The 115,343-nt window shown below is 41.9% G+C and carries 102 protein-coding genes, 1 tRNA gene and 1 pseudogene (2 of these 104 cut by a window edge); 65 read left to right on the forward strand and 39 right to left on the reverse strand.

The genetic code is table 11. From position 1 onward, the window contains the following. The 3 genes from MTO98_RS09310 to MTO98_RS09320 all read right to left on the reverse strand — a co-directional run. Positions 1 to 1,178, reverse strand: the beginning of a protein-coding gene (locus MTO98_RS09310; protein WP_243486380.1) for a TonB-dependent receptor. The gene continues 1,591 nt to the left of window position 1, outside the view; 1,178 of the gene's 2,769 nt are visible here — the first part of the coding sequence; its start codon is at positions 1,176 to 1,178; its stop codon lies beyond the left edge, outside the window. Positions 1,179 to 1,212: 34 nt separating this feature from the next. Further along, positions 1,213 to 1,773 (reverse strand): carboxymuconolactone decarboxylase family protein, encoded by a 561-nt coding sequence (locus tag MTO98_RS09315; RefSeq protein WP_243486381.1) that lies wholly within the window; start codon positions 1,771 to 1,773, stop codon positions 1,213 to 1,215. 186 nt (positions 1,774 to 1,959) lie between these two features. Continuing rightward, positions 1,960 to 2,508: a hypothetical protein gene (locus tag MTO98_RS09320; RefSeq protein ID WP_243486382.1), complete on the reverse strand. Its 549-nt coding sequence runs from the start codon at positions 2,506 to 2,508 to the stop codon at positions 1,960 to 1,962. Between the two features lie 279 nt (positions 2,509 to 2,787). Here MTO98_RS09320 and MTO98_RS09325 point away from each other — a divergent pair, with 279 nt between their 5' ends. Together MTO98_RS09325 and MTO98_RS09330 are read left to right on the forward strand one after the other, a co-directional pair. After that, a complete protein-coding gene (locus MTO98_RS09325) occupies positions 2,788 to 4,056 on the forward strand; it encodes an epoxide hydrolase family protein (RefSeq protein WP_243486383.1) in 1,269 nt (422 codons plus the stop codon). A gap of 253 nt (positions 4,057 to 4,309) precedes the next feature. Then, complete coding sequence (locus MTO98_RS09330; protein WP_243486384.1) at positions 4,310 to 4,786, forward strand: organic hydroperoxide resistance protein; 477 nt, start codon at positions 4,310 to 4,312, stop codon at positions 4,784 to 4,786. 176 nt (positions 4,787 to 4,962) lie between these two features. Here MTO98_RS09330 and MTO98_RS09335 read toward each other — a convergent pair whose 3' ends face one another. The 6 genes from MTO98_RS09335 to MTO98_RS09360 all read right to left on the reverse strand — a co-directional run bounded on the left by MTO98_RS09335 (position 4,963) and on the right by MTO98_RS09360 (position 9,046). Beyond that, a complete protein-coding gene (locus MTO98_RS09335; protein WP_243486385.1) occupies positions 4,963 to 5,643 on the reverse strand; it encodes a metal-dependent hydrolase in 681 nt (226 codons plus the stop codon). A 27-nt stretch (positions 5,644 to 5,670) separates the two neighbouring features. Beyond that, complete coding sequence (locus MTO98_RS09340; protein ID WP_243486386.1) at positions 5,671 to 6,093, reverse strand: hypothetical protein; 423 nt, start codon at positions 6,091 to 6,093, stop codon at positions 5,671 to 5,673. A 64-nt stretch (positions 6,094 to 6,157) separates the two neighbouring features. Next, a complete protein-coding gene (locus tag MTO98_RS09345; RefSeq protein ID WP_243486387.1) occupies positions 6,158 to 6,313 on the reverse strand; it encodes a hypothetical protein in 156 nt (51 codons plus the stop codon). Between the two features lie 18 nt (positions 6,314 to 6,331). Beyond that, entirely contained in the window at positions 6,332 to 7,132 is an 801-nt protein-coding gene (locus tag MTO98_RS09350; protein ID WP_243486388.1) for a thioredoxin family protein, read from the reverse strand. Between the two features lie 149 nt (positions 7,133 to 7,281). Then, positions 7,282 to 8,043, reverse strand: a complete 762-nt coding sequence (locus MTO98_RS09355) for a LytTR family DNA-binding domain-containing protein (RefSeq protein WP_243486389.1) — start codon at positions 8,041 to 8,043, stop codon at positions 7,282 to 7,284. Beyond that, on the reverse strand, positions 8,024 to 9,046 hold the full coding sequence (locus MTO98_RS09360) for a sensor histidine kinase (RefSeq protein WP_243486390.1): 1,023 nt from the start codon (positions 9,044 to 9,046) through the stop codon (positions 8,024 to 8,026). Before MTO98_RS09360 ends, MTO98_RS09355 begins: the two co-directional genes overlap by 20 nt. A 372-nt stretch (positions 9,047 to 9,418) precedes the next feature. Between MTO98_RS09360 and MTO98_RS09365 the strand changes: the two genes are divergently transcribed. From MTO98_RS09365 to MTO98_RS09405, 9 genes are all read left to right on the forward strand, one after another. Continuing rightward, on the forward strand, positions 9,419 to 9,958 hold the full coding sequence (locus MTO98_RS09365; protein WP_243486391.1) for an RNA polymerase sigma-70 factor: 540 nt from the start codon (positions 9,419 to 9,421) through the stop codon (positions 9,956 to 9,958). An 88-nt stretch (positions 9,959 to 10,046) separates the two neighbouring features. Beyond that, a complete protein-coding gene (locus MTO98_RS09370) occupies positions 10,047 to 11,114 on the forward strand; it encodes a FecR family protein (protein ID WP_243486392.1) in 1,068 nt (355 codons plus the stop codon). Between the two features lie 187 nt (positions 11,115 to 11,301). Continuing rightward, a complete protein-coding gene (locus MTO98_RS09375) occupies positions 11,302 to 14,670 on the forward strand; it encodes a TonB-dependent receptor (protein ID WP_243486393.1) in 3,369 nt (1,122 codons plus the stop codon). 7 nt (positions 14,671 to 14,677) lie between these two features. Beyond that, entirely contained in the window at positions 14,678 to 16,156 is a 1,479-nt protein-coding gene (locus tag MTO98_RS09380; RefSeq protein WP_243486394.1) for a RagB/SusD family nutrient uptake outer membrane protein, read from the forward strand. A gap of 84 nt (positions 16,157 to 16,240) precedes the next feature. Then, on the forward strand, positions 16,241 to 18,439 hold the full coding sequence (locus MTO98_RS09385) for an alpha-N-acetylglucosaminidase (protein ID WP_243486395.1): 2,199 nt from the start codon (positions 16,241 to 16,243) through the stop codon (positions 18,437 to 18,439). A gap of 213 nt (positions 18,440 to 18,652) precedes the next feature. After that, complete coding sequence (locus MTO98_RS09390; protein ID WP_243486396.1) at positions 18,653 to 21,610, forward strand: beta-galactosidase; 2,958 nt, start codon at positions 18,653 to 18,655, stop codon at positions 21,608 to 21,610. 13 nt (positions 21,611 to 21,623) lie between these two features. Next, positions 21,624 to 22,751, forward strand: coding sequence for an acyltransferase family protein (locus MTO98_RS09395; protein ID WP_243486397.1), 1,128 nt, complete (start codon positions 21,624 to 21,626; stop codon positions 22,749 to 22,751). 129 nt (positions 22,752 to 22,880) lie between these two features. Further along, positions 22,881 to 26,123, forward strand: a complete 3,243-nt coding sequence (locus MTO98_RS09400; RefSeq protein WP_243486398.1) for a GH92 family glycosyl hydrolase — start codon at positions 22,881 to 22,883, stop codon at positions 26,121 to 26,123. Positions 26,124 to 26,235: 112 nt separating this feature from the next. After that, positions 26,236 to 28,530, forward strand: coding sequence for a GH92 family glycosyl hydrolase (locus MTO98_RS09405; protein WP_243486399.1), 2,295 nt, complete (start codon positions 26,236 to 26,238; stop codon positions 28,528 to 28,530). A gap of 3 nt (positions 28,531 to 28,533) precedes the next feature. On the opposite strand, the gene MTO98_RS09410 is transcribed toward MTO98_RS09405, so the two are convergent. From MTO98_RS09410 to MTO98_RS09435, 6 genes are all read right to left on the reverse strand, one after another. Next, a complete protein-coding gene (locus MTO98_RS09410; protein ID WP_243486400.1) occupies positions 28,534 to 29,562 on the reverse strand; it encodes a LacI family DNA-binding transcriptional regulator in 1,029 nt (342 codons plus the stop codon). 173 nt (positions 29,563 to 29,735) lie between these two features. Continuing rightward, positions 29,736 to 29,808: transfer RNA gene (locus tag MTO98_RS09415), tRNA-Lys, on the reverse strand. Positions 29,809 to 30,258: 450 nt separating this feature from the next. Then, positions 30,259 to 30,627 carry an SMI1/KNR4 family protein gene (locus tag MTO98_RS09420; protein ID WP_243486401.1) on the reverse strand — a complete coding sequence of 123 codons (369 nt, stop codon included), beginning with the start codon at positions 30,625 to 30,627 and terminating at the stop codon, positions 30,259 to 30,261. 1 nt (position 30,628) lies between these two features. Then, on the reverse strand, positions 30,629 to 34,987 hold the full coding sequence (locus tag MTO98_RS09425) for a DUF6443 domain-containing protein (protein WP_243486402.1): 4,359 nt from the start codon (positions 34,985 to 34,987) through the stop codon (positions 30,629 to 30,631). Positions 34,988 to 34,997: 10 nt separating this feature from the next. Then, positions 34,998 to 38,279, reverse strand: a complete 3,282-nt coding sequence (locus tag MTO98_RS09430) for a hypothetical protein (protein WP_243486403.1) — start codon at positions 38,277 to 38,279, stop codon at positions 34,998 to 35,000. 44 nt (positions 38,280 to 38,323) lie between these two features. After that, entirely contained in the window at positions 38,324 to 39,850 is a 1,527-nt protein-coding gene (locus tag MTO98_RS09435; RefSeq protein ID WP_243486404.1) for a hypothetical protein, read from the reverse strand. A gap of 708 nt (positions 39,851 to 40,558) precedes the next feature. Here MTO98_RS09435 and MTO98_RS09440 point away from each other — a divergent pair. After that, a complete protein-coding gene (locus MTO98_RS09440) occupies positions 40,559 to 40,960 on the forward strand; it encodes a helix-turn-helix transcriptional regulator (protein WP_243486405.1) in 402 nt (133 codons plus the stop codon). A gap of 14 nt (positions 40,961 to 40,974) precedes the next feature. Here the strand turns inward: MTO98_RS09440 and MTO98_RS09445 are convergent, their stop codons facing one another. Beyond that, positions 40,975 to 43,980 (reverse strand): hypothetical protein, encoded by a 3,006-nt coding sequence (locus MTO98_RS09445; RefSeq protein WP_243486406.1) that lies wholly within the window; start codon positions 43,978 to 43,980, stop codon positions 40,975 to 40,977. A 76-nt stretch (positions 43,981 to 44,056) separates the two neighbouring features. Between MTO98_RS09445 and MTO98_RS09450 the strand changes: the two genes are divergently transcribed. Next, complete coding sequence (locus tag MTO98_RS09450) at positions 44,057 to 44,926, forward strand: hypothetical protein (RefSeq protein WP_243486407.1); 870 nt, start codon at positions 44,057 to 44,059, stop codon at positions 44,924 to 44,926. A 65-nt stretch (positions 44,927 to 44,991) separates the two neighbouring features. Here the strand turns inward: MTO98_RS09450 and MTO98_RS09455 are convergent, their stop codons facing one another. From MTO98_RS09455 to MTO98_RS09475, 5 genes are all read right to left on the reverse strand, one after another. Next, positions 44,992 to 45,327 carry a hypothetical protein gene (locus MTO98_RS09455; RefSeq protein WP_243486408.1) on the reverse strand — a complete coding sequence of 112 codons (336 nt, stop codon included), beginning with the start codon at positions 45,325 to 45,327 and terminating at the stop codon, positions 44,992 to 44,994. A gap of 278 nt (positions 45,328 to 45,605) precedes the next feature. After that, entirely contained in the window at positions 45,606 to 47,615 is a 2,010-nt protein-coding gene (mobC, locus tag MTO98_RS09460; protein WP_243486409.1) for a conjugal transfer protein MobC, read from the reverse strand. A gap of 18 nt (positions 47,616 to 47,633) precedes the next feature. Continuing rightward, positions 47,634 to 48,926: a relaxase/mobilization nuclease domain-containing protein gene (locus MTO98_RS09465; RefSeq protein ID WP_243486410.1), complete on the reverse strand. Its 1,293-nt coding sequence runs from the start codon at positions 48,924 to 48,926 to the stop codon at positions 47,634 to 47,636. Continuing rightward, positions 48,911 to 49,303 (reverse strand): plasmid mobilization relaxosome protein MobC, encoded by a 393-nt coding sequence (locus MTO98_RS09470; protein WP_243486411.1) that lies wholly within the window; start codon positions 49,301 to 49,303, stop codon positions 48,911 to 48,913. Before MTO98_RS09470 ends, MTO98_RS09465 begins: the two co-directional genes overlap by 16 nt. 186 nt (positions 49,304 to 49,489) lie before the next feature. Then, positions 49,490 to 50,404, reverse strand: a complete 915-nt coding sequence (locus MTO98_RS09475) for a toprim domain-containing protein (protein WP_243486412.1) — start codon at positions 50,402 to 50,404, stop codon at positions 49,490 to 49,492. A gap of 238 nt (positions 50,405 to 50,642) precedes the next feature. On the opposite strand from MTO98_RS09475, the gene MTO98_RS09480 reads away from it, so the two are divergent. The 3 genes from MTO98_RS09480 to MTO98_RS09490 all read left to right on the forward strand — a co-directional run bounded on the left by MTO98_RS09480 (position 50,643) and on the right by MTO98_RS09490 (position 52,623). Next, positions 50,643 to 51,146: a hypothetical protein gene (locus tag MTO98_RS09480; protein WP_243486413.1), complete on the forward strand. Its 504-nt coding sequence runs from the start codon at positions 50,643 to 50,645 to the stop codon at positions 51,144 to 51,146. A 267-nt stretch (positions 51,147 to 51,413) separates the two neighbouring features. Then, positions 51,414 to 51,707: a hypothetical protein gene (locus MTO98_RS09485; protein WP_243486414.1), complete on the forward strand. Its 294-nt coding sequence runs from the start codon at positions 51,414 to 51,416 to the stop codon at positions 51,705 to 51,707. A 157-nt stretch (positions 51,708 to 51,864) separates the two neighbouring features. Then, on the forward strand, positions 51,865 to 52,623 hold the full coding sequence (locus MTO98_RS09490; RefSeq protein ID WP_243486415.1) for a hypothetical protein: 759 nt from the start codon (positions 51,865 to 51,867) through the stop codon (positions 52,621 to 52,623). Positions 52,624 to 52,844: 221 nt separating this feature from the next. Here the strand turns inward: MTO98_RS09490 and MTO98_RS09495 are convergent, their stop codons facing one another. The 9 genes from MTO98_RS09495 to MTO98_RS09535 all read right to left on the reverse strand — a co-directional run bounded on the left by MTO98_RS09495 (position 52,845) and on the right by MTO98_RS09535 (position 58,059). Further along, positions 52,845 to 53,168, reverse strand: coding sequence for a molybdenum ABC transporter permease (locus tag MTO98_RS09495; RefSeq protein WP_243486416.1), 324 nt, complete (start codon positions 53,166 to 53,168; stop codon positions 52,845 to 52,847). 79 nt (positions 53,169 to 53,247) lie between these two features. Next, entirely contained in the window at positions 53,248 to 53,460 is a 213-nt protein-coding gene (locus tag MTO98_RS09500; RefSeq protein WP_243486417.1) for a hypothetical protein, read from the reverse strand. A gap of 55 nt (positions 53,461 to 53,515) precedes the next feature. Beyond that, positions 53,516 to 55,381: a ParB/RepB/Spo0J family partition protein gene (locus MTO98_RS09505; protein WP_243486418.1), complete on the reverse strand. Its 1,866-nt coding sequence runs from the start codon at positions 55,379 to 55,381 to the stop codon at positions 53,516 to 53,518. A gap of 56 nt (positions 55,382 to 55,437) precedes the next feature. Next, a complete protein-coding gene (locus MTO98_RS09510; RefSeq protein ID WP_243486419.1) occupies positions 55,438 to 55,650 on the reverse strand; it encodes a hypothetical protein in 213 nt (70 codons plus the stop codon). Beyond that, complete coding sequence (locus MTO98_RS09515; RefSeq protein WP_243486420.1) at positions 55,647 to 56,093, reverse strand: hypothetical protein; 447 nt, start codon at positions 56,091 to 56,093, stop codon at positions 55,647 to 55,649. The genes MTO98_RS09510 and MTO98_RS09515 overlap by 4 nt, the downstream gene beginning before the upstream one ends. A gap of 65 nt (positions 56,094 to 56,158) precedes the next feature. After that, positions 56,159 to 56,947, reverse strand: coding sequence for a DUF3560 domain-containing protein (locus MTO98_RS09520; RefSeq protein WP_243486421.1), 789 nt, complete (start codon positions 56,945 to 56,947; stop codon positions 56,159 to 56,161). Positions 56,948 to 56,984: 37 nt separating this feature from the next. Further along, positions 56,985 to 57,293: a J domain-containing protein gene (locus tag MTO98_RS09525; protein WP_243486422.1), complete on the reverse strand. Its 309-nt coding sequence runs from the start codon at positions 57,291 to 57,293 to the stop codon at positions 56,985 to 56,987. A gap of 12 nt (positions 57,294 to 57,305) precedes the next feature. Further along, positions 57,306 to 57,548, reverse strand: a complete 243-nt coding sequence (locus tag MTO98_RS09530) for a hypothetical protein (RefSeq protein WP_243486423.1) — start codon at positions 57,546 to 57,548, stop codon at positions 57,306 to 57,308. Between the two features lie 31 nt (positions 57,549 to 57,579). Beyond that, positions 57,580 to 58,059: a DnaJ domain-containing protein gene (locus MTO98_RS09535; RefSeq protein WP_243486424.1), complete on the reverse strand. Its 480-nt coding sequence runs from the start codon at positions 58,057 to 58,059 to the stop codon at positions 57,580 to 57,582. A 611-nt stretch (positions 58,060 to 58,670) separates the two neighbouring features. On the opposite strand from MTO98_RS09535, the gene MTO98_RS09540 reads away from it, so the two are divergent. The 8 genes from MTO98_RS09540 to MTO98_RS09575 all read left to right on the forward strand — a co-directional run bounded on the left by MTO98_RS09540 (position 58,671) and on the right by MTO98_RS09575 (position 67,256). After that, the gene (locus tag MTO98_RS09540) at positions 58,671 to 59,576 is read left to right on the forward strand and encodes a hypothetical protein (RefSeq protein WP_243486425.1); all 906 of its coding nucleotides are present in this window, start codon (positions 58,671 to 58,673) and stop codon (positions 59,574 to 59,576) included. Positions 59,577 to 59,612: 36 nt separating this feature from the next. Further along, positions 59,613 to 61,157: an RNA-directed DNA polymerase gene (locus MTO98_RS09545; protein WP_243486426.1), complete on the forward strand. Its 1,545-nt coding sequence runs from the start codon at positions 59,613 to 59,615 to the stop codon at positions 61,155 to 61,157. 842 nt (positions 61,158 to 61,999) lie between these two features. After that, a complete protein-coding gene (locus MTO98_RS09550; RefSeq protein ID WP_243486427.1) occupies positions 62,000 to 62,296 on the forward strand; it encodes a helix-turn-helix domain-containing protein in 297 nt (98 codons plus the stop codon). A 10-nt stretch (positions 62,297 to 62,306) separates the two neighbouring features. Further along, positions 62,307 to 63,215, forward strand: a complete 909-nt coding sequence (locus MTO98_RS09555) for a Dam family site-specific DNA-(adenine-N6)-methyltransferase (protein ID WP_243486428.1) — start codon at positions 62,307 to 62,309, stop codon at positions 63,213 to 63,215. 2 nt (positions 63,216 to 63,217) lie between these two features. Then, positions 63,218 to 64,921, forward strand: coding sequence for an AlwI family type II restriction endonuclease (locus MTO98_RS09560; protein WP_243486429.1), 1,704 nt, complete (start codon positions 63,218 to 63,220; stop codon positions 64,919 to 64,921). Positions 64,922 to 65,031: 110 nt separating this feature from the next. Further along, positions 65,032 to 65,691 (forward strand): hypothetical protein, encoded by a 660-nt coding sequence (locus tag MTO98_RS09565; RefSeq protein WP_243486430.1) that lies wholly within the window; start codon positions 65,032 to 65,034, stop codon positions 65,689 to 65,691. Between the two features lie 614 nt (positions 65,692 to 66,305). Further along, the gene (locus tag MTO98_RS09570; RefSeq protein WP_243486431.1) at positions 66,306 to 66,851 is read left to right on the forward strand and encodes a GNAT family N-acetyltransferase; all 546 of its coding nucleotides are present in this window, start codon (positions 66,306 to 66,308) and stop codon (positions 66,849 to 66,851) included. A gap of 9 nt (positions 66,852 to 66,860) precedes the next feature. After that, on the forward strand, positions 66,861 to 67,256 hold the full coding sequence (locus MTO98_RS09575) for a hypothetical protein (RefSeq protein ID WP_243486432.1): 396 nt from the start codon (positions 66,861 to 66,863) through the stop codon (positions 67,254 to 67,256). Between the two features lie 8 nt (positions 67,257 to 67,264). Here the strand turns inward: MTO98_RS09575 and xth are convergent, their stop codons facing one another. Further along, positions 67,265 to 68,041, reverse strand: a complete 777-nt coding sequence (xth, locus tag MTO98_RS09580; protein WP_243486433.1) for an exodeoxyribonuclease III — start codon at positions 68,039 to 68,041, stop codon at positions 67,265 to 67,267. A gap of 436 nt (positions 68,042 to 68,477) precedes the next feature. Continuing rightward, a complete protein-coding gene (locus MTO98_RS09585; protein WP_243486434.1) occupies positions 68,478 to 69,359 on the reverse strand; it encodes a LytTR family DNA-binding domain-containing protein in 882 nt (293 codons plus the stop codon). 108 nt (positions 69,360 to 69,467) lie between these two features. On the opposite strand from MTO98_RS09585, the gene MTO98_RS09590 reads away from it, so the two are divergent. Together MTO98_RS09590 and MTO98_RS09595 are read left to right on the forward strand one after the other, a co-directional pair. Next, the gene (locus MTO98_RS09590) at positions 69,468 to 69,851 is read left to right on the forward strand and encodes a hypothetical protein (RefSeq protein WP_243486435.1); all 384 of its coding nucleotides are present in this window, start codon (positions 69,468 to 69,470) and stop codon (positions 69,849 to 69,851) included. Positions 69,852 to 69,935: 84 nt separating this feature from the next. Further along, on the forward strand, positions 69,936 to 70,544 hold the full coding sequence (locus MTO98_RS09595) for an RNA polymerase sigma-70 factor (protein ID WP_243486436.1): 609 nt from the start codon (positions 69,936 to 69,938) through the stop codon (positions 70,542 to 70,544). A 35-nt stretch (positions 70,545 to 70,579) separates the two neighbouring features. Here MTO98_RS09595 and MTO98_RS09600 read toward each other — a convergent pair whose 3' ends face one another. Together MTO98_RS09600 and MTO98_RS09605 are read right to left on the reverse strand one after the other, a co-directional pair. After that, complete coding sequence (locus MTO98_RS09600; protein ID WP_243486437.1) at positions 70,580 to 70,870, reverse strand: hypothetical protein; 291 nt, start codon at positions 70,868 to 70,870, stop codon at positions 70,580 to 70,582. 163 nt (positions 70,871 to 71,033) lie between these two features. Further along, entirely contained in the window at positions 71,034 to 71,315 is a 282-nt protein-coding gene (locus tag MTO98_RS09605) for a circadian clock KaiB family protein (protein WP_243486438.1), read from the reverse strand. Between the two features lie 244 nt (positions 71,316 to 71,559). On the opposite strand from MTO98_RS09605, the gene MTO98_RS09610 reads away from it, so the two are divergent. From MTO98_RS09610 to MTO98_RS09625, 4 genes are all read left to right on the forward strand, one after another. Continuing rightward, entirely contained in the window at positions 71,560 to 72,744 is a 1,185-nt protein-coding gene (locus MTO98_RS09610) for a FecR family protein (RefSeq protein WP_243486439.1), read from the forward strand. Between the two features lie 201 nt (positions 72,745 to 72,945). Next, entirely contained in the window at positions 72,946 to 76,533 is a 3,588-nt protein-coding gene (locus MTO98_RS09615; protein WP_243486440.1) for a SusC/RagA family TonB-linked outer membrane protein, read from the forward strand. A 9-nt stretch (positions 76,534 to 76,542) separates the two neighbouring features. Next, positions 76,543 to 77,940: a RagB/SusD family nutrient uptake outer membrane protein gene (locus MTO98_RS09620; protein ID WP_243486441.1), complete on the forward strand. Its 1,398-nt coding sequence runs from the start codon at positions 76,543 to 76,545 to the stop codon at positions 77,938 to 77,940. Positions 77,941 to 77,954: 14 nt separating this feature from the next. Continuing rightward, entirely contained in the window at positions 77,955 to 79,391 is a 1,437-nt protein-coding gene (locus MTO98_RS09625) for a TlpA disulfide reductase family protein (RefSeq protein ID WP_243486442.1), read from the forward strand. Between the two features lie 47 nt (positions 79,392 to 79,438). On the opposite strand, the gene MTO98_RS09630 is transcribed toward MTO98_RS09625, so the two are convergent. Then, positions 79,439 to 79,783: a hypothetical protein gene (locus tag MTO98_RS09630; protein ID WP_243486443.1), complete on the reverse strand. Its 345-nt coding sequence runs from the start codon at positions 79,781 to 79,783 to the stop codon at positions 79,439 to 79,441. 645 nt (positions 79,784 to 80,428) lie between these two features. Between MTO98_RS09630 and MTO98_RS09635 the strand changes: the two genes are divergently transcribed. Together MTO98_RS09635 and MTO98_RS09640 are read left to right on the forward strand one after the other, a co-directional pair. Then, positions 80,429 to 81,478: a histidine kinase gene (locus tag MTO98_RS09635; protein WP_243486444.1), complete on the forward strand. Its 1,050-nt coding sequence runs from the start codon at positions 80,429 to 80,431 to the stop codon at positions 81,476 to 81,478. Continuing rightward, complete coding sequence (locus MTO98_RS09640) at positions 81,475 to 82,188, forward strand: LytTR family DNA-binding domain-containing protein (protein WP_243486445.1); 714 nt, start codon at positions 81,475 to 81,477, stop codon at positions 82,186 to 82,188. The genes MTO98_RS09635 and MTO98_RS09640 overlap by 4 nt, the downstream gene beginning before the upstream one ends. 4 nt (positions 82,189 to 82,192) lie before the next feature. Here the strand turns inward: MTO98_RS09640 and MTO98_RS09645 are convergent, their stop codons facing one another. Next, entirely contained in the window at positions 82,193 to 84,946 is a 2,754-nt protein-coding gene (locus tag MTO98_RS09645) for a lantibiotic dehydratase (RefSeq protein WP_243486446.1), read from the reverse strand. A 608-nt stretch (positions 84,947 to 85,554) separates the two neighbouring features. Between MTO98_RS09645 and MTO98_RS09650 the strand changes: the two genes are divergently transcribed. The 25 genes and pseudogenes from MTO98_RS09650 to MTO98_RS09765 all read left to right on the forward strand — a co-directional run bounded on the left by MTO98_RS09650 (position 85,555) and on the right by MTO98_RS09765 (position 103,848). Next, complete coding sequence (locus MTO98_RS09650) at positions 85,555 to 86,388, forward strand: RteC domain-containing protein (protein ID WP_243486447.1); 834 nt, start codon at positions 85,555 to 85,557, stop codon at positions 86,386 to 86,388. A 143-nt stretch (positions 86,389 to 86,531) separates the two neighbouring features. After that, entirely contained in the window at positions 86,532 to 86,795 is a 264-nt protein-coding gene (locus MTO98_RS09655; protein ID WP_243486448.1) for a hypothetical protein, read from the forward strand. Positions 86,796 to 87,239: 444 nt separating this feature from the next. Next, positions 87,240 to 87,689, forward strand: a complete 450-nt coding sequence (locus MTO98_RS09660; protein ID WP_243486449.1) for a hypothetical protein — start codon at positions 87,240 to 87,242, stop codon at positions 87,687 to 87,689. A 262-nt stretch (positions 87,690 to 87,951) separates the two neighbouring features. After that, a complete protein-coding gene (locus tag MTO98_RS09665) occupies positions 87,952 to 88,230 on the forward strand; it encodes a DUF4134 domain-containing protein (protein ID WP_243487922.1) in 279 nt (92 codons plus the stop codon). A 7-nt stretch (positions 88,231 to 88,237) separates the two neighbouring features. Next, positions 88,238 to 88,669, forward strand: coding sequence for a hypothetical protein (locus MTO98_RS09670; protein ID WP_243486450.1), 432 nt, complete (start codon positions 88,238 to 88,240; stop codon positions 88,667 to 88,669). An 8-nt stretch (positions 88,670 to 88,677) separates the two neighbouring features. Continuing rightward, a complete protein-coding gene (locus tag MTO98_RS09675) occupies positions 88,678 to 89,118 on the forward strand; it encodes a DUF1896 family protein (RefSeq protein ID WP_243486451.1) in 441 nt (146 codons plus the stop codon). 5 nt (positions 89,119 to 89,123) lie between these two features. Next, entirely contained in the window at positions 89,124 to 89,456 is a 333-nt protein-coding gene (locus MTO98_RS09680; RefSeq protein WP_243486452.1) for a DUF4133 domain-containing protein, read from the forward strand. 24 nt (positions 89,457 to 89,480) lie between these two features. Further along, positions 89,481 to 91,958 (forward strand): TraG family conjugative transposon ATPase, encoded by a 2,478-nt coding sequence (locus MTO98_RS09685; RefSeq protein WP_243486453.1) that lies wholly within the window; start codon positions 89,481 to 89,483, stop codon positions 91,956 to 91,958. A gap of 62 nt (positions 91,959 to 92,020) precedes the next feature. After that, positions 92,021 to 92,419, forward strand: coding sequence for a hypothetical protein (locus tag MTO98_RS09690; protein WP_243486454.1), 399 nt, complete (start codon positions 92,021 to 92,023; stop codon positions 92,417 to 92,419). Then, positions 92,416 to 93,090, forward strand: coding sequence for a conjugal transfer protein TraI (locus tag MTO98_RS09695; RefSeq protein ID WP_243486455.1), 675 nt, complete (start codon positions 92,416 to 92,418; stop codon positions 93,088 to 93,090). The genes MTO98_RS09690 and MTO98_RS09695 overlap by 4 nt, the downstream gene beginning before the upstream one ends. 19 nt (positions 93,091 to 93,109) lie before the next feature. Beyond that, entirely contained in the window at positions 93,110 to 93,754 is a 645-nt protein-coding gene (locus tag MTO98_RS09700) for a hypothetical protein (protein WP_243486456.1), read from the forward strand. 7 nt (positions 93,755 to 93,761) lie between these two features. Then, positions 93,762 to 94,397 (forward strand): TerB family tellurite resistance protein, encoded by a 636-nt coding sequence (locus MTO98_RS09705; protein WP_243486457.1) that lies wholly within the window; start codon positions 93,762 to 93,764, stop codon positions 94,395 to 94,397. Between the two features lie 16 nt (positions 94,398 to 94,413). Then, positions 94,414 to 95,664: a conjugative transposon protein TraJ gene (gene traJ / locus MTO98_RS09710; protein ID WP_243486458.1), complete on the forward strand. Its 1,251-nt coding sequence runs from the start codon at positions 94,414 to 94,416 to the stop codon at positions 95,662 to 95,664. Positions 95,665 to 95,677: 13 nt separating this feature from the next. After that, positions 95,678 to 96,295, forward strand: coding sequence for a conjugative transposon protein TraK (gene traK, locus MTO98_RS09715; protein WP_243486459.1), 618 nt, complete (start codon positions 95,678 to 95,680; stop codon positions 96,293 to 96,295). 1 nt (position 96,296) lies between these two features. Beyond that, positions 96,297 to 96,758 (forward strand): hypothetical protein, encoded by a 462-nt coding sequence (locus MTO98_RS09720; RefSeq protein WP_243486460.1) that lies wholly within the window; start codon positions 96,297 to 96,299, stop codon positions 96,756 to 96,758. Between the two features lie 24 nt (positions 96,759 to 96,782). Then, positions 96,783 to 98,084, forward strand: coding sequence for a conjugative transposon protein TraM (gene traM / locus MTO98_RS09725; RefSeq protein ID WP_243486461.1), 1,302 nt, complete (start codon positions 96,783 to 96,785; stop codon positions 98,082 to 98,084). A gap of 65 nt (positions 98,085 to 98,149) precedes the next feature. Next, positions 98,150 to 98,989, forward strand: a complete 840-nt coding sequence (gene traN / locus MTO98_RS09730; protein WP_243486462.1) for a conjugative transposon protein TraN — start codon at positions 98,150 to 98,152, stop codon at positions 98,987 to 98,989. Positions 98,990 to 99,041: 52 nt separating this feature from the next. Beyond that, positions 99,042 to 99,350: pseudogene (locus tag MTO98_RS34445) on the forward strand (DNA cytosine methyltransferase); the annotation flags it as partial. A 22-nt stretch (positions 99,351 to 99,372) separates the two neighbouring features. Beyond that, positions 99,373 to 100,089: a hypothetical protein gene (locus MTO98_RS09735; RefSeq protein ID WP_243486463.1), complete on the forward strand. Its 717-nt coding sequence runs from the start codon at positions 99,373 to 99,375 to the stop codon at positions 100,087 to 100,089. Positions 100,090 to 100,185: 96 nt separating this feature from the next. Next, positions 100,186 to 101,148: a hypothetical protein gene (locus MTO98_RS09740; RefSeq protein WP_243486464.1), complete on the forward strand. Its 963-nt coding sequence runs from the start codon at positions 100,186 to 100,188 to the stop codon at positions 101,146 to 101,148. 21 nt (positions 101,149 to 101,169) lie between these two features. Beyond that, complete coding sequence (locus tag MTO98_RS09745; RefSeq protein WP_243486465.1) at positions 101,170 to 102,273, forward strand: hypothetical protein; 1,104 nt, start codon at positions 101,170 to 101,172, stop codon at positions 102,271 to 102,273. A gap of 18 nt (positions 102,274 to 102,291) precedes the next feature. Continuing rightward, positions 102,292 to 102,582, forward strand: coding sequence for a hypothetical protein (locus MTO98_RS09750; RefSeq protein ID WP_243486466.1), 291 nt, complete (start codon positions 102,292 to 102,294; stop codon positions 102,580 to 102,582). 17 nt (positions 102,583 to 102,599) lie between these two features. Then, positions 102,600 to 102,887: a helix-turn-helix domain-containing protein gene (locus MTO98_RS09755; protein ID WP_243486467.1), complete on the forward strand. Its 288-nt coding sequence runs from the start codon at positions 102,600 to 102,602 to the stop codon at positions 102,885 to 102,887. Continuing rightward, entirely contained in the window at positions 102,884 to 103,093 is a 210-nt protein-coding gene (locus tag MTO98_RS09760; RefSeq protein ID WP_243486468.1) for a hypothetical protein, read from the forward strand. The genes MTO98_RS09755 and MTO98_RS09760 overlap by 4 nt, the downstream gene beginning before the upstream one ends. A 92-nt stretch (positions 103,094 to 103,185) precedes the next feature. Next, complete coding sequence (locus tag MTO98_RS09765; RefSeq protein WP_243486469.1) at positions 103,186 to 103,848, forward strand: hypothetical protein; 663 nt, start codon at positions 103,186 to 103,188, stop codon at positions 103,846 to 103,848. A gap of 59 nt (positions 103,849 to 103,907) precedes the next feature. On the opposite strand, the gene MTO98_RS09770 is transcribed toward MTO98_RS09765, so the two are convergent. Both MTO98_RS09770 and MTO98_RS09775 read right to left on the reverse strand, forming a co-directional pair. After that, on the reverse strand, positions 103,908 to 104,273 hold the full coding sequence (locus MTO98_RS09770) for a tyrosine-type recombinase/integrase (protein WP_243486470.1): 366 nt from the start codon (positions 104,271 to 104,273) through the stop codon (positions 103,908 to 103,910). Next, positions 104,252 to 104,716, reverse strand: coding sequence for a hypothetical protein (locus MTO98_RS09775; RefSeq protein ID WP_243486471.1), 465 nt, complete (start codon positions 104,714 to 104,716; stop codon positions 104,252 to 104,254). Before MTO98_RS09775 ends, MTO98_RS09770 begins: the two co-directional genes overlap by 22 nt. Before the next feature lie 346 nt (positions 104,717 to 105,062). Between MTO98_RS09775 and MTO98_RS09780 the strand changes: the two genes are divergently transcribed. From MTO98_RS09780 to MTO98_RS09815, 8 genes are all read left to right on the forward strand, one after another. Further along, the gene (locus tag MTO98_RS09780; RefSeq protein WP_243486472.1) at positions 105,063 to 105,632 is read left to right on the forward strand and encodes a TetR/AcrR family transcriptional regulator; all 570 of its coding nucleotides are present in this window, start codon (positions 105,063 to 105,065) and stop codon (positions 105,630 to 105,632) included. 109 nt (positions 105,633 to 105,741) lie between these two features. Next, complete coding sequence (locus MTO98_RS09785) at positions 105,742 to 106,653, forward strand: NAD(P)/FAD-dependent oxidoreductase (RefSeq protein WP_243486473.1); 912 nt, start codon at positions 105,742 to 105,744, stop codon at positions 106,651 to 106,653. A 321-nt stretch (positions 106,654 to 106,974) separates the two neighbouring features. After that, positions 106,975 to 107,760, forward strand: coding sequence for an SDR family oxidoreductase (locus tag MTO98_RS09790; protein ID WP_243486474.1), 786 nt, complete (start codon positions 106,975 to 106,977; stop codon positions 107,758 to 107,760). 67 nt (positions 107,761 to 107,827) lie between these two features. Then, the gene (locus MTO98_RS09795) at positions 107,828 to 108,193 is read left to right on the forward strand and encodes a hypothetical protein (protein WP_243486475.1); all 366 of its coding nucleotides are present in this window, start codon (positions 107,828 to 107,830) and stop codon (positions 108,191 to 108,193) included. A gap of 7 nt (positions 108,194 to 108,200) precedes the next feature. After that, positions 108,201 to 108,983 carry an AraC family transcriptional regulator gene (locus tag MTO98_RS09800; protein WP_243486476.1) on the forward strand — a complete coding sequence of 261 codons (783 nt, stop codon included), beginning with the start codon at positions 108,201 to 108,203 and terminating at the stop codon, positions 108,981 to 108,983. A 558-nt stretch (positions 108,984 to 109,541) separates the two neighbouring features. Beyond that, complete coding sequence (locus MTO98_RS09805) at positions 109,542 to 111,668, forward strand: ATP-dependent endonuclease (protein WP_243486477.1); 2,127 nt, start codon at positions 109,542 to 109,544, stop codon at positions 111,666 to 111,668. A 1-nt stretch (position 111,669) separates the two neighbouring features. Beyond that, complete coding sequence (locus MTO98_RS09810) at positions 111,670 to 113,442, forward strand: UvrD-helicase domain-containing protein (protein WP_243486478.1); 1,773 nt, start codon at positions 111,670 to 111,672, stop codon at positions 113,440 to 113,442. 273 nt (positions 113,443 to 113,715) lie between these two features. Then, on the forward strand, positions 113,716 to 114,933 hold the full coding sequence (locus tag MTO98_RS09815) for an IS110 family transposase (RefSeq protein ID WP_243486479.1): 1,218 nt from the start codon (positions 113,716 to 113,718) through the stop codon (positions 114,931 to 114,933). Positions 114,934 to 115,187: 254 nt separating this feature from the next. Here the strand turns inward: MTO98_RS09815 and MTO98_RS09820 are convergent, their stop codons facing one another. Then, on the reverse strand, positions 115,188 to 115,343 hold the end of the coding sequence (locus MTO98_RS09820; RefSeq protein ID WP_243486480.1) for a helix-turn-helix domain-containing protein. 198 nt of this gene lie beyond the right edge of the window; the window shows 156 of its 354 coding nt (coding positions 199–354); the start codon falls outside the window, past its right edge; it ends in the stop codon at positions 115,188 to 115,190.

A 115,343-nucleotide genomic window follows, 5' to 3' on the forward strand; every position in this document is an offset into this window, starting at 1 on the left:
ACAAAGTTATTAAGATCAAAACGGCTGCTGCCGGTATAACTTGCGGTACCGCGGCCATAATTGTACTGGTAAATAGCTTCGAGGTTATTGCTGAAACGGTATTGTAATGCACCGTTTAGCTTAAGGCTGTAAACGTTATAGTTCATCAGGTCTTTTTCTTCATACCCTGTTCTTGAAACCAGGCCAATACCGGGTAAGGTTTTTGAAACCTCATCGCCGTAGATATTTAGCGCGTCGCGGCCTGGGTTGTTAGGGCCACGCTGGGCAGCAGGGGTAGCGGCGCTTACATCAGTGTAATTATCAGCATACCAGTCACGACCGGTGAGGTATGAAGCGTTGAGTTTAAATGCAAATTTATCATTGAAAGCTTTGGCATAGCGGGCTGCAAAATCATACAGGCCCTGTGGTTTTACCACCGATTCGCCAAAATGGTTCAATCCGCTTTTAACCTGAAGGGTTAAGCCCTGGTATTTGAAGGGGTCTTTAGTTTTAAGCGATAGCAAACCGTTAAATGCAACCGGGCCGTAAAGTGCCGAAGCGGCTCCGGGGATAACCTCCACACTTTCGATATCAATATCAGAAGCGCCAAAAAGGTTTCCCACCGAAAAGTTTAATCCGGGTGTTTGGTTATCAACACCATCAACCAGCTGTAAAAAGCGGCTGTTACCGGTGCTGTTAAAACCACGGGTATTAATTTGTTTGTAAGTTAAGCTGCTGGTAACCGATTCAATACCTTTTACGCTTTGTAAACCATCGTAAAAAGTGAACGAAGGGTTATCCTTAATAGCCTTAAGGTTCATTTTTTCAATACTCACCGGCGATTGTAAAATGCTTTGATTGATACGCGTAGCAGATGATACTACTTCATTAAGCACAATTGCCTTTTGGGTTAATTTGATGCTGATATCATTATTGGCAGATGTTACCTGGCTTTCCTGTACTTCAAAACCCACAGCCGATATAACGATGGTGAACGGAAGTTTTAATTTATTGGCATTTAGGGTATAGTTACCTTTTGAATCGGTTGTGGTTCCTGTAAGCTTGCCCTTAACAGATATACTTGCGCCGGATACGGGTTTGCCGGTAACAGCATCGGTAATGTTCCCCGTTATTTTAATTTCCTGGGCAAACAGGTTTATGGATGTGAACAGTAATACAAAAAATAAAAGTTTTTTCATTGTGTTGGGTTTTAGTTTAAATTGGGGTGCAGGACTATTTTTTTAAATGATCATAGCCCTGGGGCAGGCGGGTATAACCATGGTTAACCAATCGTTCGGCCAGTACGTTGTAGTAACCGGCATCGGCAGGCAAGGCGGTAGCCAGCCCGTCAACGTAGCGGTTGTAGTAGCAAAATAATGCCGCTATCAGCACCGTATCATGTATCTCAATGTCGGTAGCTCCGGCAGCTTTGGCCCGGTCTATGGCCGCGGTTGTTACGTTTCTTCCGTTTTGGGCGGTTAACTTTGCTATAGTAAGCAAGGCTTTCATTTTTTCGGTAACCGGAGCCGTTTCAATGTTCTCCTTTACTTTTTGCGCTGTTTCTGCTTCACCGGCCAGCAGGTCGGCAGCGGCGGTGTGGGCGGTAGTGCAAAAGGTACATTGGTTGTTGTGCGATACCACAGTGGCAATCAACTCCCGATCGGCTTCGGACAGGGTAGATGGGCCGCGTAATAAAAACTGCGTGAGGTTACGGATAGGTTGTGCCGGTTCTTTGGCATACTCCAACAGGCCGGTAATGCCCGGCAAATGACTTTCAAGTGTAATATAAGGCATAATAAATAAGCTGAATGTTTGTAGGTTTTGAGTGGGATGTACTTTGCAGGGGGTATTTACAGCTATCCGCGTATAACTAATTTAATTTATAGCATACCGCTACGAATAGTTATCGACAGAAATAAACAGGCCACACAGCAGCAGTACTTCGCTACTCCAAAAAATGAATTAAAACAGGGGGGCTGATCAACAAACGGCCTTGGGCGGTTGCTCGGGAATATCCTGATGAACAGGTACTAACTGTTGAACTACATGAACAACGGCTTGTTGAGTATTGTAGATAGGGCAATTGAATTCAAAATGCACAAAAGTGAAATTGACATTGTCCTGCATAATTATTTTACCAAATGGTACATGTTCTTTTTGAGGAACAGGCTTCTCCTTTACATCCTTTGCATTTAGGATGTTTTTATCGGCCAGGCGTGTAGTTTCATAATTGGGGCTGCACATTAAATAAATGGCATGCCGCGTTATGCGCATTTTTTGGTAGTTATAGTTGTTATTACCAAACTGGATCTGGCCATGAATGTTTTCGTAGTGTTTCCAGTCGGTTATGCCGGGCATATCAACAGGTATAACTACCTCGGTAAGGTCCTTTACATTATAAAAACCTTTGGCAGTTTGCTGGGTAAAATATTTGTTGCTTTTGTAAACCAGGAACTGATGTAACGCCATATGCCCGCCTATATTAAGCAGGTGAATGCAAAGCAACATCAGGGCGATAAATTTTTTCAATTAGTTTACAAACAAAGGTTATTTAAAAATGCTGTTTATAAACATAGTTTCCAAATTTATTTAGAATTATTGTGTATAAAACAGTTAAACCAGAATTTCAATTATTGCAATTTGATTGGAGGAGATTTTACGGTATGTTATTCGCATTGTTTGATGTTCGGCAATGCTAATGTCTGGTTCGGGACCGGCTTTGTCCGCTTGCTATAGTTAGCGGTGAGGAAAGGGGCTGCATGAAGATACTTTTGAGCTACAAAATAAAAAAAACTCAAAAATAAGATCATGAAAACGAACACACACAACCTTGCCGGTAAAGTTATCGCCGGGGTTTTTATCCTGCTCTCCTCTACAAGTTTCGCCCAAACAAACACTAATCATACTTCAGATGCAATTCGCCCGTTTCATATCCATGTTTCGGATGAAGCACTGGCCGATCTTCGTCAACGTGTAAAGGCCACTCGCTGGGCCGAACGTGAAACTGTAACAGATCGCTCGCAAGGGGCTCAGCTTGAAAAAATTAAAAGCCTTGTTAATTATTGGGGCAGTGATTATGACTGGCGCAAAGCCGAGGCCAAATTGAATGCTTTACCTGAATTTGTAACTACTATTGATGGTCTTGACATTCAATTTGCGCATATCCGCTCAAAAAATCCAAATGCTTTGCCTGTTATTATAACCCACGGCTGGCCAGGTTCTGTTTTTGAATTGTTAAAAATTGTTGGCCCGTTAACAGATCCTGAAGCTTATGGCGGTAGCGCCGAAGACGCTTTTGATGTGGTAATACCATCAATGCCAGGTTATGGTTTCTCTGGCAAACCTACGGGAACGGGTTGGGATGCAGATCACATAGCCCGCGCATGGGATGTATTGATGAAACGACTGGGATATAAACATTATGTATCACAGGGTGGCGATTGGGGGTCTGTGGTTTCAGACAAGCTCGCCCGCCAGAAGCCCGAAGGCCTTTTAGGGATCCACGTAAACATGCCTGCAACTGTACCTGCTGATATAGCTAAATTACTGAGCAGCGGCGCGCCTGCACCGGCTTCATTATCTACTAAAGAAAAAGCTGCTTACCAATCACTTAACAACCTGTATACAAAAGGTGGCGGGTATGCCGGTATAATGGTAACCCGTCCGCAAACTATAGGTTATTCCCTGTCTGATTCGCCGGTGGGTTTGGCTGCCTGGTTCTACGATAAATTTGCCGACTGGACTTACAGCGGAGGTGACCCCGAAAAATCATTAACCCGCGATGAAATGCTTGATGATATTTCGCTTTACTGGCTTACCAATACAGCAACATCAGGCGCTCAGCTTTACTGGGAAAATAACGCCAATAACTTTAACGCTGTAGATATTTCTATCCCGGCCGCTATTACAGTGTTCCCCGGCGAGATTTACCAGGCACCAAAAACCTGGGCCGAAAAAAGCTATCATAACCTTATCTACTTTAACGAAGTAAAAAAAGGTGGACACTTTGCCGCCTGGGAAGAGCCCCGGTTATTTGCCGAAGAATTGCGCGCTGCATTTAAATCATTGCGCAAATAAAACGGATGCAATTGATGACCGGGGGAACAAATGCTACCGTCCCCCCCGGCCATTTGCTAAAGCCGTAAATGAATTCTATAAACATATACAATAAACTCAATAACAGGTGCCCGGACCTATGTTGATTCGGCCGGAAGATTGTCTGCCTGGCAGCATACAATGTCCGGTTCACATAGTTAGTGATAGGAGCCGGGCCGATATCTGGGTACCTTTGAGCATACAAAAAACAAAAACTTTTTAAATAAACAACACAATGGAAACTATTAAAAAATCAGCTATCAATAAGATCAAGGTTATCGAAGATATCTCAGCCAATAAAATAGATAAAGTATTATATACCGCTAATGTACGTACCGTTGGCGGCCGTGACGGTGGTTCGTCTGTGAGCAGCGATGGCCAGTTGGATATTAAGCATTCAACTCCCGGCACTCCTAAACCAGGTACCAATCCTGAGCAGTTATTTGCCGCAGGCTGGTCGGCCTGTTTTGAAGGGGCTATCGGTTTGGCTGCAGCTAAAAAAAGGATCGAGCTTCCTGCCGAACTGGCCATTGATGCCGAAGTGGATTTGGGTATCACTACCGGCGCTTATTTTCTGCAAGCCCGTTTAAATGTTAGCTTACCCGGCTTGGATGTGGAAGTAGCCAGGGCATTGGTAGAAGAAGCTCACAGAACATGTCCGTATTCTAAATTAACTTATGGCAACATCAATGTTGAAATCAACCTGGTGTAAAGCCACGCCCCTCAGCCCCCTAAAGGGGGAGCTTTGAAAAGAAAAAGGCCTGCTTCAATTTAATTTGGGGCAGGCCTTTTTTGCTTTCTTAAAATCCAGACTTACGAAGTTTTAAAAACTTCGTAAGTCTTCTCCGGCTTTGTTATTTCACTTTCTGGTGATAACAAAACGTTTAATCAAATATCTATGTTCTCACCTACAGCCGGTAAAAATAGTTTTAGGCCGGCCTGTTCAAATTGCTTTACCGCCTCATCTTTATCTATTTTAATAAAGCCAAAGGTGTCATAATGAACGCCCAAAACCTTATTGGCCTTTACCAGCTTTGCAGCTTCAATAGCATCTTCAATACCCATGGTTAAAACGTCACCAATCGGGAAAACTGCGAAATCAAGATCAACCCATTTAGCCACCAGGCTCATATCCAATGTGAGGCCGGTATCCCCGCTGTAGTAAAGGTTACCATCATCGGTTTTTAAAGCATAACCGCAGGCTACACCCGCATAGCTGCCATCCGGAAAGCTGGCCGAGTGCTGGGCAATGAATGATTTGACTGTGCCAAAATCAAAGGTTACTTTGCCGCCGGGGTTTAAAGGATGGACATTTTTAATGCCCTTTTTGCTAAAGTAATCATATACTTCAAAAATGCCTACAACCATGGCCCCCGTGCGGTTTGCTATAGTTTCCACATCTAAAATATGATCATAATGACCGTGCGATACAAAAATGTAATCGGCTTTAATTTCATCAATGTTGATGTCTTTAGCCAGTTCGTTGCCCGAGATGAAGGGATCAAACAGGAGGTGTTTACCCCCGGCAACTACCGAGAAGCATGAGTGACCGTAATAGTTGAGTTTCATTGGTTTGCTTTTTTATGTTAATGATGATTAGTTTAAAAGCGGGCTTAAAGTGTTTATAACCGGCATCGGCAGCAGCTTAAAATGGTCATAAGCTGTACCGTTAAATTTACCTGTAACCGCGTTTGTTTTTGGATATAGAAATGTCATCTTTTTAATCTGGTTGATATTATCAGGGGTGTAAAAAGAGGTGGATGAAAGTTCCTCTTCAGAGCCGTACAAGAAGATAGCTTTCGTTAGGTTTTGTTTTGTGAAATAGATATTTGATGAACCAGCCCCGGCAGGAGCCTGTACAGTTTCAAACCGCTCAATTTTAGATGGGTAATTATGCCTCTTTGCCGGCAGGCTGATTTTAAAAGTCAAGGCTCGTTCGGTACAGTTTAATTCATTTATCTGGGCGTAGACGCCAACGCTGCAAAGTGTAATTACAGTGCTTAGCAACAGTTTTTTCATAGTAAAATATTGTTTAAAACACCACCGGCCCGATAAAACGGGCCGGATAATGCTTGTATATTATTTAGTTAACTTTTTCTGCCGGTTTTTTCTTCTTTTCCAACACGCAAATCATTTCACAATCCTGAGGGTTTTGTTCAAAAGGTGCCTTGGTAAGAAATGAGAGGGAGAAAAGCGATAGGAAGCTTACCAACAACCGGCCTTGCTTCAATTTGCTCATGATCTTTGAATTTAGTATTTATAATTTAACTGTTGCATTAGCGGTAAACGTGGCTTTTGCAGCAGTTTCGATCTCGCCATTAGCTTTATCCTGTATAAAGCCTACAATTTCCCAGCCTTGTGCGGTAAATTCTTTAGGGAGGCTGATGGTAGTTTGGCCTTTTTGGGCCTGGTTTAGGGGAATTGTTTTCAAATCGCGCACTATTTGGGCGTGCGATAAAGTCCTTCCGCTGTTTTCGCCGCGGGCAACCCTGCTTATGGCCGATTTTTGTACAACAGCTATCAACAGATTTTGGTTATCGGTATTGCCCGATAGCTCATAGCTTACATTTAATTTATCGCCATTTTGTTGAGCCTGTAAAGAGACCTGGGCTTTGGGGGCTGTTGTTAAAGCCCGGGAAATAGCTTCACGAAGTACAGGTTCATCTGAGCCTACCAATTCGGTTTTGCCGTTAACCACAACCTGGGGGGTATAAACCTGGGCGTTTAAATAACTGCTGTATTCTTTTTGGCGTTTCGAAAACATAGCATTGCTGAATACATCTTTCCAGCCAAGATTATTCCAGTAGTCAACATGGTAAGCTAATATATAAACCGGTTTATCCTGTGTTTCTTTTTGGATCTTGGCCAGTAAATCATCGGCTGGCGGGCAGCTTGAGCAACCTTCTGAGGTGAACAGTTCAACCAGGGCAAAACCTTGTCCGGGAGTATCGGTATTAACAGTTTTTACAGAATCTATTTTACGGGTGGCGTATGCTGCGGTTGCAAGTGCCAGCGCTGCTGCGCCAACACAAAAGCTTAAAATTTTTAACGTTTTCATATCTTTCGATTTTTATTTATATCAAAATTATGATGCAAACGGCCGCCAAAACAGCATAAAAAAGCCCAACCGGACATATTGCAAGCTCAGTTGGGCATTTTTTAAGTCGGAAGTCTTAAGACTTAGGACTTTCGACTTCCGACTCAGAACTATCTATTCTCCAGCCAGTTTAAAAATACGGGTGCTTTCTCTTTATTGATCAATAGTTTTTCGGGCGTTGGTATAACCAGCTTAACAAATAATTTACGCATAAAATAGTGTTCAACTTCCTTTATCGCGCTAAAGTTTACGATATATTGCCTGTTGAGCCTGAAAAATTGATCCTGTGATAGCTGGCCGCTGATCTGATCAAGCGATTGGTTAACAACGTATTCCTGCTGATCAAAAGTCATAATGGTTGACAGTTCGTTGCGGATGTAGAAGAAAGCTATGTTATTGGTAGCAATGGTGATGTATTTGTTATTCTTGAATACCAGGAAACTTTTTTTACCTGCCGGTGGTGTAACTTGTGCTAACAAGCTGCTGATATCGGGCGATGAACCCTGCTGAAAAAAATTCCGTAGCTCATCTACCTTTTTAAAGGCATCGGCAATATCCGTTTTAGAAAATGGTTTAAGTACGTAATCAACACTGTTGGCCTTAAATGCCTCCAACGAGTACTCATCAAATGCGGTACAAAAAATGATAGGGCATGATACCTTTACCGATTTAAAGATTTCAAAGCACAAACCGTCCGAAAGCTGAATATCCATAAAAATAAGATCGGGTTGCCTGTTCTCAGACAGATAGGCAACCGAGCTTTCAACACTCTGCAGTTTGGTGACAATTTTTGAGTGCGGCCGCAACTCTAAAATAATGCTTTCAAGCGAACGGGCTGCTTTTAGTTCGTCTTCAATTATGATAATGTTCATTTATAACAGGTAGTTTAACTTTGAATATTTTATCTTCGGTAATGATCTCTATTTGTTTATCAAGCAGATGGTTGTAACGCAGGTTGATGTTTTTAAGCCCAACACCTGTTGATGGTTCTTCAAAGCGTTTAGGCTTTATTTCATTTTCTATAACAATGTTTTCACCCTCAGTATAAAGCTTAATGTGCAGCGGATGATCTAAGGATACTACATTGTGTTTAATACAGTTTTCAATCAGCAACTGCAGGGTAAAAGGAGGGATCAGTGTGCCGAAGTATTGCTTGCTGATAGTGTTGGTGAAGATAAAACCGTCTTCAAACCGGGCTTTGAGCAAAAAGTTGTATGCATCAACAATTTCCAGTTCTTCGGCTAAATGGATGAGGTCTAACTTGCGGCTCTCCAGGGTAAAACGGTAAAAGTTAGAAAGTTTAAGAATGAAATCAACGGAATGCTGATCGGCGGTTTCAACCATGGCTTTCAACGTATTGAGACTGTTGAACAGGAAGTGGGGGTTGATCTGCTGTTTAAGCAGCTCATATTGTGCACCAAGATTATCGGCCTTAATACGTTCCAGCTCAACGGTAACCTGCTGATTTTGGTAGTTTTGATATAACAGGTTTATAAGCATGTAAAACACCAGGTTAATAAGTATGCCCCTAACCTCTATCATTAGCATTACGGGGCCAAAATTCATATGTGTTAATATCAATTGCTGCGCATAGGCCAAAGCCAGCATTACGCCCATACCTATCACTAATGTTGTAAGTAACCGCGAATAGGAAATGCTTTTGTTAAGTTGTTTATTATGAGATGGTTTTGGCAGGGTATATATATTGTAATACCATACAAACAGCGAAAAGGAAGCGGTAACCGCCGAGTTTACTGCAGCCTCGGCAGGTTTAAAATGGCGTTCGGCTATTTGCGGGACAGAAGCCAGCAGACCAAGAAAAATTGAACTGCTCCATATAATTCCGGGAGAGATCTTAAACGGTGTATCTTTCATTTATTGCAATGTGTTTACGGAAATAGGGACGGCCGCCAGGCAAATATAAAGTTAATTATGGCCTGTTGGCTAATACAGCTTTTGTACTGACGCAGGCTGTATCAATCTTTAATCTGTTTTGACTAAACACCGTAATTATTCCCCTTTTTTGCTGCAAGTTATGATCTATCGGAAAGTTAAAACAGGGGTTTATGGTTTAACCGGGCATTTAACATCGCCAGCCAGACATTTCCGGCCGCGAACGGCAGAATAGTTTTATAAAGGTTGATCCACCTTTATAAATCAACCTAAAATAGCTTTGATCAAGATTTTTTATTTAAAATTGTACATTATTTCAGTTAACTGTTCTCGTAAAAAGCAAGCCGCTCAACATTGGAGATTAAAGAACTTATAGATTCTATCCATTATAATAATGATGAATCTGCCTTTAATGAACTTTATAAGCTGCTGATCAATAAGCTTAATCAGTTTGCCTGGTCTCTCTTGGGCGATAAGGAGGCTTGCGAAGAAATTATCAATGACCTGTTTGTAAACATCTGGACGGGCCGCCACAAGCTTGATAAAATATCAAACCCGAGGGTGTATTTTTATGTAGCGATAAAAAATGCCTGTCTCAACCATATCCGCAGTAATACTTCAAAGAAAAACCGGGACGCCCAGCTTGCCGAAACCTATTATTTTCATCTTTCGGTTGATCCCTCACAATTACTTATCAGCAAAGAACTGGAAGCTGGTGTGTTAAAAGCGGTAAATGGTTTGCCCCCGCGCTGCAAGCTCATCTTTAAAATGGTAAAGGAAGATGACCTGTCCTGCAATGAAGTGGCTGATATCCTTGGTCTTTCAAATAAAACAGTATTTGCCCAATTGGCTATTGCGCTGAAGAAACTGGATGAGGCACTGGGCAATAGTTAGTTTTAAAATCCCCCTCAAAAAAATATTTTAATTTCTTTTAGGAAAAACCCGGAGTAGCCGTGTCCTTAATGCAGAATACCGTATTACTATGAGCAAATCCAGGTTTATTGAGTTAATGGCCAAAAGTATGGGCAAAACTGCCAATGCTGAAGAGTTGGCCGAACTCGACATGTTTCTTGAACAATTTCCCGACTATAAAAAAACGCACCAGGTTACAAATGCTTTAAAGGGAAATAGCGCCGAGCAGGCAGAAACAAAACCGGAGCAGGTTAACGAAAACCTGGAAGAGATCTGGAACCGGATCAAAAGCTCAAACGAAAATACGGCAAATCATGCAAAGGTAAAACCAATGTTCAGGTGGCAATGGGTGGCCGCCGCTGTATTGGTATTTATTACAGCGGGCGCTTTGTTTTACAAAAGAACAGAACAGCAGGATAGCTTGACCGCCGAAAATATATTACATGAAATTCATGTGCCGTACGGTAAAATTGAAAAGCTAAAATTACCCGACGGCACACAGGTGACCTTAAATGCCGGCAGTACTTTTTCATATCCCGAGGCTTTTGAAAAAGATACCCGGGATGTTAGCCTGACAGGTGAAGGTTTTTTTGAAGTAACCAAAAATGCCAAAAGGCCATTTTTGGTACATACGGCCAAACTGGTTGTAAAAGTGTTAGGGACGGTTTTTAACGTAAAGGCCTATCATAACGACAAAACAGTTGAAACTACCCTGCTAAAGGGCAAGGTGCAGGTAGAGTTAAAAGATAGCCCTGAAAAAAAGATCATCCTGTTGCCTAACGAAAAGCTTATTGTGGTTAATAACCATGAACCTAAAAGTGTAAAAACAAAAGAGAGCAAGATAGAATACCAGGTAACCGCATTACCCGATGTAAAGCCCGAAGAGGTAAAAGAGACTGCCTGGGTTGATAGCCGGATCCTGTTTACTAACGAGCCGTTTGAGGATGTAGCAATACAAATAGAACGCAAATATAATGTGAAGGTTGTATTTGAAGATGAGAAACTGCGTACCGAGCAAATTAGCGGTTTGCTTGATAAAGAGTCATTACAGAACGCTTTGGGCATTATTGAAATGACCACGCCATTTAAATTCAGGATGGACGGCCAAACGGTTTATCTGTCGAAAAAGGAAAAATAAAATAAATAAACTAACCACTTAACCAACAGCTTATGATATTAAAAACTTACTTATCAGATTCTTAAAATATCCTCAAACAAAAAGGGAAGAGCTGTCACTCCTCCCCGCAAACAAATAGGATTTATTAACGGAGTAAGCTATTGTGAAACAGCGCTTACTCCATCCATTTATTTTCAAAACAAATGTAATGAAAAAAACAAGAAGGGTGTTTTCGCTTCGTGGCGCCCCCGTATGTCTCAAAGTTATTTTGCTGATGAAAGCAGTATTTTTATTGGTCCTGGTTACATGTGTGCAAGTTTCTGCAAAAGTATATTCACAGCAGAAGTTTACGCTTAGCCTAAAACAGGCTGAGGTAAGCAGTATTCTTACCAAAATTCAAAAACAAAGCGATTACCGTTTCTTTTATAACTATGCCTCCATCAAAAAGCTGGGCAAGGTTGATCTTGATGTAAAAGATGCAACAATTGATGAGCTGCTTGACGCCATTATTGACGATAAGCTTGCTTATAAAATGAACGAAGATCATGTGGTGATCATTGCCAATCATGATGAAGCCAAAAGTTTAGCTATTATAAAAGGAAAAGTGCTTGATGCCAAGGGTGAACCACTTATTGGTGTGAACATCAGGTTACAAGGTACCAATCAAGGTACTACAACCGATGCAAATGGTAATTTCAATATTGATGCACCAGTAAACGGAGTATTGGAAATTACCTATATCGGTTACGAAAAAAAGGTGGTTACTATAACCGGGAGTCAAACCTTAAATATAACGCTGGTTGCTTTGCCATCTGCCTTAACCGAAGTTGTGGTGGTTGGTTATGGTACCACTAAAAAGATAGATGTTACCGGTGCCGTAGCCAGTGTGAAGGGTACCGATATTCAAAATCTTCCTGTGGCTTCTGCAACCCAGGCTTTAGATGGTCGTGCAAGTGGTGTTAATATTGTGCGTAACGACGGCTCACCTGGTGCTGCTTCGAGCATCCGTATTCGTGGTACAGGTACAGTGAATGATGCTAACCCGCTAATTGTTGTAGATGGTGTGCCTACCAGCGATCCGGATGCGTTGAGCGATATTAACCCTAATGATATCGCCTCGGTTGATATATTGAAAGATGCATCAGCAGCCGCTATATACGGTACACGTGCGGCCAATGGTGTGGTATTGGTTACCACCAAGAGAGGTACTTATAATCAGAAATTAGCCACATCTGTCAATTTTTACAATGGTTTCTCCAACACTACCAAATACCTTAAGCTGTTAACTGCCCCAGATCTTTATACGTTAAAAAGGGAGCGCTATACCAACGATGGCGTTGCAATCGATGCTCCATGGAATGATAGCTATTATGCTACTCAAAGAACAGATTGGCAGCGGGCTATTATGAAAACAGGCCACGTAGTTAATGGTGATGTTAATCTGCAAGGCGGTAATGACGTATCTAATTATTATTGGTCTACCGCAGTATATAATGACGAAGGTATAATTGATAAAACCAATTTTAAACGCTTCACCACCCGGTTCAATTCAGAACATAAAGTAACCGAATGGTTGAAATTGGGCGAGAACATCCAGTTAAGTTATGCCAACAATGTTGGGTTTGATAATAATAACTCACAAACAGGTTTAATTTTCTCGGCTTTACGCTTTAACCCGGCAATACCATTGGTTAATCCTGATGGCACTTATGGTACATCAAAAGCATTTGCTAACCAATTAGGTGATATCAACAGCCCGTATGCTACTATACAACAAGCAGACAGGTTCAACAAAAAATATCGCGCACTGGCTAATGCCTTTGCCGAGATCTCGTTTTTGAAAGAACTAAAGTTGCGCGTAAATTATGCATATGATGGTACATTGAACCGCACCTATAACTTCAGCATTGCCGATATTAACCAGGCAAGGCAAAACCCGTTCTCGCAATTAACCCAAAACGAAGGCGAAACATCATCGCAATTAGTTGAGTCATTCCTGACCTATGATAAGGTGTTTGGTAAAAGCCACGTAACTTTTACAGGTGGTTATTCATACCAAAATTACAAAACCTACGGCTTTAGTGCATGGCGAGTTGGGTATGATGACACATCTGTTGATCAACGCGTGCTTGGCACCGGTAATAGTCAGTTCAACAATAGCGTAATACCTGATCAGTGGTCGTTGCAATCGGCATTCGGAAGGTTGTTTTACGATTATGACGGAAGGTTCCTTGCCACTATGACTTTCCGCGCAGATGGGTCATCCAGGTTTGCGCCATCAAAAAGGTGGGGGTATTTTCCGGCATTCTCTGTAGGCTGGAGGTTATCTAACGAACAATTTATCAAAAATATAAGCTGGATAAGTAATCTGAAACTATCTGGTGGTTATGGTGAACTTGGTAATCAAAATATCGGTACATTCCAATACGCCAGTTTAATAAAATTGGGTAGTACTTATGAAAACAATGGCTATACCTTTGGCGGTGTTGGCTACACAGGCGCGGCAATTGCCACCCTTGCAAATCTTGATATTGCCTGGGAGCGCACAGCCATGACAAACGTTAACTTAGACGCGGGCTTTTTGAATAACCAGTTAACAACTACATTAGCCTGGTTTAATAAAAATACCAAAGATATGCTTTTAGCGCCTCCTGTTGTAGGTGCTGCAGGTTCGGTAGGTATTCCTTTGCAAAACATTGGTACCATGAACAACCATGGTGTGGAAGTTGAGGTTAATTATCATGGCGGCGACAAGGTGAAATATTCCGTTGGCGCTAATGCTTCATTTATTAAGAATAAGGTGACCAGGCTTAACGGCGAAGGAACATTCGTAACTTCAGCTGTTTACGGCCGTTCAAGTCAGGAAATTTCCCGTACTTACCAGGGGCAGCCAATAGCTTCTTTTTATGGTTGGAAAACCAATGGCTTATATCAAACACAAGCTGATATTGATAACGATCCTGCACTTAAAAATGACTCCCGTAAATCAAGTATCAGGCCGGGTGATGTTCGTTTCCTTGACTTAAACGGCGACGGTTTAATTGACGGTAATGACCGTACAATACTGGGCAATCCTAACCCTAATGTTACAGCAGGTTTACAAGGTAGTGTATCATACAAAGGCTTTGACTTTTCTGCAAACTTTACCGGCGTATTTGGCGTGAGCCTTTATAATGCTGATAGGATGCAGGGTATCGACCCAACTTATCCGTTTAACCTTTATGCCGAAACTTTAGGCCGTTGGACAGGCCCGGGTACCAGCAACACTATTCCACGCTTATCTCTTGACCGTGCTAACGATAATTATCGTACATCGGATCTGTTTGTTGAAAATGGCAGCTACGTAAGTCTTAAAAATGCGACGCTGGGTTACACACTTCCGGTTAGCTGGGCAAAAAAGGCAACTTTAAAAAGTGTAAGGCTATATGCTTCAGGGCAAAATCTCTTCTTTATAACCGGCTACAAAGGCTACACACCTGAGTTGGGTTATACTAACGGCAATTTGCAAAGAGGTGTTGACGTAGCTCAATATCCATCGGTAAGGACAATAACATTTGGTGTAACAGTTAAATTATAACATCATCATGAAATCAAACAAACTAATATATACGCTTGTGTCATTGGCCCTGATGGGCAGCGGCTGTAAAAAGGCGCTTGATCTGAAGCAACAAGGTGTTTACAGCTCAACCAATTATTTCCGTAATGAGGTTGATGCCGTTAACGCGATAACCGGTATCTACAGCATTTTACCCGAAGAAGATTATATAGGCCATGCCGAAACAACATTTGATACACCATCTGATGATTACTGGCGCTCAGGCGACCATGGTGAAGATGAAGGTATCGAAAACCTGACTTACGATGCTTCAAACGCGGCTATCAGGTATCCCTGGAAATGGAGATATGAGGAAATTAACCGCGCTACTAACTGTATCATCAATATCCCTAAAATTACTGCCATATCTGCCGATATTAAAAACCGCAGTATGGGCGAAGCTTACTTTTTAAGGGCTTTTGGTTACTGGCGCTTGATGGTTATCCATGGTGATGTACCTATTATTACAGAGGCCGATTATACCTCGTTGAATTTCAACGTGCCAAAATCGCCTATTGAAGATGTACGTAAACAAATTGAAGCTGATTTATTGAAAGCGGTTGACCTGTTGCCAGAAAGCTATGGCGCAGCTGACCGTGGCCGCGTAAGCAAAGGAACAGCATTGGGTTTATTGACCAAGCTTTATATGTATTGGGAAAAACTTCCTGAAGCTATCGCGACAGGCCAAAAAGTGATCTCGAACCCTGCCTACGCGCTTGCTGCCAATTACCAGGATAACTTTACACGGGCGAATGAAAATAGCACCGAAATTTTGTTCTCGATCCAGGCGGTACAAAACGTTGTTCAAAACGACTTTACTGTATATTATATTCCAAGGCCATGGGGTGGTTACGGCTTTAGCCAGCCATTACAAGGGCTTGCCAATGAATTTGAAGCTGGCGACCCGCGTAAAGCTGCAACACTGTTAAGCGTTGGCGATAAGGTAGATTTGGGCGATGGCAACGGGTTAACAACCTTCACTGCCGATCTTTCGGCTACCGGTTTTGCTTTTAAAAAGTACGCCGTATTTAATACTGCCGCCGCCGGTGGTGGTGTCGATCATAGCTTTGCAGTACCATTAATGCGCTCTGCCGATATTTATCTGTTAGTAGCTGAAGCATTGATCCGTACTCAAGGTGCAGGCGCAGGCGACGCGATCATTAACCAGATCAGGCACCGTGCATCAACTGCATTGAAGCCAGTTTCAGGTGCCGGGATGAAAGAACTGATCCATGAGCGCCGTGTTGAACTGGCCGGCGAAGATCAACGTCACCAGGATTTGATGCGTTGGGATAAAGCTAAAATTGTCGATATAGCTGCTATTTATAACCTCGCTATCTCCAAAGCGCCGCTTGATCAAAATAAAACGGTGACGTTTGTGCGCCCTAAAAATTATTACTTCCCAATTCCTCAGGTTGAGATTGATAAAAGTAAAGGCGTGTTAGTACAAAACCCTAATTTTAAATAATAATATCCTCATACCGGTAACGGGCATACCCCCTGTTGCCGGTATTTATTTCCGGCAATTGCCGGCGTTTAATTATATCTGTTGATGAGAAAGTGTTTACTTGTTGTTGCTGCTATTGTTGCATTGACCTTTAAAGCCAATGCCCAGGTTGACCAGAAAGCCTCTTATGATTTTATTGAAAGGGTAATTCCCGGTAAAAGTAATTTGTTTGTTGTTGAGGCTATCCCGCAACAAAACAATAAGGACGTATTTGAGCTGGAAAGCCGTAATGGCAAAATTGTACTCAGGGGCAATAATGGCCTGTCAATAGCATCGGCATTAAACTACTATCTTAAAACCTATTGCTTTTGCGATATCGGCTGGAATGGCACTAACCTTAATTTGCCTGCTGCCTTACCTGTAGTAAAAGGCCTTATCCACAAAACTACGCCTTATCAATACCGCTACTATTTAAACTATTGCACATTTAACTACACCATGGCCTGGTGGGATTGGGACCGCTGGCAAAAAGAAATTGACTGGATGGCCCTGAATGGCATTAACATGCCGCTTGCCATAACCGGTGAAGAAGCCGTTTGGCAAACTGTTTATAAAGACATGGGCTTTACCGATAAACAACTTGATGAGTTTTTTAGCGGTCCTGCTTATTTTTCATGGTTTTGGATGGGTAACATTGATGCTTGGGGTGGCCCGCTGCCGCAGCATTGGATGGACTCGCACAAAGCGTTACAAAAAAAGATCCTGGAGCGTGAGCGCTCTTTCGGGATGACGCCTGTTTTGTCGTCATTCACAGGCCACGTGCCGCCATCATTTAAAGATAAGTTCCCCGGTGCTAAGGTTAAAAGAACCAACTGGGATGCCGGGTTTCCCGATGTTTTTATACTTGACCCCGACGATCCGATGTTTGAAACCATCGGCAAAAAATATATAGAAGCGCAGACAAAGGAATTTGGTACAGATCACCTGTATTCTGCCGATACTTTTAATGAAAACGTGCCGCCAACCAACGATTCAACTTACCTGGATGGCATGAGCAAAAAAGTGTTTAACTCTATGGCCGCTGCCGATCCTAAAGCTATTTGGGTAATGCAGGGCTGGATGTTTCACTATAATAACAAATTTTGGCAGCCACAGCAGATCAAAGCCCTGCTTAACGCAGTACCTAATGAGCAAATGATAGTTCTTGACCTTTATAGCGACGCACACCCGGTATGGAACCGTACAGAAGCTTATTATGGTAAACCGTGGATCTGGAGTATGCTGCAAAACTTCGGCGGTAATATCAGCTTGTTTGGCCGGATGCGCCATGTAGCCGCTGATCCAGCCATAGCCCTGCATGATCCCGAATCAAAAAATATGCGCGGTATTGGTGTTACGCCCGAAGGCATTGAACAAAATCCTGCACTTTTTGCGCTGATGCTCGAAAATGTTTGGAACGATACGCCAATTGACGCTGATAAATGGGTGCAAAATTATGCCCGGCGCCGTTATGCGCAGGATAATACCCAAGCTAATGAAGCATGGCATATCCTGCTAAATTCGGTGTATTCGGGTGGTTTAACTGAAGGAGGGCCAGAGTCCATCATTGTAGCAAGGCCAACAATGAAGAAATACATTGACAGGGTATTAACCAAACTGGATTATGACCCTATGCAATTGGTAAAAGCATGGACATTACTGGTAAACGCTGCCGACAGCCTGAAACAAAGTGACGGCTTTCAGTATGACCTGGTTGATGTAACCCGGCAGGTGCTGGCCAATTATGCAAGTCCGCTGCAACAGAAAATGGCACAGGCCTATCAAAATAAAGATCAGCAGCAGTTTAAATTGTACAGCAACCAGTTCCTGGAACTGATGGATGATATGGATGCCATGCTAAGCACCCGTAAAGATTTCCTGTTAGGCAAATGGATCAACGAAGCAAGGGCTAACGGCGTAACCGACAAAGAGAAAAACCTGTACGAATTTAACGCCCGTGACCTGGTTACCCTTTGGGGCGATAAGGAAAGCGGTTTGCGCGAATACTCAAACCGCCAATGGGCTGGTTTAATAAAGGGGTATTATAAACAACGCTGGGCAATGTACTTCGGCTTGCTTGATAAGTCATTATCGGCCAAAACTGATTTTAATGCCGGGGCTTTTGATAAGCAGGTAAAAGATTGGGAATGGCAGTGGGTAAACAAACATGACAATGCTTACACCGATGTTGCCAAAGGCGATGCCGTTGAAAAATCAAAACAACTGTTTGCAAAATATAATGCGGTGATTTTAGGGGCTCACTAAGAAAACTCAGTAAATACGTCATTGCGAGGAACGAAGCAATCGCGAACTATACAGGGCAGCCCGGCTAATCGGGGATTGCTTCGTGCCTCGCAATGACGCTTTTTTAGATTTAATAGCCTGTAAAGAGACAGAACACACAGATAAAAGACTTACGAAGTTTTAAAAACTTCGTAAGTCTGGATTTTACAGAAATGACAGGATCGTAAAATACTTATGAGAATACACTATTCTATATTAACATTTATCTTACTACTAAGCGCCTTTACTAAAGCACACAGCCAAAGCGCCAACGATCATATTTTCCCGGCCACGGCTGTTGCTAAGCCCTATATCGATTTTGACAGCAAAGGTTTTATGGTGAATGGTAAACGCACGTTCCTTGTATCCGCCGGGTTGGAATACGCCCGCATCCCGCATGAGCTTTGGTATGATAGGTTGCTGCGGATCAAACGGGCAGGTTTTAATTGTATTGAGATCTACACGATTTGGAATTTTCACGAAGAAACTGAAGGTAAATTCAATTTCGCCGGAGATCGCGACCTGGGCAAATTCCTGGATATTGTAAAACAGCTTGGCTTATATGCCATTGTGCGCGTTGGCCCGTATTATTGTGCCGAATGGGATAATGGAGGCTACCCGGTGTGGCTTAAATTTAAAAAAGGCCTTAAGGTGCGTGAAGATAATAAGCCGTTTGAACAATATGTCGACCGCTTTTTTGATCATCTTTTGCCGGTTGTATTTCAAAGGCAGATCAATAAAGGCGGCGCGGTAATCTTGGTTCAGCTTGAAAATGAGCATCCCAACGGCTGGGGAACTGTAATGCCCGATGGTTATTTTAAGCATCTGCAGGAAAAAGCTTTGACTATGGGGATGCAGGTACCCTATTTCTTTAGTGGTTTACATCACGCCAGTGACCCGGCCGGCAATGGAAAGCTCGATGACGATAAACGTCCAAACCCATGGTTCTCTACCGAGTTCTGGGCTGTTTGGTACTCGCAATACGGTGCTAAACCGGGCGATGCTGGGCTTTATGACAGGCGTACCTGGAAGATAATTGCCCATGGCGGTAATGGTTATAATTATTATATGGTACATGGTGGTTCAAACTTTGGTTATTCAAATAATGACGAAGATGCCGCTTCTTACGATTATGGTACAGCCATTGGCCAGGCAGGTGATTTACGACCAATTTACTACACCTTTAAACGTGCTACCTGGTTTTCGCGTAGTTTTCAGGATGTATTGGAAAACAGTACAAATGCTTCAGAAACATACAAAGGCATTGCTGTTGATACTGCTATTAAAATATCCGCCCGCAAAAGCCCCGGCGGTGATCTGATATTTTTAGATAATCCGGGTGCTGCCAAAATAAGCACAGCATTAAACATCAAAGGTGCCGAAGATCTGCTTACAGATAAAGACATCAGCGTTCAGCCTAAAGAGATCTATCCTTTGGTGCACAACTATAAGCTTAATGATGAAGTTACGCTTGATTGGGCGCTCAGCCGTGTATTTGCCGTTGTTAAACAAGCTAACACCACAACTATAGTTATTGATGCTGAAGCCGGTGAACCGTTGTTGCTTCGTTTTAACACAAAGGACAAAGTTTCGTCGAAATCAACTGCCGTAAAAGTTGCTGATAATCACGTACTAATTGACGAGAAAATGCCTGTCGCCAATGAAACGGCAGTAGAATATACCTTCAATGCGGGTTCTCAAACTATCAGAGTATTGGCCATGAACCGGGCTTTAAGCGATAAAACGTGGGTTACCGAAACTGAAGGCAAAAACTACATCATTACTGGTTTAAATTATGCAGGAGAAACTGCTTTTAAAAACGGACAATTTATAATAACCGCAGAAACACCTTTAACTCAAAGTATAGCTCAAAAAGTGATGTTATATACTGATAGTAAAGGCATCGCTTTTAATAATGTTGTTCAGAACAGTAGTCAACCGCAAACTATCAATTTATCTGACTGGCAATATAAAAACGCCGCCATCAACGCAGCAGCGAATGTAAATACAAGTGCCTGGCTCAAATCAAAAGATCCACAGCCGATGGGGGCCGATGCAGATGTTACTGCTGATGCCTGGTACAGGACAACATTAAACATACCATCAAACGGAAAATATACCCTGCAGGTAAAAGGCGGTGGCAGGGGACAGGCATTCATTGATGGAAAGCCGGCTGCCAAATGGAGGCTGAATGATAATGAACTAACGTTTGATCTTACCAAAGGAAAACATACGCTCGCTGTTTTTGCCGCTCACGATGGCCGCGATAAGCTGGCCGCATACCTTGGGCCGATAGACGAGGTGGATAGCAAAGGGCTTTTTGGCAGTGCATTTATCAAAAAGGGAGGACCATTTATTACCGAGCTTGGTGACTGGTATTTTACCAAAGCCGTAAAAAAAGATGATGTAAAACAAGGGCCGCCGGCATTTGATACATCCACGTATAAAAAATATAAAATAGGGGCTGATGTTTTTGACCTGAAAGAAGGCTATGCATGGTTTCACACAACCATTTCGCAGCAGTCAGCAGGTACTTCGAAAGTAACTGTACTGTTTAAAAGTGTCGATGAAAATGCAACAGTATTTGTTAACGGCAAACAGGTAGTCCATCATGATGGCTGGAACCAGCCATTTGAGGTGAATATAACCGATGCCGAAGCTTTAAAACACCCAATTGATCTTGCAGTCTTTATCGAAAATTACTCGAATGAAGGAGGCATAGATCAGCCGATAAAGATCAATGCCATTGGCGATGCTACAGCTGTTTCCGGTTGGCAACTGAAAGGTGGTCCCGGCAATGTTAACGCTATACAGGGTTGGGTAAAGCTCAGTGCGGCTAAGCAAATGAAAAATGCGCCCGCCTTTTATCGTACAACTTTCCGCCTACCGCCGTCAACCGGCAATACCTTCATCTGGCGTTTTGATCCTGAGGGACTCGGTCACGGTTCTGTTTGGGTTAATGGCCATAATCTGGGCCGGTACCCGGAAAAGCTGAATATGAAAAGTCTTTATATCCCCGAATGCTGGCTTAAACCAGGCTTAAACCAGTTAGTGGTTTATGATGAAGATGGCAATAGTATCAATAAAACCCGTATTGTAGCCGAACAGGCTGCAGGCAGGTTAATTAATGTGAATTCAATACCCCTTAATTAATATAATGGCAAAAATGGCTACAACAACCGAGAGATTTACCGCACTTGATGTTTTTCGTGGTATGACCATTTGCTTCATGATCATCGTTAACGCCCCCGGTTCGGGGGCGAACGTATGGTCGCCGCTTGATCATGCCCCCTGGATTGGTTTTACACCTACGGATCTTGTTTTCCCATCGTTCCTCTTCGCAGTTGGCAACGCTCTTAGCTTCTCTAAAAAGAAGTTTGAAACTGATGCCGCTTTCATCGGAAAAATCTTTAAGCGTACAGTCATTATTTTTTTACTGGGTTACCTGATGTATTGGTTCCCGTTCTTTCACCGGGAAGCCGGTGGCTGGGCGTTTAATCTTTTAGGTCATACCCGCATTATGGGTGTATTGCAGCGCATAGCATTGTGCTATTTCTTTGGTGCTCTAATAGTTCATTACTGTTCGCAAAAAACGGCGGTCATTATATCTGTTTTACTCTTAATTGGTTATTGGGCCTTCCTGATATTATGCGGCGAGCCGGGTAAAGAGTATACCATGCTTGGTAATGCAGGTACCCGTTTGGATATAGCTTTGTTAGGTAACGATCATTTATATCATGATAAAGGCGGCCCTATAGCCTTTGATCCCGAAGGATTGTTAAGTACCATGACCGCTATAGTGAATGTGATAGGTGGCTTTTTGGCCGGTGCATTCATTCAGCGTAAGGGGAAAAATTACGAAGCGGTTGCACGTTTATTTATGTGCGGGGTTTTGCTGATAGCCGTTTCACTATTTTGGGCACAGTTTTTTCCTGTAGCCAAAAAACTTTGGACAAGCTCGTTTACACTTTTAACTATCGGTATTGACCTTTTGTTGCTCGGCTTTATGGTGTATGCTATAGAAATTAAAAAGATAAAGAATGGCACAAACTTCTTCCTGATCTTCGGTCGTAATTCATTGGCGATATACCTGTTGTCGGAGTTACTGCTCACTGTTTTTCAAACCATATGGGTAAAGCAGCAGCTCAGCTTTTACGACTGGATAAACCAGGTATTTTATCAGAAAATATTCCCCGGCGCATTTGGCACACTGGTATTTGCACTTTGTTATATGATGCTTTGCTGGCTGATAGCTTATGTGCTTGATAAGAAGAAAATATATATCAAGATATAAGTTCTTATCGTAGGGACGCATAATTGCGTCTCCAACAATACAGAGCGGATAGTGAATTTCCAATGCCTTGCAATCGGAAGACGCAATTATGCGTCTCTATATTTAATATTTAAATCATTGATTACGTAATTGAAAAAGATATTCTGTTTTGTTTTGACTCTGATGCTATTGTCGGGTACAAATCTTTTCGCCCAACAACCAGGCCATTTGCATTATGTTGACCCGTTTATTGGTACAACTGTAAGTAATGTGCTTACCAAGTGGGGTAATAATGGCGGCTGTTATCCCGGTGCGGTTGCGCCATCGGGGAGTGTGCAACTAAGTCCGGAAACAAGGGTTACCGGGGCCAGAGGATATAATTATACCGACAGCTCGGTTTACTATTTCAGTTGCCTGGGGCACATGAGTGGTTTTCCTGAAGGTTCATCCGGCCATCTGTTCATAATGCCATGGAATAGCGATATAGATTTTGAGCCTGGCAAATCAAGTATACACTTTTCGCACAAAAAGGAAAGTGCTGTGCCTGGTTATTATAAGGTGAGTTTTGAAGGCCAGCAAACCGCTGTTGAAGCCACTGCCACCACAAGAACCGGCATGTTCCGTTTTACATTTAGCGGAGATGCTAAACCCCAAATTTTCATCGGCAATGGCGGCCAGGTTAACGCCATATCCAACAAAGTACTCCATGTTTCTGATGCTAACACTGTTATAAATTTTAGTGAAGGATACGTAGACAAAAAGGAAGTTCGGGGCGGCTGGTTATTTACCCTTCCTAAAGCATCAACAGGTGCTACAGTTGTCACTTTGCAGTTGAGCAAATCATCGGTAGGTTATTCAGGCGCGCAACATAATATTGATCAGGAAATCGGTCGACTGAGCTTTGATGAGGTTAGTGCGAAAACCAGTCGCGAATGGGCCAAATTGTTATCTGTTGCAGATATAACCGATAACAGCGAACAAAACAAAACAGTGTTTTACACGGCGCTTTATCACTCGTTGCTGCTGCCATGGGTTATTGATGATGCTGATGGTAATTATCGGGGCCACGATGGTAAGGTATATCAAAAAACGGGGCAGAATCAATATGGTGCATTTTCACCCTGGGATACTTTCCGGTCGTTACACCCATTGCTCACCCTGCTATATCCTCAAAAACAACAGGATGTGATCTTATCCATGTTGGATGTTTACAAACAAAGCGGGCACCTGCCAACCGAAACCATGACGGGCAACCACGCTGTTCCCATTATTGTTGATTCCTATTTAAAAGGGATCACTGGTTTTGATAAGGAGCTCGCATACAAGGCTATGGAAAAAGATTTGGTTAACGGCCCCTTTATTCAGCCGGACATGGAAGTCTATCATGAAAAAGGTTATGTCCCCTTTACCCGGCCGGAATCCGTTACCCGCACCGTAGAATATGCTTATGATGATTGGGCGTTATCGCAGTTTGCAGATAAGGTCATGAATGATAAAAAAGCCGCCCAATTGTTATCAGGCAGAGGTTTAAATTACCGTAATCTTTTAAACAAAGATGAGTTGTTCATGCTGCCGCGAAATGGTAATGAATTTAAGCGTCAGCCCGGTACATCGGGATATAAAGAGGGTGATAAGTGGGTATACTCATATTTTGTGCCTCAAAATGGTAAAGATCTGATCAACATGACAGGCGGTAACGAGCAGTTTACGGTCCTGCTTGATTCGGCCCTAAGCAATGATGTTATTCTGTTTGATAATGAAACTGTGTTTAATCTGCCTTACCTTTTTAATCAGGCAGGTAAACCACAGCTTACACAAAAGTGGGTAAGGGACATTATGCTTAACAGGTTCAGTTCTACCCCCGGTGGTTTACCCGGCAATGATGATCTTGGTTCAACATCAAGCTGGTATATTTTTAGTTCAATGGGAATCTATTCGGTATGCCCCGGCAGGCCGCTTTATGCTATAGGTGCACCATTGTTTAAATCCGTAACACTTCATTTGCCAAATGGAAAAAGGTTTATCATCAGCAGTAATAATTCGTCGGCAAAAAATAACTATGTGCAGTCGCTGCGTATAAATGGCAGGCCCTGGCAACGGTTAACACTGCCGCATTATGTACTGGAAAATGGTGGCACGATGGATTTTGGCATGGGCAAAGAGCCGGCTAACTGGCCGGCGGATAAAGATCCAATTGAGCTATCCACCACACAAAAAAACGCCACTTTCAGCATCGTGAATTATTCGATCGATAAGAAAAGCGTGACTTCGGATGAACGGCTCGTGATAAAATTTAAGCTTAAAAATGCAGGTAGCATAGGTGTTAAAACCGTGAAATTGTTAGCTAATGGGAAGCTATGCGGTTATAAGAATTGTTTGATTGAACCGGGGCAAACTGTTCAGGATTCTATAGCATTCAGGCTTTACCCGGTAGGGAAAATAGTACTGAAACTTGATAATATGCCTCCATTTGCGGTTGAGGTGACGCTGCCAAAGAAGGCACATGAGCACTCTTTCAAAATATCCGGGCTGGAAGTAAACCCGATGATACGGCTAAATGAAAATCAGGAAATAAAGTATCAGATAAAGAACATTGGTGGCCTTAAGCAAACCTTTACTATTCCTGTAATCCAAAATGACTCGGTTGCTTTTACAGATAATATTAAACTTAATGCGGGCGAAGTTAAAACAGTAAGTCATAATATTAAGTCATTAAAAAAAGGATTTAAGTATGTAAGGGTTGATACCGCCAAAATCCTTTATAAAGTTTATGAAAACAGCATAGAATCATTATTGCTGAACTTTGAATCAATTACGCCGGGTAAAAGCGTGCCTGACAGCTCGGGATTTCATAATGACGGGAACATCATTTCAGCTTCAGCAATAATCGGTAAGGACAAGCTGCTTTTTGGTGACAGTACGTATGTTGAAGTTCCAAATTCGCCTGCTTTAGATAAGATGGGCGAGTCCATTAGTATGACGGGATGGGTGTACCCGATGGGTAAAGAGAGGGGCCTGGTGGATATCATCAGCAAGGGTGATAATCATGTTTTGCAAATGACTGATAGCAAAATTCTTACCTTTTTCGCTGGCGGATGGGGTAGGGGCGATTGTACTGTCAATCTCCCTGCTGATTGGCAGCAGCACTGGCATCACATAGCAGGAGTGTGCAGCGGTAAAACGCTTTATGTTTATATTGATGGCGCTTTGGCCGGGACTTCGATATTGGAGGTCGCTGCCGATCTGTCTGTAAGTAACAAATGGACCCTTGGCCGGAATGAAGAGTTTCCTTCAGAGAGGGTGTTCCACGGTTATATTAACAAAGTGAAAGTTTTTAAGGCTGCTTTATCTGCCGGTGATATTAAAGCTATTGTAGCTACGGAGAGTGAGTAAATTCAAAAGCAGTAAAATAATCGCGAAAAAAATATCAGGCTTTTTACAGATATGATCTGAAAAATTAGAGATTTGCCAAGCCTGTTTAAACACGCCTAAAAATCTATCTGAAATGATCTTAAACATTTGCCCGAAATTAAAACGGAACATATACCCGTTGCTATTGCTTTCGATGGTCACTGCTGCAACAAACGCACAGCAAAAGGCGGCCAAAGTAAAAAAGGATGAGGTTGATTATGTTAATCCGCTTATAGGCACAGCCTCAACTGGTTTTGCCAAAGGACTTGATGGTGGTGGCACGATGCCATGCGTAAACGTACCATTTGCCATGACCAATTTTGTTGCCCAAACCGGCGAAAACAAAATGAGCAAAATGAGTTATACCTATGAGGATAACTCAGTGATAGGCCTGATGGCCTCGCACCAGCCAACTGTTTGGATGGGAGATTATGGTTACGTATCTGTAATGCCACAAATCGGCAACCTGCGCGTACTGCCCGAAGAGCGTAAGCTAATGTTTGATCACAAAGATGAGGTAGCCAAACCTTATTACTATTCGGTAAAACTAAAAGCCGGTGCCAACGCAGGCATCAAAGCCGAGATAGCCGGAGCCAACACCTGCGGTATGTTCCGCTTTACTTTCCCAAAGGCAGATCAGGCACATCTCATCATTCAGGGTATCAATCTTAATCCGGCACTTACCGATTGGGCCAACGATTTTAAACTGAGGATGAAAGAGCTGCGTGGATATGTACATATTGATACCGTAAATAACGAGATAACCGGCTACAACCCCGACAGGCAGTCGGCGCAACTTGGGCCTCCGCTTAAAAACTTTAAGGGTTATTTTATTATTAAGTTTGATAAACCCATCCGCAGTTATGGCACCTGGGATAATCAAACCATTAAAAAGAAAAGCAAGGAACAATTTGGCACCCGTATGGGGGCTTACGTATCCTTTAAAACAACAGGCAGTACGGTTGTGAAAGTTACGGTAGCCACTTCATTTATCAGCGTTGACCAGGCCCGCCATAACCTTAAAAAGGAGATTCCAGACTGGGACTTTGAAAAGGTTGTGAAAAACACCCGCGATACCTGGCAGCAGCAATTGAAAAAAGTACAGGTAGCTGATATCACCGACGGGCAAAAGACCATTTTTTATACAGCCATGTTCCACACCCTGCTTTTCCCAAGGGAGTTTTCAGAATATGGCAGGTATTACAGTGCTTTTGATGATAAAATTCACAATGGTGTTTCTTACAACGATTATTCATTGTGGGATACCTTCAGGGCCTTGCATCCGCTGCTCATCCTTACACAGCCCGAGCGTGTAAATGATATGGTGAAATCGCTATTGCAAATGTACCAGGAGGGCGGCTGGATGCCAATGTGGCCTAATCCAACCTATACTAATATCATGATAGGTACCCATGCCGATGCTGTAATTGCCGATGCTTATATAAAAGGTTTTAGAGGCTACAACGCTGCCTTAGCTTACGAAGCCCTGCATAAAGACGCTTTTACCGCACCCGATGGCGATGTTCAGAAAAAATGGGGCGACCGTGACCTGTGGACAAGCTTTGAGGCAAGGGGAGGGTTGACCAATTACCATAAGCTAGGCTATGTTCCGGTTGATAAAACCAGGGAATCGGTATCGCGCACTATTGAGTATGGTATTGATGATTACTGCGTTGCCCAGCTTGCGAAGGCTTTAGGCAAAACAGGCGATTATAACCAATTGATGGGCTGGAGCAAAAATTATAAAAATGTCTATAACACTTCAACCGGCTTTATGGCCCCTCGTAATGCTGATGGCAGCTGGTCGGCCCAGCCGGATAGTGGTTTCACTGAAGGTACAAAATGGACATATACTTTTGGAGCCATGCAGGATGTACCCGGAATGATCACCCTTATGGGCGGTGAAAAAGCATTTGCTGATAAATTGACCCACAATTTTAACGACGGCCATTACCGTGCCGATAACGAGCCTGGTCACCATTACATTTACTTGTTCAACTATTGCGGTATGCCATGGAAAGCCCAGGAACTGGTGAGGCAGCACACTTCATGGCAAAATTTCAGAAATGCCCCGATTGGCATAAACGGCAATGATGATTGCGGCCAAACATCAGCATGGTATATTTTTAGTACCATGGGTTTTTACCCTGTAACGCCGGCATCGGGTACTTACAGTATTGGTGCTCCCCAGTTTCCATACATTGCCTTAAACCTGCAAAACGGAAACAAGCTGGTGATTAAGGCCACTGGTTTATCTACCCAAAACAAATACGTAAAATCAGTAACTTTTAATGGTGTACCTATAAAAGATCATGTGATATCTCATGAGCAAATCAGTCACGGTGGCACATTGGCTTTCACCATGACCAACATCCCTCAAAAAGATTAATTGTTAAGATGCTGTAGATGCCCTCGCAATCAATTGTGACGGCATCACCAGCTCCTGATCAGGCTCATTAAGCCTTCCGGACAGGCGGCCGAAAAGTATTTCGGCAGCCTGTTTACCCATTTCATAAGCAGGCTGCAAAACAGTAGTAAGCGGTGGGTTAAGTATGGCTGCTGTAATCTGGTTGGTAAAACAAACAACTTTTACATCACAGGGAATCTGTAATTTCAGCTCATCGCAGGCCAGGTAAGTTGCAGTTGCCAACTGCTCAACCGTAGCAATAATGCCATCGGGTTTAACAGTCGTTAAATGAGCTTTAATCATACCAACGTTTTCGTCAGTATACTTATTGGAGCAGGTTACTATTCCTGTATCTTGAGCTTTAAACCCATTGTCATTTAAGGCCTGTCGATACCCTTGCTCGCGGGCCGATAAAATAGAAGGGTAGCCGCTGATGGTAACAAGTGATATATTTTTACATCCTGCCTGCAATAGATGAACAGTAGCGTTGTAAGCGCTGGCGTAATCATCAGTTACAATTTTATCTGCAGTAATATCCTCACACACCCTGTCAAAAAAAACTATGGGGATGCCTGTTTCCTGTAATGTTTTGATATGGCCTGTATCGTGTGTACTGCTGGCTATCGACATGATGAGGCCATCAACCCGGCCACTGGCCAGATCATTAAACATCGATGCCTCTCGTTCATAACTGTCATGGGTAAGGTAAATCAGTGCATGATATTTTTTGGGAGCGATAACGCTTTCAATTCCGTTAATGGCCTGGCTAAAGAAACTATCGGCAATTTCTGGTATGATGATAGCTATCGTATTACTGCTTTGTTTGCGAAGACTGCTGGCATATGCGTTTGGTACGTAATTTAAGCGTCTTGCTGCTTCCATTACCTTCAGTTTGGTTTCAGGACTGATATCGTAACTATCACGCAGTGCTTTCGATATTGTTGCGGTTGAAAGATTAAGCTCTTTCGCAAGCGTTTTCATATTTACCTTATCGCTTTTATTACCGCCGGTCATTTTTTAGCAAAGTTTAATTGGTTGGCTGAATTGTAGGAGCAATATAACGAAAAAAGGTGTTCTGTAGTCTGTGCCGGTAGCGGCTCTGATTGTTGGTGTTTGTGAAAGCGATCCTCTGTCTGTTCTGATGTATGCTTAAAACAACAAAAGCCACCCTTTTGGAGTGGCTTTTGTGATCCCGCTGGGACTCGAACCCAGGACCCCAACATTAAAAGTGTTATGCTCTACCGGCTGAGCTACGGAATCATTCTTTAAATTTTTCGCTTTACTAAGGCGAGGCTGTTTAAAGGCAGCTTTGGTTTAAATAAAAAAGCCTCTTTTCAAAGGCTTTGTGATCCCGCTGGGATCACTTTTTTATCGGAAAATCGCGCTTTTTAGCGTGATTTCAAAGGTTTTTAAAATTGGGGCCACGATTGGGGCAACATATCTTATAACCTGTTTTAATTCGTTTTAAAGAACTTCGTTAGTATTGCAAAGATAGTAAATTCAATATGAAAACACAAATCAATTATCAATTTGCGCCTAAATGAAAAACAAGGAAAAGGTTTTACAGGATATGAAATCGTGATCCTATTATAACAACCTTAGCCTTCGATAAACAAAGGTGTCACACCCATTTAATAGCCGGCTTGTTATGAAGCCGGCTTTTGTTTTGATTCTTCTCAAAAGAATTTTAATAAATCTTTTTATAACAAATCAATTAGAAATCCCTAAAAAATCAGAGAATGTATTAGTTATAAAAATTGCTTCATCCTTAGACATACCAATGAATGGCATTTCATAAACATTCCCAGTAGATTTTTCTATAGCAAATGCCGTATCGCCTCCATCAGAACCAATTAAAAAGAATTCAGGGGCATATTCATTTACCTGATAATCTTCATTTAATTCTAACATATCGGTAATAGGCCATAGAAGAATGAAATCGCCGTTTTTGTTAATATCAGCACCGTTTGATTCTTTGAAAAAATCAATAAAACCAACAGGCATCTGAAAATTTACATTTCTAACGAAAAAATCTATATCTTCTTTTTTAGGTGCTGGATTTTTATCTATTGTTATCATTTTAATTTGATTTTGCTTGTCTCATTATTTTGTTCCAAAAATTGGTGTATTGAGCGTGTTCTTTTGGTGTTAAGAATATTTTGTTCGCCATGTCGACGGGACTACCGTCAAATTTTATCGGTTTAACTTCATGAATTTGAAGACCTTTTAATGCATCGGGATTTGCAGCTCTAATTCCTTTATTTGTTTTATTAGCTAATTTCCTCGCGTTATCGTATTCTGTTCCTTCTATTAATCTAAATGGCCCTTTAGGTTTTGGTCCACCTGATGGATATCCTTCCCAATTAGATACAGAAAAACTTCCATTCGGATATGCTTCAGTTTTGGTTGCCGCATTTTCACCTGATTTAACAAAGGTACCGAATCCTGATTTTAATTCATTAAATGCCGCTGTACTTTCATTAACAACCGATGATTCCTCTTTTAATTCAGTTGCAACAGGTAAGGCTTCGCTTGCAACCATTTGAATCGGAGCCGCCAAAATCATAATAGTATTTAAGCCATTTTGAAAATCTTCTGCTTGTTCTTGCGGCGTGAAGTTTGTTCTTCCAAGACTTCTATAGTAGGAAGTATAATTTCCTGGAATCGGAACGGTTCTTGCCACAGTTGCTACTGCATCAACGGTTTGATTAAGGCCCATCGCCAGATTGGTTTCAAACCAACCGGTTTTCAGTCCCAATGGGTCTACCCCAGAAGCTGGATTATCATCCATACTTGAATAAGGACTTAGGAAAATTGTTTCTTCTGCCTTAGGATCAATTGAATTAAATCTTCCTAACTGAGGATCAAGTCCGCGATTTGGTGTCTCACACAATTCCAAGCCAAAGTGCTTTTCTAAATCTATACCTTGGTACTTTTTAGGTTGTTGAACACCATTAGGAACATTGCTGGAAGGAATAAGATTCATGCACAATCCATAAGGATAATAATGATCTTCTTCCGTAACCTCACTTGTATATTCAGTGATAGCCACATTATCAAACCACACATCTTTACCAATGCTTTGGTTATCGATATAAACCAATATATACCCTGGGTTCACATTCCCATTACAGGTGGTACAAAGGACAACGTTATTGCTGTTATTATGTGGTGACAATGTTACCCACCCACCTGTACCATTGTTATTTACCGGCACCTGGATGGTTCCGCTTAGGTTAGGGTCAAGTTGAAATCTTTCATCAAACCACAGGTAGTTTAAATGTGCCTTTGGTGCTTCAGGATTATCGTTTACCTCAGAAAGTTGTTGAATGGTTTCCGCAAGATTAGGGTTGCTGAATAATGTATTGATGGTTTTTATGTTATCCGGCAACTCAGACATTGGTACACCGGCATAAGTAGCACCGCCAGTAAGCGCACTAAATAGGGATTGTACTATTTCATCGCCATTAACATTACCCTGGTTTTCATACTCGCCATCATAAAAAGCGTCGGCACTAATCTTGAATTTATCACCTGGAAAAGTTTTTAAGAGTATTGCTGTACCAACCCTTGTACTTGGGTCTGATGCATTTAGCCTCGCTGCCATACCATCATTGGGATCAATGCTTCCCGGCTTTAAATCGCGTACATTGGGGATATTATCGAATATCAATTGTTCTACATTGGCCGTTGAAATTTCGTGTCTTGCGAGGTAAGCATAGGACATAGGGTTGGCCGTAACTGTTGAACGGACATTACCCAAATGATCCTTTACAAAATAGTCATAAACAAACTTAGTAGGTGTACCGGTTGAGCTACCAGGTACGCTATCAGCGGCTATTGGACGGGCACGGCCTTCGTCATTTAAGACATATTGCAGTGTGTTGTCTTTATATACAAAATTGCCAATGTAGTCCCAATTCTCTGTTTGCGCTGTTTGTGAGTTATAAACTTTTTTATGAAGCCTATTGCCCAAAGCGTCATAAGTATAAGTAATAATTCCAGGCGTAGTACCACCTACAGTTACCTTTTCAGGTTTATTTAAGAAGTTGTAAGTGATGGATGTGATGTATTTATTATCATCTTCGGTTAGGTGACCATTGTTATCGTATTGGTATTCTGTTGCATTTACATTGGTAGATCCATCCTTAAAATCAGGTAAGGAGGCATTAACGGTACCTGCATCCGCTACATTGATTAACTTATTGCTATTCGGGCTGTATTTGTAGCTCAGGATATCCATTGGAATATTGTTTCCGGCTACCGGTGCCATCTGGTTCATGGTTAGGATATTACCATTGAAATCATAGGTGATATTAGAGGCTGTAAAATCGGTTGCCTTTCCCCAAGCCGAACCATCCCATTGCCTTGATTCAGCATGGGTCAATCTATTTAGGTTATCATAACTATAACCGTAGGATCTTCGCGTTCCATTGTGGAGCCTCCATGTAATACCTGCAATATTTCCATTATAGAATTTGTTCCCAAAACCGATATCGTAATACAATTGTTCCTGAAAGATGGTATCAGTTGTAGTACCATTAGGGTTACGGAAGTTAAGCTGCTTTAAAAAGCCCCGCATGTTATACTCCTGCAATAGGTAGCCTGCTGTAAATTGTTTAGTTACAGCCCTGCCTAAATGATCATAATCATAGTAAGCAAGCTCATAATCCAGTCCATTATCAATCTTTTGGGTATGTTTCCATACCCGGTCATTACCACCATCTACACCTAAATTACGCTGAAAAGTGTTTTGCAAAGTAAAGGTGGGATGCGGGCCGTCGCTGGCGCCTGGAATTGTGTGGGCGTTTAAATTTTGATGTCTTAAAATGTTTTTATAAAGTTCTCCCTGGAAATAATAAATATTGCTGCTGATCTCCCTACCACCTGAAAGGTTATCGCTTTGGGTTTGTATCAACCGGCCTTTATCATCATAGTAGTTAACAGAAGACAACCATTTATCTACACTGGGGCTATCCGGAATAGGTACCCGGATTTTGGTGCCTGTGGGTAATCCACGAGTAAACGTTGAATAGTTAGACGAGACAACAGTACCATTAGTCGGGATGGTTATCCCTGAAAATTGGTTTGCATCAAAACTGAAACCGGGTTGATTGGAATAATCGTCATAATAGTTATAGGTATAAATAGAACAGTACTGAATTGGTATTGTGGGGTATTGGTTAAATTGATTGTAATTTTTAAGGTAATAGAATAAATTGTTGGTGGCATAAGTCTGTGCGTCGTTGATATAGCCCTGGACGGTTGTTCTTGGCTCATTGGCATCAAAACCGTAGTAGCCGGTCATCAGCGGCCTGTCCTGTGAATCGTAGATTATAAAATTCCACTTGTATGATGTTCTTAAAAGGCCATCCTGAGACATCACCAACCTGTCTCTTTTGTCATAGACATAGTATTCGACATCTTTACCGGCTATCTTTTTCTCTACTAAACGGTTGCGTTCGTCGTAGAAATAAGTATAGCAAAGGTTATTAGAGACATCGGTACTTACCGAATATACTCCACCCATGATATCTACTTGTTGTGTTGCCAGAGGGGGCATTACAAATCGAAGATTTCCAAGGTCGTCATAAACATAGTATGTCATGGCGAAACCACCATCACCACCATGATCATCCAATACATAGGATTTTTTCAGGATCAGGCGGCCAAACTTATCTTTATATTCAGTCGAATATTTTCCGTCTTCATCCGTGGTACGCGTAGTATATAGCGTCCCTGCATTATAATAGCCGCTGGATGTTGGGATAGCTCCGTTAGCCGCTGTAATATTCCAAAGCCTAACTTCATTTGCACTATTGCTTCCATAGCCTATTATTTCACCACGTCCACTCCCCACCCAACTTTTACCCGGTGATCTTTGTTCTGTCACGCGGCTTAGGGGGGAACTTTCATAAATAGTTTGGGTATAAGGTTGTTCATCCACGCTGTCCTGGTTATAAAATCCATGTAACTGCGTGCTTACACTGAGTTTCATTTTGCCAGGATTCGCAAGTATTCCTGTTGGCGCTGCAAAAGGCTGGTATTGGTAGGTTTCCCTTCCCAATGCATCGTAAACATGCGGTACAACGATATCGTTCCCATCAGCGTGTGATCTTTGCCCAACGGTTTGCAAAGGCCTGCCAAGCCCATCGAAATAATCGGTGGTTACACGATCATAGATACCACCTCCGGGAAGGCTTTGCAAAGGCACATCGGGTGTTACAGTCCTTATATAATTATATTTACCTGAGGCATTGGTCATATTAGTCAAGCCTGGATAGACAGAATCCGACGGAGTGAGTGTGATAGTAGCACCCGTAGGTATATTATTGGCCGGTAAAGAAAGTTGCTGTGCTTGAGTTTGAACAGCGCATAGCGTCAAAACGGACAACCATGCTGCATTTTTAATTTGTAGGTTCTTTATAAATGATTTCATGTTGTTTGTTTTATTGAGCGCCTTGATATTGGTAGGTTGTAGATTTTAAGACATTCCCATCCTTATCTTTTATATTGATAAGCCTGCCCTGACTATCATAGTTATAATAGGTGGCCAAATTGTTTTGATCCGTCATGGACGTTATTCCTACCAATGGATTGTAAGTAAAGCCACTTACGAAGCCGTTAGGAAAATTTGACCTGATTTGCTGGATGGCATTCCTAAGTGATTGATCATCCGTGGGATTTAAAATAGTGGACTGAATACCTGGATTTGCCAAAAGATAATTCTTAAGGGAGGTAGAATCAATGTTTTTTAGTTTGGCAATAGGAAACCGGTTACCATACCCATATAACATTAACAAAAGCTTGTTTCCCTTACCAATAAGGATTTGTGCATTGCCGTTTATATCATAGTTGGAATAGCTAACCTCAGCAGTCATCCTTAAATCTTTAGCAAGCACGTCCTGATTAGATGCTATAGTATGACTAACAGAGGCATAGTTATTTATCGATGTTGGATTTTCCAGGCCATAAATTGTAGAAGGTAAAATCTTTTGGGTATAACCAAGATCATTGGATAGGTATTCAGTAATAGAAGCATGGGTAACGAGGCCATTATTTGTCGTATAGGTCTCTACAGGATAATTATTGAGATGGTTATCCTGCATGTACCTGAGGGCCTTTGACATTCCCGTCAACCCCGTTGTTGGCGTGACATTGAAATCTGAGGAGCGCCAAGTGTAAATTTTTATATCCTCGGAACCAGAACCATAGGTTCCTGTTTGGTAAGGATAATATTTTGTAGCATCCAGATACAAATTATATTGCGTTTCCGCAACAGCTTGAGGGCCACTATATATTGTATTGACAGTGCTGTCAAGTCTTATTTTCTCGCTTACATACTTATATGAAATACTCTGTAATTGCTCTTGGGTGCTATTCCAGGGTGCAAACGTCTGGGTCATAAACGTTAGGTAAAATGCTTTCCATGCAGAGATAGAACCATTAGGAATAAAGCTGTAATAATTATTTACCGTTTTTTGAAGATTTGAACCAGCATCGTAAGACTGGGAATTCAATAATAACCCGTTCCTGTGTTTGTAGCTGGTAACCGGAACGAAAGGATAATTAAGCGACAGGTTAGCATCAAAAATACCATAATTATAGATCGTACTGCCACCTTCACCGTTAATACCAATGGTTTCTTTTACATAGCCATAACCAACAATATAATCATTGTTTTGACTTACATTATTTACGTCAGAAGTATACACAAATGAGGCAATTGGAACGAATAATGGTACTTCATTAGAAGGCCCCTGTTGGGGTGATTGGGCATATGCGGCAGCGTTTTCATCAAATATCCAATGGGTAGTATAATCATATCTTGGCTCGAACATTAATGTGCCACTTGACTTGGCAGGATCGCTGGGAACAACGTAACTGAAATTTCTCACATTTGACACTTGGGAAAAAGGATCATAATCAGTAATCTTTCTTATTCTCACCCCACCCGCAAGTTTGTATTTATGCACTATGCCCGAAAAGGTCTTATAATCCAAAGAGCCGCCTAAGCTTTCGGCACAAGTCAGCATGTTCGCTTCTGCACCCGAACAATCAGCTACTGCAATCAGGCTATAAGTATGTCCCGCTGCTAACCCGATATTTGTCACCCCTCCATACAGGGTGCTTGCGATAACCTGATTAGTGGTCAGATCTTTTAAAGTTAAGCTCCTTATATCTCCGGTACAGTTAAATGCATTGCCGGTTGTGGTTAATTGAGTGGTCTGGTTATAATTTATTGTAAAATTTGTAGTCGTTGTTTCTGTGTTTGGGTTGACATTAGCCGTACAATTGGCATACGCAGTTTTTGTTACTGTAGTAAAGATGGAATCTATTGCCCCATAGTCATTTGATTCGTAGTCAAATTGTGTGAAGCCTCCTGTAGGATAAGTTATTTTATTCAGTATGCCTTTTTTACAAAGAGCGGTATCGATTGCACGGTTGCCACCAGGAACATAAAAATGCATACCATTTGCATCTGATTGAACATAGGTATTTCCCGGAATCAGACTTGAATTGTTGGCTCCGTTATAAAAACCATAGATGTCCTGGGCTTTGGATTGATAGGCCGGAATATCTTCCCCATTGTATGAAAGAAGATATTTGTCCGCAATAAGGCCATCCGCGCCTGTAGACCAAACGGAATCCAGTTTTAATCTTTTTGCTGTATTGTCTGTAGACGTTGAATTATAATAGGATTGTCCAAGATGAAAATTCTTAAAGCTGTTGTTTTGGTTATCAAACACCTCTATGGAAGTAAGTGCATTTGAATTTGCTATCTCTAATTTTGGTTTGTTATAGGTAAAAGCGACATTACCATTTGGGAACGTAATGTTTGAAATCTTCTTTTCTGTTATAAATGCGTAAGTCTCACATGTCCTGTTTTTTGCTAATGGGCTTTGACCTGAGCCGACATCATAAGTCACGCTTTGACCATGATTGTTGATGGTAATATTTTCCGTGATATAATTAAAAACGAGGCTATCTTTTGTATCAGGATATATTATCTTGGAAACAAACCAAGTACTTGGATTGCTAAATGAACCGGGATCATCACCACACCCTTGGGATAAAGTCGTTGAATAATCGTTGAAATAATATTTGACACCAGCATTATCCGTGAGGACAAATAAAAAGCCATCAGTATTGAAGGTATATTCAACTTTAATATCTTCATCTGCAATGAATTTATGATCATGCGGCGATAATATAAATTTACCGGATGCGGAGCCGATATTGAAATTAAACTCATCAGGCTGCCCATCCAATAAATTTTTAGCCGAAGCCTTCATTGTATCTATATTTGAGGCATTACTTGAAGTAGCTGTCCAGGCGACACGAGAAGAATCATTAGCTCCTACATACCCATGTTCATCCGGCTTTCCCCGGATGGTTCGGGTAATGGTATAGGCTGCATTCAGATTCCATTCAAGTCCTACGTCGCTTGAAAGGTCATTATTTTTAATGCCCTCCGCATGGTAACTAACGCTTATAGGCAAAGAATGCTTCCCAACCTCCACTGTGTAAATTGGGATACTGATGTTAGGGATGCCGGTGTAATAACTTACCGGTATATTGCCGAACTTATTAAACGTTGCCGCGTTCGGTGAAGGAATATTGACATCCAGTTGTGTTGGATTGACGGTCTGATGCGGGTCTTGGGCATTTACCGAAATCGGTAGAAAAGCCAACCCGATGCAAAAAAGCCTTAGTAAAGTGTGCTTCATAGGGACGATAATTGTTTAGGTTTTGATTTTATGTGAATTGATTTTTATTTTTCCCAACCTAATCGGAGTATCCAGGGGCTTCTCTGGCCTTCTTCATGCCAAAGGATATTGTAACCTGCCAAAAAAGTTCCGCTTAACTTGTTGCTTATCCGGTACCGTTTCATGATGCCGATATAAGCAGTCTGCTGCTGTCCACCAAAGGCTTGTTGTAACGCATTGTCGGAGTTAGAATTGCTGGGATTATTTATAGATGGGTCGGTGCTTGCGACAAGGTAAGGCCTGTTTGCCGGGATAAAAGCCCTTTCATATCCAACCTGAAAGCTAAAACCGTAAATGAAAAGCTGGTCAGCAAAAGCCCTTAAACTGATACCTTCATAACTTAATTTTAAATGTTGCCAGTCCCGGCCAAGACCTGTATTGAGCGCCAGTCCTACCCCAAAACTTAATCGTTCCGTTTGTTTATAGCCAATATTTGCACCCAGATTAAGCATGGCCGGTTTAAGCCCATCAACTGTTGCACGGGAAGTCTGAAAGTTATATTGGGTGGTAATTCGTTGCCAGAATGGTTTACCTTTTTCTTTATTGGGCTTGAAGTCAGGTGCATCTACTTCTTTTAATTTGTCTTTAGCCCCTTGTACATCAGTAATACCTTGTTTTACCTCATCAGCCTTAGCTTTTAAGGCATCTGCCTTTTGTTTAAGCCCGTTTAATTTGTCGCTGTATTGTTGTATTTGCTGGCTCATCTGCTGTTGAATCGCACCAAGGTTATCTCCCAATTTCTGTTGGATGGCATCACTTACAGAACTTTTTGTCTGATAGCCTAAACGCTGCAAATCTGCCGCTGAAGCATCATTGCCTAAACCTCCAAAGGCATTATTACCGGAACTTGAATTCAGGTATTTATCAAAACCTTCAGTTCCCTGGAGATATTCTAAAGCTTTTTGTTCGGCTTCATCCGGATCATCGGCGAGTTCCTTATAAGCTTTAATCTTCTCACGTGCGTAATACACATCCTTCTGAATACTTTGCAGGCCATTTATATTGTAGCTGCCTGCTAATTGTTTTAAATCGTTTGTATGTTGTTGTATCAACTGGTCGATGTTTGACTGCTCATTGAGCTTCTGTTGCAATGCGTTAAGCTGATCACTTTGCGGTATTGAAATGCCAACAGCTTTTAGGGATGCTGATGAGGCGCTTAATTTGCCTTCCTGACTTTGAATAAAACGCTGAATTCCTTTGAGGCTATCAATAATCGTATTATTTCCGACGGTGGGAGGCAGCCTTGAAGTATCCCTTGAAATTGCAGCTATAGAATCGTAAGTAAGGTGTTGCTGAATGTATTGTTTGTATAAAAAGGAATCCTGCTTGGCGAGCTTGCGCAGCATTTTATCTTCTTTTCGTTGTAAGCGTTTTAATAACTTACGTTGTAAACTACCTGTGATATCAACCGTTTTTTCAAGGGTCGAAGCTTTGTGATTAATGTATATAGTTGCATTGTCTATATTTTCCTGAGCCTCCTGAGCGAATAGCTGGCTATCCGATAAGCAAGTAAACAGAGAATTTATAAGCAAAAAGAGTAAAATTTTACGCACGAAGACCGCAACGTTTATATTTTAGGGAATAGGATTGAAAAAGCTAGATGGCGTACAGTAGTAGATCAGTAGAGTCAAAATTTACTTTTTTTCGAGAAGTAACCATATATCAATAAGATCATAAAAATTGTTTAATTCCAATATCTTAACTTCTGACTGGTTTATTTTCGAAGAAGGCAAAATTATTTATGCGAAAAGCCAAAAGATGGCCGACTAAAAAACTTTTTTCAAATTATAAATTAAAAAGAAAACCATTGATTTTCATCTTAATAAGAACAAATGTACATAAGGTGTGCAAATTTTTACGAGGTTTTTCCCGTTTTTAGGATGGGGAAATTTCCCCTATGTGCCTACTAAAATCCCCCATACTGCTAATAATTATTACAACTTTGCAAAAAAACAAGCACGAAACAATTTCTATGTTTAAAAGCAAAAATATGATGCATCTTAATTATTGCAAAGAAATTTAGGTTGCATTTTGTAAAGTGAAAGGTTGCATTTTGTAAGATTTCAACTTACATAATGTAAAGAATCATTTTATTGATAATCAACAGTTTGCAATCACAATTTTACAAATCCAAAAGGATAGTTTACACAATGTAAAATCGGAGTTTACATGATGGTAAAAAAAACTTTACATCATGTAAATCATTCGATATATTTTTACAGCTAAAAACGTTTTGTCCAATGAATAATTTTTCGAGACATCCAATTTCGGTAGGTAAAAACATTGAAAAGTTTAGGAGGATGCGTGGGCTGAAACAGGAAACTTTGGCCGAAATATTGGGTATTTCACGCCAGACACTGTCAAAAATAGAGCAAAGCGAAGAGGTTGAAAGGGAAAAGCTACAACAAATTGCAGAAGCATTAACGGTATCCGTTGAAGCTTTGGAAAATTTTGATGAGGATAATGTCGTAATAAATATTGAAAATATGAATGACGAATCGCGGCTTTATCATTATAATTTTAATCCTTTGGAAAAGCTTATCAAGATTATGGAGGAAAATAAGGCTTTATATGAAAGGCTACTTCAAGCCGAACGGGAAAAAAATACCCTTTTGGAATCCCTACTTAAAAGTAATAGTTGAAATATAATGAAGGTTTATTTCAACGTCAGTGACAAATACCAAACCGGACTTTTGCTGAAGCGCCCCGGCCATGCCATATCAAAACGGATGGGATAACCTGCCAGCATGGTTCTTATGCTATAACCAAATGAATTTAACTGATCATCTTTTAGCGGAAGCCCTGTAGCTCCGGCAGTTTTGGCAATGTCGGTAAATAAACCGATCTGTAAATTTTGAAGGGATGTAAATGATGTTTGTAGCGGAATTAAGGTTTTAAAAACCGGAAAATAAACGTCCACGTTCAATAAGCCGTACCGGCTGCCGTAAATACTGTTTTGCTCATAACCCCTGAAAGGTGTTACAAGTGTTTGAAACGCGAAAGGCGCATCCTGTGCAAAGTGGACGGATGTATCTACACGCGTTACCAGGTTATTATCAAGGCCTCCAAAATTATAGAGTATTTTACTGGGGCCTGCGCTGTAGCCACCTTGCGCACGCACTACCAGGGTAATGTCTTTTACCAAAGGCTGGCTGATACTTGCATTTATTTGTACACCCATGAGCATTGTAGATTGCTTGCCCGTAGATGCCATGCCATCCAACAAAATCTTGCCTTCCCAACCTCTTTCCAGTAATGGTATGGTAGGTTGGAGCTTATGAACTTTCAATGCTATATTACCAATGCCCCACCACGATAGCAGGTCCTCATAATCGAGGCTATACCGGTCGGTGGAAAGAAAAATAGTTTGGTCCCTGCGCGCTGCGAGGCTATAATCCAACGACCAATCGTAATGCAATGGTGTATGAAAGCCCAGTTCGTAATAATGTGTTTTTACCTTGGCAGCGGCAGGATATGGGTTGCCTTTATTGTCTCTCCAATCCCTGGTAGGATCAGGGTCGAGGCTTTCTACTTTCCTGAAAAAAAGTAAATGCCAATCCGTGTTTTTGGTATCGTTTTCATAACGTGTAAAGAAGTCGCTGCCTTCGGTACCGGCGGGTAAACGGTAGCCGATATTGAATTGATGGTTCTCCAACAGGTCGCTGAAACCACCTTGCACCATAGCGCCTACTTCCGGAAACTTAAAGGTTCCAAGGTAGGCCTGAAAGGGTTGATAGCGGTTGATAAAATAATCGTTATTTACCTGCGCACTGAAATACGCGCTGTATAATTGTAGCACATAAGGGCTTACTTTTTTATAGGTATAAGCTACGGCTCTTCTAACACTGTCCTCATGCAGTTGCGCAACATGCTTCTCATCTTCGGGATGTAATACTTTTTGCAAAAACGATGGCCCGCCACTGTTTGCCTTTGCCAATAAAGTTTTGATGCTATCTTTCGTTTTTAGATCTTTCAGATAATCTTTTAACCAAGGACTTGCGGCTACAGATAAGCTTGTGTTGCTTAATGGCAATTGACTGGGGTTAAACGTTTCCTTAAGCTGATAACCATTTTTGGTTTGGATAACGGTATAACTTTCACCTGTAAAATCAGGCATATGCCAGGAAATATAAGCGAAATCTTTTGAGACCAATGGTTCTTTGCCCTGTGCAACATCTTTTAGGTTTCCATCTATCGTTTTAAGGTAAATGCCATACGGTTTGGCAAGCGTATCGGTATGGTAAAGGCTGTCAGCCGGATAACCGCTTCTATATCCGATGATAGACTTATTGCCTTTGGCTAAAGTCAGTTCGGTATGATCGGCATTATCTTTTGTAAGCGGTGTATATCGAAGCGTATTGATATCGTAAGAAACAATATCGCTCTTTCCCCTTCTGTATGCTGAAAGCAGCCATCGGCCTGCGTTCCATTGTGTGGAGGCATTAATGCCGTCTACGCCGTAAAAGATGCGGTCAGTATTTGGAACGCCATTTTCATTAAAGGCCAGCCATTTCAGTTTTCCTTTTACGGGCATTATCAATACTATACTTTGTCCTTTTTCCGGGAAATATTGAAGCGGGTAAACGTCATTTGTATGTTCGTTCAACCAGGGCGGCAAAAGATAGTGTTTGAAAGGTTTTATTTTTAATCGTTTGTCCGATTTGTCGTTATACAGATCTTTTGTCGGGATGACATATACTTCCCGCCTGTTATTTTTTTGCATGATGAAACAGGCCGCACTGCTATCCGCATTGAACTTCATCGAAAACAGTTGTGCCTTGTATGCCTTTTCCAGAAAGGATTGCAGCGTATCGTTAGGGTTATCGTTATCCTGTAAATTTCTGTTTTTATAATAAGTAAAGCATTGCGAAGTCAAAGTATCAAGCCTTCTTTTTGTTACAAGCCTTATACCACGCGATAACGATTTGCCTTGGCGCAATTGAAAAAAGATTTGCATCGTAGCATCCTGCCTGTATTTTTCCGATAGGAAATAACAAAAGGCTTGTCCCGCTAATGAAGGCTGTTGCTGTGTTAATGCTTCAAAGTTTTGCGTGACTGGCCTTGTAAGTACATGTTGTAAAGCTGCTTCATTTTCGATGCTCCAGCCTTTTGCAAAATAATCTATACAGCCTTCTTTAAACCAATTGGGTATCAACAGTTGTTTATTGGTAAGTTGTTCTTCCGCGTCGTTTTTAAATTGTTCCTCCCACAGCAGCCTTACCCACGCCTTCTTTATATGTTCCCTGAAATGTTCAAAAGAGCCGTCGAAAGCTACCATTACCCTGTCGCCTTTTAAATTGATGGTCGGGAAAGTCTGCACCTCTTGCTGATGCATACCGATATTGGATTCATACAACTGATCGAGCGATGGATAGATAATAATGTTTGGCGTACCCTTTACATCAGTCATGGTAGCTTTCTTTGCTTCGGTGATAATATCCGGAAGCTGTACCGATGCAAAACTGGCAAGGCTATCATAGCCTACAGGAAAATACAACTGAAATAAAGGCGTGTGCAAAGCCTTCCATTTATTGTTATGGAATTGAAACCTGTTATATGGGGGAGCCGTTTGCGCTGAAATTTGTGACGTTAGCCCCATGAAAATATATGCTGTCAGAAACAGGTAGGTAAGAAAAGACTTGATAAGATTTAGGGCATCCATAGGTCAGGAACGCCCACAAAAGTGCTTAAATAAATTTAAAAATCTTAACATTGCTGTTCGGCAAAACCCCTCCACGATGCCTAAACCAATATTTTTCACATTGCTCTGTTTATTATTACATTCATCTAAAAGCCTTGCCCAGCAAGGCGTTTGGGATGGAGGTAAGGAGCAGTTGCTTAAAGTAAAAGAAGCGGGAAATAAAAATGTTAACGCTGTAAAACAATGGAAGAAACACGCTGAAAAATGGGGACTTGACAGCAATTACAATTATGCATTTTCTTTATCCGGCAGATTGAACACCAATGGTTGGAGTGGCGGTGTGCAATATGTTCATGGGCAAAAACATCATAACAAAACCATCTGGCAACTCTATTTTTCAGAGATCAAACATGAAAAGGAAATTAAGCAACAAGGCCAGGCAAGCAGTTATAATGACCTCGGTAAAACGTCGCCTTACATTTTCGGCAAGATCAATAACGCCTACACTTTACAATTAGGTTTTGGTAAAGAACAAATGCTGTTCCCCGCCTTGATGGATGGTAATATGTCGGTAAGTTTTCGATACATCGCAGGGCCTGCATTAGCTTTGCTGAAGCCCTACTACCTCAAATTGATTTATGTTGATTATTTCCCGGAGCCGGTAGCACATCTTCAATCGGAAAAATATAGCGCCGGTAACGACAGCCATTTTATGCAACCCGGCACCATTCTCGGCAAAGACAGTTGGAGCAAGGGCTTGAGCGAAATAAAATATTTACCCGGTTTATTTGCCGAATGCTATTTTATCATTGAACCCGACAGGCCAAAAGCATTTATAAAAGCAGTTTCCATAGGGGGCAATGTAGCATTTTACAGCTCTAAAATATCGATCATGGCTGATAAAAAAGCTTATCCCTACCAGGCATCTTTCTTTGTAGGCTTAAGTCTTGGTAAAAGATGGAAGTAATTAAAAAAGCCAATAAGATACCTGTTAACCGGACACGCTTTTTTATATTTTAAGGTAAACCTTTATCAGAAAAACTTCCGGAGGATATATTTTTGGGAGCAATTATTATACCTCTCCACAAGCTTGTTTTTATTAAGAAGGCGGATTGTACGGGTTACATTGATGTGGATAGTAGACATACTGTAACGGTTATCATTACTATAAATAAGCTCCGTTAATTCTTTGATCGTACAGGGGCGTGAAAGTGTATCCATAGTAGTAATCACCTCATCCACCCACTCGTTATCAAAAAGTTTCGCTTTTTCTTTCAGGTCTTGTTGGTTATCTATAAGGCCATCGTACAGCCCCGTTGCCGAAATTTCCGGTAGGTTGCCGCCTAACGCCTGGATCTCCCTGCCCATCGTTTGAGCTTTATTAATAAAAGCAGGTAACGCTCATTTAATAATTGCAGGTGTTTTTCTTTTGTGTTCCTGTTTGCTGCCATAACAGGCTTCAAAATATAGCTTGCCCTTCAAATATTCATCATTTATATAGTTAATGATTTACAAAAAAGAAGTCCTGCATTTGTTCGCAGGACTTCCAAATTGCAAAATTCACCTTGCTAAATTCAAATAATCAAGTGCCTAAGTCATGCCGGATAAGGGTTTGGGATCAGGGGAAGGCGGAAAATCATTTCGCATCAGGATTCGGGCGGTAAAGGATTTGCTTTTGATTTTTGTATAACAAGGTGGCTTAATGCGGGATCATTGTTCATCCGGGCTATTTCGGAATCGACAATATCCTGCACCTCCTGTTTTATTTGAAGGTAGTTTCTTTGTACCATCGCATTATCAATCTGCCTTAATACGGGGATAGGTTTGTAGCTATTTTCTTCCGCCTTTAAAGCCGAATGGTCATTTAAGATTTCGCAATGGAAAGCTTTTAATGCTATTTTGTTATTGGGGTCGTCTGCTACCATACCGACAAATTCCCCGCTGGATAAAGCAGCTATTTTTGAGGCAGGAACGGCTGCTTCCAATTGTTTGCTCTTACTGATAGATGTATCCTGACGGTTGATAGAAAGGCTTTGGCGGTCCTGCATGATCTTGCCTATACGTTCTGATAACTGCTTGGCAGTATCTCCGGTAACCTGCCCCGATACGATGTTTCCAACGATTCCCATAATAACATCTGCCTGCTCCCGGCCATAGTCTTTTCTTAATTGCGAAACATCCTGGATACCCAGTGTTGTAGCTACTTTGTTACTCCTTGCCGTTGCGATCAGGCTGTCTATGCCATTTAAATAAATTGTCGGGAATTCATCAAATATAAGGCTGCTTTTCAGCTTCCCTTTTTGGTTAACCAGCTTTACCAACCTGTTTACATAGAGTGATAATACAGCACCGTATATCTGTATCTTTTGTGGGTTATTGCCCATGCAGACCAACTTGGGTTCATCAGGGTTATTGATATCCAGCGTGAAATCCATACCTGAAAGTACATAGTATAACTGGGGTGAGGACAGCCTTGCCATAGCTACTTTTGCCGATGCGATCTGTCCTTCGAGTTGTTCCATTACGTCGTTGAGATAGGCATTGACAAAGGGATTGATAAGCACTTCGATCTCTTTTTCCAATCCAAGTACGGTAAATAAACTATCATAATCCAGTTGCATAAATTCGATCACATGGGGCAATGTGCAATAGGCGCCATCCTCGTATTTACGAAGGAACCAGATGATAGCCGATAAGAAGTTAATAGGTGATTCTACGAAAAAATCACCCTGCTTTTTGATCCACTCGCGGTTAAGCCCCATAAGTATTGTACGTGCCGATTCTGTCGCGTCGGTAATATCAAGCATCCCGGAAGGCTCCAATGGGTTACACCGGTGGCTGCGGGTCAGGTCGTCGAAGTTGATAAAATAACAGGCCGACCTACCTTTATACTTGTCCTTGTTTTTTAACCAGGTATTATAAACTATTACCGATAAATCCGGAAACTTGAAATCGTATGTGAAGATGGCAAAGCCCTTTTTGATGTGCTGCGTAATAACATGGCGTATGACAAAGTAACTCTTGCCTGCACCGGGCGTACCCAATACCAAAAGGCCGCGGAAAGGGTTTATAATATTGATCCACGAATCCCTGACCTTATTTTTAAGCCGGTACCTGGCAGGCAAATTTACACTGTATTCGTTTTCAAGTAACCGGTCTTCCTGTGGAAACGTTTCGTTTTCGCTATTGAAAATATCGTTTTCCAGGCTATCTTTTATGATCTTTGAAAGCATGGTGCCACCCGATAATACAAGCATAAAACCCAAAGATGTTAGTGTTATATAAATAATGGCAAGTGTAGTAAACGGCCACTTGATAAGCAACAAAAGGCAGCTTATAAAGTAAGCCAGCAGTCCCGATATTAAATAAGCAAAGGCCGCTTTATAGGTCTGCTTTTCGTCCTTCCTGCCTTTAACGGACAGAAGCGAAATAAAAAGGAAAGCCAGGGCGATCAGCTTTGATTTTTGGAAATTACTGTATAGCCCTGTCTGGATGATGTTGTTTATTAAACGGTCTGAAAAGGTTGATGTAAGCTTCCACTCGTGGAAAGCGGCATATAAATAATAATAAAAGTGGAGTGACAAAAGGGCTATTGCCATCATCCTTGTCATGTCCGTAATCTTTCTTAAAGCCTGTTCGTTTTCTCCTGTCTGCATTTCGCTTTAGTTTTAAGTTTATAAATGGGTACTGCGTTTTTTCCTTTTCTTGCGTGTCTTCCGCAATTCATAGGGCAGGTAATTATTGTTGTATTCGGCCTGCATGAGTTCTTCCAGCAGGCTTTTATCGGCAGGGTTCGCCACAGGGGTTGAAGGCATCGGTGTTGTATTGGTAGCATCGCTGCTCATGCTTTTCCTGATGGCACCTGCTTGTTTCAATGGTTGTTTAATTGCCTTTGTGGTTTGTTCTTTGGCCTGCGGTGGTATGGGGCTACACCGTTGCAGTATAGCAGTTGCGCTGTAGGCTTTACCGAGGTCATTACCATTAAAAACACATTTCTTTTTATGGTCAACATAGGTAATACCATAGAGTAAACCGTCCTTGTTCTGCCGCAGCACCACATCAATGCCGTCCCGTGAAAGTACCTGTATCAGGCGTTTTAAGCCGATGCTGCCTTCTTTTATAATGGCAAGGTCAATGGCGTTTTTAATCCGCGTCTTATGGGGCGAACGCAGATTTTCATTCTTTGCAAACTGGCTTTCAAGGTATTTAAGTCCGGGGTTGCCAAAGAATACACTTGCTTTGATCGGAACGCCAATGGGGTTTCCGAAGCTATCAAGCACCCGGTAAACAAGGCCATTGTTTTTTAGTGTACGGGAGCCTTCGGTACCTTTATCTGCCATTACATTATAGAGGCCCAGCACCGCATTTAATTCGGGCAGGGAGGTGTAATGATAGGTGGAAAGGATGCCTTTAAGAACCGTATTGATCGCCCGTTTGGTTTCGGTCTTGCCATAGCTGGCCTTCTGGAAAATAAGCGGTTTAAGTTCATAGGCCAAAGCATTTTTACCTTCGGCCTTTACTAAACCATAGCGTTGTTCCAGTTCCTTGCGTGCGGGTTCCGATTTTTTATACAGGTCATGGAAGCCGATAGCCTTACCATTCATTTGGATGTTTGTAGAAAGCACATGAACATGCGGATGGCCTGCATCATAGTGCTGATACACTAAATAGGGCTGGTTGCCAAATCCGATCTTGTCCATATAATCCCTTGTAATTTCCTGTAACTGTTGCCTGGAAAGGTCTTCGGAGGGGTCAAAGTTCAGCGTTACATGCAGGCAATTGTAGATGCTTTTATTGAGCGATGACATTTTTTCAAGCATCTTTAACCTGTCCTGTTCGGTGAGTTTAGCCAGTTCCAAAGGATAGTTCTCGGCCATAAAACACTCCGCTACACCCTCTTTCATTTTGTTCTCGTTATAATAAAATGTTGCCTTGATGGACTTGGATTGCCTTATGATTGTAACCATAAAAGGGAGCTTTTATTGATGATAAAATGTATGTCCTCAATCTTTTTTAGCAGCATCCTTTTTTCCAATTCATAGCTTACGAACCAGGCCTTTATCTCCGGTGTCCCCTTTAATAAATGTAGTTTATGCACTGCCTGGTTGAAGTTGTTGCCAATGCTTTTTAGCTCGCCGCGAAGTAGTGTCAGCTCTGCAATTACATCCTGTAAGGACTGGTTGCGGTAGCCTTTTATTATCGGTTGGGATAGCATAATACTCCTTGAATAATCACTAAAGTTGCCCTGGCCTGATGCTTTGAAATTGGCCTCTATTTCTTTTCTTTCGTCCTCAGACAGCCGCAGGTGCAGCCATTTGTTACGGTTGTTTTTTTTATCCTTCATCACGTATCGTTTTCAATTAAAAAATAGATTATACACTTGAAAGCCACCTGCCCACGACTTCGGAGTGAGGGCAGCCAGAAGCCGGTTGTGATACAACCGTATATCTGGCGGATTTCGGCAAAGCCGGAAATCCCCGTGGCTTTTAGGGGCATGGTAGCCGCTATGCAGTTTGGGGCCCGCATTTAATTACGATGGCTTTATGCCTTTCTTCCTTTGCTGGACAGTAACCTGCGCCATTGGCTTTTTACACAAAAAATCGTTCAGGTCTTCGTGGCTTTTATACAGGCCGCTTTCGCTGCGGTAAGCTTCACTTAGTTTACAAGCGGCGGCGGTAAATTTTTGGCCTGCAGCATTGTTATCCAAATAGAGCCTGATCTCTTTATAAGATTCCATAAGCGGCATTGACTTTTCAAAAAATGAAAGGCTGTTGAGGATAAGAAAATCAGAATTGATTTTGTCGGTATTTTTAAAGAGCGTTTGAAAAGAAAGAAAGTCAAAGAAGCCTTCAAAAACAGCAATGGCACTATGGCCGTTTTTAATATGGGTTACAGCTTTGGGGGAGCTGCCATTTTTAAAATACTTATTGCGTAGTTCATAACCGCCCGCATCGTTTTTAAACGCTATCGCAAAGTATTCCTTACCACCGTTGGTATAGGTGGCCTCCCTGCAAAATTTACCGGCAATATCCACAGGGATCTTTCGGCTTTCCAGGTATTGGAGTAAAGCATAATGGCGTAGTTGCCTTACTTCGGTAACAATGATCTTCGGTGCTTCTTCCAGTATTATATTTCTTTCCTTTTGGGGGATTTGCAAAAAAGAAACATTCCCGTTTAACTTTGCCATAAATTCCGCTACCGAACATTTATGATAACGGATACCGAAGTCGATCAGGTTACCGCCCTTGCCTTCACCGAAATCATGCCATAGGTTCAGCCTCCTGTCAACTTTAAAGGAGGGCGATTTTTCTTCCCTGAACGGGGAATAGTACCAGTAATTATTACCGGTAATTTTTTGGGGTTCAAACCCGATGGTAGACAGGTAGTCTACCAGATCTAATTTCCTGGCATCCTCGAAAGAATACCGCTGCCTGTTATTTTCCATACTTCACGTTTTATCATCCCACTATAAGCAGTGCATGTGAAACAAAATTAGGAGCAAGGAATTACAAAAACGGGCAGCCTTTAAATTCTAAAGGCTGCCTTAATCAAACAAAACTAAATGCGTTGTACAATCCATAAAGCGGTGTAAAATGCAATGATGTTTTTGCAAACAAAATTCCCAATGCGTTACTTAGCATTTCAAAAAGAATCATCAATTATTATTAAAGCTAAAGGGGAATATGAGATTTATGCTAATGACACTTGCAATGCTTATGAGTATGGGATGTGCCGCACAAAAAAAGGTCGATTTAAATGAGGTACATTTTAATGAAGATATGGAGGCTTTCGTAAAAGATGTGCCGGAAATCCATAAAGGCAACCTATTCACTACAACGGATATGTTTTCTTATGGTGTCAGTAAAAACAGCACTTATTATTTCAAAGATTTTTTACCTGCGCATGTTGAGCTGCTTTCCTATAAAGACCAGCTTGCCGGTTTCTCTTTTAAAATGAAAACATTTGAAGACCAGCAAAAGGTAGAAGGTTACCTGCGTCAAAAATATAAACTCGCCTTCAATGCAAAAGAAACTACCGACGTTACCTCGTGGAAATACGCCGATGATAAAATCATAGTAGTTTTAAGGTCGGTTCCCAAAGAAGCATTTGCAAAAGGCATGAACGGGTACCTGACTATTTCCCGTTCGGATTTTTCAGCTGAATATGACAGGTTGATGCAACGGTAACGTTTACATAAAGATTAATAGGCAATTAGGCTAATAATTGTAAATTGCAACACTTTTCTCATACACAGAGAATTTTGGTTCAGGGGCTATTCTTAGCCCCTTTTCTTTTGCTTATCAGGCTTGCCATATCTATTGAAATTTCGAAAAAGGAAGGAATGCATTAACGGAATCTGTTGCCGAAGCCGTTAAATTCTAAAGGCTGCTTTTCCGTCCATTGAAATTACTTTTACAGCCTTGTTTAGTGTTAACGATAAATGTGAAAGAAAGATGGAAAACAACCAAATGATGAGCGTACTCTATGATGCGCTGCTGGCAAGCCCCGGCATGAATGAATTGGTAAAGATTGACCTAAAGGTCAGCCGCAAACAGGTATTGCTATTAGGGCAGGTGATGGAAGCAGGGCTTACAAACAATAGCCCCGAAACATCGGGGCTGTTATCAGCCATGCCGGAAGGCTCAGCAAAAGAACTCATGGAAGTAATACAGCAATGTATGGGAAAGGCAGAGCTTACCGAACTAAGCCAAAAACTCAAATCCCTTACGGCAGCAAAAAACAAGTGATCAAAAAATTTCAGTATCCCGTTCTCCGGGATATTGTTTTTTTAACGCTACTTCGAAATAGCCCGGCATCATAGGAAAAATATTATAAGCTTATAAGAGGTTATGAAAAATCCATAAATATTAACCGCTGCTTTGTTGGATAACATTCAACAAAAAAATGAAAAGAAAATGGATGATTTTAACGGCTTGCACTATGGTAGTGCTGGCCGGATGCAGCAAAGAAAATGTTTCACCGTTAAAAGTAGCAAGCAGCAGTGTTACGGCTCAAAATTTACGATTTGTCGATCCTGCCGCAAATGCAGCAAATCCGGTGGACAGTATTGGCAGGCTTCATAACCTTATCCTTGATTCGCTAAGGCATTATTACAAAAGGACCGGCGATACTACTTGGGCAGGTAATTCAAGGTACCTATCTGATTATTTCAAAAAGTACAGGGGTGTTACAGTAAAACAATTTCATAACCCGGCCCTGTTACAGGCAGTATGCAAGGATTACAAGGCTGTATTTATGTCGGCACCATTAACGGATGCCTCCCTTAAATTTATGGGGATGTTTGCCGATGCGCTGGCGCAAATAAACGACCTCGATCACTACAGTGTATTTAAAGGGCGGATAATGGATGCTGAGGCGATGATCTTAAAAGCCGATATCCCGGAAAGTGAAAGGACAAAATTATTAATGACCGCATCGGTACTGCGTTATTCCGGCTATTATTGGATGGGGGCATTTGCCAATGGGTCGGTAACACAACACCCGGTGCCGGATGGTTTTTTCAGGAAGGTAGCGGGCGTAATCGTCGGTATTGCAGCAGATGCCAGCGTACTTGCCTTCAATTACATTTTTGGCTATGATAATATTTTGGATGGCGCGGACACGATGAGCGAATGCTGTGGTTATTACACCGGATGGTATTGATAGGACGTTTTTGCAAACCATGAGATAGCGCCTTTGAGATTTTAAAAATGTTTCCGCATCTGTAAGCGATTACAAAGGCTATAAAAAACGCGCAGCCGATATTCCCAAAATGACCTTGTAAATAACACTGCATTTTGGGGGTATCGGCTGCTCCGCTTCCCGCCGCTGCTGCCCGTTGTTCACCGGCATTGTAGCAGGATAAAAAAAATAAAGTAGAAATATTATGGTGCCTGAGTGGACGGCGTTTGCTTTGGTTCGTGCTCACGCTGGGCATATCCTGCAAGCATTACATAAATGCCAAAAAAGATAAATACCAAGCCAAGTAATTTCAACAGCCGTTCGCCCAATGTAAGTACCACCTTTTTTTCATAACTGCTAAAAAGCTGCACCCCCGCACCATTACGGCGGTTAAACCTCCTGCGGTTTATCCAGTAACGAAGCGCAAGCCCTATAAGGACTATAAAGCCACCGAATAGTTCAACGGACTGTCCTGAACTAATAGAAAAGATGCCTAAGACCATACCATTAAAAAAATTGTGTTCCATTGCCGTAGAATTTAGTATTAAAAAAACGTGCTAACAGGCTTTATAATTGTATTTTCAATTGTAAAGCCTGTCATAAATGTTATTGTTTTTCCGATGCTTTTTGTTGCAGCCCTAAAAGCTTTTCGTAAAAGTCATTCCAGTACCTCAAAACAGATTCATCAAGCCTTTTCAAATTTAGCGTGTCCGCAGTTGTTTGATAAGATAAAAATTCCTTAACAATAGCTATAGAACCTTCTATATCGTTTATGGTAAATTCCTTACCGGTTAAATCTTTTATTATCATTGCTTCCATTTTTAAATGTTTAAGATTGCAGCCGCCTTGTCGGGCGGCTGCTTTTGTTTTATGACTACTTTTGCTCCCGCATTTCAGCTATGCGGTTTTGCAAATCTTCAATCCTCGGATTGATTTTTGCCTCCCGTTCGCTTGCTTTTGCTGCTTGTTCGGCTTCCACTGTTTGAACGTCTGTTCCGGCTTCGCTTGCCATTTGGTACAGGCAATAACCTGTTACATTTCCCGGATATTGGCTTTCTGATTTAGCCGCTACCGCAAGCCTGATCAGATAACAGAACTGTTGCTCTGTCATATTTTGCAGGGCGGCATAAAGGGCCTCTTTGCTATATTCCTGTTCCCCCAATAAAAAGGCATCGGCGTTGCGCTTTACTAAATAGTCCAATGATTGGTACACCAAAAGCCTTGCCCCTGTAAGGTCGGCGGCTGTAAGTACCTGTTCGGTCGGCATTTCAAATAAGCTGCTTTTGAAAAGGCCATGTACCTGCAACTGTATTTTATCAAGGTCGATCTCTTTAGACCTCTTTTCTTTGGTGGTAATACGTTCTATCTCCGCTTCCAATAATTCAGGGGTAACCGTACCTGCTTTGATGGCCTCCTGTACTTCTTTTGCGGTTACTTTAGTTTGGTTATAATCGTTTTGCTTGGCAGGGTTAAAGAGTACTATCTGTGTCTCCCTGAAGCTGACGTACAAACCTTTGAGGTTTTCGCTGTTTTGATAGGCTTCTTCGTAGGCCGCCAAATTATCATTGTATTCCTGCAATGCTGCGTTATAGCCTTTCTTGTCAAATTTGGTTTTGCCTTTATCCGTAGTCAGGGTATAGGTTCCCTCCTGTGGCATTTCAGGTTTGAAAAAACGTTTTATATCATAATAGCTGTATTCGGGAAGCCCTGCGGTTTCAGGTAAGGAATCAATGATGATCTGATAATCGGCGGGGATGTTAGCCGTTTTCAGTAGAGCGTCGGGTTGGACTTCTTTAATTACCTTACGGATATTAATTTCTGCCTGTGCCAGGCATTTGTTTTTAAAACAAGCCTTGTTATTACAAACGGCTTCCTTAGCCAGTTCAGGAAAAAGGGTTTTAATGGTTGCAGAATTAAAAGGGCATCCGGTACATGCTCCCATATCAGGAACCAAACTTTTGTTGCGCACATTAAAGGGCGCATTTTTCAGGTCATATTTAAATTTTGAAACAAAGTAACGCACATTACCGATGACTGATTTATTGTTTTGCCAGTCGCTGCAATACTCGTCGAAAAATTCCTGTTGGGATTCTGTGGCAAGTGTTGCAATTTCCAAAGCATCTTGTATGCCGATCTTATCGTTTATAAATACTTCCTGCATAGGTGCAATCAGTTGGGATAACCTGATGCGGTTGTAAATAAATGCCTTGGATTTGCCCAGGCGCAACGCAATTTCATCAATGGTTTTTCCGGTGCTTTGCAGCAGGGCAATATGTTGCGCCTCATGCAATGGGTGCGGATCTTCCCTTTGCATGTTTTCGGCAAGCTGTATCTCAATGACCTGTTCGTCGGTATATTCCTTTACAACAACAGGCACTTCGGAAATCTTAGCGATCCTTGCCGCCCTAAGCCTCCTTTCGCCGACCACAAGCTCATAGCCTTCCTTTGTGGACTTACGCACTGTAAGGGGGCTTATAATACCATGTACGGCCAGTTCTATCGCAAAGCTATCAAGGTCAGATTGGGAATATAGTTTGCGGTAATTAAGCGGGCTAAAATGGAGTTGTTTAACAGCAATAAATATCTGCTCCCCGTTTTCAACGGCTTGGGCTTTTATCGGCTGCGTTGCTGCGCCTTGTGACACGGTACGGTTTTTACCAAATGTCCTTTTAAGGGTTGCTCTTTTACTCGCTGTTTTATTTTTTGCTCCTCCTTTTGGAGACTTAACTAATGTTGACATAAAAATTAAGTTTAAAAATGAATGACGTTGTTAAAAAAATGAATGTTGATAGGCTTCTAAGCTTCGGAGGAACGGAAATAATGCCCGTTCGCCCTTGATGGATCGCGTCCTTCCGTTAGCCTGATTTCAGCATGGTAGCACCTTGCGGCTCGTTTGGCAAGGCAAACGGCTGTTTGCCAATCGGGCAAACACCGTTTGTGTGCCTTTATCAAATCCCATGCGGAATGGTTGCCATTTTTCCTTATCTGGAAATGATATTGCGTTTTCATAGGATGTGTTTTAAAAATCCCTGTGACTGGATATTGATAAGCCAATCGTTTGCAAATTCTGTGTGGTCAAGTTGCTTTTTACGGTGGAACGTGGTGAGGCTTCCATTTAACATGCGTACGCACTCTTCATAAAAGCCCAGGTTTGCTTGCCGGAACAGGTAAGGGGCAACTTTTACCTTTTCATAATCTGCCGTAAAGCCGTTGCGTTCATCGGTTACGATAAAACATACTTCGGGGTCTTGCATCAGGTCACCGTTTTGCTCGTAATAATGGCAAAGGCTGTACAGGTTTGCCGTTCCCCAGGGCGTGTTAATCCCTTTGCCTATATGCTCAATGGTCAGGGGCATAAACGGCTTATTTTCAATTTTGCGGTGTTCCCCGTCTTTTAAGCTGTCTATTAGCTTTATAAATATGATCGTTGCACTTTTATTTAAAAATTCCATTGTTGAAATGTGCGCCCCTTATACGGCTGCGCCCCCGTTTAAAATGTTTATGAATGTTTGGATGGTTATTGATTGAATGAGGGGTATTTACCGGCTAATTCCTTGGCAAGCCTGACCGCATAGTTATTTAGCTGCCGTTGAAAGGCAGATTCCGACCTGCACCACACAAAGCCATAACTACGCACGAACCTGTAGGCTTCTTTGGAAAGGCGGGAAGGGAAAAATAATTGTACCCTGTTGGCCTCCGTATTTTCCTTAACCCGTACGCCATTGATGATGTAATCTTTTTCTTCCCTTGTTTCAAGCCTTTCCAGTCCTTTAATGCGCTCTTTGATACGCCTGATACCCGCATTGTTATTTTGGAGTTTGTAAGAAGGAAAACCCGTAGTTTTAAAGCAATCGGGAGTATTTATTTGTGTCCATAATTGCTCTGTGCCAAAGGCGTGTTTTAGAAATGTTTCTTTGTCCTTTTTCTTTACGCACTTATTGGCAAGCTTCATAAACTCCTGTACCGATTCAAGGCCTTGCAGCTTGTCGCGCAGCTTATCCAGCGCTTTAGGGTCATCATTAAAGATGGCGTCATTACTGGCGATGGTTTCGGCCTTATCTTCATAGTAACCGGCCTTATCCATTTTTTCAAATGATTTGCCGTAGGTGTTGTGGATTTTATCCCTGTACCTGCGGTCTGCTTTTTCGCTGTGATGGCCGATTAGTATAGGCTGCCCCATCGGGATATGTGATGCCATTTCTTTGGCGTTGTTAAAAAGCCTTTCGGATTCCTTTTTATTTTTTGCTGCCTGGTCTTTGGCGTAGCCGATGCGGTTTTGTTTGCGCTCTTCAAAATTGTGTTTCATAAAAATGTGTTGTTTAATGGGTTGTTATGCCTGTTCGTTAATCGGTTAAAATGCTGTATGCCGCTATTATCTTTTTGCTCATTTCCTCGGCTTCGGTAATGCGGTGTTGGTTGCGGTCGGGATGCCAAAGCATAATCATTTTGCGGTATGCTTTTTTTATTTCCTCCTGTGTGGCGCCGCTCTTAATGCCTAAAAGGTCGAAGGGCGTTTGCTGTTGCTTCTGTAAAATTTCCTCGGCTTCCTCTTTACCCATACGGTTTTTAAAAGCCGTTTTCCAGTCCTTTGGGCTGCCAAAACCTTTACTTGAATCATAGGTTTTGTACCCGTCTAAGAATCCTTTTGCCATGTTTAAAAAAATTTAATTGTGAATGATATTTACTTCAAAGGGCTTTTCATTGGCAGGTAAGCCCACAGCCTGTAAATGCTTGCATCTGCGGAACCGTTTCCATCCCGGGCAACTGCAAGCCCAATACCTTTTTTTCTTATTTTGGGCAATGACATAAAGCCTGTTGGATGATTCACTTTCAATGTTGAATCTGAATTGCCATTGGTCGTTATCGGGTAACATGACCCCGGTTGCAATTTTTAATGTAGGTAGCATAACGATGTATTTTAAGGTTTGAAAAAATGGATTAATGATGCGCAAAGGCTTTGCGCTGTTCGCTGCTGATGATTTCAGAGCCGTATTTGCTGCGGATTTCATCGAGGGATTTTTTGCCGCCCCGCTTAACCTTGTAGGCCTCGCTACGGAAATACCACGCCTGTTTTTTGGAGGCAAAAAATAGCCCCGCTTTTTTGAGTTCTTCCCTAACCGGCTTGGTATTGCCCGTTACCCAAATCCAAAAGCCTATTTGTTCTATCAGGATGGCAGGGAGGTAAATAATCTGTTCAATTACTTTGCGGTATTCTTCGGAAAAGTTCATTTCCTGTTCGCGCTGTTCGGCGGTAAAGCTTGCCCCGCTTGCGATCTTGGCCGTTACAAAGGCATATTCTTTATTGATCTCCTGCATAGTCGCAGTATCGCCGCCCCTGTCGGGATGGTACTGCATGGCTAATTTTTTGTAGGTGCTTTTTACCTCGTCGAGTGTTTTGCATTGCTCAAAGAATTTCATAACTGTGTCTTTTTTGTGAATGATTTTTTAAACTTTCTTTCTTTTTTTTCACCCGCCCCCGGAGGGCTTTTTTCCATTTCGTGGAGCGGGAAGAAATGAGGAAAAAGAAGACTTGTTCGAGTGAGGTACCGGAGAACTGTTCTGGCGGAGCGTAGCGGAGACGGGACTGTTCGTAGGTACCGGCGAACAAGTATTTTTGCCGATATTTCTCCGCTTCACGGAATGGAAAAAGGCACCGCGTGCGGTGCCCGTTCTTTGCGTCATAGCTTATACAGGAGTGGAGATTAAAGTAAAAGGCAGCTTAAAAACAAAAAGCGGCTGAAAAGAAAAAGCAGGTTACAAGTCCGGGAGCGATTGCAGCGGCATCCTCCGAAGGAGATATAGCGGAAAGCGCGGCCGCATGGCGGCCCGGCAATGTTTGAGGGATTTAAAGGTTTTTAAGGAAAAGTATTTTGTTAAGGATTGATGCCTAACATTGTAACGCGAATAAAAAAAAGGCTTATGTTTATTCCTTAATTACTAAACCTTTCGCCCTGATCGAATTGGATTTAAGTTGGAACCTGTTTTACTTAAAGATTTCAATCATGGTTAAAAGACTAATTTTTTATTCCATGAACAATGACACCAAAATTTCGCCTAATGCGATCTTAGCCCTCAAAGAAGCCCTCGCTGTAATATATTGGAAGAAGGAAGATTTACGGGATTATCTAAAACTCGTATTATCAAATAACGCCATTATAGCGACACTTGATTGGAATGGTACTAAAAGGGAGGCCGTTAAGGAGCTGGTAGAAAGAATGATTAACAGGCCTGACATTTATAGAAATGATCTGATTCAGCTTTTTTTTGCAGTCACTGATTTTGAGGATTTCAGCAATTTGAAATTCTGGGATGATGACGGGACGAAAACCAAGAAAGCAAAGGAAGCAGTTAATCGTGTGAGAACCTTGACAAAAGGCCACATTCAAAAAAGTAAAGAGGAAGAGGAAGCTTCAAAGCGGAGGATTGAATATGAAAAGAAGATTGCGCAACGGAAGAATTTAAGTGAAGAACTTTTGCTCCTTAAAGAAACATTTAACGGACTGGTAATATCCAAAGATTTGCAAAAAAGAGGATTCGCGCTGGAAAAATTTCTTCATGATATTTTTATGTTATTTGAGCTTGACCCTAAAGGTTCATTTAAGATATTTGGTGAGCAGATAGATGGCTCATTTACTTTCCATGCTACCGATTATCTTTTGGAGGCTAAGTGGAAACGACAGGTTGATAGAAGTGATTTAGCGTCCTTTTGTTACAAGGTAGAAACAAAATTTAAAACTGCGGTCGGACTTTTAATTACCATTGAAGGTGTAACCACTGAAGCCATTTCTCCACATTTTAAGTCTATCATTATCATGGATGGAGTTGATTTGGTTGCGGTATTGGACGGACATGTAACGTTACCTGACCTTCTATTAAAGAAACGACGGATAGCCAGTGAAACCGGCAACATTTACTTAAACTACAATCAGTTCTAAGCAAATTCATTTCAATACGACAACCTTCCTTACCCGATGATATTACCTAAACAGCATGTTGCCGAAACAAAGAAACTGCTAAAGAAAATACCTAAGGCTGCCATTGCCAAATGGTTGCTTGAAGAGGGTTATTACCCTGAGCAATATGTAATCCCACCAAGCTTTAAAGTGCTAAAGTTTGATTTAAGGAATGATCCATTTTATACGATAGATAATAGCGGCCCTCAACCCAAATTTGAACCGGAAAAATTTGATCTTTTAAGTGTTTCTTTCCCTAAAACTGAACTTACAGATCGGACATTTGGCATAATTGCTCCCAAGATTTACCACGATATTGTCTGGTACATGATAAAAGAGTGGAACCTTATTCAAAAGTCTTTATTCAGGCAGGATAACAATATATATTCCTACAGTTTTCCAATACCAATTTCTTCGGAAAATGTGGGATTTTTAGGTGATCTACGCGCGGGGCGGATGATCTATGAATTTCTGGAAATGGCGGAAAATGATCTGGTAGCTGAGGCATACGATTATAAATTTATTCTAAAAACTGATATCAAAAATTTTTACCCTTCCATTTATACCCATAGTATAGCCTGGGCTATTCATAGTAAGGCAGAAATAAGAAAAAAAGGTAACCGCAGTGATTACAATAAGTTTGTTGGGCTTGTCTTGGACAAGCTTTTCCAATATTCAAATGATGGTTGTACAAACGGTGTAGCAATCGGGCCGGCGGTTACTGATTTAATATCAGAAATTATCCTAACTGCCGTTGATACGGAATGTTCAAAGCTGATTGTGAAGAAAGGTATTGAGTTTATCGGCGTTAGATTCAAAGATGATTACCGTTTTCTATGCCATTCGAAACAGGATGCCAACTTCATTATCAAAACACTGCAAAAACAAATGGCTCTCTTTAATTTAACACTTAACGAAAGTAAATCACAAGTAGATGAATTGCCGGAAGGATTATTTCGAGAATGGACTGCCGCTTACCAACCATATTCACTAAAGTACCGGAAGAGAATTTCTTATAAGCGGTTTGAAAATTCATTAAGAGGAACGCTTAACGTAGATAAAAAATACGAAGGAACGGGTGCAGTCGATCGCTTTTTAAGTGAGCTCTACACAAATGACTACAAGCTTAAATTTGATTTCAAGGGAAAAGATTTGCAAAAAGCTATAAGCTTGTTGCTAATGTTGAAACAGCGTAGAAATAAATCATTTCCGCAAATCCTTGGTGTGATAGAAGAAATACTGAGCAATAATATTAAAAAGGCAAAAACTACAACAAAAATCAAGGCAATAATAGAAAAATTGATGAATGAGAAGCTGAAAGATTTAGAGGGCAATCAATACGATCTGATTTGGATGATTTATTTTGTCAAGTCTGTTGATTTGTTTAAAATACCTTTGCCCAGAAAAGTCAAAGGTGAACTTATACACAGCTTGAAAAACAACGCGGTTGAGTTCTTTAAACCTTTACCCACGGATATAAAACTTTATGAAACAATAAAGAAACCTGGAAAGAATATCCAATTGTTAAAGCATTTAGCTTTATTCAAAAAAAGTGACACTTAATTTTGTGCTATTGATGTTTGGTAGCAAGGCTAGTTAGCTTATCCGTCCAGAGCGTATATTCACCAGCAATGAAAAAATATTCGCTATTTTTCATGAACACGAAATGAAGGATAAGCTGCCTTTGTCTCCAATAGTTCACTTGTTTTTTGTGGCGCTTTTTAATATAAAAAAAACTCAAAAAATATGGTACTTAGTACAAGCCAACGGCTATTTCTGATACCTTTGCTTTTTCGCCATTGTATTTAATGTCAAAATTTGCGGGCAGTCATATAACAAAATTCCTATTGAATTAAGATGTCATGCCCTCCAATGGTATTGACGTCAGCATTTTTGACGCCATCGAATCGATATTCACCCAGATGTTTTCGTAAATGCAACCAACGTACCGATTATGCCATATCAATCCGGCTTTAAGCCGTTAACTTACCGGCCCAATGTCGATGCCAAATAATTAAGATGCCACCGTAAGCTTCATATACTCGGATAAGCCAACTGTTTGCAAAGTAGATGACACATCATAAAAGGGCAAGGATATTGCCTTCAAGAATACTGAATCCCATACAGGCCTACCTTCCTTAAGCTCTACAGTACCTAACAACCAACAATTTCGGAAAACAAGCCAAAATAAAGAGTAAAAAGATCAAATGATATTCATACCCTCGGTTAAGACCACGCAATACGATTAATAAACGTCATTTTCAATAAAGTTAATTGATGTTTACTAATGAACAGGATTTTAAGAACCATTCAATGCTTTTTCGTATTGTCTATATACACGGAGCAAAACTTTGGCGGAATGATTCTAAATACGTTTATTTGCCAAATAATGTCAAGACAAGACAATGTCAAATATAATTGGTGATAAGTTAAAATCATTACGAGAAGAAAAGCATATTCCACAGCGATTGCTTGCTTCTCTACTAAACATTGATACTGCTACTTATTGTAAAATCGAAAAAGGTGGCAGACGCATTAGAAGAGAGCAAATTTTACTCGTAGCGGATTATTTGCAAGTCGATAAAAAACAGTTGCTCCAGTTGTGGTCGGCAGACAGGATATTTGATATTATAGCCGATGAGGAAGATGCCACTCAAATTCTGAATGTCGTATCCAGTAACATTCTCGGTTACGAACATTAAAAATCAATTTATGAAACCATTAGTAAAGTACAGAGGCGGAAAATCGAAAGAGATACCGTATATAGAAAAACATATTCCAACTATAAAGGGAAAGTATATTGAACCTTTTTTCGGAGGCGGCGCCTTATTTTTTTACTTAAAGCCAGAAAGAGCAATAATTAATGACATTAATTCGAAGCTGATTGCTTTTTATCAAGGTGTAAAAACTGATTTTAAAGATCTGCAAAGGGAATTGGCTGATATTGAAGATATCTATACTGCTAATCGGAAGGCATTCGACCAACTGAAAGCTCAATCACCGAGTCAACGAGTTGAAGATAAAAATGAGGTGTTTTATTACCAACTAAGGGACATGTTTAACGATCTCGCTGAAAAAAAGTATTCCGATGCAGCATTGTACTTTTTTATCAATAAGACAGCCTATTCTGGGATGATCCGATATAATGCAAAAGGGGAATTCAATGTACCCTTTGGACGTTATCCAAATTTGAACACTTCACTGGTAACAAAGTCCCATAGTGAGCTTCTCTCTAATGCAGAGATCTATAACCTCGATTATAGCGATATTTTTAAAATGGCCACTAAGGATGACTTTATGTTTTTAGACCCACCGTATGATTGCGTATTCTCCGATTATGGCAATAAGGAGTACAAAGACGGCTTTAATGAGTACAATCATACAGAATTGTCCAAAAAGTATAAGCAACTAAAGTGTAAAGCTCTAATGGTCATTGGAAAAACTCCACTAACAGAGGCGCTATATAGTGATCTGATTGTTGATGAGTATGGCAAGTCCTATGCAGTAAATATTAGAAATAGATTTAAATCATCTGCATCGCACTTTCTTGTTTCTAACTATGGCAACATCGCACAGGAGCAGTCAAATGAAACCTTAATTAAAAAAGTTTTAGCAGTATAATCATGGCAAGAATTGACAGCAAAGTAATATTTGTTACAACGTCACCCAGAACCCCGGCTAAAATGATACCTGAAATTGATCTATTAAACATTCATTTTTCAGGACAAGTGTGGAATTCGGAAAGTCAGGCAGCTTTCATGGAATTATTGAAGGAAGAAAATTTTTTCAACGGTGAAGGGGCCAATGATCCCGCTTTCAGTGCAAGGGACCGTATAAACCGCGCCCCTAAGGCCCTTGGCTTTGTAAAGCTCGCTCCGGTCATCAGTTTAACACCTGCGGGTGTGGCGCTGATTAGCGCTGCCAGAAAAGAAGAAGTGTTTTTGCGTCAATTGATTAAATTTCAGGTTCCATCACCATATCATAAACCATCTGCAAATTCTGCGGCCTTCTGGGGTAAACCGTACCTCGAACTATTTCGGCTAATCCGTCATTTCGGCTCTTTGAAATTTGATGAACTAATGATTTTTGGATTGCAGTTAGTAGACTACCGACAATTTGATGAGGTCGTTTCAAAGATTGATGCCTTTAGAACCGCAAAAGCTCAAAACGATGGGAATTATAAACAGTTTCGCGGGGAGTATTTAGAAGCCGAATTAAAAGAGATTTACCTGGATGACATTGTGGCCGGCAGAACTAAAACAAGAGAAACCAATGATGCTTCTGTGGCAAAGTTCCTTCGAACAAAAGCAAGTAACATGCGGGATTACGCCGATGCTTGTTTTCGTTACCTGCGGGCAACAGGCATGGTGAACATTTCTCATATTGGCAAGTCTATCTCTATTGTGCCCGAAAAATTAGAAGAGGTTGATTATTTCTTGGAACACACCGACAGGGATCCCGTTTTTATAGATGATGAAGGGCGTTATTCAGCTTATCTTGGCAATGCTCATACACCATCATTGCTGACAGATAATAGGGATATGCTCGAGCAAAAGATTAGGGTTGAATTTCCTGATGTTGAAGTGGCAGAAATCACTTCTTTAGAACAGCTCAAGGATATTTTCGCAAGTGAATTAGAAAGTAGAAAAGAAAGGATTCTTACTGAACAGGTATTGGCTATCAAAGATTATCGTCTGTTTGAAGAAATCAATACAACATTTGAACAGATACTTGACGGTTCTTTATATGACACTCCTTTAATGCTTGAATGGAATACTTGGCGTGCCATGACCATGCTTGATGGAGGCAATATTAAGGCAAACTTGAAGTTTGATGATTTTGGCAATCCAATGTCAACTGCTCAGGGAAACATGGCAGATATTGTTTGTGACTATGACAGTTTCAGGCTGACTGTAGAAGTAACCATGCAGAGCGGACAGCGACAATATGAAACAGAAGGAGAACCTGTTTCCCGGCATCTGGCAAAGTTGAAGCGAGAAACGGATAAAACAGCTTATTGCCTGTTTATTGCACCCACGATCAATGAAGCATGTATTGCGCACTTTTACGCACTACATAAAATGAACATTAGCTATTACGGTGGAACCTCAACTATTGTCCCTTTGCCATTAAATGTTTTTATTAAAATGGTTGAGGATTCGCATAAGGTAGATTATATTCCTGAGCCACGCCATGTACAGCGTTTTTTTGAGCGTTCTAATGAGTTGGCAATAGCTGCAAACAGTGAAGCTGAATGGTACCAAGGAATTACAAGTGAAGCATTAAACTGGCTCTCAAGTGTTAATAGCAACGGGGCAGTCTCCTGATTCGAGCTATAACCCCAAAACTACCCCGGCTCCCATAACCGGATAAAAGCATCGAGTGTCGGCTGTCACGTAAAATATTGAAAACTTGATTAAAAGTTAATCAGCGTTATATGCCTTTAAACTGCAAAATTAATATCGATGAGTTCAGCAAAGGTGATAAAAGTTGCGGAGGGTGTAATATATGCCAGCCTTATTCTGCATTAAGATATCCCTTTCAAAGAGACTTGGCCAACTCAGAGGGGCTGGTAAAAGAGTTGGAAAAATTTATACATGAATCAACAGGACTGCTGGTATCAAAAACTACTGTACATGAGAATCCGGATCTGTTAGTGCGTGACTCGAATGGAAAACTGATTGCACGTGTCGAAGCAAAATATCTTGAAGGAAAAGCTTTTATGAAAGCGGCAAAAATCTTAGGGGAACCGCTATTTCCTAAAGAAACATTGGTGGTGGATACTCCGAAGCTTTTAAGCTATTTTAGTTGCAAAGAAATCGACCTCCGGGAACAAGGAAGGAATATTCCGATCTATGTGGTCTGGAAATTTGATCGACCCTGTGCTGATGTCGGAGGAATTTGCGTCTATCAAGAAGTGAATATATTAAAGTCAATTTATCAATTGAAGAAAACTGTCAGGTCGTATACCAGACAGACAGGACAAGGTGATTTTGTCGATGGTATAAAACGAGGAGTAACAGATAAGTTTCATTTTTCTATCTCAGAATGCCTGCCTATTGAGAAATTACCCGCTAATATATTACAGCACCTTTAAAATGTTCATTTAACAACTTGATAGATCGCCTTGATCACCTTGGCTTCCTATTAACTATTTGTCCTGATAATGCAAACAAGCCAAGGTATATATGGATATGGACTGATGTATAATGTCCAATAGAAATAACCCAAAAAGCTAATAGCACTTTTTAGTTTTTCGTTTCTCCAATCAGTAAAACAATGGCAGTTTGGCGCATTTTTGCATTTCAACGGCACGACCGGAATCCAGTACTACCTTATCCATGTAAGGTAACCGGCAGTAACATCTTTATGGTGATTATTACGGTAGATAAAATAACCGAGAAAACGTAGAGTTTATATCTCTGAAGGCAAAGTCTGTTACAATGCAGGTTGTAGCGATCCTGACTTTATAGCAAGCCTTCCAAAATTTCCCCTACTCAACCTGTCAAAAACAGCTACATTCCGGATGTTCCCAACGGGTAAAGGCTAATATTGGATGTGAAAGAGAAAGTCACAAAACAAAAGCCGGGCTAAAAATAGCCCGGCACATTTTTAGAAAACTAAATACACATTGTTATAATAACCCAAACTTTTCCTTATAGTTTAACGGCACCTGTTAAATTTGCTTTTCAATCTTAAATTATACCCGACATGCTGGAGCCTGTCCATATTGACCATAAAGATTATTTTGTCCATGCGTTCCGACCGGAAGATATCCAAAAGGAATCTTTGGTGAGCAGTGACATCCTGGCTATCTTCTCCGATAAGGCCACGACGCGTTACCTGCCCGGTAAGAAACTGCGCACCCTGAAACAGGCTGAAGCTTATTTCAGGGGCAACCTTTTAAGCTACCATGCCGGAAAAAATTTCCTTCATTTTATCAGGGAAAAGCAATCCGGCAGCGTTATCGGCCTCGTTGACCTGATCTCCCCCGAAGTTGCCAGGGAGCATTACAGGCTTGACCATTATCCTTACTTTATCGAATTTTACCTTAAAAGTGAATATCATGGGCGGCGCATCATGGGGAAACTTTTGCCGGAGTTCCTTAAACAATTAAAAAGCAGGGATATCAAAAGTATAGGCGCGGTTGTCAACCAGGGCAATACCGCCGCCCAAAAAGTAGTGACAAAAGCCGGGTTCAGCTTTGTTTCCGGTTTCGATTTATTACAGGACCTTTATATAAGTACCTTAAACTAAACAATACCAATGCCATCCTCAGATCCAGCTATAAGTACTGAAGATTTAAAAGGCCGTTTTTATAAATTATCCCAGTCGCTGAAAGCAGCCGCTTCCAAAGAGGCCGCAGCAAGTGGTAATTTACGAGGTTCCTATAAGCCGGAAATTGCTGACTTAAAGGTGCTGGCATCCGTAAAGTTACCGGAAGCCTTCGGCAAGCTGATCGTTGCCCTCGACCTGCAAAATGCATTTTTGTCCCTCGGTCATTATGTGCGCAGTTTTACCGACGCGGTTTATGTCCTTGAAAAACTAAATGGCTTAATAATCGAGCGGCTGGCAGGCGGCGGCCAGCAAAACGCAATCGTGGCGGCGCTTGATGCCCTTAGCGAATGTGCTGAATTATACCTGACCATTACAGCAGCGTAAGCATACGATCATTTTTCAGATAGCTCTATCCACACTGGGGCGTGGTCGCTGGATTTTTCCCATCCGCGTACTTCCTTATCAACGCCACCATTAACCAACCTTCCTTCCAGGTGCGTGCTTAACAATAAATGATCGATGCGCAGCCCTGCATCCCTACCATAAGCATTACGGAAATAATCCCAAAAGGTATAGATCTTTTCTTCGGGGTAAAGTTTGCGTATCGCATCCGTCCAGCCTTGGGCAACCAGGGCTTTAAAAGCATTTTTTACTTCCGGCCTGAACAGGGCATCGTCGAGCCAACGTTCAGGCTTATAAACGTCGAGGTCGGTAGGCATTACATTATAATCCCCGGCCAGCACCATGGGTACATCGTGTTTGAGCATCAGCGCTGCATGTTTTTGAAGTCGCTTAAACCACTGGAGTTTATAATCAAACTTTGGCCCGGGGGCAGGGTTTCCGTTAGGCAGGTAAAGGCAGCCGACTACGAGGCCGTTTGTGATGGCTTCGATATAGCGGCTATGCAAATCGTCGGGATCACCGGGCAGGCCGCGGCTTAACTCTTTAAGGTCGTCGTATCTTGAAAGTATGGCTATCCCGTTCCAGCTCTTCTGACCATGCCAGATGGCATGGTAACCGGCTTCATTAATAGCGGCTAACGGAAATTTTTCGTCCGGGGCCTTTAGTTCCTGGAGGCATACCACATCGGGCGCGTATTCTTTCAGCCAGCGGAGCAGTACTGGTAAACGGCCATTAACCCCGTTAACGTTATAGGTAGCAATTTTCATAAGCGGTATTTTATCGGATATGGGTTAGACGATTTACGGTCGCCCGCTGTCTATAACGTTATAAATGCCGGCTTGTTGACCGCGAAGCCCTATTAAACGGTAAGACAACAAAAAAAATAAATAAATCTTAATTAACTATTTCAATGGTTGGTGGAAATACGATATGTTTTAATTTGTTGGGCTATTATTTATACTAAACCATCACCCGTAATTATGCCTGCCAGTAGGAATGATTTTCAAACAGTTTATGTTACCAGAAATTATAAAAAGGAGGGTATCATTATCGATGACATTATTGAAGTAGCGCCCGACAAATTCAAGAGTATTAAATTCCGCCATACCTATTACGAAACAGGGGATTTTCTTTTATCAGAGCAAGAGGCCATTGAATTTTGCAGGGGTCACCAAATTTAGCGGCCTTGATCAACGCCTTAATTCAAAGCATTGATAGCAACCTCTTTTCTTGTATCCAGGTCTTAAAAGCCAGCGCCCTTTTCTGGCTGATAACTACATCTCCATCAAGATGCGGAGAAAGCGTTGCTTTCAGTTTCCCATAACTGAGCAGGTCAAAACCCTTACAGGCAGCGCGGTTTAATACCAATTGCCTGTTGGCCCTGAAAAAACGGTCTTCGGGTAGCCGCTGTTGCACTTCATCCAACGACAGGGTAATAAAAAAGTCTTCACCCTGCATGGTACGCAGAAAATTGCTATCCCCCTTACGGTAAAAATAGGCTATTTCATCTATGGGCAACAAAACATTGGCAGCGCCTTTGCTGACCTGAAAAGTTGTTGCCCCGGACGCTACGGGCGCAGGTGCCACACTGCCGATACGGTCGATCACATTTTTTGCCTGCCGCCACCGGCCATAAAAGTAATAGCTGACATAATAAAAATTGATCAGCAGGATCTGCAACAGGATAAACTGAAAATCATAGCGCAGATAAGTAGTGTGCAGGATATTGTAACCCCTTATCCTGAAATATAAAGCAGCCAGTAAGAAAGCCAGCAGCCCGGGTACGATAAAACCAAAGAAAGCCTGCAAACCTATTCGGTGAAGCGGCATTTCCAGCCAGTCGCATCTTTCATCAAGCTTGATTACGATTTTACGCACTGCCCAAAAGAGTGTAAATGCGATCCCGAAACTTCCTATAAATGCGTAATAGTAGGCAGGCATCAGCAGCATCTCAAAAGTGGACCTGGTTTCCCCGTAAACAATGACAATATGTGTGGCGACAATACAGGCTATCAAGCGGAGGTAGGTGTCTTTATAGGCAATGGGTTTCTTGGTATCATAATAAGGAATACGGACATCCTGCATATGGCAAACTGTTTTTAATCTTTATGTAAAAATGGTGATTGAATTACCTATTGGTTAAGGTATCTAACGATATTCGGTTTTAAATATTTTAAAATCATACCTATCATTATGGCAAAACAAAATTTCACAGCGGATGGCGTAAAAGCCAAAACCGCAGAACTCTATGCACTTTCCGATGCTGCACTCCAGGCCGAAGTGGCCTCCATGCGGGCCGATTTCCGCTCATGGCTCAGCAACAACTTCGTTTTTACTACCGATCAGGCAACTTACCTAAAAGCCATCGACAGCCGTTTTCTATCAGATGCCGGGGCCGCCACCGCTGCGGCTGCGGGTTCGCGCCTGCCCATCCAATTACAGGTGCCGGTACCGCCGGGAGGCTATAGCAGTAAATTCATTGTTATTTCAGGCGGGGGCCTTAATCCACGTTATGATTCGCTGGCTGGTTACAGCGTCAGCGGGACGTTACAGTTTACTATCGGCTACAACATTTAATACTGCTTTCAGGCATTATGGGCAGCGCGCCCATAGTGCCTGAAAGCAGTAAAATGTGCTAAAGCTTTGCATAAAGGCCTTTTAATGGCTATATTAGCTTTTGCGATGCTTTTGGATGACGGCAGGTACAGAGATGAAGGGCTTTTCCCGTTGAATATGGGTGAAGAGGCAGCTTTCGAACGCACCTTTAAGGCCTATCATGCGCCGCTGCGCTATTACTGTGAACAGCTCACCGGCGCAGATGATGCAAGCGAAGATATCGTAAGCCATCTTTTCCTGAAACTCTGGCAAAAGCAGGTGGTGTTTGAAAACACCGAACATGCGCAGGCTTATCTGTACCGCTCTGCAAAAAATGCCTGCCTGAATTTTATCCGCAATGAAAAAAGGGCAGATGAAAACAAAGAGATCATCTTATCGGAAACTCCGGAAGTTTCCGACAATTATTTAAATACCTTTATACAAACAGAAGTCTGGGCCGAATTATACCGCGCCATTGAAGGGCTGCCCTCACAATGCTGCAAGGTAATTACCATGAGCTACCTGGAAGGCATGAGCAACCAGGAAATAGCCGATGAAATGGACTTATCCCTACAGACGGTAAAAAATTACAAACTGCGTGGCCTCACCATCCTAAAGGACAGGTTGCCCGACGGTTTGCTTATCCTGCTTACCAGTATGGCATTGCTTAAATGAAACAGGGCCATAATAAATATCCTATAATGCCTCGGTTAAGCAACCCTTTCTGCTTTTGACAGCCCTGTGCCGGATGTTGCCCCGGCTTCATCCAGTCGAATATCTTCCTGCAAGAAATCGTACATACCTCCGGCTCCTTTGCACCTGTACAGATAGTTAATTATTTGCGTGGGCGTTTTGCCGGGGACAAATAACGCCTGTAGCCGCCTGAGCAAAGGGGCTTTTTTATAAACCGGTGAAGATGAAATAATTGTATAGTTCTCGCTTTTACAAAAAGCCGGGCCTGTAGTTAATACAACCCGCTGTCCCGGAGTATATTTTCGCATAACCATAGGATATTTGCTTTAGTCCTAAAAGATAAAATTTGACGTTCTTCTAAAATGCCGAAATTATTAAAAGCTACTTTTTTGCTGTATAAGTGAATTGTTAAAAATTGTAGTGAATCCAGCTGCCGGTAAACCTTCGATATACTGCGTCACCGGCCCTCCTCTAGGCAGAAACAATATTTAATCCTACCAAAACCTTTTCCGTATTGGAAAGGTCACCTATAAGCCGGTGAAGTGACGGAGGGACTTTTTTAATAAGCGTAGGAACGGCAATGATCTGCTCTTGTTGGGCAAGTTGTGGGTTTTCCCGCAGGTCTATTATTTCAATGGCGTACTCGCCGGATAGTTGTTCACTGCAAATTTTTTCGAGGTTGGCAATTGCCTTTTCGGTAGTTGCCGTTTTACCTGCAATGTAGAGGCAAAGTTTGCATTTTTCCTTGTCCATAGTGCTGCAAAATTTAAGACAGATTTTATAACAAATTTCGGTTATTTATGGTTCGACCCTGTAGGTTAAATACGATTAAATTCTTTAAACAAATCAGTTATTGGTTTTGCGGATCATAGTAATCTGCTGTGCTGCGCCAAACTACAATAAGTTAAGTGATAATTTATTTTTTGTAAATAAATCGTAACCCCTGTGGGTACTTTTTTATAACAAGGGTGTATTTACCTTAAATACACTTGCAAAGATGGCACCGACCGACTTCTCCAATTCGCAACGCATCGTTTATCTTATCAGCCGCTATATGGACGGTGCCATTGATTTTGCTGAGTTACAGGAACTCGACGAGTGGCGCAAAAATGGCAACGAACCACTGTTCCGCAGGCTGTTAGATGAAAATGAACAAAAGGAAGCATTGAAAAAAATGCAAGGCTATAATTCAGCGGCAAGCCTTCAACGCCTCAGGCAACAGATGATTTTGTCCGGGCGAAAATCTAAGTCTATTTCAATTCGGGTGAGGCTCCTGGCAGCGGCATCCATTGTAATTGCAATCGGGCTGTCGCTCACCTTTTATTTAATGAAGCCGGCAAAACAACAGATGGTATCGCTCAGGCCACATCCAATGTATGTCCCGCCCGGTTCTGATAAGGCCATCCTGACCCTTGCTAACGGTAAAAAAGTACTGCTTGGCAAAAATGCAGCCGGGGTGATTGCCATACAGGTGGGCATACAGGCATCCAACTCGACGGCAGGCAAGCTGACCTACACCCAAAATGCCAAAGCGACCAACCCTGATATGATTATTGCATTTAACACCATTGAAACCCCACGCGGCGGAAAGTATGAAATTGAGTTGCCGGATGGCACGAAGGTATGGCTCAATGCCGCCTCCTCACTGCGTTATCCCGTGAGCTTTGCAGGACAAAGCCGTGAAGTAGAACTTACCGGTGAAGCCTACTTTGAAGTGGCAAAGGATAAAACAAGGCCGTTTACCGTTAGTGCTTCCAACCAGAAAGTTACCGTTCTCGGTACCCATTTCAACATCAATGCCTACAAGGATGAACCTCGTATTGCCACTACTCTTTTGGAAGGCTCTGTAAAGGTGAGCTATGGCGAAAACCATGCGTTGCTTGCGCCAGGGCAACAATCGTCTTTGACAGAAGGCAAATTGACTGTTACCGAAACCGATACTTATGTAGCCACGGCATGGAAAGACGGCAAGCTGGCTTTTATGCGTACAGACTTAAAAACCGTACTGCGCCAGATTTCAAGGTGGTATAATGTCGATATAGAATATATAGGCAAGACACCGGAGTTCAGCATTTCCGGCGATGTATCGCGGGAGGCCGACCTGTCAGCGATGCTGCGCATACTTGAAATTTACAATGTCCATTTTGTTCAACAGGGACGTAAACTGATCATAACCCAATGAAGAAAATAAAAACAGATTACTAACCAATAAAACCCAATGCGTATGGCATAAACCCAAGAAGCAATATTAAGATCAAAATTAGTTAATGAACCCCGCAAAAAACAAAGCCGAAAGTGTTCGAAGCACTTTCGGCGGCGTTGGGGGCAGTAGCTCCTTTAACAAATCCCTTGAATTGATTTATTAACCCAACTAAACAAAAGTATGAATTTAAAATCATGCGAAGGCCCGCCTTTACCCGAAAAAAAGCGCAGTAGCCTTTATCAATTGTTCCGTATCATGCGACTTATTATAGCTATTATTATTACATTTTGTTTGCAGGTACGTGCAAATGTCTTTGCACAGCAAATTACGCTCAGCGTAAAAAACGCCTCCATTCAGTCCGTGTTGGATGAGATCAAAAAACAAAGTGGCTATAGCCTTATCAGCAAGGATGATCTGCTTGAAAACACATCAAAAGTAACGCTAACACTAAAAAATGTAAGTATTCAAAAAGCCCTTGACGAGTGTTTTAAAAATCAAACGCTCACCTATGAGATCGTCGGCAAAACCATTGTGGTAAAAGCCAAGCCGCCACAACAAAAGCCAAAGGTCAGCCCACAGGATGGTATCACGATACGTGGCATCGTTACCGATACGGCGGGCAATCCTTTAGCCGGGGCAGCTATAGTTGCCGAAGGCACAAAACTATCAGCCATATCGAAGAGTGACGGTAGTTTTGAAATAAAGGACTTACCTACAAACAGCATTTTGACGATCCGGTTAATCGGCTATACAACTGCATCCATTCCTGTATCTGATGTCCCCGATTCTTACCTTAAAGTAACCCTTAAAGTCAATGTTACTTCCTTGAATCAGGTGAGTATTGTAAGTACAGGCTATCAACAAATACCTAAAGAAAGGGCGACAGGCTCGTTTGTACAATTAAATAATGCGCTTGTCAACCGGAGCGTGACAACAAATATTTTAGACCGTATCAACGGAATCAGTTCAGGCGTCCTTTTTAATAATCAGGCCCTCGGCACAATTGGCGGACCGGATCCGCTCAATAAAAACATCGGTATAAATATCCGTGGGCAAAGCACGATCAACAGTTCAACCAACCCTTTAATAGTGCTGGATAATTTCCCTTACGATGGTGAGCTTTCCAGCATTAATCCAAATGATATCGAATCGGTCACTATACTTAAGGATGCGGCGGCGGCATCCATTTGGGGAGCCCGGTCGGGAAACGGGGTTATTGTGCTTACTTCGAAAAAAGGCAAGAAAAATGAAAAAATGCGTATCGATTTTAATAGTAGCCTAACAATAAAAAATAAACCCGATCTTTTTTACGACAAAAATTACCTCGACGCCGCCGATTATATTGATGTTGAAACCTACCTGTTTAATAAAGGTTTTTTTAATGCCGACTTAAAAAACACTACCGCCCAAACTCCTGTCTCCCCCGTGGTCAGCATACTTGATAAGGAGAGATCAGGACTGATATCTGGGGCAGACGCACAAAGCCAGTTGGATGTACTGCGTAAAAATGACGTCAGGGAAGATTTTTATAAATATGTCTACCAGAAAGCAATAAACCAACAATATTCACTGGCGATAAGGGGAGGAAGCCCTACACTTGCCTATTCGCTTTCTATTGGCAGGGATGACAACAGGGATAACGTGGTACGCAATGGCTATAACAGGACCACCGTTAACAGCCAAAATACCTATTATCCTGTCAAGAACCTTGAAATCGCTGCCAACCTGAATTATACGGAAAGCAATACTGCCACAAACAATACCACAAATTTATACGGCAGCGATTATGGTATCAATGCAAAATACAAGAACCTGTATCCATATGCCAGGCTTGCCGACGACAATGGAAACGCCCTGCCAATCGTAAAGGGATTCAGTCCCGGATATATTGCTGATGCGGCATCCAAAGGTTTCCTGGACTGGAATTACAGGCCTTTGGATGAGATCAATAATGCAGACTATAATACGAGGGTAAAAGATATCCTGTTCCGGGTCGGCGCAAAATATAAAATCCTGCCGCAGCTGAATATAGAAATACAGGACCAAAACGAAAACCAGGTTACCGATGCCCGCAACTTACAAAGCCAGCAGACTTATTATGTACGAAACCTGATCAATAAATTTTCGCAATATGACGCTTCAACTAATACCTTCAATTACATTTTTCCATTGGGTGCTATTCTGAACACCTCAAATTATGAAATGCACTCCAATAGCCTTAGAGGACAGGTTAACTACGACCAGCAAATCCAAAAAAATAATATTACTGCCATAGCAGGCGCAGAGGTAAGACAGATAAAGACAGAAGGTTACAATGGGATTTCATATGGATATAATGACCAGTTCGGCACTTCCAATGATGCTCTTAACTATGTTTCTTCATTTCCCACAAACCCATCCGGTTCGGCACTCATACCGGCAGGTGGCAACAGCATTTTTGGCACGACCTACAGATATATTTCCTATTATGCTAATGCCGCTTATTCCTATGATGATAAGTATATTTTTAACCTGAGTGGGCGAAAGGATGGCGCCAATATCTTCGGCGCAAAAACGAATGATAAAATAACCCCCTTATGGTCAACAGGCATTGGCTGGCAGGTCAACAAGGAGGATTTTTATAATGTTGCATGGCTTCCATACCTAAAATTCAGGGCATCTTATGGCTTTAATGGCAACGTATACAATAGCTCCGCTTACCTCACCGGTGCTTATTGGACTGCCACGGAAACAGGGCTGAGTTATATTTCTGTAAATACGGCACCGAACCCGGAGCTTAGGTGGGAAAAAGTAAAGAATATAAATTTGGGGCTCGATTTCGCCCTTCGCAACAACAGGATCAATGGCACCATTGAATTATACAGGAAAGATGGACTTGACCTTTTGCAAAACACACCTTTGGCACTGCAAACCGGCTTTTCCTCTTTTATGAGCAATAGTGCCAGTACAAGTACAAATGGCATAGACCTCACCCTTCAAAGCAATAACCTCACAGGCAATTTTAAATGGGCTACCACATTACTGGCCAGCTACCTCAATGATAAATTGACGAGTTACGATGTCATCCAGACAGCGACCTCCATGCAAAGCAGTATGGCAGGTGTTGTCGGGAAGCCTTTGTACAGCATTTATAGCTATAAATGGGCAGGTTTGGATCCTGCAACCGGTGACCCACAGGGGTATCTTAATGGAAAGGTAAGCAAAGACTATAATGGGATCATCAATAACTACAACCCTGATAGCCTGGTATTCAATGGCTCGGCAAGGCCAAAATATTTTGGTTCACTGAGGAATGATTTTAGTTATAAAGGGATTTCCTTATCTGTAAACATTGTCTATAAGCTGGATTATTATTTCAGGAGGCCGGCACTCGACCTTAATTATCAGGATATCCTGACCTATTATGCCAACTCCGACTATTCAAGAAGATGGCAAAAGCCGGGGGATGAAACCCATACAGACGTACCCTCTTTGGTATACCCCAGCAACGCAAAACGCAATACGTTTTATAATTATTCGCAGGCACTCGTAAACCGGGCAGACCACATCCGGCTACAGGATATCCGCCTGGCTTATGATTTCCCAAAACAGTTATTAAACAGGACTAAGGTTTTTAACCGGCTACAGGTTTTTGCATACGCGAATAACCTCGGGATAATCTGGCGGGCCAATAAATACGGCATTGACCCGGACGCCTATGGCCGGGGCGTAGCCCACACCGTACCAAGCCCTTTTTCCATTTCTTTTGGTATTAATGCAACCCTTTAATTAAATCCCATGAAATTAACTGCAAAATATTTTTCAATCATAATATGCCTGGCACTAATCACGCAGGCCGGCTGCAAGAAGCAGGATGACTGGCTGGATGTTAAAAGGAACAAGTCCGATGTCCGCCCGGAAACCGTGGCCGATTTTCAGGCATTGTTAGACAATGTTTATGTGATAAATAATACATTTTCTACCCTCGGCCTCGTGGGAACAGACAATATAACGGTCCCTGATGATAACCTTAATTCCATAATCCAGATCGAACGGAACGCCTATTTATGGTCAAAGGACATTTGGATTGGCGGGGAATACGAAGGCTGGAGCAATCCCTACACCATCATAGAACTTTCAAATGTCGTTTTTGATGGAATCGGAAAAGCTGACCACAACGATGCCAATTATAACAATGTACTTGGCCAGGCTTATTTCTATCGGTCGATTGCACTTTACACTTTAGCCCAATTGTTCTGCAAGCCTTATGATAAAGGCTCTGCATTACAGGATGCGGGATTACCTTTAAGGCTTACTTCCGATGTAAATGTTATAGAAAAGAGGTCATCTGTACAGGCTACCTACGATCAGATGATCAGTGACGCAAAGCAGGCAGCCTCGCTTTTATCCCAAAAGCAGGTAACGCTTTACCGTCCCTGCCACGATGCTGCGCTTGCCTTACTGGCAAAAATCTATTTGAATATGGAAGATTATCAAAACGCCTTTTCCTATTCGGATGAAATGCTAAAGTCCAACAACAAACTCCTTGACTTCAACAGTAACCTTGTTTCAGCAAGTCTGACATATCGATTTCCCGCCTTTGGTGCCGGCAATCCCGAAATCCTGTTTTATGCCCAGGGGGGATATTCTACAACCTGGGCTAATGCGGATTATCAATTTCAGGATATTCCCGATGACTTTTATAATTCCTATAATGATAATGACTTAAGGAAATCGCTTTTTTATGATAGCAGTGCCGGCGTTGGAAATGTCAAGTTCAGGGGTAGTTATAGCGGCGATGTCAGTAATTTTTGCGGCCTTGCGACAAATGAAATTTTCCTGATAAGGGCAGAGGCAAACGCAAGGCTTGGACATGTTGATGCCGCAATGGTTGACTTAAACAGCCTGCTGAAAAAAAGGTATCGGACAGGGACGTTTACTGACCTTACCGCTGTGAATGCTGATGATGCACTCAAAAAGGTCCTTGTAGAGCGGAGGAAGGAATTGCCGCTAACAAGCCAGGTAAGATGGGAAGATTTAAGGAGGCTCAATAAAGACACTGAGTTTCAGGTAACATTAAAAAGGGTTTCCAACGGCGTGACCTATACATTGCCGCCAAACGACCCAAATTATGTTCTTCCGATACCCGATGAAGAAATCCAGGTTAGCGGTATAACTCAGAATCAAAGGCATTAAATGTACAACCGAACATGACAGATTCAATAATAAAATATCTCAGCATCATATTGTTTACAATTTTTATAGCAAATTATTGTAATGCCCAAACTGCCAAGGTTAAACAGTCGGCATTTCATTTAGATGTGGAATATCAGGAGGCAGGAAAGAAGGATACCTTGGCCCTGTGCCTTATCAATAGATTCTACAGGGACAGGAATATTTTCAGGACGCGGAAATATTTTGCAGTGCTAAACCAGAAAGGTTTTTACAGTTTTGATATAGATGTCAGCGACAATTGTGGTTATTTTATTTTACAGACCAGTAACGTAAAACATTCCAACGAGCCTTACCGGGACATACTCCAACCTTATTTTTGGGAAAAAGGCGATAGTATAAAGTTGCAATTATCAAATGAGGAATCCCAAAGTGGAACGGGTATCTATTCGGACTGCAAATTTTCCGGCAACGGGTCAGATAAATATACTTTGAGATTTAAAGCCCTTTATGAAAAAAAAGAAACATTGCAGGATGGCCGGACAATGGATACACATACCCTTGTCGCCTTAAAACAATTGTCTTTACTGGAATCCTTTAAGGCTAAAGTTTCTAACCTAAGTTATAATGTCCTGAAAGCCGATCTTATATTTTCAAAAGCAATAACACGCACGGGTGGCGATTTTTCCGATACGCTGAAAAGATACAATACCATGCAGGGATATCCCGTTGGATTTAACCTGGATGACCTCACAAGCTTAACAAGTGAAGGTATTGCGGAATCCAAAGAGGTGTTGCTCTATCTTTTCAGGAAATACAACAATGATTCATTTATTGCAAACGGGAAGTTAGATTACAAATGGATATTTGACCAGGAAAAACTTATAGAAAATAAAAGGTTGCGCGATGAGCTTATAGTTTACGGCTTTACAGTCGGCAGGATGGACAGCTCCAGGGACAGCCTGATCAGGGAAGCAAAGAATTTTATTACAGATCCGGACTGTAAATCTGAATTGGAATACATCCAATCCATTAATAGCAAAAGGATTTACAATTACGCTTTGCAAGACACACGATTCAATACCGTGAAACTGGATGCTTTTAAAGGGTCAATATTAGTAATCGACTTTTGGATTCCCGGATGCGGCCCTTGCGAAGATTTTTACAAAACTGTAGTAGTGCCATTAAAAAAGCTTTATAAAGATAAAGACGTCACTTTTATTTCTGTAACAGGCGACAGGGACAAAAGCCGCTGGCAGAAGGCCTTAAAATCGGGATTGTATAGTTCTGACGGAGAAATTAATCTTTGTGGTACTACAAAATATAGTGATGATCCGTTTTTTAAGGATTACAGCATTGTTAAATTCCCGACAGTAATGCTTTTTGATCAATACGGCAATTTGGTTGATTATGATTCTAAAAGGCTATATAATGCAGCAACCCTTAAGCAACTGATCAACTCCTTACAAAAATAAGGCAGGATAATCCCTGCCTTATTTTTGTAATTGACCAAGCTTCCAATTTACAAATTGTGCCTGCTGTTAATGGTAACCCCAACACCGCCGTCTACGTCTGCCTGAGACATTTCCAATGTAGCAGACTGATCGGATGTTGTTGTTATTTTACATGGAGAATTTGTACCGACGCCACAGTTTGGAGCCGGGGTTTCGGACAACTGGTAAGTTCCGTTATCGTCATCCCTGCTGATGACATAATAAATAAAACTTGCCTGTGTTTTGGATTCGGCTGGTGCAGCAACTGCTTCAGTTGTTGTTGCGTCAGATTTTGCATCTGTTTTTGGGGTACGGGCATTTGCAATAGTAAACGCGGCAACCATAAAGGCACCTGCTAAGATAATTTTTTTCATCTTGTTGGTTTTTGAAATTATTAATTGCAAAAAGAATTTGTATTCCAGGCAAGCCTTAAATGAAACACCAAGCCAAGTGGATGAACGTGCATGGGACGCATCAATTCATTAGTTAAGAAAAGGATTGTCAGGAAGATCTCGTCGCGAATTTGGAACAGTGTAGGCTAATTAACCAATCTAATAAACAACGTAAAAATCGCTTGGTAGGAATAGGGAAAACTTATAGTGGCTTCAATTAATTAAACTCACATTGGATTCATGTCTGATGTAAATTTATTATCTGCGTTTTGACATATGATTAGAATTTTGAGTGATAAAATACTTTTAAAAATTCGGAATGAAAAGCCGGTGCGGAATCCCGCACCGATAAGATTAACAGCAAGAGCTTCCGTGAGAAATCACTATTGAGATTGAATCAGAAGCCATTTTACTGTTTCTGATAGCACTGTTTTTAAAACCATACAACTTGCGTGAAGCCGATACCCTGTTTGTTTTTTTTTGCTTTACCATTTTAATTTTTACTCGTTAACCGCAGCTGAATTGCTTTGGTGACCTAAAGGTACTATCAACCCGTAACCATAAACAAATCTATTTCGTGTACTATTATTTTTTTGGCGTAAGCTATAACTACACAGGCGTGAACTTATGAACGACATTAAAATGGAGCCATTTAAAATCTATAAATTTCCGGAAGTCGCTAAGCATCTGCTGATTTTATTATGGATTATTGGACTTCAGATCCTACTCATGATATGCGACCATATCCACCCCTCTTTCAGGGGAGACTTGCATTTTCTGCTTCAAATTATTGCTTATTTTATCTTATACTATTGGGCTGTTCCGCCATTTTTTAGCCGAAAGACCACAAAGAAAGGTGTATTAAGATTAATTATTTTGATCCTTTTGTATGGCAGCATAAGGAGCCTCAATAGCTTCCATGGTGGAAGTGCCATCGAATTTCTGTATTTCATTGTGTCCTTCAATCAGGCGATGTATTCACTGGCCAATTTAACCCTTCTGATAGGATTAAATTTTTTACTTGGGCTTTTCAGATATAACGAACAACTCAAACAGAACTACATCGAGGCATTGGAAGGCAAAATTCTGGCTGAAACAGAAAAATCAAAAATTGAAAGCATCGTTACACAAATGCGGCTCAGCCCACACCTTCTGTTTAATACCTTAAATTATATTAAAGAAAAAGCAGACGGGGTTATTCCCGAAATTGTCCTGGCTGTAGGGCTATTTTCCGGTATTATAAGACATGCCATGACCGATATACTTAGGACCCAAACGGTATTGCTTTCAGAGGAAATCGAAAAAATCAAAAATCAGATCGAGCTTCATTACTTATTGGCTAACAGAAACGTCTTTATTGACTTTAAAGAGGAACTCGATGATTCTATCGAAGGTGCAACAATTCCACCCTCAACGCTTCTAACGTTTATTGAAAACATATTCAGGTATGGTATTGTCAAAGACCCTGACTTCCGACCTTGTATCAGCGTGCACATGGCCATGCGGCAATTCACATTCAGTACATTTAATTATAAGAGGCTTAACCCACATCCGGGAACAGGGATGGGTATAAGAAGCGTTGGCAGTACATTGGGCTATTACTTTCCTGCATCACATGAGCTACATATTGAAGACACTAAAGAAACCTTCCGGTTAACCTTAAAGATTCAGATGTGAGCCTAAGAGTATTAATTGTTGACGATGAACTGCATGGTGTGAATGCTGCCGCAAAAATGGTTAGGATGATCCCTGACCTTAAGCTGGTTGCTAAATTAACAAGCCCAATGGAGGCTTTGAATTTAATTAGTTCCGGAAAACTACATGTTGATATTATCCTACTGGACATAGGCATGGAAGAACTACCTGGTGATGAGTTTGCTCGAATTATTGGCGCCCGAGCTGTCGTTATTTTCATTACCGGATTTACGGACTACGCTTTAAAAGCATTCCGCCTGGATGCAGTGGATTATCTTGTAAAGCCATTAAATGCGGGGGACTTTATGGATGCAATTAATAAAGCGAGGCAAAAACTTCGTGCACTAAATAGGATAGCCATATTCGGGCATGAGCAGAAAAGTATTTTTATTAAAGTTAGCCCGACCAGCATTGTTGAATTTGCGCTAAATGACCTGAAATATATTGAATCTGATGACAAGGTGGTTTACCTGCATTTGGTATCAAAAGAAAAACCTGTAATGATCATGCGTAAACTTGGCTATATGGAAGATACGCTACCAAAAGATATTTTCCTTAGGATACATCAATCTTACATAGTCAATATGACCTTTGTAAAGGCGATATCCGGAAATAAACTTTTATTTAAAGACGGCAAAGATAACCTTGAGATAGGTTCAACCTACATGCAAATAGTTTATTCCATGTTTTAAGTATTCAAAAAATCATAGCACTTTTTTGTTGCAGGAAAAAGCGTTTTTTTCTATCCATACGATACAGTTCGTAAATAACAAATTCGTGTAAACGCTGATTTGCGTTAAATAGCCTGTTGATGTGCATATGCATAAGGTCAACCAATAATTTAGGTCTGTCATGAACGGGGCAAATGTCAAGGATTCCGACCATTGATTTTTGCAAATCCAGATGTAGCCGTAAAGCATTTTTCGACAAATCAGGAACTGGTTGCCGTACAAAGTCTTTGTACATTAAATTAATCTTTTTCAAGCTCTCCTTATTTAACCGGTGCTCTGATTTTAAACTCCCGGAAACTATTTTAATGATCACATTGATATCCTTTGTGGCAATGACCTGACTTTCGTAGACATGATCTAAGATAGCCATGCTAAGCCGGTATTTTGCAAAATCAGGAAGCATGTTTTTAAGCATGTTTAAAACAAAGATGCTGTCTTTATGAAAATGGCCTTCTACCTTTTGCATAAGCTGCCCGGAATACCGGTGTACTTCTTTTTTATAAGTACAAAGCCTGATATCGTTAACTTTACCCGTTTCAAGATCGTCACTTAATAGCGCTGTAAGCCTATTTACAATGTCATATCCATTGGAGGGGTCTTTAAGTTGTAAACGCAACCTGATGTGGTCGCCATTTTCGTTGTACCGGATAAAGAACCACTTTAAAAAGGAAGCCTTATGTAATTGTAGGTATTTACTGATTTTAGTGGTCAATAATTCATCTGCATGTACGGGCGTACCATAGATTTCGAAATAAAGCCAATCTTTGCCAGGAGCCACCCATTGTTTTTTTTCGAGTTTATAGGATTGTGTAATAATTGATGGTAATGCCCCGGCAATCTGATTTTTGTGGGTCAGCGTAATAATGAGCTGAGGTAAAAGAGGCTGATTGCCTGAATTGTAAAAAGCCGCTTTTTTCGGTAGATAGGCTTCTTCAATATAAACTTCTTGTTCCTGTCCCAATAACGAAAGTAGTATGCTTACGTCCTGCTTCTGGTGAATATCGAGAAAAAGCATCATGTCACTTTTGCCGGCCTTAATGTATCGACAGGATACGTTTGCCGCTAAATAACGTAATAATTTCTCGTATTTATCCTCCCATGATTCGGTTCCCATTAGTAAATTTTGTTTAAGCAACCATATCGCGGGGGCAACAATAATGTTTTTAAATTGGATACGCGGGTAAAAGGATAAACCTGAAACATATTCGGATGGCCTGAAAAGGAGATTGCCCTGAAATCCCTGTGATTGTATATCCATTAAAAGGCGGAACAATGGCAAATCAGAGCGCCTATAATTATATGCAGATGCAAACCTCGGAACCACTCTCTTATCAAGCGATCTGGACCGGAGTATAACTTCTCCCTGTTGAACACTTATAAATAGGTCATTTGCACAGAGTGGAACGTCTGATGTATCATAATTGAGGATATTAAATTGATAGTCGTAAAAGGATGGCCGCCGGTTAATATTGTCAACGCGGTCTTCTTTGGTATAACCTACATCGAAAAATAATACGCACGGATTACTATCCTGTTCGAGTGAGGCCACTTCTTTGCAATGTTCGTAAATAGGCCGGATGCTTCCTGCAAAACGGCCTAATAGTGCATTTGCCGTTATCCCACCTAATGATTGAAGCATGATTTCATCATCCACAGGGACACATATTGCTTGTATACTGTTCGGCAACAAAACTTCTCTTGTTGGTTCTTTAGTGTTTATTTCCTCTAAATCGATATGTCCTTTGTTCAGTGTTTTTTCTACAATGAGTTTATAAATCACATCTTTGAAGTTTCCATTGACGGCTGGATTGTCCTTAATATTTGTTTGTGGCAAAAGTTCAATGATCCGATTTTCGTCCATATGTGATTCCATATCGCCATATCCAACACCCGCTTCCGGATCGAGCGCAATCATCAGGGGAATTTCCGCTAATTCAAATTTTTTTATAAACCGGTTCTTAAATTCTGATAGTTCATTGTTTTTACCTACATCAAGTATTTGCTGCATTTTCAAAACCAACTCAGGCAGGTGTCGAAAGTTCTTTTGATCCAATTGTCCTGATAAGGAATTGCTTTCTGAAATAAGATATTGCTTATTATCTTTAGCAGTTTGCAAACCCATCCTCGAAAAGAAATCCTGACCTATAATATTTACATGATTGGAAGTAATGAGCAGTTGAATGTCCAACAAGTCTTCCAGGTACTCAATTAACATTTTCGGGTTAATATTCAATAATCCGGAAAGCTCTTCGAAGCTCCGGGGAGAAGTACAGCTGTCTAAAATATTGATGATGGTTTTATCAAACTTTACAGCGGAGATATGAAAATCGCTCCCTGACTTCTGGATAAAACGGATTTCTGCCCCCACAATATAAAAAGTAGTGTTCGCAAAAAATAAAACATTGCATTCAATCTGTTTTTTCAACGGTATATGCATCGCTGGTCGAACGGACCAGTCTGCATATGAATGTATTTTAAAGCTGTCCTTTAAAATAATAGCTGCACTATTATTCCAACTCATGGAGGTAACGCCTACACCTGAAAAATGGGCAAAAGGCGTACTCCTGTAAGTAGCCCTGATGTAATATTTCCTTGCCGTGAGTTGTATTTTGGGGTCACTGTTCATTAATTCTGCAAAACTCATTGTCGCGACGATCCCGAAAAACTCCGGGGAAGAGGTTTTGATACATTCTTTTAAAGCATCCCAATTCTCTGCCATAGATTGCTGATAGGAAAATCGTGGAACCCTGAAAATTACGGTTGGATGTAAAACTGGCTTGATCATTACTTTTGTTAGATCTCCTAACATCGGCAATAATGAAAAATGGTAAAAATAAATGTCGTATACTATCTGTTTTTTGGCGTAAGCCCGCTATTTGATTGCGTATACTTAAAATTCAGGGCTTCCAACATTACTATTCAGCTTCGTTTTCAATGTCCGCTTTATAAAAAAGGCGTGTTTGAACACGGATCATATGGATTGATTAACAGCGAATTCGCCTACATTTATGTGTGTTGCTTTTATAACATACAGCTAAAATAATATTAAAGTTATTTTAAAATAGTATTGCATTTCATTTATAATGGTGATTCACGCTTTACCTTTACCACGACCAAAATTTAACAGGTAGTAAATGAATCCTTAAATCTTGCACTCCTAAAATACTTCGCGTCCTAATGAAGTACTTCGGCTGCAAATTATCCTGCTTCAGCCTTTTATGACCCTTTTTCATGAATCCCTATCTCAAAAGTGCCTTTATTTTTGTCCTGTTCGATTGCAATTAGAACTGGATTAAAGCTTAACATTTATCAAGAGAAGAAAGACTTATGAAAAAATTTACAACTGAGCTTTTGGCCCGGATGCGTTTGGAACTACAACAGATCAGTGTAGGTACAGACGATAATCTTCAAATTGCAGAGCAATCTTATAATACCGTGGGTGCGCACATGCAGAAGCTAAAGGAATTTATATTAGACTATCAGTTTAAAAGCGCCGAAGAAGAAATTGAGTTTTTTAAGGAGATCAAACCCATGTTTCAAAAGGAGCTGATCTATTTTGATGAACTTCTCGCGTTAGAAAGTGATAAACCACTTGGGAGCCGTAAAAAGTTAAAGAACTATTACTCTGAATGCCTGGTTGCCGTTGAACATTTCTTTGCCCGCAACCATCATCTTTATAATTATTACCGGACGGGAAAGGTCCATTCCGATGAAAGTTATTTTTTAAGAAATGGTAACGATACAGGACAACAACCCGTATATGCCCATGACCTTGACCGTAACTTTTCTACACCTTACAGCATCACCTTTAGTAAATTACAGGCATACGAGCAGCTTCGGGAATTTTTACTACGTGCAATAGAATTTAAGGAATCAGACCGGATAAGCGAACCGAGGAAAAAACAGACAAATATCACATGGACTGATTCAAATGCCGCCTTTATAGAACTGATGTTGGGCATCTATACCAAAGGCTCTATAAATTTTGGTCAGATTGCCTTCCTGAAATTCCTTTCTGCTGCCGAAGTCTTTTTCAACATCCGTGTTGGCAATCCCTTTCCTGTTATCAATAGCTTTGGCATACGCAAAAAAGGAAGGACACCCTATGTGGATGGTGTAAAACAATCCCTCGAAGATAAGTTCGACGAAAAAGATGAATAAAAATCATAATTGCAAATAAGAATTTTTAGGAGCTACTTGTGTTTAAAATAATTGATAGCATGACATTTGTCAAAATCCCATAAGGGCATTCGTTCATTGAAATTTAATGCTCTATGTTTATGGTATCATCAATTAGAATTTTTATGGAGCATTTTTCAGACAAACAACTGGCTAAGCTTTTAAAAATCCCGATTAGCGATTTCAGGATGCTAAAACACGGCCCACTTTTAGAAGATCAGAGTGAACAAGGAGCTATTTTAGGCTACTTTATGCACATCAGCCCCGAAAATGCCCCGCAACTACTTGGGAAGATTGCATTAGGACAAACGAACTTTTTGTGGTTCAGCGCCCTTACCATCAAACGTCTACTCGACAAGGAGAAAAAGCCTTTGCGAAAAGTAGTTTAAATCAGACCATCCATTTTAAAACAGACACGGCCTCCCATATGGGGGCCGTTTTTTTGTTTTACGGGTATAGCCGCAAATAGAAATTTTGCATGGTTCAATTTGCCGAATTTGCATCGGGGGTATCCATTAACTAAATCTTTGAGAAAAAAAGCGGCTAAACTATTTTTATAACGTTTCATAACGTTATAGTTTTTTTCAGGAAAATTCCTTAAACGTTTTCTATCCCTTCTCTTTCCCCAACTTCTTCATAATCAATAAGGATCAACATAGCAGGTACTTTCGACTGCTTCCATTGCCCTCAAAATTTACCTCGGACTTAACAAAAAATATTTTTTATAACCTTACTGGTAGTATAGAAAGCAGCAGTTAAATCCACCCCACATTTGCTTCAGAAACAAAGGGAAACGGTTTCCCGGAAGATTAAACAATTAAAAACGAAAAGCAATGTTGAAAGGAATTACCTGGGGCCAGTACCTGATAGCAGCAGTAGCAATTATGCTCTTATGGTACGCAATCATCGCAGTACTCTATTACAGAAAAGAGATCAAGGCAATCTTTAAAGGTAAACTCAAACTGCCGGTGAAAAAAGAAAAACCGGAAGCCCTAACAGAAGAACGGGAAGAAGCCTATACCGATCCGGGTGAGGCGTTCGATGAACTGGAATCCATAGCAGAAGACATAAAAATATCCATACTGGAAAAGGCAGGCAAAGTGGCCGGCAAAGAAGAGCTTTTGGGGAAGCTCAAAGAACGACTGGCAAACTATGGCGGGTTACGCCAGCCTGCCTTCCGTATGGCTATGAATAATTTTATCATACAGCATTCAGAGGATATCTGCGGGGTTGCCTTTAGTGAACACGAACTCGACGAAGCATGGCAGGCGATAGCCCACTAAATTACCGGCCGGTGCAGGTTGTTTTGAATGATACAGTGATTGAAGGAAGCACCGGCCATATTTCCCGCCCCCTGTCCTGACAGGCGGGGAGGCCGGAAATAAACAGATTAAATACCGTGGGTGCCGTGAGTGGGCGATCGGATGTGGATGGAAGGCACCCATCGGTATTTACTTACCTGATTAGGAACAATAAAACATAGTGGAGATGAGAAAAGTGAAGTTGGGGATTGAAAGACTATCCCGCAGGGCAAAATATGCCCTTATGTTAACGGCTGCCATAGGTATTTCAACCTATTGCAAAGCCCAGGATGGCAATAGCGGCATTACGGCTGCAACAACGCAGGTACGCAGCTATTTTTCAACCGGCACAACGCTGATGTACGCCGTAGGCGCACTCGTGGGTTTGATCGGAGCGGTAAAGGTGTACCAGAAATGGAATGCGGGCGAACCGGATACGAGTAAAGTTGCCGCCGCCTGGTTTGGTAGCTGTATTTTCCTTGTAGTCGTGGCAGCAGTTTTAAAAGGCTTTTTCGGTTCCTGATATGGGCATGGAAAAGTACATGGGCTACCGCGCAAAAGCCGGGCAGCAGCAGATTCAAAAGGAACTGCCTACTATTAACATTGATGGCACCTTATTTCTGGTAGATATTGACAAGCATGAGTTCCGGCAGGTAGATAATCCCTTTAACCGCATGAGCCTGGGTGATGTGCAGGAAGAAATGGGCTTTTCCCATTTCCTCTATGATACGACAACTAAAAATAAGTATCTGGGCAATTACGGGCCTGGAGATTCGATACCGGAACATGTACGTATCGTTCTCGTGCCACCCTTAAAGGATCTTGACCCCATTGGGCTTGCAAGGCGGCAAGGATTACCAGCCACTGAGCAAAGTGAACGCGCGAAGCAAGTGCAAAGCCTGACCACGTTGGCCCCCAAAACGAAAGCAGATCGCAGTAAAAACAGCAGGAAAAGATTATAAAACTCAAAATGGAAAGAGCTATGTACAATCTACTGATGGAAAAGCTACGCGCTTATATCCACGAAAACAACCCGGAACTCTTAGATGACCTTACTTCTCAGTGTAGGTGGTCAACATACCTCGAAGATAAGGTGAGCAAAGTAATGCCGACTGTCTGCCGCTTGCTTGGGGAAGATAAGCCAAGCTACGCTATCGAGGAACTTGCCATGAACGAACTTACCGCTGATCTAAAGCCATCACGGTATAATTTCTTGTCAAGGGTCGTAAAAGAGGACTTTCCAACGGAGCATGAAAGCCTTTGCAGGCGTGGTGTGATGCGCTATGAGACGATCAAACTCATAACGCTTTGCAAGGATGCGTTTGAAGCCTTTTCCTTTTCTGCTGAAAATGAAAATAACCCTTTGCTGCGCCACACCATCATTGTAAAAATCCATGAACATTTTAATTAAGCAGTATGGCAGGCAGTGTATATCAGATCAATAAAGGCATTAACCGCAGCATAGAGTTTAAGGGTCTCAAAGCTCAGTACATCTGGTACCTGGGTGGCGGGCTGCTTTGCCTGCTCATCCTCTTTGCAGTGATGTACATCCTTGGAGTGAGCCAGTACATCTGTATGGGCATTGTCCTCTTGTCCGGTTCCGGCCTGGTGTACAAGATATATGGCATGAGCAACAGGTACGGCGAACATGGCCTTATGAAAGAGCTGGCAAAACGCAGCGTACCCAAACTGATAAAGACCAATAGCAGAAAGGTTTTTATAAAACCGGAGCAATCAAAACAACAGTAATTCACCCCTAAAGAACAGTAAAGCATGGAAAAGTGGATGGACGATACACTACCGATTCTCGGCATCGAACACGATTGTATTTTAAGTAAGCAGGGTGATATTACCCTTGCCTATAAAGTTACCTTACCTGAGCTATTTTCACTTTCCGACAGTGACTACGAGGCCTTCCATCAGGCATGGGTAAAGGCTATCAAGGTACTGCCCAAACATTCGGTATTGCATAAGCAGGATTGGTTTATCGACAGCAAATACCAACCGGATTTTAAAAAAGCAGGCGATAGCTTTTTATCGCGCAGCAGTGAACGGTTCTTTAATGAAAGGCCTTACCTCGACCATAGTTGCTATATATTCCTTACCAAAAAACCCGCAGGCAGGAAGGCCGCCACATCTTTGTTTTCCAACCTGCTCCGCAAAAACATCGTACCAGAGCAAACGCTCAGCAGCACACAATTACAGGATTTCATCGACTGCTGCGGCCAGTTCCGCCAGATCATGGAAGACAGCGGATTTATAAAGATGGAACGACTAAAAGAAGATGACCTTTACAGTCACAGGCGCAAGATGGGCCTGATTGAAAGGTATTGCTTCCTTGCAGAAGAAACCGATAATTTCATCATAAAGGATATAGCCTTTCAAGGCAGCGATATTAAAGTCGGCGGGCAGCACTGCCAGCTTTTTACTTTGGGCGATGCTGCTGACCTTCCGGCCTTATGCGGCTCCAGGATCAACTACGATAAGTACAGCACCGATAAGGCAAAGTTCAGTATCGGTTTTGCTTCCACGCTTGGTCAGTTGCTTCCCTGCAACCATATCTATAACCAGTATATTTTTACCGACGATGCACAAAAGACCCTGCAAAAGCTTGAAAGCAAAAGGCTGCGCCTGAACTCACTTTCTGCCTATAGCCGCGAAAACAGTATTGCCCGCGATGCGACTAATGATTTTTTAAATGAAGCAATCGGTGAGCAGCACCAACCGGTAAAGGCGCACTTTAATATCCTGGTCTGGACGTCGGAAAAAGAGCAGCTCAAAGACTTAAAGAATCAGGTCAGTTCAGCCCTTGCGCAGATGGACGCTGTTGCCAAACAGGAAACTTCGGGCGCCGCTCAAATTTTTTGGGCAGGCATCCCCGGCAATGCTGCGGACTTTCCGATGAATGATACTTTCGATACCTTTTCCGGCCAGGGTGCCTGCTTCTTTAACCTGGAAACAGGCTACCGCAGTTCCCTTAGCCCGGTAGGTATCCGTTTGGGCGACCGCCTGACCGGCAAACCCGTCCATGTGGATATTTCAGATGAGCCGATGCAGCTTGGCATCTGTACCAACCGCAACAAATTTATTCTTGGCCCATCCGGTAGCGGCAAATCCTTTTTTACAAACCACATGGTAAGGAGCTACTATGAACAGGGGACACATATCGTTCTGGTCGATGTAGGCCATAGCTATAAAGGCTTATGCGATATGGTGGGCGGTTATTATTTTACCTATGAGGAAAATAACCCCATAAAATTTAACCCGTTTTTCATTGGTGAAGGCGACAGCCTCGACACAGAAAAAAAGGAAAGCATCAAAACATTGTTGCTGGCGCTCTGGAAAAAAGACGACGAAGAATTTAAGCGCAGCGAATACGTGGCTTTATCGAACGTGATAACGATGTATTTTGAAAAACTCGAAAGGGACGATTCCATATTTCCATGCTTTGATACCTTCTATGAGTTCCTAAAAGATGATTTTGTATCCGTCCTGAAACTCGATAACGTAAAGGAGAAGGACTTTGACATCAATAATTTTTTATACGTCCTGCGCCCATACTACAAAGGGGGCGAATTTGATTATTTACTAAACGCACATGAAAATCTTAACCTGCTTACTGAAAGGTTTATTGTTTTTGAGCTGGATAATATTAAGGGCCATCAGACGCTCTTTCCGGTGGTAACCATTATCATCATGTCCGTATTCATCAACAAGATGCGCAAGCTAAACGGGGTTCGTAAAATGATCCTGATTGAAGAAGCTTGGAAAGCGTTGATGAAGGAAGGGTTTGCCGAATACATCAAGTACCTGTTTAAGACGGTCCGCAAGTTTTTTGGTGAGGCTATTGTCGTAACGCAGGAAATTGAGGATATTATCAGCTCACAGGTGGTTAAGCAGGCTATTGTAAATAACAGCGATTGTAAGATACTGCTTGACCAGCGCAAATACCAGAACAAATTTGATTCCATCCAGGAACTCCTTGGCCTGACCGATAAGGAAAAGGCAATGGTGCTTTCCGTCAATAAGGCAAACGATCCCTTCCGAAGGTACAAGGAAGTATTCATTTCATTAGGTGGTATGCTCAGCAAGGTTTACCGTACCGAAGTATCCCCCGAAGAATATTACGCCTATACCACGGAGCAAAGCGAAAAGGTAAAGGTGGCCGAGTACGCCAAACGTTTTGGCAGCATTGAAAAAGGCATTGCGGCCCTGTTGGATGACCAGAAAATAAAAAACACTTCCCGTTAATCATTTCATTTCACAACCCGCCATCCCTCATTTATGGCGGTGGCAACCAAAAAAAATCGGTAATGAATAAATACACGCAAAAGATAAAACAATGGGTAGCAGCTGCCGGCCTTTTCCTTTTACGGGTGGGCGAAAGCCTCCAACTGATCGAGCGGGTTTATGAAAAGCCATGGCCAGGCGATACCGCTAAAGGCGGCTACACCATGATTGCGCTCACCATTGGTGATTATGGAGGCTATTACAGGGTTTTGCAGCAATACTTTCTTAAAGGCGCTTTACAAAGGGAGTATAGTTGGCTTGCAAGGTTTGACCCAAAGACCGGTAACCGGCTCAGGGAAATCGGCGGTACGCGCAGCATCCTTTTTGATACTGCCAACAGATCGGTGTATTTCGAAAGTGTTTCCGCAACAGGCGAAGCCATAGTAGAAGTTTATAAAGCATCCCAAATAAGACAATCATGAAAAAGATAGCAGCCATCCTAATATTTTTTTGCGGCACACTGCTTTACAGCCAGAAGGCACATGCCCAGCTTTTCATTTTGGAGATCATCAAAGCGGCCATTAAAAAAGTAATCGTTGCAGTGGACCTTGAAATACAAAGGGAACAAAACAAGGTGATCTGGTTGCAGGATGCACAAAAGACACTGGAAAATACCATGTCAAAACTAAAGCTAAATGACATCTCACAGTGGGCGCAAAAGCAAAAAGACCTTTATGCAAATTACTTTGACGAGCTGCAAAAGGTAAAAACCATCATCAGCCTTTATGAACGGGTAAAGGATATTACCACCAAAGAGCAGCAGCTTATCAAAAATTATAATACGGCCTGGGCGACCGTCCAATCCGATCATCATTTTACGGCGTCTGAAATCCAATATATGGGTTCGGTTTACAGTGGCATCATTACCGAAACAGCCAGCAACGTGGAACAGCTCACGATGGTGATCAGCTCCTTTAAAACACAGATGAGCGATCAAAAGCGGCTGGAGATCATTAACGCGGTAGATAAAAAGGTAGACGGCAACTGCACCGACCTTGCAAGGTTCACGCAGCAAAACGCCCTGCTCAGCCTCCAACGCGCCCATGATTCCAATGAAATAGCAACCGTAAAGAAAATGTATGGCATCCAATAATTTTTCAATCCGGAAAGCAATGAAAAAGATAACACTCCTAATGCTGCTCACCTGCATAGGGCCGCTTTGTAAGGCACAGACCTTTGCGGAATGGTTTGAGCAAAAGAAGACACAGAAAAAATATCTCCTCGAACAGATCGCCGCTTTGGAAGCTTACATGACAGAGCTTAAAAAAGGCTACGATGCAGCAAAGAAAGGGCTTACCGCCATCGGGGACATAAAAAATGGTGACCTCGGCCAGCATACTGCTTACTTTAATTCGCTGAGTGTTGTAAGCCCCGAAGTAGCAAAATATCCCAGGGTTGCAGATATTATCAGCATCCAACACAGCATCCAGTCAGCCGTTTCACAACTTAAAAACAATGCCGGAAAATCCGGTGCCTTTGCCCCCTCGGAGCTTGCCTATATAGGCAGCGTCTTTGACAGGCTTAGCGCCGATTGCCTCAGCACCTTACAAGAGCTACAGGATGTTACCACGCCCGGAAAACTACAGATGAAGGACGATGAGCGTATAAGGCGCATTGATAAGCTGTATGGGGAGACGCAGTCCCAGTATGATTTTGCCCGCGATTATGGCAACAGCATTGAAGTCATGGCCGCCCAAAAGAAAAAAGACCAAAGCAATACAAATACGATCATCACCTGGTACGGTATCAAAAACTAAAACCGATATGAAAACAGCAATCCTTTCCATACTGCTACTACTGGCAGGCCTACTACAAAGCAAGCCCGCCCATGCGCAGGCCGCAGAAATTGAGCAGTTACTTTTAAACGTAGAAAAGCTGACGCAATATAAACAGATCCTTTCTGACCTAAAGACTGGCTATGATGTACTCGATAAAGGCTATGGTACGATAAAGGATATTTCCGAAGGCAACTTTAACCTGCATAATACTTTTCTTACAGGGCTGCTTGCAGTAAGCCCAACGGTTCAGAAATACCATAAGATAGCGGATATTATCAGTAACCAACTGCTCCTTATTTCTGAATATAAATCCGCCCTGAGCAGTTTTAAGGCTAACGGTGGTTTCAGCGCCCCGGAGATCACTTACCTCCAAAATGTGTACGGCAACCTGATCAGCCAGAGCCTTACAAACCTCGATGAACTTACCAATGTGATAACAGCAAACAAGCTCAGGATGAGTGATGATGAGCGCATAAAAGCCATAGACCATATAGATGCGGATATGGCAGACAAACTACAGTTCCTGCGCTCTTTCAATAGCTCTACTGCGCTGCTGGCAGCCCAAAGGCAGAAGGCTTTACAGGAAAACCAGGGCGTAAAAACAATGTATGGCATCAACTAAAAAAACAGATAAGCAAATGAAAAAAATAAGAACGATTTTATGTCTATCACTGCTGGCCATCGTCCTGCCTCTTGCAGGCCATGCGCAGGATGGCAGCGGCCTTGCCTCCCAGATCGGCAGCCTGCAGAGCGTACTGGAAAACCTCTACAACCAGATGCTGCCTATGTGTAGCCAGCTAACCGGCGTAGGCCGCGGCATAGCGGGCTTTGGCGCTATTTTTTATATCGCTTCACGCGTATGGAAGCATATTGCAGCGGCCGAACCCATCGACTTTTACCCGCTGTTCCGGCCTTTTGTACTTGGCTTCTGTATCGTGATATTCCCTTCGGTGATCGCGCTGATGAACGGCATTTTGCAGCCTACTGTTACCGGTACCTCTGCAATGGTACAGAATTCCGATAAAGCTGTTGCCGCACTGCTGAAGCAAAAGGACGATGCGGTAAAAAACAGCCCGGCCTATGATATGTACGTGGGTGCCAACGGTGATGGCGATAAGGATAAATGGTTTAAGTACACCCATCCGGGCCAGGATGCTTCAGATCAGGGCGTATTTGCAAGTATCGGCACCGATGTACAGTTTGCCATGGCAAAGATGTCCTACAATTTTGCAAACTCGGTAAAACGCTGGATGAGTGAGATTTTACAGGTACTCTTTGTGGCAGCAGCCCTATGTATCAATACGCTGCGCACCTTTCAGCTGATCGTCCTTGCCATCGTCGGCCCGCTGGTCTTTGGCTTTGCCGTCTTCGACGGCTTGCAGCATACGCTCACAGCCTGGCTTGCAAGGTATATCAACATCTTCCTGTGGCTGCCGGTAGCCAATATATTCGGTGCCATTATCGGCAACATACAGCAACAGATGCTCCAGATCGACCTTAGCCAGATCCACAGTGGTGGCGATACGGCCTTTAACGCGGCGGATACGGGCTACCTGGTATTTATGATAATTGGCATCATCGGCTATTTTACGGTACCCTCCGTTGCCAACAATATCATCCATGCCGCAGGCATGGGACCGATGCTGAGTAAAGTGACCAATATGTCGATGACAGTTGGCGGCGGGGCCGTGGGGGTAGGCGCCGGCCTTGCAAACGAAGGCATCAACAGGACAGGCAGCGCACTCAGCGCAATCGGTAATATTCCGGGAAATATCAATGCCGGTTACAACGGCAGTGATGGCAGCGGGGCATCCGGAGCTATCGGTAGGTCAATCGGGCGTTCGGCAGCTTACATGAAAGATAAGTTATCCGGTAAATCAGATTCATAAAAAGGAGGCAGCTATGTTCAGCAAGACAAAAAACATTGATACTGCCTTTAGGCAGATGCGCAGCTTTTTTATTATAGCGCTTATTGCAGTAATACTGTTTAGCGGCGCGATCAGCTTTGCATTCTTCCATCTGGCAAGCAAGGCCCAACAGGTGATCTATGTGCTCGATGACGGCAAGGCGCTGGTAGCAAAGGCAGCAGACCGTGGCGAAAAGATACCGGTAGAGGCCCGCGACCATATCAAGACCTTCCACCAGTATTTCTTTACGCTGACCCCGGATGATAAACACATACAGGTTGGTATCACGCAAGCCCTGTATCTGGCGGACGGCTCTGCCAAGCGGGTATATGATGACCTAAAGGAAGGGAACTATTACAGCAATATCATTTCCGGCAATGTGAGCCAGACGGTACACAAAGACAGCATAACATTAAATACCGACCACCAGCCATTCTACTTCAAGTATTTCGGTACGGTAGAGATCACCCGCGCAACGACCATCGTTACCCGCAGCCTCATTACCGAAGGTTACCTGAGAAGGGTTGACCAAAGTGATAATAATCCGCATGGTTTTTTGATCGAAAACTGGCGGGTGCTTGAAAACAAGGATTTAAACGTAAAAAACAGATAAGATGAAATGGAGAAAAACAAAGGCCACCCCACCAAATGCGGCAGCCGACAAAGCAGCCGGATGGATTGCAAGGCGCATCATCAAGGTACGGGAAAAATGGGTATCGGCCATGAACCGGCTGATGTCAAAGCTAAGCCCCAAAGGGCAAAAGGTATTTTGGATAGTAGGCATCGCAGTAATGGTTTGCTATTGCAGTTCGCTTATTGCCATGAGTTTTGGCAAGGGCAATACTACCACGCTGCGGTTGGGTTCGATCCAAAGGCCACTGAGCCAGGTAACAGCAAAAAAAAACATTCCGGCAACGGTTTCACAAAAAGCCCTGATACCCATTATCCGGTTTCAAAACTATCTTGATAGCCTCGCCAAAACCCCGGACGGCAAAAGGCAAAGGGATAGTTTATTAAAGGCCCGCCCCGGATTGATGGATAGCCTTGAAACGGTCGAAAGGCTTTACTGCAAATAGTTATAACCAGATAAAAAAAAGAAGATGAACGAAAAAAAGATACTGCCAAATAAAGCGCAGCAACGAAAAAAGCTATTGGTGGCGCTGCCCATTTTAGCGCTGCCCTTCCTTACGCTTGGCTTTTACGCATTGGGTGGCGGCCAGGCTACTGCTGTAACCATGACGGATAAGGACAAAGGGTTTAACGCACAGCTTCCCGATCCCCGCCTTGAAAAAAAGGATATGGATAAGATGGCCTATTACGACCAGGCCACCATGGATTCAGCAAAGCGTAAGGAACAGGGCCAGGCCGACCCATATTATCATGGTGGTGCAGGTAATGTAATACCCAATGCTGATTCAGGGATAGGGCAAAATCCAGCTGCCGGCTCCAATCCCACAGTCGGTACTACGTTTACAACGACCGGCTTTAGTAACCCCAATTCGCCAGAGGCAAAGGTCTATGAAAAGCTCGGTGCGTTAAACAAGGCGCTCAATCAGCAGCAGCAACAGCAATCTTCTCCTTATATGACGCAACCCAATTATACACCGCAGCAAAGCGGGCTAAATACAGCAGATGTTGACCGGCTCGAAAAGATGATGCGTACCATGCAATCCGGCAGCGATACGGACGACCCGCAGACAAAGCAGCTTAACGGGATGCTTGAAAAGATCCTGGACATACAGCACCCGGAGCTTGTAAAGGAAAAGATCAAGGCATCCGAAGACCAGCGACAGGGACGGGTTTACGCCGTTAAGCCTGCCGAAGGCAGGCAGCGGATTTCTGTATTGGATAACAGTAAGGCAAAGTTATCAGGGCAAACAGATAACAGCCCCGGTTTCTATGGTGTGGATGACAGCCTTGCAGGCCCTAATGACCAGAATACGATTGAGGCAGTGGTACACGAAGACCAGACGCTTGTAAACGGCTCTATCATTAAGTTAAGGCTAACTGATGCGATCAGTGTTAGCGGTACAGTGGTACCGAAAGATAATTTTATCTATGGTACGGTTTCCCTCGATGGCGAAAGGCTGACTGTTAAGATCAGTAGCCTGCGGTATAAAAAGTCGTTATTCCCGGTTCAGCTTTCCGTATTTGATATAGACGGGCAGGACGGTATTTATATCCCCGGAGCCATAGCCCGCGATGTTGCCAAGGAATCTGCCGACCGTTCCATTCAGTCATTTGGCCTGACCAGCTTTGACCAGAGCCTGGGCGCACAGGCCGCCGGTGCAGGTATTGAAGCCGCCAAATCATTTTTAAGCAGGAAGGTAAAACTTATCAAGGTCATGGTAAAGGCAGGCTATAAGGTCTTACTCCGCGATGATAAGCAAAGAGAAGAATAACCGCTAAAGGCAGCCTTTCATTTAAAACAGGTTAAAAATTAATTCATCATTTAAATTTCCCGGACGTGAAAAAGATCAGTGCAGTATGGATAATGGGATTTATCCTTTTTATGGGTGCGACAGGCTTCGCACAGGACAAAACAAAAACATCGGAGGTCATACAACCGCAACTCCTTGCCGTAACCTTTGCAAAAACCACCAACCTTATATTCCCCTATGCGGTTAAGAGCGTGGACAAGGGCAGCAAGGATTTACTCGTACAGGTTGCCAAAGGCGTAGAAAACATCATACAGGTAAAGGCCGCCGTACAGGGTTTTGCAGAAACCAACCTGACCGTTATTACGGCAGACGGCAAGCTATATTCTTATGTCGTCGATTATACCGATAAGCCTAAAGCATTAAACATTAAAGTAGATGCCAGTCCCGGTATCAACAACACAGATGCCCGCTTTTCGCTTACCAGCGATAACGAAGCCAGTATACAGGATTACGGCCAGCAGGTGGCGCTAAAAAAGCCCATCTTAAAAAATATCAAAGACAGCAAGGCGGATATTGAAATGTCCCTGGATGGCATCTACATCCATGACCAGATGCTTTATTTCCAGATCAGCCTTAGCAATAACTCCAACCTTGCCTACAACATAGACCAGTTACGTTTTTACATCCATGATAAAAAACGTTCCAAACGTACCGCTTCGCAGGAAACTGAATTGCAGCCGGAGCAGCTAACAGGCAATGTCCGCATCATCCGCGGCCAGTCCAAACAGACCATCGTTGTAACGCTGCAAAAATTTACCATCCCTGACCAAAAGTTTTTAACGGCACAACTGATGGAAAGCAACGGGGGCCGCAACCTTGACCTAAAGATTAAAAACAAGCTACTGGTAAAGGCAAAACTGCTGTAAGCGAATTGTAAGCAATCCATTCATTAATATTTAAAAAAGTGGGGCCGGAACAGTGAGGCATGGAAGTTTATTTAGCGGCATTGGTGGCTTTGACCTCGCCGCAACATGGGTAGGTTGGGACAATATCTTTAATTGTGAAAAAGATCCCTTCTGCCGTAAGGTGCTGAATTATTACTGGCCCCATGCGGTAAGCTATGAAGACATATACCGGTTCGACGCAACTCAGTATCGAGGACGCGTTGACATTATCAGTGGGGGATTCCCCTGCCAGCCATTCAGTACTGCCGGGAAGCGAAAGGGCAAAACAGATGACCGATACCTCTGGCCTGAAGCTCGAAGGGTTATTATGGAAGCAAGGCCCCGCTGGGTCGTTCTTGAAAACGTTGCTGGGCTCTTCACCATTTTGGAGCAGCAGAGTTTATCTCAAATGGAAATCAAAGCGGTTGAGCTTTTTTGTAAGGACGGTGAGCAGCAGGCAAACAGCACCATCATCCGGTTACAGCGAAGAATCATTGGAAGCATTATTTCAGAAATCGGATCAGCAGGATATGTACTTCCGCAACTCGAAGACGGCACACCAATCGTTTTGTGTATTCCAGCTTGCGCCCTCAATGCCCCACACCGCAGGGACAGGGTCTGGTTTGTTGCCTACGCCGGCAACGGTACAGATCGGCAGGATTTCCATAGATACCCAAACGATGGAGCTGACGGAAAGGACGGGCAGGGATGGTTCAACCAAGCAGCGTTCGATCATCGACGCGCTGATCGTTATAGCAGCGGAACATGGGCTGATCCCGACGGTAACAGCCATGGACAGCACAACAGCAACAGCGCGTATGAAGTCTTCGCAGGTGAAGGATGGCAGTATGCACAGCTTGACCCTCGGCAGGTTGGTAGCTATGCTGCCAACCCCGGTAGCGCGGGACTGGAAGGGGCCGCAGGCGAAGCAGTACAGGGGCAAGGAAGGCAGCCTGCCTGGGACACTAAAATTCCTGGCTGGGATGCATGGCCCACTCAGTCCCCGGTTTCTGGCGGAAATGATGGGCTTCCCTTTCAACTGGACGGAATTACCGTTCCAAAATGGCGCACAGAAAGCATAAAAGGCTATGGTAATGCCATAGTACCACAGATTGCATTTGAAATATTTAAGACAATCAACAAAATAAATTAAAAACTAAAAATTAAAAATTAAAATTATGGAAGCCAAGTATGTAGATAACCTGGTAAACAAGGTAAAATTTGCCGGATTCGGTGATGCATTTGAAAATGAGATCAGGGAGCGTATAGCAAAGAATGAACCATCGTTCGACCTTCATTACCAGCCGAACTTTAAGCATAATACCGAAGCTGTCGCCCATATCACATGGGACGAAAAAAGGAATGAATATTATTTCAACAGTTATGATGTGATGCTGAAAAAAGATGGTATTGAACCGATCAAGCAAACAGTTTATACGGAAAATCCATTAAAAGATGCCGAAGGTAAATGGGCAAACAGTACGATCACCCTAAAGGAAGCCTATAACATGATGGACCTGGATGCAAAGGGTTATGGCCGGGCCGTACTAAAGGATTTTGTAGATAAAGAATCTAAGATAAGGTCTGAATCATGGATACGCTTTGACTTTACAAGGAAGACGCCCGGTGGCAATTATCCGGTAGTAAAAAGGGACAACTTTCCGTTGGATACCCAGTTGCAAAATTCAAAAATAGCGAACATGGATGACCCCATTATCCGAAAAAACCTGATAGACAAACTGGCTAAGGGCAATGAAGTAAATATCCGTGAAGGCGACGTTGTAAAGGGCATTGTTGTAAACCCCCAATTTCAAAACTTCAAAACTGTTCCCGCATTTAACCTGAATGTGGGTAGCCAAAAACAGGGTGAGGAAAATAGCGCCAGGCAAAGTACGGCTGATGGTACGTCCCAAAGCCAAAAGAGCGGGACGGAAAATAAGGCATCGCAGGCCACTTCAAACGAACCCACTGAACAGAAACAAGGGCAGGCAAATAATAACACTCAGGCAAATGTTAATACTAACAGCAATGCACAGGCCGGTAAGCAGGCTCAAACAAATAATCAGGTAAGCAGTGGCCGTCATAACATGCGGCAGGCCACAAACCGCAGGGCAGGCAGGCGTAGCGGCATAGGCCATTAATCACCATTTAAATTTTTAGCTATGGAACAGAGCGAAGGCGCACTGGCTAAGGATATGCAGGCCTGGGACGAAAGGGAAAGGCAGCTTGTAAGTAAAGGGTTCCTGACCGATGATAAAATCAAAAGCGGCACCTGGCAAAAAGAAAAGCTGGACTATTATAACCACCTGCGTGCCAAACATACAGGCAGCGATAACCTGGATGCACGCATGTCGATGCGTGTGCTCCAGATGGAAAAACGCGCAATGGAACGCAAGCTGTATCCCAATTTAATTGTAAGGCTTGTTGTAAGGCTACTGGACGCAGTAACCTTACAACGCCTTGTCCGCGATCATAAAACCGTTTCCGGTCAGCGCATGGACACTATTGCAAAAGAAATGCGCAGCGCAGGGTTTGGGAAATTGGTACTGAAAATGGAAGAGCAATTAAAACAGGGCAACAGGGATTTTACCCTGCCTGTTTCCTTTGGCCTGAGTGAGCGCGACCGTATGGATTACCTGTTGCATTTTAAAACCGGCGCTGACGGTAATTGCCAGTTTGAAAGTTATAAGGCAACCTTATCCAGGCAAGGCAATGCAGAACAAAAATGGCAGGTATTTGAAAAGGATGCCGGCAAGGTATATTCCGCAAACCAGGCTTACCAGCTATTATCCGGAAGGGCGATACAGGATGCAAAAGGGAGCTGGCAGCAGCTTGATTTTAATGACCGCGATGCAAACGGTAATTACCGGCATAAACATTTTACCGAAAGCCATAATATCAACCTTAGTAAAGAATTACAAAAGCTTCCCCTTGCTGAAAGTGAATCCGGTAAAGGGATTGGTTTACTCCTAAACAGGCTTGCAAATGGGGAAAGGGTAAATGTACTGTTGAACGTTAACGGTAAAGACCTGCCTTATAGCATTGAGGCCAACCCGCAAAAGAAAGAGCTATCGGTATTTGAGCCATCCGGTGGTAAGGTTATGTTACAGCAAGCTAAGGCCAACGAAACTAAAACTGCCAATGTGGTGAACCTTGTCCCTAAGCAGCAAACTAACCAAGTGAACAGAAATTCCAATGTCCGGAAGCTGGAACATCGCAAAGACAGGCAACAAACGAGAAAAGGCCGCAAGGCAGTAAGGCAATAAATCGCAATGGGCTATTCAATGTTACTCGATCTATTTTTTCAAAAAGCATCTACCGATGCCAGGATCAGTATTGCCCATATCGGGTTATATGTTGCCCTGCTCCAAAACTGGAAGGAAGATGAGCTAACAGCCCCAAAGCTTATTTCCGCGCTTACGATAATGCCAAAGGCTAAAATATCGAGTACAGCTACTTATCACCGCCTGATTCGGGAATTGGACGAATACGGCTTTATTGATTATGAGCCATCCTATTATAAGGGCTTTGGCAGCAGGGTCAAATTGAAATTTATGAATAATTGTGGACAGTGAAAAAGAAATGATGCAGCATGAACCCAAAACAATTAGTAACCCTTGAAGACCTGACAAATTTCAAGGCTGAATTATTTACAGAAATCGGCAGGCTTATAAAAACAGGTAAAGGGCAGCCAGAGAAAAAGTGGCTCAAAACAAGGGAAGTACGGAAGCTCCTTGGCGTTTCCCCCGGTAAATTGCAGACCATGCGCAAAAGCGGTGTATTGACTTATATGCGTATTGGCGGCTCCCTTTATTATGATCAGGAGGACATCGATAAAATGTTTGAGAAAAATAAAATCGGCCCAAAGGATAAGCAATGAAAGGAAAGCAGATAAAGGGCTACGGTAATCAAATCCCTCCTGACAAGAACATTGTAGTAATATGGTTTATCGAAAAGGGCAGTAACGAAATTACTGCCCTTGCTTTTTACAGGTCCTACCAGGTGAAGCAGTGGCGGAATAAAAGGGGCAATGTTATCAAAGACTGGAAAATGCGGGCATGGCAGTGGCTTTGGGAAAAGGTATAGTCGCAAGGGAAAACTGTAGCAATTGTTAATTTGGGAACATTGGTACTGTTCTTTGCCTCAAAAACGCTAAAATTGCAGCAAATCTGTACCTAATGGATGCCCAAATTTCACGCCCGGTAAAAGAATACAAAGAAGCATTTATGCAGTTTACAGATGCCGAAGAAAGCGAATTTCAATTTAAATCAGATCGCCTCGTACTTGCTTATTATGAGGACACAACCTATCGGATCTGCCATTATAATGACCTGCTTTGGGAATTTAAAACCTATTTTCAAAGCGACTATACCCTGATTTATACGGAAACGCCCTTTGATCTATGGGTTTCATTATTTGATGAACATGATGAAATCACAAACGAAAACCTGATTATAGATATCTATAATGCCTGGAAACTATATTGGGATCAGCAAGAGCATAAGTACATAAACAAGAAAACAATGCAATTTTCAAAGGAGCAGTCATGGAGGGATTTTTCTTTGTTAATTGAAAGCATTAAAGATGGCCCCGGAAATATCATCGAGAATGCAATTGATTTGTCTGACATCACCCTGATACCTATTCTGGCGCTGGCTATGCGGATGCAGTTTGAAAATGAAGATGAATTTTACCATGCCTGTATTGATATGCTCATAGAAGAATTTCCGGAAGACTTTGGTGTTGATGGAAATTTTGATGAAGTTATAGTAGATACAGGTAAAACGGCAGAACGGTTTTTTATTTACACGCCGGAATATGGTTTTGAGGATTGGTTATAATTAAGTCGCAGCAACCAAAAGATAAAAATAAGTGCCACCGACTGGTGGCACTTATTTTTTTAAGATACTTTTTTCAGGATACCTGATTTTGTAAAAAGGATGTTTTTTACTTTTTCGACACTTGCGCTTATCCGGTATTTTTTAACCCTGCAATACCTTAGCGTTGTGCGGATGCTTTTATGACCAAGCATTTTGCTTACATCCTCTAATGGCACTCCGTTATTGAGCATTATATCCGCAAAGGTGTGGCGGGCAAGATGTGTATTTAATTCGCGTTTTATACCGCATATAACGGTCAGTTCCTTTAAATAGGCATTGTACCTTGCATTGCAGTTTACGGGTATCAGGCGGTTATTTTTCTGGCAGTAGGGGTGCGTGGCATATTTTTCGATCAAGTCTTCTACTATCGGCAGGATGGGTACCATTTCGATAACGCCTGTTTTTCCTCTTTCCTTGCTAAGCCGCGTTCCTGCTTAATACCAACCTCTATGATGTTTTCGCGTGTAAGCCCATAGATATCCTGAAAGGCAAATCCTGTAAAACACTGAAAAATATATGCGTCCCGTACCTCGGCAAGTCTTTCAACTTCGATTTTCTTGCTCAGCATAGCATGGACTTCCGCCATTTCAAGGGGCATGACTTCCTGTTCGCCGCCTCCACATTTAAAGCCTTTGAGTGGGTTCCTGTCCAGTCTGAGTTCGGTTACACAGTGTTCAACTATCTGCTTTGTTTTCTTTACATGCTTCTTTGCTGTTACTTCGGCCAGGATACTTTCGGCTTCAAGTGTCAGGTACTTATAAAAATGGTTTGCAAAGGATGGCGGGATGTCAACAAGATTGGTATTCAGCGGAAGCAAATATGTACGCATTAAAACAAATGGCACCAGGCTGTTTTAATTTCTCTAAGCACGATTCTTCAACCGGCCCGGTAATTCCGTTAGACGTAACAAAAATGTTAGACCAGGATATGAGTTTAATGGAGTCGTTTCTATTGAGTATCAATTATTCGACCTATTTCGCTTAGGGTTATAAAACCTCCTACGTCAAACGCTTCCTGTTAGACTTCTTGCCTATGTTTCTGAATTTCGGCAAATCTATCGCAAGAATTACCGAACTACATTTCATGATTGGGAATTTCCTGATGCCGATTTGGGAGAAATCCTTAGTCACCAAATGAGTGTCGCTTTTAAGTGAAAAATGTCTTACATTTGTGACATGGAAGCAACAAAGAAAAAAATCATAGATGCTGCGATAGTAATTTTTAATAACGATCCTTCTGCCGGGCTAGAGGCCGTAGCTGATAAAGCAAATATAACAACACGCACATTATTTCGTTACTTCAAAGATCGCGCAGTCCTGCTGGAGCATTGTCGCCAAGAAATGACCCAAACTTGTAAAGCAGCCATGATGGCTGCCTTCGACGCTTCCGATATTCCCCTAAAACAATTGGAGCTTACGCTTTACGCCTGTATCGACTGCGGAAGTAAATATGCTTTTTATGATAAAATGAATCAGCAAAGCAGTACGGCGCCCCTAATAAGCGATTTTCGTCAGGAATACTTCAGCATACAAAAAAAATGGTTCGATCTTATTACCGCCCTTCAAAAAAAAGGTATGGTAACCGATTTCTTCACGGTTGAATGGATTTATCAACTCTTCAGCGGCATGATTACAGTTACGTTACAGGCAATCAATACAGGAACAGTTGCTCTCGGCAACGTCAAAAAATTTGCATGGTATGCTTTTAGCCAAAGTATAGGTATTAAAACATCCGAAATCAAATAAATGCAATGTCCGAGGAATTTAAAAGGAGGACGTTTTTAAAACAGCAGGATTATTGATAACCCATATCGCGCTTAGCCGCCCGGCTTCAGCGTTTCAAATAATTAAACAAATGGATTCGACAATGTATTACGATGCGATCATAGTTGGCGGAAGCAATGCCGGTTTATCGGCGGGACTGGCCCTGGGCCGCGCTTTACGTAAGGTTCTCATTATTGATAGCAATTTGCCCTGCAACAGGCAAACGCCTTATTCCCATAATTTTCTAACACGTGACGGAGATACCCCGGAAAAAATCTTAACGGTTGCCAGAACGCAATTAGAAACTTATACCACCGTCAGCTTTATAACTGATTTGGTCACCCGGGCGACAAAAGACGGCAACTATTTTCGAGTTGATACAAAATCCGGCAAATCATATGCGGCGAAAAAAATCATCTTCGCCACAGGTATCAAAGATATCATGCCGGCTATTAAAGGTTTCGATAAATGTTGGGGAATATCGGCTATCCATTGCCCATATTGCCATGGCTATGAATTTAAAGGTGAAAAAACTGGTATTCTTGCTAATGGTGACAGTGGTTTTGACACCGGAAAGCTTATCTCTAACTGGACGAAAGATCTTACGTTATATACTAATGGCTCATCAACGCTAACTGTCGAGCAGACCGGCGCATTATTGCAGCATGGCATTAAAATAGTTGAGAAAGAAGTATCAGAATTGATACACCATCATGGTCAGGTTCAAAAGGTCATCTTTAAGGATGGATCGGAAGAAAGGCTTTCTGCACTATATGCCAGACTTGGATTTACCCAACACTGTACCATTCCTGAGCAACTGGGTTGCGAGCTAACGGAACAGGGCTACCTAAGGGTAGATATATGGATGAAAACCACGACTCCCGGCATTTATGCCTGTGGTGACAATACTACATTTATGCGTTCTATTGCCAATGCCGCCTATAATGGTTCTGTTGCCGGGGCAGCATTGAACATGGAGCTTATCAATGAGTCTTTCGCATAAAATCGGACAAACAGAGCCAATACGTTGTTGAGGGCAAAATTGCAAACTATTTTGATTATACTAACACCCTTGGGCTGGCGGGTGCAATGAACTTCTTCCTCAACTGGCAACTTCTTTAGCCAGATAATAAAAGGTTGTTCAGCAAGGCGTATTACGGCATTTTCAATGTTCTCAGCGGACAGTATTTGAAAATGTATTTGGACTTCTGAGATAATTAAAATTGGGCTTTTCAGGTAAGCGGTCAATGTATGTTTTATAGACCTTTGCAATAGAATAGGTTTTGGGGCGCATCCCATCACCTGACCATAAAACTTTACAAAAATGAATTTAAGGCATAGCACCGTCCTTATCACCGGAGGAACAAATGGAATCGGCTGGGAGTTCGGTAAGCAGTTTTTGCAGGAGGGCGCAACGGTTATTGTTACCGGAAGAAATACAGAAAAATTGGAACAGACAAGAAAACAATTACCTGGCATTCACGCCTTCCATTGTGATCTGAATATTCCGCAAGATATTGAGAAAGTTTCCCGGCAGATAATTGCCCAGTTTCCTGATTTGAATATCATTGTCAATAATGCTGGTATCATGACCAGTGTCGGATTGACGGACGAAAGCATAAATATAGACAATGTTGCGGATGAGATAGAAACCAATTTTTCAGGAACGGTAAGGATGGTGCATGCATTTTTACCTCACCTACTTCAAAAAACATCCGCAGCCATCGTAAACGTTACTTCTGGTCTGGCATTTATCCCATTCACCATTTCTCCGATTTATTGCGGAACAAAAGCTGGTATCCACGTTTATTCGCAAGGATTACGCCTTAAACTTAAAGATACCGGTGTTAAGGTATTCGAGGTCGCCCCGCCTAAAACTAATAAGCCTTTGCAAACCGCTATCCCGGAAAGTAGCAGTCCCAGTGACATGAAAGTGGACAAGATGGTAAAGATTGCTATCCATGGTATTTTAAAGGACAAATTAGAGATCAGGCCCGGGCTGTCGAATGTGATGAAGTGGATGAGCCGCATCGCTCCCGATTTCTTTACCAAGCTGATCAATAAAAATATTGAAAAAGCGAGGGCAAAAGCACTGACTAAGGTTTCCTGACAAAATTTACGGGCAAACTATGAATTCGACAAAGTATTATTTAAAGCTCTTAATCCCGATATTAATCATGTCCATATTTTCGTGTAATATCATTCCAAGAAGATTGTACCTGAGCAACAAAACCGGAAAAGCCATAACGCTGATAGTTGACAGTAACGCCGATGTAAACAATGGCTCGATGGAGGCTGCGTTTCAAAAGGCGCTCAATGGTAAACGCATTGATAAAAGCCCTGTAACCATTAGCTTTGGAAAGGGAAAGTGGACAATTGCTGATGAACAGGCATTAAAAAAGATGCTTCAGAACATTACTTTAATGGAAGATGATGGTCGTACAGGCTTTAAGTTGCCTAAGGAGCAAATCATTGGGCACGGTATATTAATACCCGAACTCGTCATTGAAATTCATCACCCTGGAGCCGCAAATAAAAAATGAGTTAAAAATGAACGATACAGAATACATGCACCATGTAGGCAAAGAAATTTCGCCGGAGCAGTTTATTGCTGAGCACACCTTGCTGTACGTTATCAAAGGTGTGATGCATGTGTACGATGGGAACAAAAAGTTAACCTTAAATGCCGGCGACTGCTGCCTGGGGCGAAAAAACCGGCTTGCCCGGTACAATAAAGAGAAAATGAATGGCGAGATCGAAAAAGTATTCGTTTTTTTCGACGAGGGTTTTCTGCGCAAATTTCAGGAACGTTACAACCCAATGGTGGCAAAATTAACCTCAGATGAATCATTAATTGAAATCAAGAAAAATAAATTACTTCCCGGATTTATTCAATCGCTGTTACCTTATTACCATCGACTGATCATCAAAGAGCCTTTTAATCATGTAAAGCGGGAAGAGTTATTGTTAATCCTGTTGCAGGATCAGCCTGAGCTGACTGGTTTGCTTTTCGATTATGGTATTCCCGAAAAAATTAACATCGAGGAGTTCATGAACCGTAATTTTAAATTTAACGTGAGTATAGCGCGTTTCGCTTATCTGACCGGGAGAAGTTTATCGGCGTTCAAGCGGGACTTCAATAGGGTTTTCGGAGATACGCCTAACCGATGGCTGGTGAAGAAGCGATTAAAGGAAGCTCACTTCCTGATCGAAAAGAAAAAGAAAAAACCCAGTGAAATCTATCTTGATCTCGGATTTGAAACGTTGCAGCATTTTTCGATAGCCTTCAAAAAAAAGTTTAATTATACCCCAAGCGAATTAGCTTCCAGATGAAATATTTGCAAAATAACAGACTGTTTTACAAAAGCATCTATAATGATGTAGGATAATGAAGGTTGCATATTTTTTGTAACCTTCTCTACGTTCTGAACATATCTTCATGAACTAAAAAAAATCCATGAACCACAAATTGCGGCAGAGGCTGATTTGCATTCCAGATCTTATGACTGTCTTCCTTCGCTTTTGCTATATACCTTTTACAATGGTATTCGGCGGTGTCACGATCTTTATAAAACTTAGTTTGGTTCGTTTAATAGAAGATTTGATTATCACAACATATCACATATACCTTTCTAAACATGTTCGCCATTAGGCTAAGTTATACTAAAAATATTAGTATTTTAAATACTAAATACTCCATAAATTAAGCTGTCATTGAAATTAGCCCTTGAGATTAATAACAGCACTTTCTAAAACATATAAATATTTAACATAATTCATTTCATATTACTGTTAATCCGGTTAAGTGAAGTTTATCATAGGTTCATCTTGCGTTAAATAGTATTCATATACATAAAAAGAGTAAATTCGCTTTACTAACCTTTCCACAACATGCATATTTCTCAGATCCACTTAGAAAACTTTCGCGGCTTCAAGAAAAACACCATTCTATTTCAACCGGGAATCAACGTTTTAATCGGTCACAATAATGCCGGTAAAACAAATTTGCTACGGGCATTGCAAATAGTATTTGACAGAACGCAACAGCGGCTGTCAATCGAGGATTTCAACGCAACAATTAATGATTTTACAATACCCCCTCAAATTGAAATCAACGTAACCATAAAAGAAACAATTGACGCACCAGGCACAAACAACGGAGAAGATCCGGAAGATAAGAACGTCGTTTATAATTGGTTAGTAAATGAGGCACAGCCGTATGAAGCGAAATTGACCTACCGATTTTATCTTCCTTTTAAACACCATGCAGATTTTACTACCGAGGTTAACAGATTTAGAAATCCAGCTGGAGTGTACGATGCGGAGCAGTGCTTTAAAGTGATTGATAAAAAGTTTCTCAGAAAATATATAGCTGTAGTATATGGAGGAGACGAACAAAATGAAGAAAAAGCCGGAAGTGAAAATCTGGACCGATTTGATTTTCAATTTTTGGATGCAATAAGAGATGCCGAGCGTCAGATGTTTTATGGCAATAATACTTTGCTCAGAGATGTTCTTAATTATTTTTTGGACTATGACTTGACGGAAGGTAAAGACTTTGAACAGTTAACCAATGAAAAGAAATTGGCATTGCAAACAAGAGAACAAGAGTTTGCAGCTAAAACCCGCGAATTGCTCGAACTCCTGATTAGCCGTGTATCAAAACAGGAGATTCTGGCTTATTCTAGGGCTACCGGTGCTGAAAAAGGTGGTAATCCTAATTTCGACGCCAATATCTCCGAACAACAATTGTTGTTTGCATTGCGACTAATTGTTGAGAAATCTGGATTTAAGCTGCCTATAAAGAACAATGGATTAGGTTATAATAACCTACTATTCATTGCGCTCATCATGGCACGCATGCAAATGGAACGCAGTAGTTTTATGGGTGATAACGCAAAGATCTTTCCCATACTCGCGATCGAAGAACCCGAAGCACATTTGCACCCATCAATGCAATACAAGTTTCTTAAATTCTTAGATACTAATATTCACACGCAAAAACAGGCAAGGCAGGCATTTATTACAACTCATTCCACGCAAATAACGGCAGCAGTAGATTTGGATTCCATCGTATGTCTTTATGAAGACTTTGAAGGACACCAAAGAGTAAGCTACCCTGGTCGTGTATTTACAACATCACCGGAAGATCAAGAATCAAAAGCCTATGTACGAAGGTTTTTGGATGCCACAAAATCAAATATGCTCTTCTCTGATCGCGTGGTTTTTGTAGAGGGGTTAGCGGAGCAATTATTACTGCCTTGCTTTGCTGCATATCTTAATGTGGAAGATTCCTTAATCAACATGCATACAGCTATTGTAAGTGTTGACGGTACTTCTTTTAAGCATTTCCTTAAGCTGTTTGCATTTGAAGGTAAACCAGAAAATTATTGCCTTCGTCGCAAGGTGGTATGCATTACTGATGCAGATCCTTCACATAGAGAACGAAAAAATGAAGAGGAAGAAGAAGATCATCGCCGTCATTGGAAATCGTGTTACCCGTTTCAATTGGAAACCGAGCCGGAAAAATATCATTATTCGCCCTTAACTTCGCATGCAAAGGCGCTGATTGCATTCGCAAAGGATTTTGATCATATAAAAATAGCTACGCCTATACAGGGTACAGGAAAAACGCTGGAGTATGAACTGGCAAACTTTAATCCAGATTGCAGTTTATTATTAACAAAAAGTTTCCCAACAAGAGGTAAGAATAAGAAAAGCGTCTTAGAGCAATTAATGACGGCTATTAAAGAAGCAAAAGAACTCGATGAGCTATTAGCAATGTGCCAGCACCAGGACATTAAAGATTGGCTGGCATTGAGTACATGGGAAGGAGAACACAAAAAGAAAGCATTATTAGCGGCCTGCTATCATCGCGCGATTGAAGCAAGTAAAGGAGAGCATGCTTTTTTACTAGAGCAGCAGTTAAGACAAAACTTGCTTAACGAGGGAGACGCAAAGGTCGCCTTCAATGTGCCTACGTATATCGCGGATTCAATAACTTTTATTACGGAATAACATGATTGATATTAATCAACTACCATCTATTGATCGGTTACCGGATGTGGACGCTCGTTTCAAAGCTTTTGCAGGGCCAGGTGCCGGGAAAACAACCTGGTTAATCAGCCACGTTAAAAATGTGCTCAAAAGCTCGAATAAACTGGGGATAACCCGTCGCATTGCCTGTATTACCTATACCAATGTTGCTGCCGAAGAACTACAGAAGCGGATGGATTGCGATAAATCGCAAATAGAAGTCTGCACTATTCACAGCTTTTTATACAACAATGTTATCAAACCGTTCGCTCACCTGATTAGAACTGACGAGAATGGTGATGAACTTTTCAATATTGCAGAGCTCCAGGGCCATGAAGAACATATTCCGCATGCCGATCCGATTCGCCGGTGGTTAGCTACCATTGAGCAACGTAACCAAAAAAGAGTAAACTATTACGGATATCTCAACAGTCGCGACAATAAATCGAACCTTGTTAAATATTTATCAGCACTCGATTACAGGTTAGACCAGGTAGGGCATATAGACCTGTATTGTAAGAGGCACACTGATCTTGCTATCCCAAGAACCAATAATGAGTTATGGGTGTACAAGAAAAAATATTGGTCTGACGGTATAATGCACCACGAAGATGTGCTGTATTTCGCTCATTACATCATTGTTAAATCGCCAAGAGTACTTGAGTTTATCAGAAATCGATACCCTTATATTTTCATTGATGAATTTCAAGATACCACCGCTTTACAAACCAGTATTGTTCAGCAAATTGCTGATGGTGATGTCACAATAGGAATTATTGGTGACCTGGCCCAATCTATTTACAAATTTGCTGGAGCCGTTCGCACAGATTTTGAAGATCTTCAAATAAGACAAATGAGTGCTTACAAGTTAGAGCAGAATTTCAGATCGAGTCAAACCATCATCGATTATCTGAACACGTTACGGAGCGATATTCAGCAGCTAGGTTACGAGGATACTTTGCCTGGTAGCGTTGTAAGGATGTTGGTTGGTCCACATAGCCAGTCATACCGTTGGATGCTTCAAAATGTGAGCCCTGACACTGTCGCTATTGCGCCGGAGCACCGTGATGTAGAAAGCATAAAGGCGGCAGTCGCAGTTGAGGGAGAAGATCAGGTAAAAAAAATGTTTGCGGAAGATAGTAATTCTAAGAGAGCCAGATTTATCCAGGTGCTGTTGACTGGCTATCGGTGGCTGGAAAGAAAAAACAATCGACAAGGGATAAAAGTAATAAGTCATCAATTAAAGACTTTGAATGCACAGGCTAGCCAGTTTTCTATTCAAAAAGCCGGCATTTTTATTCTGGAAGAACTTAAAAAGGAAGCATCCCGTAGACTTAGTTTACATGATTTTTATTTGCAAACAAATACGGCATTGCAAACCGGTTTCCAATTTAAAACACATTCCCGATTAGCTGCGGGGGCGGCACAAGCATTTTATAGAAATTGTTCGGTTGAAGCGATGCTACCTTTTATTAAGGTGGACACTCAATCGACCGAAAAAGTAAGAACCATTCACAGCGCTAAGGGCGCTGAGTTCGATCACGTACTTGTTTGCATGCAATCCGAAGGTGATGTCGAACGCTACATACTTGATGCAAAAATAAAGTTAGAAGCACCTGGCGACGATGGCAGGGTTTACTACGTTGGTTTTAGCCGAGCTAAAACCAGTCTCGTTATCAGCGTCCCTGATATTAACGATAATCTAATACCTCGTCTTAACGCACAGGGGATAGCCGTTCAACGATTAGTCAATTAATATCCGGAGTCCGTTTGTTCTGATAGCAATATTTGGAAATTTGCCAATATTCCTGACAAAAACATCACATTCGGTATTTCTGTTGACCCTAGTCTTCTAACGGAATAATTCGCACTTATGATCATAAATAAAGGCAAAATAAAAATGCAATACGTTCCAATAACATAAGTTAACTGAATAGAATATACGCCCAGGCTAATAAAAATGGAGCGTGGCCGAGCATTGAATCGTGGGTTAAGCTTTAACTTCGTATCTCAGCAAAACTGTTATGTTATGGATCAGCCTAGGCAAGAGGTTAGTCTTTTACCTCAGTTGAACAAAGCATGTGGCCTTGACATGCATAAAGACAAAATAGTCGGTTTTATTTCAAACAAGGATGGTAAAGAACAGGAGTTGCAGGAATTTGGCACTTTTACCTGCCAGTTGCATCAAATCAAGGAGTGGTTATTAAAAAACGAAGTTGGCCATTGTCTTATGGAGAGCACAGGAATTTATTGGATAAGCCTATACACGATACTTACTGAAGCTGGTATTAATGTTACCGTTGCAAATCCAGTTCATATTAAACAGATTCCCAAACGTAAGACTGACCGAAAAGATGCCCGATGGTTATGTACTTTGTTATTACACGGATTGACGCGTCCAAGTTTTATCCCTGACAGCCAGCAATGCGCCTTGCGGGATTATTGCAGAAGCAGATTGTTTTATGGGCGTCAACAAACCAAAATCACTAATAGGATATTGAAGATATTGGAGAGTAACAATATTAAACTCATGTCCGTAATCAGTACGTTACATACAAAAACAGGACTGAACATTGTCCGTCTTTTAGCGGCTGAGGTAACGGACAAAGCTCTGTTATGCAGTTGTGCAAAAGGGAGAGTAAAGGCCAAAAAAGAACAACTAATGATGGCCCTTGAAGGAACGCTAACCACTCATCATTGTATGCAATTGAGAATGTTGTTAGAAGATTATGACCATGTACAAAAGCAAGTTGATTTATTAGATGCCGCTATTTCAGCTATCATAAGTGAACGTTATGCGCGAGCTGTTGAATGCCTTGATAGCATCAGCGGCATTGGCATGAAGTCGGCGGAGGTTATAATCAGTGAAGCGGGTGACGATATGACCCGTTTCCCCAGTGCGGATCACTTTACCGCATGGTGTGGCGTAGCTCCCGGAAACAACGAGAGTGCCGGTAGGCATAAAAACGTCACCGTTAAGAAGGGTAATACCTATCTAAGAGTTGCTATCGTTACAGCCGCATGGGCCGCTGTTAAGATGAAAAACTCATATTGGCATGCGCTTTTTGATAAACTGCGTAAACGTATGAAGGCGCAGAAAGCGATCATCGCTATTGCCAGAAGGCTATTAAAAGTTGCTTATAAAACAATCCAATCCTTGAATTTGTACGAAGAAAAAGGCATTGCCCACTTCCTCGACATACAGACGCGAAATATGCAATATATCCGGTATAAAGCCAATAAATAATTAATAAACATAAAGGCCGGATAAGGTTTTAGAATGTAAAGTCTGATACCCTAAGATGCCGATTCTATATTAGAACTCAGGCTTGTTCAGAAAGAACGCAGAGGAATTTTATTTTTAACTTTTGAATTGCTGATCCTTGATTTCTTGGATTGGTAAAATGGAGCTAATTAAAGTTAAAAGCTGCAATTGGTTAAAATCAGTATGTCGTATCACAAGCGTTGTAAATAAACCACTTCTTAATCATTTGTTCCTCATTATTTCCCGCTAATTTTCTTTAAATGGTTTTTTCCCCATTCTTCCATCGGGGCAGCAACCTTATGGGTGGTTAAACAATAGTCAGTAATGGCGTATTCAATTCTTACAGGGTAATCATCAATTACAGTTCTGCTGATCAATAAATTCTCTTCCAG

The organism is Mucilaginibacter sp. SMC90, from assembly GCF_022811725.1.
Taxonomy (GTDB): Bacteria; Bacteroidota; Bacteroidia; order Sphingobacteriales; family Sphingobacteriaceae; genus Mucilaginibacter.

Excerpts from the sequence above, each read along its gene's own strand:
- MTO98_RS09645 (WP_243486446.1), bottom strand. The coding sequence starts at position 84,946 with ATGGCAGAGAATTGGGATGCTTTAAAAGAATGTATCAAAACCTCTTCC.
- MTO98_RS09770 (WP_243486470.1), bottom strand. The coding sequence starts at position 104,273 with ATGGTACCCATCCTGCCGATAGTAGAAGACTTGATCGAAAAATATGCC.
- MTO98_RS09375 (WP_243486393.1), top strand. The coding sequence starts at position 11,302 with ATGAAAAAAACAAGAAGGGTGTTTTCGCTTCGTGGCGCCCCCGTATGT.
- MTO98_RS09550 (WP_243486427.1), top strand. The coding sequence starts at position 62,000 with ATGTCAAATATAATTGGTGATAAGTTAAAATCATTACGAGAAGAAAAG.
- MTO98_RS09440 (WP_243486405.1), top strand. The coding sequence starts at position 40,559 with ATGAATAATTTTTCGAGACATCCAATTTCGGTAGGTAAAAACATTGAA.
- MTO98_RS09355 (WP_243486389.1), bottom strand. The coding sequence starts at position 8,043 with ATGAACATTATCATAATTGAAGACGAACTAAAAGCAGCCCGTTCGCTT.
- MTO98_RS09765 (WP_243486469.1), top strand. The coding sequence starts at position 103,186 with ATGGATGCCCAAATTTCACGCCCGGTAAAAGAATACAAAGAAGCATTT.
- MTO98_RS09470 (WP_243486411.1), bottom strand. The coding sequence starts at position 49,303 with ATGAAGGATAAAAAAAACAACCGTAACAAATGGCTGCACCTGCGGCTG.
- MTO98_RS09705 (WP_243486457.1), top strand. The coding sequence starts at position 93,762 with ATGAAAACAGCAATCCTTTCCATACTGCTACTACTGGCAGGCCTACTA.
- MTO98_RS09335 (WP_243486385.1), bottom strand. The coding sequence starts at position 5,643 with ATGAAACTCAACTATTACGGTCACTCATGCTTCTCGGTAGTTGCCGGG.
- MTO98_RS09385 (WP_243486395.1), top strand. The coding sequence starts at position 16,241 with ATGAGAAAGTGTTTACTTGTTGTTGCTGCTATTGTTGCATTGACCTTT.
- traK (WP_243486459.1), top strand. The coding sequence starts at position 95,678 with ATGTTCAGCAAGACAAAAAACATTGATACTGCCTTTAGGCAGATGCGC.
- MTO98_RS09590 (WP_243486435.1), top strand. The coding sequence starts at position 69,468 with ATGGCAAAACAAAATTTCACAGCGGATGGCGTAAAAGCCAAAACCGCA.
- MTO98_RS09750 (WP_243486466.1), top strand. The coding sequence starts at position 102,292 with ATGTTACTCGATCTATTTTTTCAAAAAGCATCTACCGATGCCAGGATC.
- MTO98_RS09700 (WP_243486456.1), top strand. The coding sequence starts at position 93,110 with ATGAAAAAGATAACACTCCTAATGCTGCTCACCTGCATAGGGCCGCTT.
- MTO98_RS09720 (WP_243486460.1), top strand. The coding sequence starts at position 96,297 with ATGAAATGGAGAAAAACAAAGGCCACCCCACCAAATGCGGCAGCCGAC.
- MTO98_RS09430 (WP_243486403.1), bottom strand. The coding sequence starts at position 38,279 with ATGAAGCACACTTTACTAAGGCTTTTTTGCATCGGGTTGGCTTTTCTA.
- MTO98_RS09490 (WP_243486415.1), top strand. The coding sequence starts at position 51,865 with ATGAAAAGAAAATGGATGATTTTAACGGCTTGCACTATGGTAGTGCTG.
- MTO98_RS09370 (WP_243486392.1), top strand. The coding sequence starts at position 10,047 with ATGAGCAAATCCAGGTTTATTGAGTTAATGGCCAAAAGTATGGGCAAA.
- MTO98_RS09740 (WP_243486464.1), top strand. The coding sequence starts at position 100,186 with ATGGAAGCCAAGTATGTAGATAACCTGGTAAACAAGGTAAAATTTGCC.
- MTO98_RS09760 (WP_243486468.1), top strand. The coding sequence starts at position 102,884 with ATGAAAGGAAAGCAGATAAAGGGCTACGGTAATCAAATCCCTCCTGAC.
- MTO98_RS09805 (WP_243486477.1), top strand. The coding sequence starts at position 109,542 with ATGCATATTTCTCAGATCCACTTAGAAAACTTTCGCGGCTTCAAGAAA.
- MTO98_RS09325 (WP_243486383.1), top strand. The coding sequence starts at position 2,788 with ATGAAAACGAACACACACAACCTTGCCGGTAAAGTTATCGCCGGGGTT.
- MTO98_RS09605 (WP_243486438.1), bottom strand. The coding sequence starts at position 71,315 with ATGGACAAGGAAAAATGCAAACTTTGCCTCTACATTGCAGGTAAAACG.
- MTO98_RS09810 (WP_243486478.1), top strand. The coding sequence starts at position 111,670 with ATGATTGATATTAATCAACTACCATCTATTGATCGGTTACCGGATGTG.
- MTO98_RS09635 (WP_243486444.1), top strand. The coding sequence starts at position 80,429 with ATGAACGACATTAAAATGGAGCCATTTAAAATCTATAAATTTCCGGAA.
- MTO98_RS09630 (WP_243486443.1), bottom strand. The coding sequence starts at position 79,783 with ATGAAAAAAATTATCTTAGCAGGTGCCTTTATGGTTGCCGCGTTTACT.
- MTO98_RS09345 (WP_243486387.1), bottom strand. The coding sequence starts at position 6,313 with ATGAGCAAATTGAAGCAAGGCCGGTTGTTGGTAAGCTTCCTATCGCTT.
- MTO98_RS09495 (WP_243486416.1), bottom strand. The coding sequence starts at position 53,168 with ATGGAACACAATTTTTTTAATGGTATGGTCTTAGGCATCTTTTCTATT.
- MTO98_RS09520 (WP_243486421.1), bottom strand. The coding sequence starts at position 56,947 with ATGAAACACAATTTTGAAGAGCGCAAACAAAACCGCATCGGCTACGCC.
- MTO98_RS09575 (WP_243486432.1), top strand. The coding sequence starts at position 66,861 with ATGCCATCCTCAGATCCAGCTATAAGTACTGAAGATTTAAAAGGCCGT.
- MTO98_RS09625 (WP_243486442.1), top strand. The coding sequence starts at position 77,955 with ATGACAGATTCAATAATAAAATATCTCAGCATCATATTGTTTACAATT.
- MTO98_RS09800 (WP_243486476.1), top strand. The coding sequence starts at position 108,201 with ATGAACGATACAGAATACATGCACCATGTAGGCAAAGAAATTTCGCCG.
- MTO98_RS09595 (WP_243486436.1), top strand. The coding sequence starts at position 69,936 with ATGGCTATATTAGCTTTTGCGATGCTTTTGGATGACGGCAGGTACAGA.
- MTO98_RS09455 (WP_243486408.1), bottom strand. The coding sequence starts at position 45,327 with ATGGGCAGGGAGATCCAGGCGTTAGGCGGCAACCTACCGGAAATTTCG.
- MTO98_RS09615 (WP_243486440.1), top strand. The coding sequence starts at position 72,946 with ATGAATTTAAAATCATGCGAAGGCCCGCCTTTACCCGAAAAAAAGCGC.
- MTO98_RS09815 (WP_243486479.1), top strand. The coding sequence starts at position 113,716 with ATGGATCAGCCTAGGCAAGAGGTTAGTCTTTTACCTCAGTTGAACAAA.
- MTO98_RS09450 (WP_243486407.1), top strand. The coding sequence starts at position 44,057 with ATGCCTAAACCAATATTTTTCACATTGCTCTGTTTATTATTACATTCA.
- MTO98_RS09485 (WP_243486414.1), top strand. The coding sequence starts at position 51,414 with ATGGAAAACAACCAAATGATGAGCGTACTCTATGATGCGCTGCTGGCA.
- MTO98_RS09745 (WP_243486465.1), top strand. The coding sequence starts at position 101,170 with ATGGAACAGAGCGAAGGCGCACTGGCTAAGGATATGCAGGCCTGGGAC.
- MTO98_RS09390 (WP_243486396.1), top strand. The coding sequence starts at position 18,653 with ATGAGAATACACTATTCTATATTAACATTTATCTTACTACTAAGCGCC.
- MTO98_RS09360 (WP_243486390.1), bottom strand. The coding sequence starts at position 9,046 with ATGAAAGATACACCGTTTAAGATCTCTCCCGGAATTATATGGAGCAGT.
- MTO98_RS09545 (WP_243486426.1), top strand. The coding sequence starts at position 59,613 with ATGATATTACCTAAACAGCATGTTGCCGAAACAAAGAAACTGCTAAAG.
- MTO98_RS09315 (WP_243486381.1), bottom strand. The coding sequence starts at position 1,773 with ATGCCTTATATTACACTTGAAAGTCATTTGCCGGGCATTACCGGCCTG.
- traM (WP_243486461.1), top strand. The coding sequence starts at position 96,783 with ATGAACGAAAAAAAGATACTGCCAAATAAAGCGCAGCAACGAAAAAAG.
- MTO98_RS09350 (WP_243486388.1), bottom strand. The coding sequence starts at position 7,132 with ATGAAAACGTTAAAAATTTTAAGCTTTTGTGTTGGCGCAGCAGCGCTG.
- MTO98_RS09535 (WP_243486424.1), bottom strand. The coding sequence starts at position 58,059 with ATGAAATTCTTTGAGCAATGCAAAACACTCGACGAGGTAAAAAGCACC.
- MTO98_RS09500 (WP_243486417.1), bottom strand. The coding sequence starts at position 53,460 with ATGGAAGCAATGATAATAAAAGATTTAACCGGTAAGGAATTTACCATA.
- MTO98_RS09620 (WP_243486441.1), top strand. The coding sequence starts at position 76,543 with ATGAAATTAACTGCAAAATATTTTTCAATCATAATATGCCTGGCACTA.
- MTO98_RS09655 (WP_243486448.1), top strand. The coding sequence starts at position 86,532 with ATGGAGCATTTTTCAGACAAACAACTGGCTAAGCTTTTAAAAATCCCG.
- MTO98_RS09650 (WP_243486447.1), top strand. The coding sequence starts at position 85,555 with ATGAAAAAATTTACAACTGAGCTTTTGGCCCGGATGCGTTTGGAACTA.
- MTO98_RS09480 (WP_243486413.1), top strand. The coding sequence starts at position 50,643 with ATGAGATTTATGCTAATGACACTTGCAATGCTTATGAGTATGGGATGT.
- MTO98_RS09475 (WP_243486412.1), bottom strand. The coding sequence starts at position 50,404 with ATGGAAAATAACAGGCAGCGGTATTCTTTCGAGGATGCCAGGAAATTA.
- MTO98_RS09570 (WP_243486431.1), top strand. The coding sequence starts at position 66,306 with ATGCTGGAGCCTGTCCATATTGACCATAAAGATTATTTTGTCCATGCG.
- MTO98_RS09380 (WP_243486394.1), top strand. The coding sequence starts at position 14,678 with ATGAAATCAAACAAACTAATATATACGCTTGTGTCATTGGCCCTGATG.
- MTO98_RS09330 (WP_243486384.1), top strand. The coding sequence starts at position 4,310 with ATGGAAACTATTAAAAAATCAGCTATCAATAAGATCAAGGTTATCGAA.
- traJ (WP_243486458.1), top strand. The coding sequence starts at position 94,414 with ATGAAAAAAATAAGAACGATTTTATGTCTATCACTGCTGGCCATCGTC.
- MTO98_RS09585 (WP_243486434.1), bottom strand. The coding sequence starts at position 69,359 with ATGCAGGATGTCCGTATTCCTTATTATGATACCAAGAAACCCATTGCC.
- MTO98_RS09665 (WP_243487922.1), top strand. The coding sequence starts at position 87,952 with ATGTTAACGGCTGCCATAGGTATTTCAACCTATTGCAAAGCCCAGGAT.
- MTO98_RS09780 (WP_243486472.1), top strand. The coding sequence starts at position 105,063 with ATGGAAGCAACAAAGAAAAAAATCATAGATGCTGCGATAGTAATTTTT.
- MTO98_RS09445 (WP_243486406.1), bottom strand. The coding sequence starts at position 43,980 with ATGGATGCCCTAAATCTTATCAAGTCTTTTCTTACCTACCTGTTTCTG.
- MTO98_RS09660 (WP_243486449.1), top strand. The coding sequence starts at position 87,240 with ATGTTGAAAGGAATTACCTGGGGCCAGTACCTGATAGCAGCAGTAGCA.
- MTO98_RS09685 (WP_243486453.1), top strand. The coding sequence starts at position 89,481 with ATGGAAAAGTGGATGGACGATACACTACCGATTCTCGGCATCGAACAC.
- MTO98_RS09775 (WP_243486471.1), bottom strand. The coding sequence starts at position 104,716 with ATGCGTACATATTTGCTTCCGCTGAATACCAATCTTGTTGACATCCCG.
- MTO98_RS09420 (WP_243486401.1), bottom strand. The coding sequence starts at position 30,627 with ATGATAACAATAGATAAAAATCCAGCACCTAAAAAAGAAGATATAGAT.
- MTO98_RS09675 (WP_243486451.1), top strand. The coding sequence starts at position 88,678 with ATGGAAAGAGCTATGTACAATCTACTGATGGAAAAGCTACGCGCTTAT.
- MTO98_RS09565 (WP_243486430.1), top strand. The coding sequence starts at position 65,032 with ATGCCTTTAAACTGCAAAATTAATATCGATGAGTTCAGCAAAGGTGAT.
- MTO98_RS09785 (WP_243486473.1), top strand. The coding sequence starts at position 105,742 with ATGGATTCGACAATGTATTACGATGCGATCATAGTTGGCGGAAGCAAT.
- MTO98_RS09610 (WP_243486439.1), top strand. The coding sequence starts at position 71,560 with ATGGCACCGACCGACTTCTCCAATTCGCAACGCATCGTTTATCTTATC.
- MTO98_RS09670 (WP_243486450.1), top strand. The coding sequence starts at position 88,238 with ATGGAAAAGTACATGGGCTACCGCGCAAAAGCCGGGCAGCAGCAGATT.
- MTO98_RS09600 (WP_243486437.1), bottom strand. The coding sequence starts at position 70,870 with ATGCGAAAATATACTCCGGGACAGCGGGTTGTATTAACTACAGGCCCG.
- mobC (WP_243486409.1), bottom strand. The coding sequence starts at position 47,615 with ATGCAGACAGGAGAAAACGAACAGGCTTTAAGAAAGATTACGGACATG.
- MTO98_RS09690 (WP_243486454.1), top strand. The coding sequence starts at position 92,021 with ATGAATAAATACACGCAAAAGATAAAACAATGGGTAGCAGCTGCCGGC.
- MTO98_RS09540 (WP_243486425.1), top strand. The coding sequence starts at position 58,671 with ATGAACAATGACACCAAAATTTCGCCTAATGCGATCTTAGCCCTCAAA.
- MTO98_RS09560 (WP_243486429.1), top strand. The coding sequence starts at position 63,218 with ATGGCAAGAATTGACAGCAAAGTAATATTTGTTACAACGTCACCCAGA.
- MTO98_RS09515 (WP_243486420.1), bottom strand. The coding sequence starts at position 56,093 with ATGGAATTTTTAAATAAAAGTGCAACGATCATATTTATAAAGCTAATA.
- MTO98_RS09395 (WP_243486397.1), top strand. The coding sequence starts at position 21,624 with ATGGCTACAACAACCGAGAGATTTACCGCACTTGATGTTTTTCGTGGT.
- MTO98_RS09505 (WP_243486418.1), bottom strand. The coding sequence starts at position 55,381 with ATGTCAACATTAGTTAAGTCTCCAAAAGGAGGAGCAAAAAATAAAACA.
- MTO98_RS09525 (WP_243486422.1), bottom strand. The coding sequence starts at position 57,293 with ATGGCAAAAGGATTCTTAGACGGGTACAAAACCTATGATTCAAGTAAA.
- MTO98_RS09405 (WP_243486399.1), top strand. The coding sequence starts at position 26,236 with ATGATCTTAAACATTTGCCCGAAATTAAAACGGAACATATACCCGTTG.
- MTO98_RS09755 (WP_243486467.1), top strand. The coding sequence starts at position 102,600 with ATGAACCCAAAACAATTAGTAACCCTTGAAGACCTGACAAATTTCAAG.
- MTO98_RS09790 (WP_243486474.1), top strand. The coding sequence starts at position 106,975 with ATGAATTTAAGGCATAGCACCGTCCTTATCACCGGAGGAACAAATGGA.
- xth (WP_243486433.1), bottom strand. The coding sequence starts at position 68,041 with ATGAAAATTGCTACCTATAACGTTAACGGGGTTAATGGCCGTTTACCA.
- MTO98_RS09425 (WP_243486402.1), bottom strand. The coding sequence starts at position 34,987 with ATGAAATCATTTATAAAGAACCTACAAATTAAAAATGCAGCATGGTTG.
- MTO98_RS09555 (WP_243486428.1), top strand. The coding sequence starts at position 62,307 with ATGAAACCATTAGTAAAGTACAGAGGCGGAAAATCGAAAGAGATACCG.
- MTO98_RS09510 (WP_243486419.1), bottom strand. The coding sequence starts at position 55,650 with ATGAAAACGCAATATCATTTCCAGATAAGGAAAAATGGCAACCATTCC.
- MTO98_RS09695 (WP_243486455.1), top strand. The coding sequence starts at position 92,416 with ATGAAAAAGATAGCAGCCATCCTAATATTTTTTTGCGGCACACTGCTT.
- MTO98_RS09530 (WP_243486423.1), bottom strand. The coding sequence starts at position 57,548 with ATGCTACCTACATTAAAAATTGCAACCGGGGTCATGTTACCCGATAAC.
- MTO98_RS09795 (WP_243486475.1), top strand. The coding sequence starts at position 107,828 with ATGTCCATATTTTCGTGTAATATCATTCCAAGAAGATTGTACCTGAGC.
- MTO98_RS09680 (WP_243486452.1), top strand. The coding sequence starts at position 89,124 with ATGGCAGGCAGTGTATATCAGATCAATAAAGGCATTAACCGCAGCATA.
- MTO98_RS09465 (WP_243486410.1), bottom strand. The coding sequence starts at position 48,926 with ATGGTTACAATCATAAGGCAATCCAAGTCCATCAAGGCAACATTTTAT.
- MTO98_RS09340 (WP_243486386.1), bottom strand. The coding sequence starts at position 6,093 with ATGAAAAAACTGTTGCTAAGCACTGTAATTACACTTTGCAGCGTTGGC.
- MTO98_RS09410 (WP_243486400.1), bottom strand. The coding sequence starts at position 29,562 with ATGACCGGCGGTAATAAAAGCGATAAGGTAAATATGAAAACGCTTGCG.